The sequence below is a fragment of the Porticoccus sp. W117 genome (genome assembly GCF_030341905.1).
Lineage (GTDB): Bacteria > Pseudomonadota > Gammaproteobacteria > Pseudomonadales > Porticoccaceae > SCSIO-12696.
Genome location: NZ_JATAAF010000005.1, coordinates 1 through 115,343, shown reverse-complemented (window position 1 = coordinate 115,343; position 115,343 = coordinate 1). Strand labels below are relative to the sequence as shown.

Sequence of the window (115,343 nt, the reverse complement as noted above, 5' to 3'; positions counted from 1 at the left end):
GTTGAACCCATTGAGCCTCAAATCAAGCTGGACCAGTGTTACGCAGCAGCTGACTTCCCCAACAACCCGTTCTGTGTGGGTATTCAGCGTAACGGAGCCAACTTGGGCTTTATCATCAACCGCCTGGACTTCGGCATTGAAAACATTGGTCGTCTGTCCACTCAAGGTGTTGATATCGATTTCAACTGGCAGTTCGATGCCGCAGATATTGGTTTGGGTGAAGGCACTTTCAGCTGGAACTCTCGCGGCACCTTCACCACGGACTGGGAGCGCGTTATCTTTGACGAGCTGGAAGATAACCTGCGTGAGCCTGGCTACAATGAAGTCAAGTGGAACAACCGCTTGAGCTGGAACACCGGCGCCTGGACCCACTCCTGGACGTGGCGCTACATCGGCCAAGGATCTGCAGATAACTCACCTGCGTTCCAAGGTTCCCCACTCAATGATATCGGTCACGCAAGTTACCATGACCTGAACACCCGTTACGTACTCGAAGGTGACAGCGGTGCTACTTACGAGTTCTCTGCGGGTATCAACAACGCTCTGGATAATGATCCTCCCTATATCCCAGAGCCGTCTGAGAACGCCGATACCGGTACTGGTACCGCAGCAGGTGTTTACGATCCGATTGGTCGCTTCTTCTATGTAGGTGCCACCGTCCGATTCTAAGCAATACAAAATAACCACCTCTCATTGACCCGCTTTTTAGCGGGTCTTTTTTATCTGTTTTTTGGGAATTTGGGCAAAAGGCGCTAGTCTTATGTTTATGGGCTCTGTATTACGACAACCACTACGTGTTTTTCTGGTTAGCTGCCTGCTATTTGTGTTAGCGGCCTGTAGCAGCGTCGTGCACCGGACTCCTGTATTGAGTCAGCAGGATTTGTTATCCGGTGAGAAACTGTTTGGTATTGAAGTCGAAGAGTGGGTTTTGCCCGAGGAGGATATTCTCGCCGTCAGTGACGATATGCATGATTTTTTGGATAACTATGTAGAGCGCCATGGCAATAAAGCACACCGTCTACGCACCCTGATGAATGCCCTGCACAGCAACGGCCTGCTAAACCTTGAATACACCAGTAACAAGACACTGACTGCCAGCGACACCTTCCAACAAAAAGCCGGCAACTGTCTGGCATTTACCAACCTGTTTGTTGCACTCGCCAGAGAGGTTGGACTGAAAGCCATCTATCAGCAGGTGGATGTTCCACCATCCTGGCGCCGTGGCGGTGACTTCGTGGTATTGAATCAACACATCAATGTGTTGGTAAAAAATCCTCACGACCCAGATTATATGGTGGACTTCAATCTGCCAGACTACAGCGGCAATTACGATACGGAACCGGTATCCGACAAAACGGCTTTTGCGCAGTACTACAGCAACCGGGCAGTGGAACATTTGGAAAGTGGGGAATACCGTGAAGCATTTACCTACTTGAAAAAGGCTCTGCTAACGGATTCACGGCAGGCGGCCATCTGGATCAACCTAGGGGCACTTTATTCACGCCAGGGGCACTACGATTACGCAGAAGCCGCTTATCTTTACGCCTTGAAAGCAGATTCTCGCGACCGTACCGCTCACAATAACCTTTCCAAGCTCTACCTGTCTCAGGGGCGCATTGAATTATCAAAAGCCCACGCAGGAAAAGCGCGTTACTACCGTGACGCCAACCCCTATTACTACTTCTGGCTTGCCAGGCAGGCCTACACTGACCAGAAATACAAGCAAAGCCTTGAACACTTAAGCAAAGCCATCACGAAAAAAGACGATGAGCACCTTTTCTACTACCTGAAAGGGCTCAACCACTATCAGTTAGGAGATAAACAACAGGCCAAGCGAGATTTCGCCAAGGCCGAGGAGCGCTCGCAATTAGAGTACTTGCGCAAACGTTATCGCAGCAAGCTCGATTTGCTGGCCAGCAATTGAAAACATAAAAAAGGCGACCAAAAAGGTCGCCTTTCAAGTCAAAAGCTCGCGCAAACATTAGTTTACTTCAGGCTCCAACTCCCCCGTCTCATAACGCTGGAACATGCTCTCCAGGCTGATCGGGGTAATTTTGCTGGCATTGCCGGCAGTACCAAAGGCTTCGTAACGAGCCACGCAGATTTCGGTCATGGCTTTGGTGGTTACTGCCAGGAATTTGCGTGGGTCAAACTCTGAGGTATTTTGCGCCAGGAAGCGACGCACTGCGCCGGTGGATGCCAGGCGCAGGTCGGTATCGATATTTACCTTGCGCACACCGTGTTTAATGCCTTCGCAAATTTGCTCAACTGGTACACCGTAAGTCTCGGGAATTTCGCCGCCAAACTCATTGATCACCGCCAGCCACTCCTGTGGTACGGAAGACGAGCCGTGCATCACCAAGTGGGTGTTGGGTATGCGTGCGTGAATTTCCTTGATGCGGTCGATGGCCAGAATATCGCCAGTGGGTGGGCGAGTGAATTTGTACGCCCCGTGGCTGGTGCCACAGGCGATTGCCAGGGCGTCTACGCCGGTTTTCTTGACAAAGTCCGCCGCTTCTTCCGGATCGGTGAGCAGCTGTTCGTGGCTCAGTTTTCCGACAGCGCCAACGCCGTCTTCTTCACCGGCCTCACCGGTTTCCAATGAGCCCAGGCAGCCCAGCTCACCTTCAACGGAAACACCACAGGCGTGAGCCATGTCCACAGTGCGCTTGGTCACGTCTACGTTGTACTCATAGCTGGATGGGGTCTTGCCGTCAGCTTCCAGAGAGCCGTCCATCATCACCGAGCTAAAGCCCAGCTGAATGGAGCGTTGACACACAGAGGGAGACGTGCCGTGATCCTGATGCATGCACACCGGAATGTGGGGGAATTCTTCAATGGCTGCCAATATCAGGTGGCGCAGGAACGGTGCACCAGCGTATTTGCGGGCTCCGGCGGAGGCCTGCACGATAACCGGGGAATCGGTTTTGTCCGCCGCTTCCATAATGGCGCGCATCTGTTCCAGGTTATTGACGTTAAATGCAGGTACGCCGTAGCCGTGCTCGGCGGCATGATCCAACATTTGGCGAAGGGATATTAGGGCCATGATTGTATTCCTTGGTTAATCGTTTAATTTTGTCGCTATTATCAGCTGGCTTTGGTCGCACGTCTGACGCCGCATGTCGCACGCTAAAACCAAGCACCCTGTAGGTCGGTCTTCAGACCGACACCCTCGGTGCTTTAGATGACCACCATTGTCGGGCTAAAGCCCGACCTACATTGAAAGGTGCTTTTAGCGTGCGACGTGCAGCCCATCAATCTTTAGCTCGTTGTTCCAGCACCGCCACGGCGGGTAATACCTTTCCTTCCACAAATTCCAGGAAAGCACCGCCGCCGGTGGAAATATAGGATACTTTATCGGCTATGCAGTATTTGTCCACCGCTGCCAGAGTATCGCCGCCGCCGGCGATGGAGAATCCCTGGTTGTCGGCAATGGCCAAGGACAGTGCCCTGGTACCTTCGCCGAACTGGTCGAATTCAAACACGCCCACCGGGCCATTCCAGATAATGGTGCCAGCACCAGCGAGAATACTCGCAAAGGCCTCGGCGGTCTGCGGGCCAATATCAAAGATCATATCGTCATCGGCAACGTCACCGGCACTTTTCAGAGTAGCTTCAGCAGATTCGGAAAACTCTTTGCCGCACACCACATCTGTGGGCAGCGGAATGCTGACTTTGCCCGCCAGCGATTGGGCAGCGGGGATCAGATCTTGCTCACACAGGGATTTACCCACCGAGTGACCAGCAGCAGCCAGAAACGTGTTGGCAATACCGCCACCGACAATCAGCTGATCCACTTTCTCGGATAACGCTTCCAGCACGGTTAACTTGGTGGATACTTTGGAGCCACCAACGATGGCAACGACCGGTTTGGCGGGTTCATCCAGGGCCTTGGCCAGGGCATCCAGCTCACCGGCCAACAGCGGGCCAGCACAGGCTACCGGGGCAAAGCGGGCAACACCGTGAGTCGATGCCTGGGCACGGTGAGCAGTACCAAACGCGTCCATAACAAATACATCGCACAGGGATGCATAGGCTTTCGACAGGGTTTCGTCGTCTTTCTTTTCGCCCTCGTTAAAGCGCACGTTTTCCAGCAACACCAATTCGCCGCTGCTGAGTTCGAGGCCGTTTTGCCAGTCAGCCACCACTGGCACTTCGCGATTCAACAAACCACCCAGATGCACAGCTACCGGCGCCATAGAGAACTGCTCTTCAAACTGGCCCTCGGTGGGTCGCCCAAGATGGGACATTACCATGACTTGAGCACCGGCATTCAGTGCGTGCTCAATGGTCGGCAACGCAGCGCGAATACGGGCATCAGAAGTCACTTTACCGTCTTTTACCGGCACATTCAGGTCTTCTCGGATCAATACACGCTTACCGGCAAGATCCAGTTCGGTCATCAGTTTTACAGTCATTTTGTTACCCGTGAGATGAGAGACGGGAGACGAAAGACGCAGCCCATCACTAGTTTTAAACACTTACTCAGTTCCAATTAACGCCGCAAGACTCGCCAGTAAAGGCATAAAAGGAGATAAGCGACACATCTCTCGTCTCCCGTCTTTCGTCTCACATTCTCGTTTTCCAATACCGCAACACATCCAGCAACCTATTGGCATAACCCCACTCGTTATCGAACCAGATCAGTACTTTCGCCAAACGTTTGCCACTGACCCTGGTCTGGCCGGCGTCGACGATACCGGAACGCGGGTCGTGATTAAAATCGCAGGAGGCCAGCGGCTCTTCGGTATAGCCAAGCACACCGTGAAAACGGTCGCGGGCGGCTTCAGCAAGGATGCCATTCAACTGCTCGGCATCCACATCACTGGCCAATTGCACCGACAAGTCGATCATCGATACATTGACGGTGGGCACACGCATGGCCTGAGCTTCAAAACGCCCCGCCAGCTGCGGCATCACCCGGTCGATGCCACGAGCCAGGCCGGTATCTACCGGAATAATTGACTGCACGGCGGAGCGGGTTTTGCGCAAATCCGTGTGGTGGTAGGCGTCGATCAGGGGCTGATCGTTCATTGCGGAGTGCACAGTGGTAATCACCCCGTATTCCACCCCTACGGTATCCTGTAACGCCTGAATCACCGGCACCACACAGTTAGTGGTGCAAGACGCACCGGAAACAATGGTGGCGTCTGCGGTGAGCAAGTGCTCATTGACGCCGTAAACGATGGTGGCATCCACTTCCGGTTTTGCTGGCTGGGAGAATAAAACCCGCTTGGCGCCCTGGGCGAGATGATGCTCTGCAGTGGTACGATCATCAAAGCTGCCGGTGCACTCCAGCACCACATCCACGCCCACCTCTGCCCAGGGCAGATCATTAATGGATTCGCAGTGGAATACCTGAATACGATCGCCGTTGACTGTCAACACATCATTGGCCACCGCCACATCGCCGGCAAAACGCCCATGGGTGGAGTCATAGCGCAACAAATGGCCAACGGTCTTGCAGTCCGCCAGCTCGTTGATAGCCACTACCTTTAGCTCATCACTGCAGCCGCTCTCATAGAGCGCCCGCAATACCGAGCGGCCGATGCGGCCAAAGCCATTGATTGCTACGCGCACGTCGTTTCCACAGTCGACCCCTTACTCGTCATTCCCGCGAAGGCGGGAATCCACCATTTCGAGCGCTGTTCGAAATGGATCCCCGCCTTCGCGGGGATGACACGCTATCTGTTTTTTAAAACAAACTCTCTACCGTCTCGACCACGTTCTCAACCGTAAAGCCAAAGTGCTTAAACAGTTCACCCGCCGGGGCGGATTCGCCAAAGCTGTTCATAGCGACAATTTTGCCGCCAAGGCCTGTCCACTTGTGCCAGTAGTCACCGTGGGCCGCTTCTACCGCTACCCGGCGGGACACAGAAGCAGGCAATACCGACTCGCGGTAGTCTGCGTCCTGAGCGGCAAAAATTTCCGCACAGGGCATGGAAACTACGCGAACCTTGCGACCAGTTTCACTCAGCTTGGCAGCAGCATCCACGGCCAGACCCACTTCTGAACCGGTGGCAATAAGAATCGCTTCCGGCGTGCAATCGCAATCAACCAAGGTGTAAGCACCGCGAGCCACATCCGCCAACTGTTGGGCATTGCGCTGCTGATGAGGCAGATTTTGACGACTGAAAATCAATGCGCTGGGGCCGTCGCGACGTTCAATCGCGCCTTTCCAGGCAACCGCAGATTCCACAGCATCGCAGGGGCGCCAGCAGTGCATGTTCGGCGTGGTACGCAGGTTGGTAATTTGCTCCACCGGCTGGTGGGTGGGGCCGTCTTCACCCAGGCCAATGGAATCGTGGGTGTACACAAAAATACTTTGCTGCTGCATCAGCGCCGCCATGCGCACTGCATTGCGGGCGTATTCCATAAACACCAGGAAGGTAGCGCCATAATTGACAAAACCACCGTGCAAGGCAATGCCGTTCATAATCGCGGACATGCCAAATTCACGCACACCGTAATAAATGTAATTGCCGGCGGCATCGTCCGCAGACACGCCTTTACTGTCAGACCAGATCGTCAAGTTGGAGCCCGCCAAGTCGGCGGAACCGCCAATCAGCTCAGGCAGCAGTGGGCCGTAGGCGTTGAGGGTGTTTTGCGAGGCTTTACGGGAGGCAATGGTGTCACCCTTGGCCTGACATTCGGCGATATACGCATCGGCCTTTTCGCTAAAGTCCGCAGGCAGGTCACCTTTCATGCGACGCTCAAACTCGGCGGCCAACTCCGGGTGAGCCGCACGGTAGGCGTCAAAACGAGCATTCCAGTCACTCTCGGCGGCAGCGCCTTTTTCTTTGGCGTCCCAGCCTGCGTACACTTCTGCGGGAACCTCGAATGGGCCATGATCCCAGCCCAGGGTTTCCCGGGCCAGTTGAATTTCATCCGCACCCAGCGGCGCACCGTGGCAATCTTCCTTGCCCTGTTTGTTGGGGGAGCCAAAGCCAATAATGGTTTTGCAGCAAATCAGCGTGGGTTTGCCGGCCTCGGCACGGGCGGCTTCAACCGCCGTTTTAATGGCATCACTGTCGTGGCCGTCCACCGCTTCGATCACTTGCCAGCCATAAGCGCGGAAGCGCCCCGGCGTATCGTCGTTAAACCAGCCTTCCACTTCACCGTCGATGGAAATGCCGTTGTCGTCCCAAAACGCAATTAACTTGCCAAGACCCAAGGTGCCCGCAAGAGAACAAGCCTCGTGGGAAATGCCTTCCATCAAACAACCATCACCCAGAAACACGTAGGTGTTGTGATCGACGATAGCGTGGCCGTCGCGGTTGAACTGGGCAGCCAGCACTTTCTCCGCCAGCGCCATGCCTACACCGTTAGTGATGCCCTGACCCAACGGGCCAGTGGTGGTTTCAATACCCGGCGCGTAACCGTACTCCGGGTGGCCGGGGGTTTTGGAACCCATCTGGCGGAAGTTTTTCAGCTCCTCAATGGGCAGCTCATAACCGGCCAAATGCAGCAGGGAATAATGCAGCATGGAACCATGGCCATTGGAAAGCACAAAGCGGTCGCGATCGGCCCATTCCGGGTTGGCAGGATTGTGCTGGTAAAAATCGTTCCACAGCACTTCGGCAATATCCGCCATGCCCATGGGGGCACCGGGGTGGCCGGAGTTGGCTTGTTGCACAGCATCCATACTGAGGGCGCGTACGGCGTTGGCAAGGTCGCGACGAGTGGGCATCGGGGATTTCCTTTGGGGTATGAGAAAAAGGCGCTATTTTCTCTTATATTGGCATGTGGCGTAAACCGCTATTCCTTACTTGTGAGATCCTCACGTCGCTGCGCTCCTCAGGACGACATTCGTCAACCTATATCAAAATATTTTGATATAGGTTGAGTGCTCTGTTAGTATGCCTCGCCATGAATGACGATACGCAACCTGCCAGCGAGGGTCTGGCCGCCCTGCTCAAGGCCGCTGGCGACCCGTTGCGATTGGAAATCTTGCGAATTTTGCAACAAGACTCTTACGGAGTATTGGAGTTGGGCAGAGTTCTGGACTTGCGGCAATCCGCGCTCAGCTACCAGCTCAAGGTGTTATCCAAAGCTGGTCTGGTGGTGACTCGCAAAGAGGGTAATACGGTGTTCTACCGGCGCGCCGCCGCCAACGGCCCCTACAGAACACTGTTTGCAGAACTGTTTGCGGCAGCGGATCAACTGCCCCTCAGCGAGACTTTGCTGGCTGGGGTGCAAGCGGTACAGGCAGAGCGGCGGGAGGCGTCACGGGAATTTTTTCAACGCAACGCCAAACGCTTTCGCCGCTACCAGGACATGATCGCCAGCCACCAGGACTATGGAGAGGCGATAAGTGAACTTTTAACTAACATTGTGCCGCCATCTGCGGCGAATGTGCTGGAAGTTGGCCCCGGCGAAGGGGAATTACTGCCGACGTTGAGCGAGCATTTCGAAAGCGTTATCGCACTGGAACTGTCCAGCGAGATGCTGCAGCGTTCACAGGAATTATCGAGCAAGCAAGCGCTTACTAACATTCGATTTTTTCACGGTGATACTAACGCCGCCGTGAACGAGGGATTAAAGGCAGACTGCATCACCATCAATATGGTGCTGCACCACACCCCCTCTCCAGCGGATGTGTTCAGCGACCTTGGGCAACTGCTTAACCCCGGTGGCGCACTGCTGGTCACCGACCTCTGCCGCCACGACCAAAGCTGGGCCAAAGAGGCCTGCGGCGATCAGTGGCTGGGGTTTGAACCGGAAGATTTAACCGAGTGGGCCGGGCAAGCCGGCTTGAGCGAGGGGCAGAGTCAGTACCTGGCGTTGAAGAATGGATTTAAGGTGCAATTACGGCACTTTATGAAACGAGAGATGGGAGACGGGAGATGAGAGACGGGCGACTCCGCAGCTAATTCGGAGTAACACGTCTCTCATCTCCCATCTCTCGTCTCACATACTAAAGAGGCAAAACATGAGCAATTACACCGTTTTTACCTCGGAGTCCGTCTCCGAAGGCCACCCGGACAAAATGGCGGATCAGATTTCTGACGCCATTCTCGACGCCATGTTGAAAGACGACCCGGAGTCCCGCGTGGCGGTAGAAACCATGGTCAAAACCGGCATGGTGGTTGTCGCCGGCGAGGTGCGCACTTCCACCTACGTGGATCTGGAAGAAGTTGTCAGGGACGTGGTATTGGATATTGGCTACGACTCCAGCGACGTGGGCTTTGACGGCGCCAGCTGCGCGGTACTCAACGCCATTGGCAAGCAGTCCCACGATATCGCCATGGGCGTCGATGAAGGCGACGACAAAGACCAGGGCGCTGGCGACCAGGGCCTGATGTTCGGCTACGCCACCACCGAGACTGACGCCCTGATGCCCGCCCCCATCTACTACTCTCACCGTCTGGTAGAGCGCCAGGCTTACCTGCGCAAGCAGGGTGTGCTGCCGTGGCTGCGCCCGGATGCCAAAAGCCAGGTGACCATGCGCTACGACAACAATGGCCGCCCCACAGCGGTGGACGCGGTGGTACTGTCCACCCAGCACGACCCGGACGTTTCTCAAAATGACATTCGCGAAGCGGTGATGGAAGAGATCATCCAGCACTGCCTGCCGCAAGAGCTGCTGCACGCGGACACCCGTTACCACATCAACCCCACCGGCCAGTTTATTATCGGTGGCCCGGTGGGCGATTGTGGCCTCACCGGCCGCAAGATCATCGTCGATACATACGGAGGCATGGCCCGCCATGGCGGCGGCGCGTTTTCCGGTAAAGACCCGTCCAAAGTAGACCGCTCCGCTGCTTACGCCGGCCGCTACGTGGCCAAAAACATTGTCGCCGCCGGGCTGGCAGAGCGCTGCGAGATTCAGGTGTCCTACGCCATCGGCGTCGCCGAGCCCACCTCCATCAGCATCAACACTTTCGGCACCAACAAACTGCCGGAAGAGCACATCGAAGCCCTGGTGCGCGACCACTTCGACCTGCGCCCTAAAGGCATCGTCGATATGCTCGACCTGAAGCGCCCCATCTATCGACCGACTGCGGCTTATGGGCACTTTGGCAGGGATGAATGCGAGTTCACGTGGGAGCGTATCGACAAAGCCGAAGCACTGAGGGCCGCATTGTAAGTGTTTTTGGTCGCACGTCGGTAGTCGCACGTCGCACGCTAAAACCGTCAGATCAGGGAGGAGCTGAGAGTATGAAGAAATACCAGAAACTGGTTGTTTGGAAACAGGCAATGGAGCTGGCATTTGATGTTTATCAGATGACCAAGTTGTTTCCAGACGAAGAGAAGTTTGGGCTAACTTCGCAGATGCGCCGAGCAAGTGTGAGCATTGCTTCGAATATCGCGGAAGGTGCTGGCAGAGGTAGTGACAAAGATTTTGTTCGCTTCCTGACCATCGCACGCGGCTCAGCAAATGAATTGGAAACCCAGGCAATGCTGGCAATTCGACTTGGCTTTTTATCTCCAGAAGTCAAATTCGAAGAGCGCTTAGATCATGTGTGCGCGATGCTAAACAGCCTAATAAACAAATTAACGGTTCGCTAATACACGGAACTCTCACCCAGCACCGCTTTTAGCGTGCGACGTGCGACTACCGGCGTGCGACCTCTAAAACAGGACACTAAACTATGAGCAACACAGATTACAAAGTCGCAGATATAACTCTGGCAGATTGGGGAAGAAAAGAAATCGCCATCGCCGAAACGGAAATGCCAGCGCTGATGGCGTTGCGCGCAAAATACGCAGGGCAACAACCACTGGAAGGAGCGAAGATCCTCGGTTGTATTCACATGACCATCCAGACAGCCGTGCTGATCCAGACTCTGGAAGCGCTGGGTGCGGAGGTGCGCTGGACGTCGTGCAATATTTTCTCCACTCAGGATCACGCCGCCGCCGCCATTGCCGCCAACGGCACACCGGTATTTGCCTGGAAAGGTGAAACCGAGGAAGAGTACGACTGGTGCCTGGAACAGCAAATTCTCAAAGACGGCCAGCCTTGGGATGCCAACATGGTATTGGACGACGGCGGCGACTTGACCGCCATGCTGCACGAAAAATACCCGCAGGTACTGGATAACGTCCACGGCATTACCGAAGAAACCACCACCGGGGTACACCGCCTGTACGACATGCTGGCCAATGGCGAATTGAAAGTACCTGCCATCAATGTCAACGACTCGGTGACCAAGTCCAAGAACGACAACAAGTACGGTTGCCGTCACAGTCTGAACGACGCCATCAAGCGCGGCACCGACCACCTGTTGGCGGGCAAAAAGGCACTGGTGATTGGTTACGGCGATGTGGGTAAGGGCTCCGCCCAATCTCTGGTTCAGGAAGGCATGATTGTGCGGGTTGCAGAGATCGACCCCATCTGTGCCATGCAAGCCTGTATGGATGGCTTCGAGGTGGTATCCCCGTTTGTAAATGGCGACCAAAGCCAAGGTGTAAATGCTGAGCTGTTAGGCAACACCGATCTGGTAGTCACCACCACCGGCAACGTCAACGTGTGCAACGCCGCCATGCTGGCCGTCCTGAAAAGCGGCTGCGTGGTTTCCAACATCGGCCACTTCGACAACGAAATCGACACCGCCTTTATGCGCGACAACTACGAGTGGGACGAAGTGAAGCCCCAAGTGCACAAAATCTACCGCGACCGCGCCAACAACGACCACATCATCCTGCTTTCCGAAGGTCGCCTGGTGAATCTGGGCAACGCCACCGGCCACCCATCACGCATTATGGATGGCTCCTTCGCCAATCAGGTACTGGCGCAAATGCACCTGTGGGAACTGAAATACGCCCACCAGAGCGACGAGCGCAAAGCGGAACTGCTGAAAGTGGAAGTGCTGCCCAAGAAACTCGACGAAGAAGTAGCCGCCGATATGGTGGCCGGTTTTGGCGGTGTGATTACCAAGATGACCGATGTGCAGGCTGAATATATTGGGGTGCCGGTTGAAGGGCCCTATAAGCCAGAAGCGTATCGTTATTGATTGAGGGGTCGCACGTCTGACGTCGCACGTCGCACGCTAAAAACACCTTTCATGTAGGTCGGGCTTTAGCCCGTCACCATAAGTGGTTACTAGCAGGCTGCTTGACGGCCTGAAGGCCGACCTACAGAGCGCTTGGTTTTAGCGTGCGACGTGCGACGTGCGACGCGCGGCCAGTCCAGCTATTAAACAACTACGGTCTTTACGACCGTACGGACTGACCCATGACCACCGACCAAATCCAAATCAGCTTCGAATTCTTCCCGCCTAAAACACCGGAAGGTCGTGAGAAGCTGAAAGCTGTTCGCGCCGAGCTGAATAAGCTCAACGCCCATTATTTCTCCTGCACCTACGGAGCCGGTGGTTCCACCCGCGACAACACCAAAGGCCTGGTGCTGGAAATGCGCGAGGAAGGCTACGACATTGCGCCGCACCTTTCCTTTGGTGCCGACAGTGAGGAAACCATTCACGGGCTGCTGAGCGATTACAAAGACGCCGGCGTCAGCCGCCTAGTGGCTCTGCGCGGTGATCTGCCATCCGGCATGGGAGCACCTGCGGTGGTGTACGCGTCTGAACTGGTGGCCTTTGCTCGCAAGCACTTTGGTGACCACTTTAAAATTGCCGTGGCCTGCTACCCGGAAATCCACCCTCAGGCGCCCAGCTACAGCAAAGACATCGAATACCTGAAGCGCAAGTTTGATGCCGGTGCCGACGCGGGCATTACTCAGTACTTCTACCACGCCGACGCCTACTTCTACTTTGCCGAGGAGTGCGACAAAGCGGGCATTCACCAGCCTATTTACCCCGGCATTATGCCCATCACCAACTACCAAAATCTGGTGCGTTTCTCTGACGCCTGCGGCGCCGACATTCCCCGTTGGATTCGCAAAGGTCTGGAAAATTGCGGTGATGATAAAGAAGCCATTCGAGCCTTTGGCCTGGATGTGGTCACCAGCCTGTGTGAACAACTGATCGACGGCGGCGTACCCGGCTTCCACTTCTACACCATGAACCAGGTGGAGCCAACCCGGCAGATTATTGAGAACTTGGGGTTACTGCCATAACCCGTTTGACGTTCGATGTTGGACGTTAGACGAGCCTGCTACGGAGCCCTCGTCAAACGTCCAACATCGAACGTCCAACCGTCTGTAAATCCAAACTTACAGCCTTTGCCCACTTTCGTCATTGCGAGGAGCGAAGCGACGCGGCAATCTCCCCGGCATTGATTCAATTGCCGCGAGGAAACCCCATGGCCCATATGCAACCCCTGCCCGCCGACACCCATCCGGAACTGGCGGACGACTTCCAGATTTTCGTTGAGATCCTTGGCTTTGTGCCCAACAGCCTGCTCACCATGCAGCGCAGCCCGGATATGGTGAAGGGCTTTGGCGTACTCACCAAAGCGGTGATGAATGCAGAAGGCGGGGTCGATCTGGGCTTTATGCGTATGCTGGCGCACTTTTGCAGCCGCGCCGCTGGCTGCCAGTACTGCGAAGCTCACTCTCTGGTGGCGGCGCAGATTCACGGCATCCCTCAGGAAAAAATCGACGCCCTGTGGGATTACCAAACCAGCGAGCATTATTCCGACGCCGAGCGGGTAGCACTGGATTTTGCTCTGGCGGCAGGCTCTGTACCCAACAATGTGGATCAGTCACTGATGGATCGCATGAAAGAGCATTGGAGCGAGAAACAAATTGTCCATATCCTCGGCGCTATTAGCCTGTACGGTTTCCTCAACCGCTGGAACGATTCCATGGCCACGGACCTGGAAGAATCGCCGAAAGCCATGGGCGAGAGAGTATTGAGTTCTGGCGGCTGGGACGGCGGCAAACACGTTTCCCAATAGTCCGTCGCTACGGCTAAAATGTGCGCAGTTTTTGTTTAACAGGCAAACGCCGCTGCGCACATTTTTATGCGAATTTCCCGTATTTATCTCAACCAGCCACTAGCGGTTGGCAGCGAAGTCACACTTAGCCCGGAAGCCACTCGCCATCTGGTTACCGTGCTGCGCGCCCAGGCTGGTGCGCAAGTGGTTTTGTTCAACGGCACTGGCGGCGAATATTCCGCCACCTTGGTAGAGATAGGCAAAAAGCAGGCGCTGGCGCGCATCGATCACTTTAGCGATATTGATCGTGCCTCACCGCTGGCCATTCACCTGGGCATTGGCCTGTCTCGCGGCGACCGCTTTGACACAGTGGTACAAAAAGCCACCGAATTGGGCGTTGCAGAAATCACCCCGCTCTATACCGAGCGTACGGAAGTCAAACTGAAGGGTGACCGCGCCGACAAGAAATTGCGCCATTGGCAGCAAATCGCTATTAGCGCCTGCGAGCAATGCCAGTTAAATCGAGTGCCAACGATTCACCATCCCGTCACGTTGCAAGAGTGGTTAGCCAACACAAGCGCAAAGCAAAAATTTGTCCTTCATCACCGCAGCGAAAAAGCCTTACGGGATTACCGCGATACCCCCCATTCCGTCGCTCTCGCTATTGGCCCGGAAGGCGGCTTGTCGGATATGGAAATTCAGGCCTGCCACGATCGTGATTTTAAAAACCTGACCCTGGGGCCAAGGGTGCTGCGGACAGAAACCGCACCACTGGCGGCCATCAGCTTGCTGCAATTTCAGTGGGGGGATTGGTAAACCCCGCTTTATTTCTCGGCCAGTTTTATCAGACGCAGCAGCTCTTCCCGTATGCGATGTTCTGAACCGCTACCGGTTATTTTTGCTTTTAAAATGCCCTTGTGATCCACCACCAGGTAGGTGGGGTAACCGGTAATACCACTTATTTGTGTCTGCTCCGGCCCCAAATGCCAATGAATCCATGGCATCGGCTGTTCTTCCTGAATGTACTCCAGCACCGTTTCCGCTTCGTCATCCACGCTGGCAGAAATCATCTCGAAGGGCCGCGCTGCCAATTCCTCCTGGATGGCGCGCAAGTCGGGAATGGCCTCCTTGCAGGGAGAACACCAGGTGGCCCAGATATCGATTAACAGCACCTTGCCGGTGTGATTGCTGAGCCGGTCCGGGTTGCCATTCAGGTCAGCCACTTCAAAGTCAGCCAGTGGCTGACCAATAACACCTTCCAATTGAGCACGTATGTTGTTTATCTGAGTCGAATACTCCGGCAAATGTTCACCTGCCTCAGCTTTCAGGCTTTCCAGCAATTGGTTGGCCTGTTTTCTGTTGGCTTTTTGTTGCTGGGCGGACGAACCCAAATCCGTGGATAGCCGGGTAAAATACTGCGCTCGCCACAGACCTGTCTGCAGGCGGGTGTGAGGATTGTTGCTTTTTTCATAGAGCCTTTTGAAATACTCCGCTTGCGTGGCGCCGGGAAGCCCGAGGTAACGAATCGTCTCCCAACCATCTGGCCGGTGGGCATGATACTTCAGGAATAATTCGGCGATTTCCAATCGCCAGGACAAATTTTCTTCATCATGCTCACCGCTGCTGTAGTCGGCAGGCAAGTAATACAGTACATAGGCCATCGCCGTAACCGCATCATCGTCTTTGGGGTTCTCCCGGTAGACGCTGATTACCTGCTTCGAGATGGAGGCATAATCCGGCCATTGCCGCTCGGCGGCTCCGGCAATGTACTCCTGTTCGCTGATTTTGCCAGCGCGAAATTCAGCGATCGCCTGCTTGATTTTTTCCTGATTTTCCTCGGTTGCCTGTTTCATGCGTTCAATGGCCTGCATGGTGTCTTCGCGGGCCGGGCTCGCCTGTGTCACCGGGAAAATGCAAAGCAACAGCATCAATAAGGCGGCTGACTTACTGATTAACCTGGAATATTTCATAAATTTCCCTCCCTAAAAAAACAAGGGAAGGGTTTTACACCTTCCCCCAGAACACTGACAAACACCGGAAAAAGCAAACCTCTTTTGGCATTGCCTCTTCCGGCGCACTGTCTGCTTAGAGTTGAAACTCTTTTTTCGCTTCCAGGTACATCACTCGCCCGCGTGAACTGACACGAGACAAGTCCCAGGGAGAGGCCTGATTATTCACAAAAGGCGGAGGGGTATGTGTCAGATCCAATACGCCGGCCAGGAACCGCCATCCACTGTCTACCAGGTTGTAGTAGCCAGTGACGTCGTACGTGGTGTAGTGCTCCACCCGATCCGGGGTATCCAAAAATCCTCCATCGGTATAATTAAAACCACTGTGGTAGTTGGCAGTGAGGTTAATGCCGTAATTCCCTTCGCTCCAGCCAAAATCTGCCCTGGCCGCCCAGTTGGAAGGGGCCTGCTCAGTGCCACGCAGATCTACCACGTCACCATTTACCAAAACGAACTTTTGTTCCTTGTTGTAAGTGCCAGTAAAGTTTGCAGTAAATGCTCCCCTTTCTGTGTCCAGCGCATAGCCGGCACGAACATCGATGCTCTTCTGGTGGCTGTCATTCAAATTGGTGGGCAGTTGCAAAAAGTTGGTCAACACACCATTGCTGTCACGGATCGCGATATCCGGATTTGACAGATTCGCCAATCCAAGCGCCCCGAACGGCCGCGGCGTATCAATTTCGTCTGTTGTATCCGCCTGGTTAAACAGCACTTCCATATAGGCACCTTCCAGAAATTCCGGTGTCCAGCGCATACTGAGCGTCATGGTCTTGGAGACTTCCGGCTTCAGGTCGCCATTGCCACCGATGTGGCGGAATGCCTGGACAAAAGCCTCACCACCGGGGTTGAACGGATCGCGAATAAATCCCGGCGGCGTGATTATTTCCGGAGACGTAATTTGCCTGGCGGTCGGCGCCCTGAAAGATTCACCCCATGTCCCCTGAACATTCAACGTTTCAGTTAACCCCCAGGTAAAACCTATTTTAGGGCTGGTATTACTGTAAGATGAGCCGCTTCCCAGCTTGGCATCTGGTAATTCATAACGCTCCGTTCGTGCCGCCAGTGTGACTAAAAAGGATTCGATTCCCGGCAAACTGTTGTCCGAACCAACCAGCGGCAGGGAGACCTCCGCAAACAGCGCTCCCACTTGTTCTTTCGGAGTTGTCGTCAAATTATTGAGGGTATCGGTATCAACATTGACCGCATTGGAAACCCCAAATCCTGTTATAAGCAAAGAGCGATTGGGGTCTTCGCTATAATTGACTTCTGTTTCGCGCACTTCCAGCCCTACCGCCAGCCTGGACTCCCCACCGGCCATATCAAACAACCCGCCTTCAGCCACTGAGCGGAAAGAGAGCAATGTCACCTCGGGCGCGTTGGGGAATAGCTCATATCGATATAAATCATCAAGATTCACATCTGCTTGCGCCGAACCATCACCAAATACATTGAGTATATCCCTGCCGTTTGGGCCTCCATCCCTGGGGGAGGTAAAGAAATAAGCGGTAGTGTTATTGTCTGTCGATTCCCGCGAAGCGGTCAGGTCAGTACTTAGCAGCCAATCCGAGAAGGGCAATTCCGCTTTGAAGCCGAGGCTGACTTCCATCCGCTCTTGTTGCGTGAGAGTTTCTTCCCGACTGAGCAAACCATCTGCCAGCTCCTGATCGAACCGATAGTTCACAACAACTACTCGTCCAAATGGATTGAATGGATTGTCTACTGGCACACGGCCAAGAAAAGAGGGCGTGCCATCGCCACCGTCATTTTCTGTCTTCGAGTAGTTGATATCCAGGTAAGTATCAACCCCAGAAAACTCCTGCTGCAAGGACAATGATAGCGATGTATTTTCTGTAGTGGCCGCAAATTCACGGTCAAGAAAAGCTTGCTCCATGGCGGCTTGTCCCAAGGCCAGGTCGAAATCTGAAGGCTGGGCACCAACACCACTATTCCCCTCTGGTAGCGACCCAATCAGGTCCCCCCCCACAAAGAAACCTGGAAATGCTTCTACGCCTTCAAATACCAGTCCTGGAGACGCTGTAACCAAAGAACCAAAGAAGTCCGTGGAAAAATCTGATCCCCCTCGAGGGCGAAAATCCAAAGAGGTGAAACCCGCCTTCACCTGCGATGTCGCCTGCCGCTCCCGTTTGCTCAGCGTCAATTGGGCATTACCGCTCTCCCAGCCAAACCCTACTGTCTGGTTTAACGAATAGACGTTGCCACCATTCAGGCCATTCTCATATCTCACGGACGTCTCGGCGCCACGGTAATCCCTTGAGGTAATAATATTGATAACGCCCCCCACTGCATCAGACCCATACAGTGCAGAAGCGCCATCCAGGATAATTTCTATTCGCTCCACAGTCCCCAGTGAAATGGTGCTCAGGTTAACAAAGCTGGCTTCACCAATTGGCGAACCGCTGGTGCGCCGACCGTTAATCAGCACCAATGTGGAATCTGACCCCAAACCGCGCAAATTTACAGCTGCATTGCCCTGGTGGCCATTGCCTGCTAATGGTCTTTGGTTATCTATAAGCGGGCTGTTGCGACTGGACTCACTGTTAAAGGAAGCCCGGTTCTGGGGCAGCTTGCGCAAAACATCTTCCACAGTACTGACGCCCAGGCGCTCAAAATCTTCGCGGTCGAAGGTTACTACGGGGGAGGTGGGGTGTACGTTGCGCAGAAGCGTGCCCGTAATGACTACTTCTTCATCGGCTTCTGCTAACGCTTTTTTTGCTTCGGGAGTACCTTCACCTTGCTTGATCACAATGGTGTTATCGGAAGCGTATTCGTAGGTCAGGCCGGTGCCGGAAAGCATCACATTCAATGCGCTTTCCACACTGTGTTCGCCTTTTACGGCAGGCAGTTCGATGCCAGCGCCAATGGTTTGCGGCAACATAATCTGCACACCGGAAACCTTGGAAAGGGTTAACAGGGCGCTGCCGGCTTTTTGCTGTTCAATGTCCAGAGAAAATTCCGTGTTGTCAGCCAACAGGGTGCCGGACGCAGTTAATGCCAGGGCGGAAGCGATACCGCGCACCAGGCTTTTTACATTTTGTTTGTCGTTCAAGTAATTCATTACCCACCTCTATATTGTGTAACTTTTTTGATTGATTCCTGCATTTTTTGGAATCAATTCACTGGCTACACGTGCTACTCGGGAACTACCCTACCGGTGGGTAAAAAATTTTCTGAAAATTACTGCTCAGAGTCGCCAACAATCAAAATACTGTCGAAGTCGCTGATCACTTTAATCGGCAAGGTTCGCTCCAGACCACGCAAGGCCTGATCCAGCTGATCAACCCGGATTCCAGCGTACACCTGTATGTCCATAATGGCGCTGTCGCCGATCAATATTTTTTTCCCGGAATAGCGATTGAGTTCATTAACCACCGCGGATAACGGCTGCTCGTGAAACTCCAGAAAGCCTGTGGTCCAGCTGTGGTTGCTGGATAAATCATCGTGTTGGCTGGCCAGCAAATTTTGCTCGGCCATACTGTATGTTACTACCCAACCGGCCGTGATGCGTCGCTGGCCGGGATGGGCCATCGAAATTTCGCCACCTTCTGTGGCTTCAAGGGAAGCGGCGTTATCCGCAACTGCCTCTGTGCTGGGGTGAAGGGCAACTTCGCCTTCCACCAGTGACAATACAAACTGTTCAGGGTGGCGGCGAATGTTGAATTTTGTGCCCAGCACACTCACTGACTGAGGCCCTAACTCAACCCTGAATGGCCTGTTCGGGTCTTTAGCCACATCAAAGAAGGCTTCACCCCGGTGCATGATTACTTTGCGCACATCATCATTCAACGCCACCAGTACCTCTGTGCCCGTATTGAGCGTAATGGTGCTACCGTCGTCCAACTTCACGGCTTTCTGTTCACCAATACGAGTGGTGTAACGCTGTACGTCTTCTGTGACTCCCGGCTGTGGCAGCCACAGTGCCTGGAAGGTCACCGCGGCAGCCAGCAACAATACCGCAGCCGTAGCCAGTTTCCCCCACACCCGGCGAGGCTTTTGCAGCGGTTCGTCCAGCAGGCGGCGAATATCGGCATCTTCCGCCAGTGCCGACAAATCCTGCATGCTCTCGGCGCCGCTGATAAAGTCATCCGCATAGGCATGGCTGGCTTCCATAGCCTTGCCAATACGAGCAGCGGACGCCTCGGAGAAGTCATCGGCAAACAATTTTGCCAGATCGTCCGATACCTGTTTGTGTGTATTTGTGTTGCTTTTATCCATTGTGGGCCTCCTGCGAATGCGCGGCCTTCACCGCGTCCCTGACAAACTTCAATGCTTTTGACATGTACTTTTCTACTTGCTTGACCGACACCCCCAATTGTTCGGATATCAGTCGATAACTTTTTAATTCCACACGGCTCAACAAAAACACTTTCCGCCAGGCCGCTGGCATTTCCATAATGGCGTTTTTAACAATCTGCAGCTCCTGACGGTGAGAAACCACAGTTTCTGGCGACACTTGATGAGCGTGTTCCTCGTCAAACGCCTGCTTGCTTTGGGCGTAACTGTCGCGCACCTGCCGCTTTCTTTTTGCGTCGAGGATCAGGTTGTTGCCAATGGTGAACAAGTAAGCCCGGATGCTGCCCTTGTTGTGGATCATTTTGTCGCCCAGGTCTTCCAGCTTTGCCAGGCGAAAGAAAACGTCCTGCACCAAGTCATCCAGATCGTCTCTTGCGCCCAGGCGCGCCGCTAAAAACGAGCGCAGGGGCGCGCCATGCTCATCAAACAGTCGTTTGAGAACCTGCTCTTGCCTTCCCCGCCTGCGCTGGGAGATATCTACCACATTGTCAATTTTTTGCGCCATCGACACCATTTTAGCTGCCCTGATACTCGGGTGCTTCACTTACTACACTCGCGACAGCGCAAACACCCTACCGGTGCGTGGAAATTTTTTTATACCCCCGTCATTGCGAGGCCGCAGGCCGTGGCAATCTCCATCAAGTTGGCAGTGGATTGAAGGAGATTGCCACGGCCTGCGGCCTCGCAATGACGGGGGGCTTATTTACAGGTGATAAGAGAGCGACAGCTGAATATAGTCATCCCGCTCCACAAAGAAAGCACTTTCACCCGGCTCCGAACCGGTTAGAAAACGCGCTCGCAGTTCGGCGGTAATGTTCTGACCAATGCGGGTTTCCGCTTCGATGTTGTAAAACTGCTCACCGCTGTGGCGATCCACCGCCACGCCCGCCAGCACAGCGGTATCTTGAGTATCGTTCAACGACCAGCGCATTCCTGCAAATACATCGTCATCGGCCAAAGTCGCAGGAGCGGCAGCGTTGCGGCCGTCGTATTGGTATTCCAGCAATACACCAATGTCAGTGCTGGTTTCCGCCACTTGGTAAAAAGTGTATTCAAACCCGGCCACGGTGGCGAAAAAATTGTCGATGCGGCTTTTTTGGTAAATGCCTTCCACTTTCAGCAGCCAGGCTTCCCAGGTGTATTGCAGGTCGACTCCCAGCTGATCGATTTGATCGTAGTTCGGTAGCAACCACTCGCCACTGTTATCCGGCAGTAAACGCGCCTCCCGGTTGGTGCCGCGAAAATAAGAGGCGCCAACATCCCAATCGCCAAAATAGTGGGAATAGCGCAGGGCAATGTCCTGGTGCCACTGGCCAGCAGCAGACTCGTATTGAGCGCGATCGTTATCCACTGGTAACGGTGTACGCAAACGGCCATCGGCGCCGGGGAATGTGCGTTCGCGGAAATACGGCAACCAGTACAAACTGATGGCGCCCCAATCTTTCTGGGTGCTGGCAGACACCATGGGCTGGCCCAGTTTGTCTTCCTGATCGATATCTTCCACTAGATCGGTCTGGTTAATGATGTCCACCAAGTGGCGGGATTCGGCGACGCCCCAAAACACCTTATCGACTCCCGCCGTCACTTCCCATTCATCACCAATATGGCGCCAGTAAGCTTCGCGCAGATCGAAGTGTGTACGTTCGCTGTCTTCGGCGTCGTAACGCAGAAAAGGCACCAGGGCGAATTGGGTTTTGCGGTCGTCGCTTTTGTAGCGGAATTCCGGTTGCAGTTTTAGCGACAAACCAACGCCACTGTGCTGGTTGGGCAGTCGAGCATCCTGAATAAACCAACGGCTTTCCAGGCCGGCTTCAACAGAGGTGTTCCAGTTATCGGCCTGGGTTGGAATTGCCCACAAGGTTAAAACAGCAATAAATATTTTATTCAAAACAGTGTCTCGTAGCCCGGGTGAAGCGCAGCGGAACCCGGGGCAAAGTATGCGGAATTCTCCCGGGTTCCACTGCGCTGCACCCGGGCTACTGCATGGCACAACTAGCGCAAGCTGCTTAGCACACCTTTTTTAAAATCTTTATCCGCCAAGCCAGTTTTGAATTTGTAGTCAGAATACAGCAAGTCGGTGCTTTTACCGGTTTTGTGATTCACCATCACCATTTTATGGGTACGCCATACATTGCCGGGGTACTCTCGGTAATCTTCCAGGCTCAAGGTTTTCAGTTTATCGCCGCGGCGGTCGTAAAATTCCACTTGCCGCACCTGGTAGTCTTTCTGGTCTGTCCAGGCCACCTGTTTCTTGTAGCCGGATTTTTTGTAGGCTGGGTAACGCTCCACCACATCACAAGTCAGGCTGGCATCTTGCGGGCAGGGTTCCTCGCGCAAAAATTTGTAGGTAAATTTATTCAATTCCTGAGCCGTAAAATCTTCAAATGCAAACTCGCTGCCTACAAAAGGGCCAGACTTGTTGGCGGAAGAAATTCGTTTGGTGCGTTTCAGGGCTGGGAGGAATAACCACTGATTGTCAGGTTTAAGAATTTGCGCGTGAGACAACAGCGCGGTGCCCTCTACATCCACAGGAGTATGAAACAGAATCAGACTTTTATCACCCAAAGATTCGTCCGGCACTTCCAGAGTATTGGTCAACAGGGTACGGCGAATTTCAGTGCCAGCAGCGTTGCGCAGCACCATGGTCATTTCCACTTCGCTGCTTTCAAAACCGCGGTCGGAACGATCGGAGCGGGCGGCGATATCGAAGCCTTTTTGTTCGGGCGTTTGCGCTTGTACACCGATGGAGAAAAGTACGGCGGCCAAAATAATTAATTTTTTCATTTTGAAGTCCTATGTAAAAACAAGGTTATCCGTCATTGCGAGCGTAGCGACAAATCTGTGATTTGGGCAGCCCTTGGGCTGAGCGTAGCGGACAACCAATCCAGCGCCTTTTAAAGTCACTAGATCGCCGCGCTGTGCTCGCGATGACGACATACAACATTTTTAAGAAAGTGCTTGCTGCGCGGCCGGCTCGGCCGATTTTTTCTTATGCCCCAACATCAACAACGCTGGCAGCATCAGGAAGTCAAACACCAGTGCGGAAACTATGGTGATAGCGGTCAGCAGACCCATCTGGAAATTGATCAGGAAGCTGGAATACATCAGTACCCCAAAACCAATTACCAAAATAATGGTGGTCGCCAGTATCGCCACCCCCACGGTCTGGAAGGCGTAGCGAATAGCGTCAGGAATGGCCAGGCCTTTTTCTCGGCGGGCGCGCAGATATTTGGATAAAAAGTGCACTGTGTCGTCCACCACAATACCCATGGAGGTAGCGGTGATGGTGGCTGCCGCCATGCCCACTTTGCCCACCAGCAACGCCCAGATACCAAAGGTCATCATGATGGGTACGGTGTTGGGTATCAGGCTCAGCGCGCCCAAACGGAAGCTGCGCAGGGCGAACATCAAGATAATACCGATGGCAAAAATCGCCACGGTATTGCCCTTGAACATGCTTTCGATATTGCGCTGAGAAATATAGGAAAACATCACCGTGGCGCTGGTGGGTTTGGCCTGCATCTGTGGCGGCAGGTTGTCCGCCATCCAGGCCTTGCTGCGATCCAGAAAAGCGCGAATTTCGATGGTGGACATGTCCTTGAGGGCAGCGGTCACTCGAGTGGCGGATTTGTCCACGTTGATGCGGTCGTTCAAATCCAGCCCGTAGGGCAATGACATTTCGTACAGCAGCAGGTATTGGGCTGCCAACTGACGGTTGTCGGGGATGCGGTGCCAGCTGGGGTCATCGCCATGGAGGTTTTTGTTGAGGCGCTTGACGATATCCGTATAGCTGTACACGTGGTTCACTTCTGGCTGTGCCGCCAGCCAGTCGGCGAGGCGTTCCAGATTTTTCAGGTAATCCGGATCGCTGACGCCACCGGGCTCGCCAGACTCCACCGACAGTTCCACCACGTAGGGGCCGTTGAGGTGGGCGTTGGCAAAGTCGGCGTCGTTGCGAAACTCCACCCGCTCGTCAAAGTACTTCACAAATTCATCATTCAGCTGGATGGTGGGAATCATCGCCACCAGCAGTACCGTGGCTGGCCCCATCACCCACAAAATGGTTTTGTAGCGGTGGGTAACCCAGTCGGCCAGGCGAGTAATGCCCAGGTTGAGCTTGTTATTGCTGCCACCCAGGCGGCGCTTCACCGGCAACAGGCTGATCACGGCCGGCAACAACGTCAGGGACAGTAACCAGGCGGCGGTAATGCCCATGGCGGTGATATTGCCCAGGTGCCAAAACGGCGGCGTGTCTGAAAAGTTCAGCGATAGGAAGCCCACCACAGTGGTCAGGCTGGTGACCGTAACCGGCATCAGGTTGATGCGGATACTCTCTTTAAGCGCGGCGATTTTGTCGCGGCCCTCCCCCATGGCGGCAAACATACTCACCAGTATGTGCACACTGTCGGCGATGGCCAGGGTGAGAATAATGGTGGGAGCGGTAACGGATATGGGGGTCAGCTTAATACCAGCAAAGCCCGCCAGCCCCATGGCAATTACCGTGGAAAACAAAATCACCACCAGGGTAGCCAGCATGGCGCTGACGCTGCGCAACACCAATACCATGGCAACCAGCAGTATCAGGTACATCAGTGGCGTCAGGGTGCCCGCATCCCGCTGGCCAGTTTCGCCAAAAGCGTTGTTGAGCATGGTGACCCCGGACAGAGCGATCGTAAGGTCTGGGAACTCCGCGCGAAACTGGTCGGCGATATCCCGCGCCACCACAACCGCTTCCGGCACTTCTTTGATGTTCTCGCCAGAGAACTGCAAGGTGGCACTGATGCCTGCCGTGCCCGCATCCTCGGAAATCAGATTGTGCAGCAACAGTGGTTCCGCAAGGGCCACCTGCTGCTTGGCGGCCAGTTCCTCTGCGCTGAGCTCCAGGCCACCGCTGATCAGGTCTTCCACAATCAAGTCGTCGTCTTCCGACCAGGTATATTGGAAGTTGCTGAGGGAATCCACCCGTATGACATAGGGAATTTGCCAGGCCAGTTCGGTCAGGCGCTCCATGGCATCGGTCAGCTGCGGGGTAAACACCTTGCCGTCAGCGGGCTTGAGCACAAACACGATGTTGTCGTTTTTGGTGTAGGTATCCTGAAAGGACTCAAACGCCATCAACTCCGGGTTTTCATCGCTGAAGAAAATGCGATAGTTGGTGGAAAACTCCAGCTTGCCCAGGCCATTGCCAATGGCCACCACGCCAGCAATAGCGGCGGCAATCACCAGCCAACGGTAGCGGATCATGCTATTGGCGAGAGCCACGGCAAATCGGTCTATAAGAACGCTCATAACTATTTATCCTATAACACGTGTTGTCATTGCGAGGAGGCTTTCTTAATAAAGAAAGGCGACGCGGCAATCTCCTGATATCGGAGTATCTTGCTGGAGATCGCCGCGCTGCGCTCGCGATGACGGGGTAGTTAAATATTGCCTTTCCAGAACAATCATTCTGTTTTTGAGCAAAAAAATTTCAGTTGTTGATAGCCGCCAGAGCCACCTTCAAAAACGGCTTCATGCGCTGCTCCCCAAATCCAGAGCGCACCATCATCGCCATGGCCATCTGCACACCCAGCAGGTAACTGGCGTATTCATCCAGATCCATGTCTGCTGGCAGTTCACCGCGAACCTGACCATTGCCCAGTGCGTTGCGAAACACCAGTTGCAGCCCCTCGAACATGGCATCCACTTGCTCGCCGATGCCTTCGTCGGTGCTGGCCAGCTCCACCGCTGTATTGCACATAAAGCAGCCCATGCGCGCTTCGGTGGTTTTGGCGTGGTCAATCAGGCGTCCGTAGTAGGCGCGCAATTCCGCCAGTCCGGCATCCGGGTTGGCCAGATCCTGTATCAGATCGAGGGCAAATTTCTGGTGGAAGTGCTGCAGCGCTTTGATAAAAAACTCGCGCTTGTTGCCAAACTCACCGTAGATGCCATAGCGGCTGATGCCGGTGTATTTCACCAGGTCATCCATAGACGTGTCGGTATAGCCCTTCTCCCAAAACAGGAGAACGGCTTTTTCAATCACTTCGGCAGGGTCAAATTCGCGGGTTCTGGCCATAGGCGCGGACTATAACAGAATGCTTGTTCTGATATCAACCGATTTCTCTGTAACCCTCACAACCAAAAAGAGTAGACTGCCGAACCAACGCCCTACCCGACATACACAACGAGAAGGCCAGCCAATGCTCCGCATCATTACTGCTGTATCAGCACTACTGATTTCAACCGCACTCTATGCCGCCGGTGCTGGCTACACCCTCACCGACGCCCACAAACAACAGCGTACCGTCGACGCTTACGACACCGTATTTATTGAAGAAATGACCTGGGTGGAAGTGCGCGATGCCATTGCCGAAGGCAAAACCACCGCCATTATTGCCACCGGTGGCGTGGAACAAAACGGCCCCTTTCTTTCTACCGGCAAGCACAATGTGATTTTGCGGGAAACCACCAACCGCATCGCTCGCCAGCTTGGCAATGCTCTGGTTGCCCCAATCGTGCCCTTTGTTCCAGAAGGCAACCACAACCCGGTCAGTGGCCACATGCGCTACGCAGGCACCATAAGCCTGTCTTTGGACACCTACAAAAAATTGCTGGAAGAAATTGCCCTCAGCCTGAAAATTCACGGCTTTAAAAATATTGTGTTTATCGGCGACAGCGGCGGCAACCAAACCGGTATGGAAGAACTGGCGGCGGAGCTGAATAAAAAATGGAACCGCGACGGTGATCGTGTTCATTACATCGCTGAATACTACGACAACCCCCGCTGGAAGCAGTGGCTAGAAGCACGCAATGTGGTGGAGAAAAAAGACGGCATTCACCACGATTTCCGCCACACCGCCCTGATGATGCTGGTCGACCCTATGAGCGTGCGCATGCCACAGCGGGTGATGAAGGGGGAGTTTTCCGTGAACGGAGTTAACCTGCTGCCTCTGGATCGCACCCTTAAGCTGGCAGACGAGCTAACGGATTATCAGGTGGGCATTACCATGGAAGCGATTCGCAAGAGTATTGGAAAAAAATAGCGCTAAAAAAATTCTGTGCGGTGAAAAAAATCGAGCTACATAATAGCAGGCTCGACGTCGGATGTCTGAAGTCAGACGCGGCAGCCTTCGGCTGCGAAATCTACTTTGCAACTCCGTTGGGCGTAGCCCAACTGCGTCAGACATCCGACTTCTGACTTCGAGCCTGCACCAATCACTCCCCAGCAGGCTTGTCATACTCCTGCCAACGGTTATAGCGAATCATCTGCTGCAGTTCTTCGATATAAGCCTTACCACGGGCAGAGTACTCGCCCAAACCTTGAGCCAATTCTTCGCCAGACAATTGCCCCTGCTCAGAGCGTAATTCCCGCAGTTCGTCATACCCCGGATGGGAATTCAGCGTTCGCATATATTCACGTACCGAATCCGTCACCGAGTCAAAACTGGCCACCTCGTATGTCGCGCCCTCTGGCCGATGCAGCGGCACCACACCGCAGCCGGGCTTAAAACACCAAAGACCAAACAAATTATTGCCCTCTCGGGCAAAACGCGAGGTGCCCCAGGCACTTTCGTTAGCCCCTTGCGCCAACGCCAACGATGGTGGGATTTCATTGATTTTGTTTAGCATCTCACGCCAGAACCCGTCGCCTTCCAACTCTTCGGTGACGCGGTAGCGTTGCGCCATTTTCTGCAGCCAACGGCGCTGCTCAGACAACAGTGTTTTACGGCCTTTATGCAGACATTGAACGGCCTGCCGGTGATTGCGTAATTGCTGGTTATGCTCGTGAATGATCGGTAGCAGGTAATCCACAAAACCCTGCTTGCGCTCTCGCCCGGCGGGCAGCTTTATAAAATCTGGCGGCACTGAAACAACGGAATCATCAGCCTGCAAAGGCAGGTCGCAATCTGGCGGGCGGTCGCTGAGCAACAACGCCACGATCACAATCGGCAGTGGCAACAGCAGCGGCGCCAGTTGCTTTAACAACGAAGAACGATGGGTAGATGAAGAATTAATGGGCCAGCCTTTTTTATATTGTTTTTCTGCGATTTAGTAGCTTTACGCGGAAAAAATCAAGTAGCTCGCGAGGCCTTCAAATAACTGCACTTCTGCAGCAGCGCCTGTATTTCACTGATGCCATCAGAGTTTAGGTAATACTGACCATCAATGTCTTTGGAAATATAGGGCGACTGCTCGTGCCAAACTTCGTCGCAACGTTCCCGAATCGCATTGAGCTGGCGATCACGTATTGGGGTGGATAGAAAATCGTCCCACCAGTAGGCATCGATTTTCCCGGACAGCATACGCTGCAATACTGCTTCCACTTCCTCGATTGACTTGTCTACTCCGCCGCGAAATAACCGCACAAGCAAGGCAAACGGTGCTAACAAAGGTAGCAGCAAAAAAGACAGCGCGTTTTTAATGGCGTGATTGGCTTGCATGTTATTGAAAGCCTAGAAGGGGGTGCTGGCAATAGCAACTTTGCGCTCAAAAAAAATCGTGGTTACCGGTACACTGCAGCCACTGACGCACAAAGAGTTCACCATGACCGATCAATACGCCGTTTTTGGCAATCCCATTGGCCACAGCAAGTCACCGCTTATTCACAGCGCGTTTGCTGCGCAGACCGGGCAGGATATGGAATACCGTGCCCAGCTGGTGCCCGAAGATGAATTCCAGGCGTATGCCGAGCGTTTTTTCAACGGCGGCGGTTGTGGCCTTAATATCACCGTGCCATTTAAACAGCAGGCCTGTGAACTGGCTGACACACTCAGTGAACGCGCCTGCCGCGCCGCGGCAGTGAATACCCTGATGCGCCAGCCTGACGGCTCCCTGCTCGGCGACAACACCGACGGTGTGGGTATGGTGACAGATATGTTGAACAACCTTGGTTGGCAGCTTGCTGGCAAGCGCATTCTGGTTCTGGGAGCTGGCGGCGCCGTGCGCGGAGTATTGCAGCCATTACTGGCTTGCAGTCCATCCCGACTGGTTATTGCCAATCGCACAGTGCACAAAGCAGAACAACTGGCCGCCGATTTTGCTGAGCTGGGCAATACCCTGGGCTGCGGCTTTGAATCACTGGCGGGGGAAACATTTGATCTGGTCATTAACGGCACCAGTGCCAGCCTCTCCGGACAGCTGCCGCCATTACCGGAAAACCTGTTGGCCCCCGACAGTTGTTGTTACGACATGATGTACGCCAGCGAACCCACGGTGTTTATGACATGGGCCAGCGAACATGGCGCGGCTAAGGTCGCCGACGGTTTGGGGATGCTGGTGGAACAAGCGGCGGAAGCCTTCGCGCTGTGGAGAAACCTGCGCCCGAATACCGCTGGGGTTATCCGTCAGCTGCGGGGTCAATAAGCCGCACGACACTGGTTTCCCGCTGCTTTTCTTCTTCGCTACGGTTTACACGGGTGTCCAACTCACGGGGCGCAGCCTGCAGGCGCAGCTGCTCTTTAAAACCGCAACTGACGCACTCGCGGAAGTTTTCTTCCTCTTCTTTATAGGCAACGGTTTTATCCATTTCACCGCAGCGCGGACACACAGCGCCGGCAATAAATCGAGGCTTGGATTTTCCAGGTACGTTCGACATAAGGGAGGGAATTACTGAATTTCCGGCGATTATAACCCGCTGCTGTTACAGCGGGCGATACACCTGCCCGGAATAATCCGCCGGATTCACATTCTCAAAGCGCGTAACTTCGCGGCCTTTGGCGGTGAGTCGGGTTACCTCCACGGTAACCGGCGCCATACTTGCCAGCCCGAAGTGCAACGGCGTGTTGCTCTGGGAACAGTAGCCACTGCCGGTATCCACCATGCGGGTGGCGAGCAATTTGCCAGTGGCGCTGTCGTAGAGGCGTACTTCGCTACCAGGCCTGGCAAACCGGCCCTGCTGATCGCGCAACGATACCCGCAATGAACGCCGGGCCAGATCATCCGGGAGCTGGTTGCGATACAGCTGGTGGGTGCCGCGTTTGTGGTTGCTGGCCAGCGCCAGATCCAGGTCGCCGTCACCATCAAAATCGCCCCAGCGAGTGCCGTGGTCAGCGTCGCGGCGACGAATCAATGCGTTTTTATCGGGGGGCAGCACATCCTCAAATCCTTTACCGGTATTGCGGTACAGATAGTCCTGTTCGGCAAATACGCCACTGAGGTAGGCATTGACGTAGAGATCGATACGACCATCATTGTCGTAATCACCCCAATCCACCCCCACGCCGTGAAAATCGCCATCGAGCCCCTGGCTGGCAGCCACTTCCACAAACTGACCACCACCGTCGTTGCGGTACAGCAGGTTGTTGGCGTAGGTGGCCACAAACAGATCCAGATCACCGTCATTGTCGTAATCGGCCACACCAACACCGGTGCTGCCCACATTCAAGGGACGGCGCGGGCGATCCATGTCCAGGGAAGCGGCGATATCGGTAAAGCGGCCATTATCGTTGCGGTAAAAACCGTCGCGGTCGCCATTCTGGTTGGCCAGAAACACATCCAGATCGCCATCGCTGTCCATATCAAACCAGACCGCACCGACACTACGACGGGGGTCGCGCAGGCCCGAGCTGCGGCTAACATCCGTAAATTTGCCTGCATCGTTGCGAAACAAGTAATTATAACGATCGCGCATGCAGATATAGATATCCAGGTCGCCGTCGTTGTCGTAATCCACCCAGCTGCTTTGTCGAGTGGTTCCTGTTAGATCCAGGCCCACCTCGGCAGCCACGTCGGTAAACAATTTGCCGTCGCCGTTATTGCGGTACAGGCGGTTGCGGGTTTTCGTGTCCTTGCCATAACCCACATACAAATCCAGGTGGCCATCGCCGTTGTAGTCTCCCCAAGCCAGCACCCGTGCGTCGTCCACATTGCGGTGCCAACCCACCTGCCCGGCTACATCGGTAAATTCGCCATCGTTGTTCTTGTAAAGGCGATTGGGGCGGTTTTTAAACGTTACCGCCAAATCCAGATCGCCATCGTTGTCGTAATCCGCCCAGGACACAGACTGGGCGCCGGGGGCGGCAAACAGGGCCGCTTGAACCGGTTCGAAATGAGGTGTTGCCGATCCGGCATGCGCCAAGCCAATAGTGCTGCCTGCCAGCAAGCCCAACCTTGTAACAATGTGCCTACATGTCATCCGTCGTACCCCTTCTCGAATAATTTTCAACCCACCAACAGTCTGGGCACCAGCAAGTAAGCCAGCACACTGATCACCACAATGCCGGCCACATTGACCCAAACCCCCGCTCGGGCCATTTGCGGGATGCTGACCCGGTCTGTGGCAAACACAATGGCATTGGGCGCAGTGGCTACCGGCAGCATAAAGGCGCAGCTGGCCGCCAGTGCCATGGGAGCGGTCAGCAGCATGGGGTCGAGCCCGGCCACGGCGGCAATACTGCCCATCACCGGCAGTAGCGTGGCGGTGGTGGCGGTGTTGCTGGTGAGTTCAGTGAGAAAGATCACCAGCGTCACCAGAGCGAAAATCAAAATCAGCATATGGAAGGTGGTAAGCGCAGCCAAGGCATCACCCAACCACTGAGCCAGACCGCTGTCACTCACCATATTGGCCAAGCTGAGGCCACCGCCAAACAGCAGCAATATGCCCCAGGGAATCTGGGCAGCGGTATTCCAATCCAGTAGCCGAGTGCCTTTTTCATTGGCACAACCGGAGGGCACCATAAACATGGCGATGGCACCGCCAACGGCGATAATCACGTCACTCAAGCCACCCAGGCCAGGCAGTTTTTGCAGCAGCGGGCGAATCACCCAGGCCAGGGCAACACAGAGAAAGACAATCGCCGTGCGCTTTTCCGGCACGGTGATATTGCCCATCCCGTCAAGTTCGTCGCGCACCACATCGCCCACATTACTGTTGTGTTGAACTTCAAATTTAAACGCCAGCCGCGTCAGCAACCACCAGGCCAGGGGCACCAGCACCAATACCACCGGCACCCCCAATAGCATCCACTGCAGGAAGCCAATTTCCACGTTGTAGGTTTCCGACATATAAGCGGCAACCATGGCATTGGGGGGCGTACCCACCAAAGTGCCCAAGCCACCGATACTGGCGGAGTAGGCAATACCCAGAATCAGGCAAATGGTGAAGTTGTCTTCTTTCTTGTCACCGCCGATCAACACCGATGCCATGGACAAGGCAATGGGGATCATCATGATGGTGGTGGCAGTGTTGCTGATCCACATGGACAGAAATGCGCTGATGCCCATAAAGCCACCGATAATGGCGTAGGGGTGGTTGCCCACCTGGCGCAGTATCGTGAGTGCCAAGCGGCGGTGCAGATTCCAGCGCTGCAACGCGGTGGCGATAATAAAGCCGCCCATCAGCAGGTAGATCACCGGGTGGGCGTAGGGGGCGGTGGCGCCTTTCAAATTGATCAGCCCCAGCATGGGGAACAGGACAATGGGTAGCAGCGATGTCATGGGCACCGGGATGGCCTCGGTGGCCCACCAACTGGCCATTAACAAACCGACCCCCGCCGTTACCCAGGCAGCTTCGCTCATACCCTCCGGTGGCGATGTCAGCAGAGTCAGTAACAGAAAACCCAAACCGAGCATCAAACCAATTGTTCGCGCCATCTTTACACCTTCTTCTTATTTTGTTTTTCACTACAATAACGTAACAATAACGTCGATACCTGAAGTCACAGAGTAGCACTTCAATCCGTTTACTACCGCCCATGAGGAACAGCCATGACCGCCACCCGCCCCTATCTGAACCACCGTCCGCAGCTAGGTGACCGTGTGTATATCGACCCGGCCAGCACAGTAATTGGCGACGTGGTACTGGGCGACGACTGCTCGGTGTGGCCAGCAGCGGTGATTCGCGGCGATATGCACCGCATTCGCGTCGGCCAGCGCTGCAGCATTCAGGACGGTGCGGTACTGCACATTACCCACGCCAGCGACTACAACCCGGATGGCTGGCCACTCACATTGGGCGACGATGTTACCGTTGGCCACCAGGCTGTGCTGCACGGCTGCACCGTGGGTAGCCGGGTGCTGATCGGCGTTGGCGCGATTGTCATGGACGGCGCTTTGGTGCCAGACGAAACCATCGTCGGTGCCGGCTGTATGGTGCCGCCGGGTAAACAACTGGAAGGCGGCTACGTTTATGTGGGCAATCCTGTAAAACAGTTGCGGCCACTGACGGACGCAGAGCGCGCCTTCTTTACCTATACCGCGGGCAATTATGTGAAGCTGAAGGATGAGTATCTGACTCAGGTATAGTCGCTGGCAAAGAGTGACATAGACTCACACAATTTCTTTTCAGGGAGGAAAAATGAAACAATTCATTTTGCTGTTTTGCATCATGTGCTGTTCTGCCCAGGCGGCGAACAAACCGGCATCGAAAGAGCAGTGCCGCAAATGGCAACAACAACTGGATAAAGTGAACACCGAGCTGCGCGCCGGTTACAAAACCGAGCGCGGCAACAAATTGCGCAAACGCCGCCGCGAGCTGCAATCGAAACTGCACCGCCGCTGTCGCAAATAGAAACGAGGATATCTTTGATGAACATTCTGCAATCCACTATCGCTGCCCTGCTGCTGATCGCCAGCTGTTTCAGCAATGCCGACTGGCAGCTGAATAACGAGCTCTCCGACCTCAGCCTGGTGACCACCAAAGCCACCCATATCGCCGAAGTGCATCACTTCAAAAAGCTGTCTGGTGCCGCTGGCGAGCAAGGCGCTTCGGTGATCATCGACCTGGCCAGCATTCACACCAATATCGATATTCGCGACCAGCGCATGGGCGATATGCTGTTTGAAACCGCCAAATTTCCCAACGCCGCCTTTACTGCGGCAATTGACTTGAAAGCGGTGGAAGGCCTTGAGGTAGGTGAGCGTTTAAACCAAAACATCACTGGCACCCTGAGTTTGCATGGCGCCAGTCAAAATCTGGATTTGGGACAAGTGACCATTACCCGCCTTGCCGACAATCGTCTGCTGGTGGCTAACCAGCGCCCCGTGCTGGTGAACGCCGCTTCCTTTAATTTAGTGGCTGGGGTGGAAAAGCTGCGCCAAGCGGCAGGCCTGCCCAGCATCAGCAATGCGGTGCCGGTGAGTTTTCAATTGGTGTTTGAGAAAAAATAACCAAACTACGTCATCCCCGCGAAAGCGGGGATCCATCTACAAGCAGCACTCGGTTTACACGGATTCCCGCCTGCGCGCACTACTGTCCGGAATAAATTAAAGGCCTTACTGGAAAGCCTTGTTGCGTAAGCTCTATTGCCAAATGGATGGCAGAGAGACTTAAAAATTTCGTCATCGCGAGCGCAGCGCGGCGATCCAGTGGCTTTGCTTATAAATCAGCGTGTTAAAAGACACTGGATTGCTTCGCTGCGCTCGCAATGACGGCCTGGGTGTTTATTCCGGACAGTAGTGCGCCTGCGCGGGAATGACGGCGACTCTCTTTAATGCACCCTGCCATCCAACATCAGGTTGATTGACAAACTGTCCGTCAGGCAGGGCCAGCGAATCAACTCTCGGTCGATGTCCCGCTGGCGGCAACGGTCCACAAAGCTGGTCAGCTTGCTGCTGTCAGCCTGTCGCTGCTGCAACTGGTTAACCGCCACTTCTACCGCCCTGTCCAGCTGATTGGCGAAATCCTCGCCGATCAGGTGGTGCACAATCAGGTTGGAACGAGTCATATCCATAGGCACCAGTGGCGCACCGAGGTGGGTCATATAGCGATCATTCACCTCTTCAATCAGGCGATGGGCAAGGTAGGCTTCATCCATCAGTGCCACCAGACTGTTCTGCTCCTCCAGCCATTGTTCCATCACTCCGGGTGGCGACAGAAAAAACTCACAGGCGACCTGAATTACTGGCTCTATAGACGGCTCAATGCCGGCCTGCTTGGAAATGTCACTGACCGCTTCAACAAACTCTGGCACATGTTCGATATAGCGAATAACGAAGTTCAATAACGCCGGCACCGAGTTGTCCACCGGCAACTGAATAGAGCGGTGCAGCTCGCCGATGCGCCCCTGCAAGAACTGCGATAGCTGGTCGGTTTCCGCTTCATGTTCTCTGGCAGCCGCGATGGCCTGCCGCAATCGATCAACATTCATACAGTTAAGCTAGACAACTATTGGCGGGAAAACCAAGGCAATTGCCCGCTTAACGTGACCGGGCACTGTTGGCGAGGTCGTAATTATTTACTGGCGAAGGCGAGAGTTTTGTGCAGGTGCCGCCAGTGCGAGGCGCATTACCAACCCCTTTTCGACAACCACCCAAACGCCCAACTCATCAACACACTGCGGCAAGCCATAAACACACAAAACGCCAACCACAGGCCAGTATTGCCCCAGGGCAGTGTCAGCCACCAACACGCCAGAAAAGCCAGCAAGGCAATAAACATGGTATCGCGCATCTGCCGGGTACGGCCGGCACCCAGCAAAATACCGTCCAGCGTGTAGCAGAGCGTGGCCAGCAGTGGCACAGCCACCACCCAGCCGTAGTAGCGGGTTGCCAGTTCAGCAATCTGAGGCAAGTCGGTAAAGGTCGCTACGATGACATCGCGGAACAGCCAATAGGCCAGGCTAGCGCCGGTGGCGATAGCCACACCCCAGATACCGCAGGCCCGGCTGATGGCGTAAAAGCGTTTGATTTTGCCGCCACCAATGGCATGGCCAGACAGGGATTCCGCCGCATGAGCAAAACCGTCCAGGCCGTAAGACACCAGCAGCACCAGTTGAAGTAGTACTGCGTTGGCGGCGACAGTATCGTCGCCGAGACGCGCGCCCTGGGCGGTAAAAAAGGTAAACACAAACACAATACTGGCGGTGCGCAGGAACAGATCGCGATTCACCGCCAGCAATTGCCCATAACTTGCCAGCTTCAGCAACTGGCGCGGGGCTACATAACCGCCCAAGGATTTCAGTTCACGGCGCACCATCCACAGCGCCACTGCCAAGCCCAGATACTCCGCCAGCAGGGAAGCCCAGGCAGCCCCGGCGCTGTTCATCTCCAGGCCAATAATCAGCAAAAAGTCGAGCACAATATTGGCGGCATTGGTGGCCACCATAATCAGCAATGTCTGGCGCGCCCGCTGCAACCCCAGTAGCCAGCCCACCGCGGCGTAGCTGCACAGGGTTGCTGGTGCTGCCCAGATGCGAATCTGGCAATATTCCAGAGCCACTTCATAGATGCCCTCCCCCGGCCCCAGCAGCCACAAGATCAACTGCAACAACGGCTCTTGAAAAGCAATCAACAGCACCCCCAAGGCCAGTGCCAGTAACAGCGATTGCCACAACAATTCCCGGCACAGCTGGCGACCCTGCTGGCGATTGGCCTGCCCGAACGCCCGCGCCACCAACCCGGTTGTGCCCATACGTAAAAATGAAAGCAGCCACAGAACCAGAGTCAGGGCGCTGGCACCCACGGCAACGGCGCTGAGATAGCGGGCGCTGTCCAAGTGGCCGAGAATGGCGGTATCGACAATCCCCAATAACGGCCCACTGGCACCGGCGATAATCATCGGCCAGGCAATGGAAAGAACCTTGCGGTGAATGGGAGAGCGGATCATGGGTCAGCTACAGGTAAGGGGCGCGGATTATAGCCCACCCCTCGCAATGACAGGGATTAGCGCAAAAACTGGTTGACTTCCATACCCCCTTTTTTTGATACTCGACCACTGCTCATAAAGCGCCAAAGCAGCGCAACTGAGCAACCTATAAAAAGAAGTACATAAAAAGAACACAAAATAACAGTTCTTATTAACAGGAGAACGGGTAATGTTCGCACGAGCTAAACAGCTATCAGTGCTGTTGCTGGGCTCTGCGTGTCTTTGGGGGGTTCCCGCCCTTGCCGCTGACAGCGCAGGCCGATCGGCTGAAAATATGCCGATTGGCGTGACCCCAGTGAGCCAGACGGTTTACGACATCCATATGCTGATGTTCTGGATCTGCGTCGTCATCGGGGTACTCACCTTTGGCGCACTGATTTTCAGCCTGATCGCATACCGCAAATCCAAGGGCGCTGTCGCCGCCAACTTCCACGAAAGCACCAAAGTGGAAATTGCCTGGACCGTTATCCCGTTCATTATTCTTATCGGCATGGCATGGCCAGCCACCACCGCGCTGATTGAAGTTTACGACAGCGACGAGGCGGAGCTGGATATCAAGGTCACCGGTTCTCAGTGGAAATGGAGCTACGACTACATTGGTGAAGGCGTAAGTTTTATCAGCAACCTGTCCACACCCAAAGATCAAATCGCCAATCTAGCGGCTAAAGGCGAAAACTATTTACAGGAAGTGGACGAACCCCTGGTGGTACCGGTGGGCAAAAAGATTCGCTTTCTGGTCACCGCCTCTGACGTTATCCACTCCTGGTGGGTACCCGACCTGGCGGTTAAGCGCGATGCCATCCCCGGCTTTACCCACGAGAGCTGGGCTCTGATTGAGCAGCCGGGCACTTATCGCGGTTTCTGCGCCGAACTGTGCGGCAAAGACCACGCTTTTATGCCCATTGTGGTGGAGGCGGTGCCGGAGGCGGAATACAACGACTGGCTGGCTCAGAAGAAGAAAGAAGCCGCCGAGATTCGCGCCCTCACCAGCAAGGTGTTTACCCTGGATGAGCTGATGACCAAGGGCAAGGAGGTGTATACCAAGCACTGCTCCACCTGCCATATGGAAAACGGTGAGGGCGTTCAAGGTGCCTTCCCCGCGCTGAAAGGCAGCGCTATGGCCACTACTGCCGAAGGCCTGGCTGGCCACTTGGATATTGTAGTAAATGGCAATACCAGCAAGGGGATGCCTGCATGGGGTACAAGCCTACCCGACGTGGAGTTAGCTGCAGTGATTACTTACGAACGCAATGCATGGGGCAACGGCTCTGGTGATGACGAGCCGGACGAAGACGATATTGTCCAGCCCATCGATGTATACAACTTCAAGAAAGGCGAATAGGAGAAAAGATCATGGCACATGGTCCTGCTAAAGGTATTCGCCGCTGGCTGTATACCACCAACCACAAAGATATCGGTTCCCTCTACCTCTGGTTCAGTTTTGCCATGTTTATCCTCGGCGGCGCGTTCGCCATGATAATCCGTGCCGAGCTGTTCCAGCCGGGTATGCAATTGGTGGATCCGGAATTTTTTAACCAGATGACCACCATGCACGGCCTGGTGATGGTGTTCGGCGCCATCATGCCCGCCTTTGTGGGCCTGGCCAACTGGATGATCCCGATGATGATCGGCGCGCCGGATATGGCCCTGCCGCGGATGAACAACCTGTCGTTCTGGCTGTTGCCACCGGCGTTTTTGATGCTGGCCGCCACCCTGTTTACCGAGGGCGGTGCGCCACAGGCGGGCTGGACGTTCTACGCGCCTCTGTCCACCACCTACGCCAACCCCCTGACTGCGACTATCTTTATTTTCGCGGTGCACACCATGGGGGCGTCGTCGATCATGGGTTCCATTAACATCATCGCCACCATCCTCAATATGCGCGCACCGGGCATGAGCTACATGAAAATGCCCCTGTTCGTATGGACCTGGCTGATCACCGCCTTCTTGTTAGTGGCGGTTATGCCGGTACTGGCGGGCGCAGTGACCATGATGCTGATGGACATTCATGGCGGCACCAGCTTCTTTGATGCGGCCGGCGGCGGTGATCCGGTACTGTTCCAGCACGTGTTCTGGTTCTTCGGTCACCCAGAGGTGTACATCATTATTTTGCCGGCATTCGGCGTGATTTCGCAGATTATCCCCACCTTTTCGCGCAAGCCGCTGTTTGGTTACTCCTCCATGGTGTACGCCACCGCGTCCATCGCACTACTGTCGTTTATCGTCTGGGCTCACCACATGTTTACCGTGGGTATGCCGCTGGCGGGTGAGCTGTTCTTTATGTACGCCACCATGCTGATTGCGGTGCCCACCGGGGTGAAGGTGTTTAACTGGATCGCCACCATGTTCAAGGGCTCCATCAGCTTTGAAACGCCGATGCTGTTCTCCCTGGCGTTTTTGGTGTTGTTCACCATCGGCGGCTTTACCGGCGTGATGCTGTCCATCGCCCCGGCGGACTTCCAGTACCACGACAGCTACTTTGTGGTGGCCCACTTCCACTACGTGATGGTGGCCGGCGCGGTGTTCAGTATGTCGGCAGCGGTGTACTACTGGCTGCCCAAGTGGACCGGGCGCATGTACAGCGAACCGCTGGCTCAGGTGCACTTCTGGACCTCGTTTGTCGGCTTTAACCTGACCTTCTTCCCGCAACACTTTGTGGGCCTGGCGGGTATGCCGCGACGCTACTCGGACTATGCCCTGCAGTTTGCCGACTACAACATGGTTTCCAGTTGTGGTGCCTTCCTGTACGGCGTATCCCAGATCCTGTTCCTGGTGATCGTGATCCTGACCGTCAAGGGCGGCAAGAAAACGACCAAGGAAAAAACCTGGGAAGGGGCCGAAGGCCTGGAGTGGACAGTGCCCTCACCGGCGCCTTACCACACCTTCTCTACGCCTCCCACGGTGAAGTAAGCGACTATGTCTGAATCCACCGCCACGACTAACAACGCCCGCAGCAACGCCAACCGGCGGATTGTATTGGGCTCCGTTGGCGTGGCGGTTGGCATGCTGATCTTCTGCTTTTTTGTGTTGCCGCCGTTGTATGACGCCCTGTGCGACCTCACCGGACTCAACGCAAAGATTGAAGAATCATCCTACGAAGCGGTACCAGCCGCGGTAGATACCAGCCGCACAGTCAAAGTGCAGTTTCTGGCCACCAACAACGAGAGCATGCCCTGGCAATTCGGCCCAGCCCTTGAACAGGTTCGGGTTCACCCTGGGGAGCAAACCACCATCGAGTTCGTTGCCAACAACACCACTGGGAACGACATGGTGGCACAGGCGGTACCCAGCGTAGTGCCCTTCAAGGCGGTGGATTACTTCCACAAAATGGAATGTTTCTGCTTCGAGCGCCAACCGCTCAAAGCGGGGGAGTCCGCCAAGCTGCCGATGGTATTTACCATCGACCCGGAGCTCCCCAAACAGATTCACACCATCACCCTCTCCTATACTCTGTTTGATGTTACCGAAATGGATGCCAAAGCATCTGGCGGTAGCTTCCAATGGGGCAAGGGGTGATTGAGAAAATCGCGGAGAAAAATAATGTCTAGCGAGATCGTACAAGAGAATAACCAGGCCAATAGCGAGCACGAAACCTACTACGTGCCCGATTCCAGCCGCCTGCCCATCCTGACCGCCATCGGCCTCGGCGTCACCCTGTTCGGAGCCTCTCACTGGCTGGTTGGCTCCAGCGTATGGGGATTTACCGGGCCTCAAATATTTCTGGCGGGCTGTCTGTTCTTTGCCGCCGTACTGGCCAGCTGGTGGAATACCGTCATTAAGGAAAACATGGCGGGCCTGCCCAGCGACCAACTGAAGCGCTCCTACGTGTGGGGCATGGGCTGGTTTATCTTCTCGGAAGTGATGTTCTTCTTTATCTTCTTCTTTGTGCTGGCCTATGTGCGTATCTACTCTCTGGATTGGCTGGCGGAAGACCCATTGTGGGAAGGCTTTAGCGCCGAATGGCCACTGATGCAGACGCCGGATCAGGCAGTCAATGGCGACGGCGCCAAATTCAAAGGTCCCGACGCCATTATCGACCCCTGGCACCTGCCGCTGCTCAACACCATTTTGCTACTGGCATCCAGCTTTACCGTGCACATTGCTCACAACGCCATCAAAGCGGGCAAGCGGGGACTATTCAACGCCTGGTTGGGCGCCACCATTGTGCTGGGTATTGCCTTCCTGTTCTTCCAGGTGGAAGAGTACATCGAAGCCTACCAAGACCTGGGGTTAACCCTGGAATCCGGCATCTACGGCACCACCTTCTTTATGCTCACCGGCTTCCACGGCGCCCACGTCACCATGGGCACCATTATGCTGTTGATACAGCTGCTGCGTTCGGTATTTGGCAACCACTTCAAGAAAGACGACCATTTCGGTTTTGAAGCGGCCTCCTGGTACTGGCACTTTGTGGATGTGGTTTGGGTGTGTCTGTTTATTTTTGTTTATATTCTATAAGCCACTGTCATCCTGAGCGCAGCGAAGGATCTCTGTTTGCGATAAAGCCTGAGATCCTTCGCTACGCTCAGGATGACATTAAGACTTAATACTGCCCATGCCAGGGCGCCTGCAAACTCAACTCCCCGGTGTGAATGCCATAGACGATCGCGACCATTAATAAGCCCGCCAGACCAATGCGAATACCCAGGGCATAGAGCGTGCGTTTACGCCCTCCCAGGTCTTTAAACAGAAACACCAAACCGCTGGTAAGGCTGGCAACCACACCAATCAGCAACAAGACAATAACGACTTTTAACCACATACCTTAGAACCTGTATTAAAACCGTGCCGGATAGTCTCATTTTCAAACCGATATTGTCGAATCAAAAGAAAGATACTCTACGCGAAGCCCTGGGCAGGGTGACCTTTGCCAGACCGTTGGCCGCATGGATAGCGGCCATCGAGCCTACAAGGATGTATGCACGGCGTGTCTGGCAAAGATCACCCTGTCCTGTGCGCCACCCAACTCCATGAAACGCCACTTCGCCCCCAACGCCAAAATCCTCATACTGGCCGCCCTGCTGCTGCCGGTACTGCTGTATTTGGGCAACTGGCAACTTGGGCGAGCCGAAGAAAAGCGCAACATACTGACACAACTGCAGGCCCGCACCGCCCTGCCCCCGGTAGCGGCACAACAACTTATCGGCGAGGCGGACGTGCGCTACCGCAATGTTCGCGCCACTGGCAGCTTTGACAACCGCCACAACTTCCTGCTGGACAACCGGGTACGCGACGCCCGACCCGGTTACGAAGTGGTTACTCCCCTGTACACCGACAGCGGTCACTGGCTACTGGTAAACCGCGGCTGGGTGGCTGCCCCCGCCTACCGGGACCAACTGCCAGAAATACCCGCTATCACCGGCCCGGTGGCACTGACGGCCACCGCCCACACGCCGCTGGAAAAAGCCCCCTCTGTATACGACTCCCAACCCGGCTGGCCGAAAGTGATCCAGAGCATCAATGTGGCTCAAATGGGCAAAGAGCTGGGCCATAAGGTGGCGCCCTTTACCCTGCGTATGCAGGATAACCAGCCCGGCGCCTTGCGCACCGGCTGGGCCGCCATTAATGTACAGCCGGAAAAACACACCGCCTACGCGGTGCAATGGTTTGCCATGGCATTGGCACTGCTGATATTGACCGCCCTGTTCTGTTTCCCGAAAAAGCGACCCTCTGATGACTGAGACAACCACCAACAAATCCAATCGCAAAGCCATCATTCAGGGCTCATTGGTTATCGGCTTGCCCTTGCTGGCCATGGCCGCCGCTTACCTGTTTTTCCCTGCCAACTCACAGCAGAAAGACGACCTGCTGAGCTGGCTGGGCACCACCAATCACGGCACACTGGTAGAACCACGAGTGTCTATAGCCGGAGACACCTTCAGCGCCAACGATGGCCAGCCCTGGCAAGTGGGCGCCAACAACAAATGGAAACTGATGGTGGCAACGCATGGCACCTGCGACGATGCCTGCCAACAGGCCCTGTACCTGACCCGGCAAATTCACAAACTGATTCCCAAACGCATCAACCGCCTGGAACGGTTTTACATCAGCTCGCAACCGGCCAGCCCCGACCTTCAACAGCTACTGGAAAGCGAACATGGCAATATTCCCGCCCTGCTCGACAGCAGCGGCGTTTTCTTTGACAAAATCGCCCAAAGCAACGCCCCGGACGACTGCCAGGGCTGTTATTACCTGATTGCTCCAGACGGCGAAATGGTGCTGTTTTACACCCCGCAACACGAATACAAAAAAGTGATTAAAGACCTGAAGGTACTGTTGTGAGCAACAAACCACTACCCGGTTATCGCCTTGCCTTGGCGGCCACACTGCTGGCTGTGGTCGTTGTGGTACTGGGTGCCTTTACCCGCCTGGTGGATGCCGGGTTGGGCTGCCCGGACTGGCCCGGTTGCTACGGCCAGTTGATCTGGCCGGACACCCCGGAAGAAATCGCCCGTGCTGAAGCCGCTTTTCCAGACTCACCGGTAGACAACAGCAAAACCTGGCCGGAGATGGTGCACCGCTACTGCGCCACCCTGCTGGGCATGGTTATTATTGGCCTGGTGATGGTGGCTTTTCGGGCCCGTAAAACCCTACCTGACTACCCGCTAAAACACTGCATCGGCCTGTTGCTGCTAGTGATCTGCCAGGGTGCCTTTGGTGCCTGGACGGTAACACTCAAGCTATGGCCACAGGTAGTGACCGCTCACTTACTGGGTGGCTTCGCGGTCCTCTCCATGCTCTGGCTGCTGGTGTTACGGCTGCGCAACCAGCGTTGGACTTTAAACACAAATGAATCTGACCGTTTGCACTCACTGCGCCCCTGGCTGGTTGGCGCCATACTGGTGGTGGTGGGGCAAATTGCCTTGGGCGGCTGGACCAGCTCCAATTACGCCGCTATCGCCTGCACCGACTTCCCCACCTGCCAGGGCCACTGGCTACCACCCATGGATTTCGCACAGGCATTTGATCTGACCCAGGATATCGGCCCCAACTATCTGGGGGGCGTGATGGACAATGACGCCCGCGTGACTATCCACTACAGCCACCGTATCGGCGCCTTATTAGTTACCGCCTACCTGCTGGTATTCTGTGGCGCCCTGTTGAGGGCCAAAGTTACCGCTGCCAAACCATTTGCACTGGCCATTCTGGGCGCATTGGCACTTCAAGTGACACTGGGCATCAGCAATGTGCTATATATTGTGCCCCTGCCAGTGGCAGTGGCCCACAACGCCGGTGGCGCCCTGCTGCTACTGACTCTGGTTACCCTGGCCTTTCAACTACATGCACCGGGCCGGACTGAGGACAACACATGAGTGACACATCCCTTGCCACACAACGCCCCGGTTGGCGCGATTATCTGGAGCTGACCAAGCCACGAGTAGTGGCGCTGATGATCCTGACCTCGGTAATCGGCATGTTGCTGGCGGTGCCCAGTGGCCTGCCCAGTCTGGAAGTGTTGTTGATGGGCAACCTGGGTATTGCCCTGTGCGCCGGTGCAGCGGCGGCGGTTAACCATGTGGTAGATCGCCATGTAGACACCAAGATGATCCGCACCTTTAACCGCCCGGTAGCAGTGGGTCGCGTTGGCCCTAGCCAGGCGATTCTGTTCGCCACCCTTACCGCCGCTCTGGGTATGGCGATTCTGATGCTGTACACCAACCAGCTCACCGCCTGGCTTACCCTGGCGTCACTGATGGGCTACGCCATTATCTACACCATGTTCCTGAAACGGGCCACGCCGCAGAACATTGTGATTGGTGGCCTCGCGGGCGCCGCCCCTCCCCTGCTGGGCTGGACGGCAGTCACCAACGACATCGGCGGCCACGGCCTGTTGCTGGTACTGATTATCTTTGCCTGGACACCGCCCCACTTCTGGGCGCTGGCGGTACACCGCAAGGCGGATTACGCCAAGGCGGGCATCCCAATGCTGCCAGTAACCCACGGTGAGGCCTACACCAAGCTGCACATTCTGCTCTATACCTTGATCCTGCTGGCGGTAACCCTGCTGCCCTATATCACCGGCATGTTTGGCTGGCTCTACCTGACCGGCACTTTGATTCTGGACGCCGGCTTCCTTTATTGGGCCCTGGTGATGCTGTACGGCAAACGAGCGGATTCGGGTATGGCAACCTTTAAGTACTCCATCGTTTACTTAATGGTGCTGTTCGTCATTATGTTATTGGATCACTACCTGGTACCGGCCCGAGTAGCCATTGGAGGAATATAAAATGAAAGCTGTAAGAATAGCCCTGGCCTCAGCGCTGTTTACCTTTGCCAGCGGCGTCGCTATCGCCGACGAAGGCATCGCCTGGCATACGGACTACCAAGCGGCAGCCGAAGAAGCCAAAGCCAGCGGCAAACTGCTGTTTATCAACTTTTCTGCCCAGTGGTGTGGCCCCTGCCAGGCTATGAAGCGGGACACCTACCCCAACCTTGCGGTGAAAAAGCAGATGGAGCGCTTTGTACCCGTCTATATCGATGTTGACAACAACACCGAGCTGGCCAACAAGTTCGGCGGCAATGCCCGTGCCTACGGCGGTAACGGCATTCCGGCGATGATCGTTGTTGATAACGACGGCAACGAACTCTACCGCCACCACGGCTACCGCTCTGCCGCTCAACTGACGGCAGCGCTGGGTAAAATCAAAACCGGTGACAAGCAGTGAGCGATAACGACGTACAAAAGAAACAGCGCGACAATGTTCTGCTGACGATTATCGGTGTACTGCTGTTCGCCTTTGCCTGTGTCGGCCTGTTTTACAACAAAATCTCTACACCGCGAGTTCTTTCCGAGAAAGAGTTGCGCAATAATGGCGCTATCGTCTTTGAAAAGCCGCGTATTTTCGGTGACGTGTCGCTCACTGACCACAACGGCGAGCCCTTTGACAGTGACCGCCTGAAAGGCAAATGGAGCATCCTGCTGTTTGGCTTTACCTTCTGCCCGGACATCTGCCCCACCGCCCTGGCACAACTCAACAGCATGGTGGAACCCCTCAGCGAAGAGGAGCTGGCAGACTTACAAGTGGTGATGATCAGCGTTGACCCAGAGCGGGATACATCGGAAGTATTAAGCCAATACGTGCCCTACTTTAACGAATCCTTCACTGGCGTGACCGGCAACCCGCACTTTATTCGCAAGCTGGCGGCAGAGCTTAATGTGGCCTACAACAAAGTACCTCTTGAGGCCACCGAACACCGGGAAGCTACTTACACTATGGATCACAGTGCCCATCTGGTGCTGGTCAATCCCTACGGCCACTATCATGGCTTTTTCCGACATCCACAAGACCCCACCGAAATGCGCCTTACCTGGCGCTCGATTCGGGAGTCTTTTAAGGGATAAGTTTCAAGGGGTAATGATGACAAAAGCGGCCCTGCTCACCACGTTACTGGCTGTCACTGCTGGCGTAGCTTGCGCCGACAACGACATCAATGCACCTTGCGATAGCCCGGAATACCGCCAGTTCGATTTCTGGCTGGGGCACTGGCAAGTGTTTGACAGCGACAGCGGCGACACAGTGGGGGAAAACCGTATCGAACGCATTCACAGCGGCTGTGCCCTACAGGAAAGCTGGACCGGTGCCAAAACCAGCCGTGGCAGCAGCTTTAATATCTACGACAAAAACAGCGGCCAGTGGCACCAGAGCTGGGTAGATAACAGTGGCCTGCTGCTGCGCCTGAACGGCGGCCTGGATGCTGAAGGCCGCATGGTACTCAGTGGCCCCGGCGTCAACGCCGAGGGTGCCGCCATCACCCACCGCATTACCTGGATACCCGGCGACAATCAGGTACGCCAGCAATGGCATGTGTCAGAGGATGGGGGTGAATCCTGGAAAGCTGTGTTTGATGGGACTTATAAACGCAAGAAATAACTTTGCGGGTTGCGGAAACACTGTAGGTCGGCCTTCAGGCCGTCAGAACACACTCTTAAAACCAAAGATTCCACAAGTATAAAATGGACGAACTCGACCTTTTTAATATCGCCTTATGGATTGAATCTATATATTCCGTACTCGCAATAGTTGGCTCAATAGTATTGTATTGGTTAATGCACCTCGTCATCACAAAGCGCAGTGACCCGATACTGATGTGCTTTCTTAAATCGCTTAGATACTTGTTGCTATTCTTTATTGTTCCACCGGCGATGGTGTGGCTGGGCTATGCACTACACGGAACCAACGGCATAGATTACATCCCCTTGTACTCAGCGGCTCCGTCAATGTTTCTAATTACTTTATCGGTATATTGGTTGTATAAGATGTACTCGGCATTGACCAAAATTTAATTGCCCTTCCTAGCTCTGTCGGCCCCTCTCTATAAAAAAGAGTGCCGACCTACAGGGTGTGGTGCAATAATCTCGCTCGGTCTGCTCGCAACGCGAAACGCGTAGCTCGAAACTGTCTAAAGATTCTCCCGCGCCCAGTTACTCGCTTCCACGCGGTTTTTAACGCCGACTTTCTTGAAGATATTGTACAAATGACTCTTGATGGTGTGTTCGCTGACGAACAGTTCGCCGGCAATAGCGGCGTTGGTTTTGCCATCAACAATGTGTTGCAGGATTTGCCACTCCCGACGAGTCAGGTTGGCAGAACAGGTTTGGGTATTGGGAATGCGGCGGCTGTTTTCCACAAAGCTGTGCAGCAGACGGCGAGGCAGCCAGTATTCGCCCTTGAGGATGGTGGCCACCCCCTCCAGCAATTTGGCATGTCCTGTGCTGTTGTAGAAGATACCGTTGACCCTGGGCCACTGCATCAGCCCTTCATGAGAGCTAAACGCCGTGGCGTTGAGCAGTGCAATGGTGGGTGATGGCAGCCATTCCTGAGAGTCTTTTATCGCCTGACCCGCCTGCTCCGCGGTGAGCACCGCACAGTCTAAAAGGATACAGGTGCCACACTCCAGCTGGCCAGACTCCACCAGTTTGCAGTGAATGCTGAGCTGTTCTTCAAACTTTTCCAGCAACAGACTGTTTTGCAAACTGGCCACATCAGAAACCAGTACCAGGTCGGCTACGTCTTCTTCATTAGTGGCCTGGAGCAGGCCATCATGAGTTTTTTCCATATTAATTCCTGAAAACCGCTGAAATTAAGCCGGTTTATGCCTATTCCTCAGGGATTGTCAGCATAAGCACGCCAGCTTTTAGTTGCAAGCGACTTCTGACCACTGGGAGCGACTCCTGTAAAGGTATTAGCCTTTAAGTATGAGATGACATAGGGCGAATCAGCCCCAAAAGAAACAACGCGGTGGCACTGATAACAATAGAGGGGCCCGCCGGAGTATCCAGATACCAGGACATCGCCAAGCCGGCGATAACAGCCAGTACCCCACAGATTATCGCGCCAACAGCCATCTGTTCCGGCGTTCGCGTCATACGACGGGCGGTGGCCGCCGGAATCAACAGGAGAGCGGTTACCAGCAGTGCCCCCACCACTTTCATGGCAATGGAAATGGTCAGCGCGATCAGCAGCATGAGCGCGGTGCGCACCGCGGTGGCGGGCACTCCCTCCACCCGCGCCAGATCCTCGTGAATGGTGATCGCCAATAGCGGCCGCCACAACTTCCACAGGGCAACGATCACCACTAAAGCAACCGCAGCAATCATCAGCAAATCACCCTGAGTAACCGCCAACAAATCACCAAACAGCAGGGTTTCCAGATCTATTTGTACCTGTGGGAACAGAGCCACTGCCACCATACCCAGAGCCAGGCTGCTGTGAGCCATAATGCCCAGCAGCGTATCCACCGCCAGCTGTCGCTGACGCATCAGCGCCACCAGCAGCAGCGCCAGCACCAGACACACCACCATTACTGCTATGGTGGGCACAATCTGCAACGCCACGCCAATAGCAGTACCAAACAGTGCTGAATGGGCGAGAGTGTCGCCAAAATAGGCCATTCTGCGCCATACGATGAAGGCACCCAGAGGACCGCTGGCAACCGCTACCGACACTCCCGCCAACAGCGCCAAAAGCAGGAATTCAGGCATCACCACTCCCCTTTTGCGGCTGCTCGTGGGCACAAACTTCACCATGCAAATCATGGCTATGGTCATGAACGTGGTTATAAAATGCGGTTTTGTCGCCAAAAAGCTGCAAATAGGCAGGATTTGCAGTGACGCTTTGCGGAGAGCCATGACAGCACACATGCTTATTGAGGCAGACAACCTCATCGGTGGCCGCCATCACCAAGTGGAGGTCGTGAGACACCATTAACACGCCGCAACCCAGCTCATCACGCAGCTGGCCGATCAGTTGATAGAGCAATTCCTGACCTGCCAAATCCACACCCTGAACCGGCTCATCCAAAACCAGCAGATCGGGCTTGTTAGACAGCGCCCTGGCCAGGAGTACCCGCTGCATTTCACCACCAGAAAGACCGTATACCGGGCTCTCCACCAGATGCGCCACCGCTACTCGCTGAAGCGCCTCGCGGCACTGCTGGGCATTGGCGCCAGAGAGCCCCAAAAACCGCCCCACCGTAAGTGGCATGGTGGAGTCGATATGGAGCTTCTGGGGCATATAGCCAATTCGCATGTCAGTGGCACGCTGCACCCGGCCCGAACTCACTTCCTGAAGGCCCAAAAGAACCTTCACCAACGTGGTTTTACCCGAGCCATTCGGGCCTATTAGCGTGACAATTCGTCGCTTTTCGACGCATAAATCGACATTTTCAAGAACATTTTTTTTACCAAAGCTGACACTGACACCCTTCAGCGACACCAGTTCGGTTGTGCCCGCTACTGACATTGTGGGCACAACCCCATCAACTCTACGGACTGGGACTCCAACTGGAAGTTAGCGTGAGTGGCAGCATTAACAATGGCATTGCTGACGGGCTCGGCACTGCACTCCGCCGCCGAGCCACACTGGCGACAGATAAGAAACAATTCATTGTGGTGACTGCCGGGGAACGGGCAGCCGATGTAGGCATTGAGCGAGGCGATGCGATGGATCAACCCCAGCTCCAGCAGAAATTCCAGAGCGCGGTAAACGGTGGGCGGCAGCACCCGCTTGCCATTTTTCTCACTGAGCAAATCCATAATCCGGTAGGCACCTAACGGTTGGTGGTTTTGCCAGATCAAGGTCAACACATCTTTACGAGCCTGGGTCAGGCGGGCCTTTTTCTCCTCACAAAGCGCCACAGCGCGGGCCATGGCGGCATCAATACAGCGTTGATGGTCATGTTCGTGATAGGCGAGTTTTGAATTTGTTATCATATAACATTACCTGTAGAATGCGCGCCGCTTCCCCAAACAGGGCCCTATTATTTGTTGCCAGAGCAGCAAACAAGCTCTAAATTTCACAATGTTATTATGTAACTTTCATTATCTATGTAAAGAGGCTTTTATGGCACGCCTGCTGATTGCCGTTCTGTTTACCATTGCCAGTTGTGCTGCTCTAGCAAACGACAAGCCAACGACGCTGCACGTCGTAACCACCATAAAACCACTGACCATGATTGCCGAGGATATTGCCGGTGACCGGGCGGTTATCTCCCAACTGATCCCCGCCGGCAGCTCGCCCCATGGCTACGCCATGAAAATCTCCGACCGCCGCAAAATCCAACAGGCGGATTTGTTGTTGTGGATCGGTGACACCATGGATGGCTTTGTGGGCAAAATAGCGACTGACGAGCAAATCAGCATCGCCGCCGATCAATTGCAAGGCGTTACCTGGCCAGCCAGCGCAGACCATCACCACAACCATGCACATGGCCACCACTCCGACTGCGGTTGCGAACACGGGGAGGGTGGCGACCCCCATATCTGGCTAAACCCCAACAACGCCGTGATTATCGCCAGCGAACTGGCCAAACAGCTGGGGCAGTTGGATCCAGCCAACCATGCCCATTATCAACAGGCAGCGGAGCGCTTTGCGCAACAGATAAAGGCATTTGATAAGCAGGCCAAACAGCGCCTTGCGCAACTGCCCGAAGGCCGCTTTGTGGTGCAACACGACGCCTACGGCCACTTTATCAATCGCTACGGGCTCGACCAGTTGGGCTCCCTGCGCAGTATTTCCGGCGCCAAAGCCGGTGCCAAAACCATGGCGACTTTACTGGCGGCAAAAGGGCAGGGCAGCGACATTGCATGCCTGCTCACTGATCCGCAGTTTGACGCCAAAGCCGCCGACACCTTTAGCGCCCGCACCGGCGTTAAGCAGGTTGCCCTTGATCCATTAGGGCACCAGGTGGCAACTAATTCCGGGGAACTGAATTATCTGGCCTTCCTCAATGGCTTTGTCGATGCTTTTCAGGGCTGCCTGGCGATATAAAGGCTTGCTGCACAGGGAGGTTGGGCCTTTGCCGACTCCCTGATAAGCTGGCGGCCTTGCTATTTACCGCCGGGCCAACCACTTATGTCTGACTCCTCTGCCGCGCCTCTCGTCCTCGTCGACGGTTCCTCTTATCTCTACCGCGCTTTCCACGCCATGTACAAGGCCGACTTGCGAACCTCAGCGGGTGCGCCGGTGGGTGCGGTACGCGGTGTCACCGCCATGTTGCGCCGCCTGCTGAAAGATTACCCGGAAAGCTGCATTACTGTGGTGTTCGACGCCAAGGGCAAAACCTTTCGCGACGACATGTACCCGGAGTACAAAGCCCAGCGCCCCCCCATGCCCGATGATCTGCGCCCGCAGGTGGAGCCGATCCACAAAATCATCAAAGCCATGGGCATGCCGTTGCTGGTGATTGAAGGGGTGGAAGCCGATGACGTTATCGGCACCCTGGCCTACCAGGCCACCGAGCAGGGCATTGATGTGATTGTTTCCACCGGCGACAAGGACATGGCACAACTGGTCAACCAGCACGTCACTCTGATCAACACCATGAAAGACCCCGTTGAGGTGATGGATATTGCCGGCGTGAAAGGCAAGTTCGGCCTGCCGCCAGAGTTAATTATCGATTACCTGGCGTTGATGGGGGACAAGGTAGACAACATTCCCGGTGTCCCCGGCGTCGGTGAAAAAACCGCGCTGGCACTGCTGCAGGGGCTGGGTGGCCTGGACAGCATCTACGCCAATCTGGATAAAGTCTGCGAACTGGAATTTCGCGGCGCCAAAACCATGCATAAAAAGCTGGAAGACAATCGCGAGCTGGCGTTTTTGTCCTACGACCTGGCCACCATCAAACTGGATGTGGAGTTGGAGCAAGGGCCACAAGACCTGACCATGGAACCGGAGGATCGCGACCAGCTGCTGGCATTGTTTACCGAACTGGAATTCAAGACTTGGATCGCTGAGATAGAGGAGGGTGATAGTAAGCACTCACTATCAACAAAACCTTCAAAAATACAGGCAAACTACACAACCGTATACATCGAAGTGGACCTGGACAGCTGGCTCAATAAACTTCAACAAGCCGGCCTGTTTGCCTTCGATACCGAAACCACCAGCCTGGATTATATGCAGGCAGAATTGGTGGGCGTGTCCTTTGCGGTAAACGCTGGCGAGGCCGCCTACGTACCCTTTGGCCACGACTACCTGGGCGCCCCCGACCAACTATCTCGCGATCTGGTGCTCGCCAAATTAAAACCGCTGCTGGAAGACCCAACGCTCGGCAAGCTGGGCCAGAACCTCAAGTACGACATGAGCGTGTTGGCGCGCCATGGGATCGACATGCGCGGCATCACCTACGACACCATGCTGGAATCCTACGTGGCGGATTCCACCGCTGGCCGCCACGATATGGACAGCCTGGCGGAGCGCTATCTGGATCACAAATGCATCAAATTTGAGGAGATCGCCGGCAAGGGGGCAGGGCAGCTCACCTTTAACCAGATTCCTCTGGAAGAAGCTGGCCCCTACGCCGCCGAAGACGCCGATATCACCCTGCGTCTGCATCAACAGCTGTGGCCTGCACTCGAACAGGATAACTCCCTGAAATCCGTGTTTGAGGAGATTGAGCTGCCACTAGTGCCGGTGCTGTCCCGCATCGAACGCAATGGCGCCCTGCTGGACGCCCGTTTGCTCACCGAGCAGAGTCAGGAGTTGGGTCGGCGCATCGCCAAATTGCAGGAGCAGGCTTACGAACTGGCCGGGGAGGAGTTTAACCTGGCGTCACCGAAACAACTGGGCGTTATCCTGTTTGAAAAACTCGGTATCCCGGTACTGAAAAAAACCGCCAAGGGCGCCCCCTCCACCAAAGAGGAGGTACTGCAGGAACTGGCTCTGGACTACCCATTGCCGAAGCTGCTGTTGGAGCACCGCAGTCTCAGCAAACTGAAATCCACCTACACCGACAAGCTGCCAACACTGGTGAACCCGGCGAGCGGCCGCATCCACACCTCTTATCATCAGGCGGTAACCGCCACCGGGCGGCTATCATCCAGCGACCCGAATTTACAGAACATCCCAGTGCGCACGGAGGAGGGCAGGCGCATTCGCCAGGCATTTGTGGCCCCTGAAGGCAGCGTGATTGTCGCCGCTGACTACTCCCAGATCGAACTGCGCATTATGGCCCACCTGTCCAGAGACGACGGCCTGCTGAAAGCCTTTGGCGACGGCCTGGATGTACACCGGGCCACCGCCGCCGAGGTATTTGGCGTCGATCTCGAGCAGGTCACCAGCGAACAGCGGCGCAGCGCCAAGGCGATTAACTTCGGGTTGATTTACGGCATGTCCGCCTTTGGGTTGGGCCGCCAGCTGCACATCGGCCGCAACCAGGCTCAGGAGTACATCGACCTGTACTTTGCCCGCTACCCAGGGGTGCAGCGCTATATGGACGAAACTCGCGCCAGTGCCGCGGAAAAGGGCTATGTGGAAACCCTGTTTGGGCGCCGCCTGCATGTGCCGGAGATCAATTCCAGCAACGGTATGCGACGTCAGGCCGCAGAGCGCACCGCTATCAACGCCCCTATGCAGGGCACCGCAGCGGACATTATCAAACGGGCCATGACCGCTGTGGATCAGTGGCTTAATGACGAGGAGCTGGCATCAAAAGTGATTATGCAGGTGCACGATGAGCTGGTGCTCGAAGTACCACGCCGTGAACTGGATGCGGCCAAAGAAGGGCTGCAGCAAAAAATGGCCGCCGCGGCCGAGCTGTCAGTGCCGCTGGTGGTAGATGTCGGCCAGGGCAACAACTGGGAAGAAGCCCACTAAAACATTAAAAATCAACTAGTTAAAAACGTCGTATTGCCAATAATGTAGAAATAGTGGAGAAGGTGAACTTTTCCATCCGGGGCTCCTCTAACACTGCGTAACGTACCTCGCATTTACGCTACACCCCCCTCTAGATATGTAATTGGCATACGCAACGCTTGTTTCCCCCAAGCACAGCAACGCAAGCCCTGGTCAAGCTCCTTCGACCAGGGTTTTTTTTGTCCTGTTTTCCCGTGTTGAGAGCCATTTCACATCAAAAGCGGTTGTGGGGGAACTTTTTCGCAAACAGGGCAGACTAAACTGGTTCTTGAGATTTACCTTGTATGCAGCAGGCGGTTGGACAGGGATTCTCCCCCCTCTTGACCTGATCCAGCCAGAGCATACGGCGCTGTAGAGATACAGCGCCGTTTTTTTGTCCACCTTTATCAGTCAGCGCGATCGCGCCCGGCGTCTTTGGCGCGATACAAGGCCTGATCTGCCGCTTCCAGCAATTGCTCAGAGCCTTCACCTCGCTGAGGAATGCAGCACCCCACCCCAACACTGACGGTAATGGCACTGTCTTGACCCTCTACGCCTGGAATGCGCACCTGCCGCACGGCTTGAAGGATGTTTTCCGCCACCACCATAGCCCCTTCGCGATCCGTATCTGGCAGCAGCAAGGCGAATTCTTCACCGCCAAAGCGGCTGGCAAGATCGGTGGGACGTTGCAGTTGCTTTGTGATGGCGGCAGCTACCTCTTTCAGGCAGAGATCACCTGCCGTATGGCCAAAGCGGTCATTAAATTCCTTGAAGTGATCCACATCCACCATCAACAGTGCCAGCGATCCCTGGCGACGTTGGCTGCGACCCCACTCCCGCTGCAGCTGGTATTCGAAGGCTCGGCGATTGGGCACCCCGGTAAGGGCATCCTGAGTGGCCATCTGCGCCAGTTTGCGATTGGCCGCCTGCAGGTGCCTTTTGGTCTCAATAGCATCAACCAGAGTGGCATTGTATTTTTGCGCCGCCAACAACACACAGGCGAAGAAAATCGCCATAATCATCAGCAGCATTCCATACTCATTGCCATCAATACTGAGCAACGCCCAGGCACAACTAACAACCAGTGGCGCCACAAAGGCAATAAAAGCGGGGAAGTAAGCAGAGAGGGTAATCACCGAACCGGCAATAACACCGGGGTAAATTATCCAGGTTATAAACTGGTGGGGCAGGGGCCAGCTGACACTGTACATAGACAGCAGCGCCCCCCACAAAACTCCATTGAGGAACACCAACAATAAAAAACTCAGTGTCCAGGTCTTCTGTCTGAGTCTTTCCGGGCCTTTCAAGTAATAGCGTACCCACAACAAGCGCACCGCAGCCAACACCCCATGAGCCAGCCCCCAGCGCAGCACCCCCTGGCTGGGTGCAACACCCCACAAGGCCACGGCAGTAAATACCATCAGGCCCAGAGATGAGATCACGGAACCAACCGAGCTGCGATAGAGCAGATTAACCTGCTCACTGAGAACCGCCACACGGTTATTGGCAGAAAAGGTGGGTGACATAGCACGCCTTTGTTTTTATTACTTTGCTTTTATTACTTTTGATGAGCCGCTGACAACAGCTTGATAGCGCCAGCCCCGCCTCCCTGCGCTGAAGCCACAGAGTGCGCCCAAATACCCCGCTCGTCAACCAGCAGGCGGGCCTTACGTATCCCTCCACGACCCCTGTATTACCACTGGCGGATCACGCCTTGCAGGGGTGGGGAACTGCGTATATAGTCCCCTGTCTTGTCCGCAGTCAGGTTAGTGTTTTCCCTATGTCCGACCAATCTCCAGAATCCTCCACCAACGACGATCAGCAAGCCGCCAAAGCCCCTCAAAACGATGTGGTATGGCAGCCTACCGCTGAGGAAATGGGCTTTTTACAAACGTCGGACGTAGAGCCCAATAACCGCGTCCATTTGGGCAACTGGACCGAGGGGGCACCGGTTCGCTGGAGCTTCCAGAATGCCTGCCAGATAGTGCCCAGCGCGGAGATTTACCGCGGCAGCGGCAAACCAACAGTATTCAAGGAAATCCCCACAGAGCTGAACCACATTGAGTTCACCACCTACGATGGGGACGATATGACGGTTGAGCAGATGCTCGCCCAGACCTATACCGATGGCCTCCTGGTGTTGCACCAAGGCAAACTGGTCAACGAACAGTACTTCAACGGCCTCCAGCCCCACAGCAAACATCTGATGCAGTCGGTAACCAAATCACTGGTGGGCACCCTGGCTTGTATTCTGATGGAGCAAAAGCGCCTCAATCCGGACAAACTGGTAGAAGATTACGTGCCCGAACTGGCTCATTCCGGCTATGGCGACGCCACCGTGCGCCAGGTGCTGGACATGACCACCAGCATTCTCTACCAGGAAAACTATGGCGTGGTCAGTGAGCTGACCATGCACGAGGCCTCTGCAGGCTGGCGCCCGCGCACCGGCCAGCTGGAAGGCCTGCCGGAAGCCCAGGCGTTGTTCCTGCAATCACTGCGCAAAGAACCCGGCCGCAAGCACGGGGGCCGCTTTGCTTATATTTCCTGTAACACCGACGTACTCGGCTGGATTATGGAGCGCGCTACTGGCGAGCGCCTGCCGCAGCTGTTCAGTGACCTGATCTGGTCGCACCTGGGAGCCGAAGAAAATTGCCACATGCTGGTGGACAGCTGGGGGCTTTCCGCCGCCTCAGGGGGCATGAATGCCACCATGCGCGACCTGGGCCGCTTCGGCCAAATGTTGCTGCAGGGGGGCACCTACAACGGCCATCAATTCCTTTCGGAAACCACCATCAAGGACATCCGCACCAACGGCAGCCGCAACTTGTGGAAGCGCGGTGAGGGCAGCGGCATCGGCTATCTGATGCCCAAAGGCTCCTATCGCAATCAGTGGTGGGTCACCGATTTCGACAGCAAGGCTTTCTACGCCATCGGCATTCACGGCCAGCACATCTACATCGCCCCGGAAGCGGAAGTGGTAATCGTTAAGGTATCCAGCCAGCCCAACGCCATCACCCCGGAGTACACCCAGAACTCCCTGTATGGCTTCGAAGCCATCGTCAAACACCTGGCGACCAAGGGCACGGGGTTATTTAAATAAGCCTCGGGCTTCGCAATATTTTAATTGCGTCATCCTGAGCATAGCGAAGGATCTCTGACTTCGTATCACCCTGAGATTCTTCGCTGCGCTCAGAATGACAAGCTCGCTCGATCTGCGCGCCGCTAGTAGCCCGAAGCTTTTTTCAGAACGTCCAGCCAATACCCACGGTAAATTCATCACCGCGGGACAGCGACAAACCATCCACCTTCTCATACAGCGCCAGTTTGTACTCGGCGCGGAACATCATATTGCCGCGATAAAGCACCAGTACCGGCCCTGAGTGCACTCGTTTGCCACCACTGGCGGTGGTGCGGGTGAACTCGTTGGGTGCCTGGGTATGGCGCGCCGAGACATCCCACATCAGGTACATGCCGGAATTGGTATTGTTGTTGTGAATTGGGTGCAAGCCGAGATTGATGTCCAGGCCAACTACGTCACCCTCGCGCATACGGTCATCTCCCTCACGGTTGTACCAATAAAACAGGTCATACAGTTGGTACAGGGAGGGTTTGTCCTTGCCAAAAGGGAAGCCCTCGGCACTGTAGGAGACACTCAATCCCAAATCGACGCTGCCATCGCTGATGGCAAAGTCCCCGGATGAGCTGCCGGTGGGCAAGCGTATCTGTGGAGTAATGCCCCAATTGCTAGTATTGGCGCCTTTGTTGGTATAACGCTTAAGCGGCATTGCCAGGATCAGATCACCCAGGCCGCTGTTGCTCTGAGCTACCGGCTGGCCATCCACCAACGCCACCCGGCGCTGCTCCACATAGGGCAATTTGAAGGTGATGCGTTTCGATGGATTAAAGGTATAAATACCCTCCAACCAGGTTTTATTAACGTGGCGCTCAAGGCCATTGGAATTGCTCAGCTCACCGCTACCAGCGAGTAGCTTTCCAGAGCCGTAGGACTCATGACGAAGTTGAAAGCCGTAGCCGTCGTTCCAGCGCGGTGCCATATCCATGACCGGCTGGTGGGCGCTGGCACTTTCAAACGCAATCACGGCCACCAAAAAAAGTGGCAATAGAAAACGCCCGCTCATGATTCGGCGCTCGCATCCACACATTCCAGTTCGCCAGCGTTATCGGTAACACAGGCGCGCAGCGGATCGTAGCCACCATCGCGCACCGCTTTAAACGCGGCCTCGACATCTGCCACCTGGCCCGGCTGTATGGCCACCAATACCTGCTGTTGATCGATATCCACGTAGATACCGTCGTTGTATTGGCTTTTGTCGATAAAAGCCAGTTTAGAGAGCTTCTTTTTGATGCCATAGGAGCAATAGGAACAGACAACGCCATCCACATCCAACAGCAGTCGGTTGGGCGCCTGGTTGTCAGGTAATGGCAGGGATTGGGCGGTCGCCCCGATGATGGTGAATGCGCCGACCGCAAGCGCACAAAGTCTGGAAAAATTTTTCACAGCTAATACCTTCTGTATGGATTGATACACAGGCGCACAACCGCGCCGTCGAGTGAAGCAGAAGGTAGTGGTTAATCCAGAAAAGTGCAGTTGAGCAGGTGAATGGGGGGATCCGATCGTCGTAAAACAATCTCTTTCACCCAGCGAGGCGATATTGATGTTGTGTTCAGTAATGCCAGGGAAGCAGGGGCAGTAACACTGGCAGTGCCAATGTCACTGCCGGCAATATCCGCACTGCCATATTTGCCATCGCCACAACAGAAGCTGGCGGGGTCGTCACAACAACTGGTATCGGTTTGTGGCTGAGAGGCCGCTAAACCACCACAGCAGGTTTTTACCGGGGCCTGGGCACTGTCTGGCGCCACATCCACACCAAAACCCGCATGGCTGGTGCACAATAGCTGGCCACCAAACAACAGCCACAGCAGCAAGATTCGAGCTGTGGTGCGGCATCTGGATTTCAACAGGCCAAGAAACATCGTGGGTTCTGCGGTGGTAACAATGGTTTCAGTATAGACCCAGTGGCCATAGCCGCCACGGATTTAACCTGACTTTACTTATTCCACCGTCACTGACTTAGCCTGATTGCGGGACTCGGGAGTGACAGGTATTTCCATATCTAATACACCGAATAGCACCGTTTCTGAACTCAACTGCGCCTTAGTAAGCGCTTAACGTTTATTCAGTCATGGCCATGACTCAAACCTTCTACCTTTTCCACTTGATAGCGCACGGGTCTAATCAGCTTTTTCACCAAGCCACCTTGCTCCGCGCGCTTTAACCAGTCATTCAGCTGGGACTTATGAAGGCCGGTATTCTTTATAAGCTCATCAACAGTGGTTGCCGTTGATGCTAACCGTTGCAGCTCAATAATGAATATTTGATAAAAATCTACAGGGCTCGATGCCGAATTTTCAGCCTCAGAAAGTTGTTCTGAAATAGTAGAGCCTTTGACCTGCTTCTCGTTAGCGTATTTAACCTGCTGTGGTTCTGAAACGCCTGTTTCGAGCTTTGAATCAGGCTGTACAGGTATTGAAAATAGATCTACTTGCTCTTCTTTCACATGGCTAACCGCACTCACCAAATCACAAACACTCAAACTCTGCGCATCAGCTTCCAACCAACATCCCCCCTTGGCCACCAAATCTGCATTGGCTGCACTTTTATCGGCTGTTTGCTTAACCCAAAGAGGGATCCAGGCTTCTTTAAGGTTTTCCTCTGCACCACTGAGTGTTCCCCCTTTTTTGCCAGAGTGGATAACCAGTGCGCTGTCTGCCAGACAGTAGATGTATTTGTTACGAGCCATGGCATTACCGGCACTAAAGCCGGCTTCGGGGTAGAAGGGCGATACCAGTACCGCACGGTTATCCATCAAACCTTTGCGCCATTTGTTGCTGGTTGCCGCCTTTAGCAAGCTATCTGCTATCACACCAGCTACCATGCCACCTTGCTCAATGGCCCCTAACATCGCCGCCTCATCCACCCCGCGCGCACCGCCAGAGATGATAGTCACACTCTCTGACGCAGCTTTCTCGCCCACCTGTTGAGTAAAAGCCAGATCAGTCTCACTGGCGTTGCGCGAGCCAATAACTGCCAAACCACCTGTGTTTAACAGCGCTTTATTACCACAGCCAAACAGCACAGGTGGGGAATCTGTTTTCAGTCGTTGCTTTAGCCGCCACGGATATTCAGGGTCGGAGCGAGTAACCACCCACAAGCCAGCCCGCTGCCACTTTTCCATGGCGAGTGCCAGGCTATGGCCACGACCCAGCAACTGTACAACCCGATCGACACTGATTCGATTGTCATGCCAGCCGTCCAACAGGGTTTTTGGATCAGAAGCCAGCAGATCAGCGGGCGAAAGTGTTTTTTCTTTCATCCATAAGGCAAACCTTCCCCACTCTTTAATCGTGAGCGGCTTGACGCTTTCACTGCTCGCCCTGGAAAAATAGCTGGTAAGCAATAGTGTTGCCTGGGCTGTATTTGATAAGGAACCCGATGCAGTCATGAATCTTTCACCGAAGATGATGCCAGCGCAACAGGATACACCACACCACTACCTGCCTGTTGTAATAGCGCCGCAATTACCGCTAGTGTCCAACCAGAATCGACAATATCGTCCACCAACAAAACAGGAGAATCCTGTACGGGCAAATTAATCGCAAATGCACCATCCAGATTTCGGCATTGGTGAAAGCGATTTTGCTGGCTTTTTTGCGGCTGATTGTCTTTAACCTTGCTGACGGCATCAATCAGCGGCAGCTCTAGCCGTGCTGCCAAACGGCGGGCAAAATCAGGCACCAAGAGCGGATGATTGCGCGATGGCACGCAGCAAACCCACTGCGGTGCAGGATTGGGCTGCCAACGCTGTTGAACCATTTCCACCATGGCCTCAACCAGCTCATCGCTAAAATGCCCGGAATGTTTGTTGTCGGCAACCATGCGCCCCCAACCCGCATCACCCCAGCGGGACAAAACACGCCCTTCTTGCGCACGTATATTCTGCAGTAGGTTACCTCTGAATCCATATTCCAGAAACCCGTTGGCAGCAACCTGCACTTTAGGTGTGATCACCATCTCCGCTTGTTTAAGGAAGGTACCTGCACGATGGGCCAAACCGGGATCAACGGGTGTGTTGATAACCGGGTGGCCAAGGCAGGATGAACACTTGCCACAGGGTGCCGGGTCAAGGTCGTCCAGCGCCCGGCGCAGAAAAGCCATCTTGCAGCCATTGTCAGCCAGATACGCTTGTACCTGCTGCCATTCCTGAATACGCTGCCCCGTCAAATGAGCAATGCGTTCATGGTCCATCTGGTAGCGCACTGGCGTTCTGATCCAGCGGCTTCCATCTTTGATAACGGGTGCCGGGTTTTCCACACTCAGAAGTTTGAGCGCCTTCTCAATCTGACCATGCCGAAGGTTGGTCTGTTCTTCAATACCCCGTATCGACAGGCCATCACTCTGTTCCAGGACATGCAAAATTTCGCTAATTTGCGACTCGGAAGGAAATGCCGTGTCTCGAAACGATTTATGAATATCCTGATCTTCGACACCAGACATCAACACACCTATTGCCTGCTCAATACCGCGACCAGCACGACCAACTTGTTGGTAATAGGCAACAATGGAGCCTGGCGCTTGATAATGAACCACAAACCCTAAATCCGGCTTGTCATAGCCCATCCCCAAAGCGCTGCTTGCCACCAACACCTTTAATTGGTTGTTGAGCAATAATTCTTCCAAATGCTGGCGATAGGCATTGCTGTTTTCAAAGCCCTCAGCCTCAACATTACCGTGGTAAGCCTTGGCATTAATATCATTAGCGCTTAACCACTCAGCCACTTGCTCGGCATCGCGCACCGTTAAGGTATAGACAATTCCAGTACCCGGTAAGGTCGGTATCACCTGCGCCAACCAGGCCAGACGAGACGCTTGATCTGGTAGCATCATGGTTTGCAGGGCAAGACTTTCTCGAGTCAAGGGGCCACGATGAATTTGAATATCACCAAGCTGGATTTGAATGTCTTCTACTACCCGGTTGTTGGCAGTCGCTGTTGTTCCCAGCACCGGTGTATTGGCGGGCAGCTGGCGCAAAATACTAATAATGCGTCGATAATCCGGGCGAAAGTCGTGGCCCCAGTCCGATATACAGTGCGCCTCATCAACCACCATTAAAGCAATGCGGTCAGCAATAGGCTGCAAGACGGTTTTGATAAAGCTGTCGTTTGCCAAGCGTTCAGGAGAAATTAATAAGCAATCAATTTCATTATTGAGAACCCGCTGGGTAACCACCTGCCAATAGCTATGGTTGGTGGAATTCATGGTTTCAGCGACAATCCCCAGACGCTGCGCTGACTCAATCTGGTTACGCATCAGGGCAAGCAGGGGAGACACAATTATGGTTGGCCCCGTACCCCTGTCGCGGAAAATTTTGGTACTTATAAAATAAACCGAGCTTTTACCCCAACCAGTACGCTGCACTACCAACAGTTTTTGCCGGTGGTTAACCAATGCATCAATCGCTTGCCACTGGCCATCGCGAAATTCAGCTGTGGGATTCGCCAAGGCGGTTTGCAGTAATTTGTGGGCTTGCTGTTTTTCCATGTTGGTATTCATAATCACTCCTTGATTTATACAGTTAGCTCACCACAGTGGTTAAGTTACTCCACAGTCACTGACTTGGCCAGATTGCGGGGTTGATCCACGTCCGTGCCCTTTACCAAGGCCACATGGTAGGACAGCAGCTGAAGGGGCAGGGTGTAGATAATCGCCTCCAGGCTTTCCGGCACGTGGGGCAGGTCAATTACCGTTACCCCCTCTTGACTAATAAAACCGGAATCCTTGTCGGCAAATACAAACAGCTTGCCGCCACGAGCTTGCACTTCGTGGAGGTTGGATTTGAGTTTTTCCAGCAGCTCGTTGTTGGGGGCCACTGCCACCACCGGCATATCGTCATCCACCAATGCCAGGGGGCCGTGCTTGAGTTCGCCGGAGGGGTAGGCCTCGGCGTGGATGTAAGAAATTTCCTTGAGTTTCAGGGCACCTTCCAGAGCCACCGGGAACTGCACGCCGCGCCCCAGGAACAGGGCGTGGTGCTTTTCGTTAAAGCATTCAAACGTCTGTTCGATCTGCTTGTCCAGCTGCAACACCTGCTCACACAGTTGCGGCAATTGATACAGGGCGGCGACCAGTTCCTGCTCGCGCTCTTCACTCAGGCCGTGGTAGCGGCCAATACCAATGCTGAACAACTGCAGCGCCACCAATTGCGTGGTGAACGCCTTGGTAGAAGCCACACCAATCTCTGGGCCCGCAAGAGTCATCAAGGACAAGTCGCTTTCACGCACCAGCGAGCTACTGGCCACATTGCAGATCGTCAAAGCCCCCAGGTAACCAGCTTCTTTGGCCGCACGCAGTGCCGCCAACGTATCGGCGGTTTCACCGGACTGAGAAATAGTGACAAACAATGTGTTGCTGGGCACCACTACTTTGCGGTAACGATACTCACTAGCCACTTCCACTTGGCAGGGAATACCAGCCCACTCCTCCAGCCAGTACTTCGCTACCATACCGGAATGGTAGCTGGTACCGCAGGCAACGATGTGTACGTTTTCGACTTTTTCAAAAATTTCGGTCGCCTGCTGGCCAAACGCTTGGGGCAGTACGTGCTTGTCGCTGATACGGCCCTGCAAGGTATCCCCAAGCACCTTGGGTTGTTCAAAAATTTCTTTCAGCATGTAGTGGCGGTAGCCACCCTTGTCAGCGCTGCCGTCATCACCGGACAATTGAACAACCTCACGCCGCACAGTGTTGCCTTCAGTATCAACGATTTTATAAGAGTCTGTCTTCAAATCGACTAGGTCGCCCTCATTCAAGAAAACAAAACGGTCGGTCACCGTCCGAAGCGCCATTTGGTCGGAAGCGATAAAGTTCTCTTCAATTCCAACACCCAATACCAAAGGCACATTTCTGCGAGTGCCGACCAACCGGCCAGGCTCACGCTCGCTGATAGCTGCCAGTGCAAAAGCACCTTCCAATCGTTCTGCTACTGTCTGTAACGAAGCGAATAGGTCCTGACCTTGCTCCTGGCAGGCATGCATAAGATGCGCAACGACCTCTGTATCGGTATCAGAAACAAACTGATAACCGGATGCTTTTAATTCAGCGCGCAGCTGATCGTGATTTTCGATAATGCCATTATGAACTACTGCAATATAGGACGACCGATGAGGGTGAGCATTAATGTCGTTTGGCACACCATGAGTCGCCCAGCGTGTATGAGCGATGCCAAGCTGGCCTCGCGCTGGGTCAGCAGCTAACTGCTCTTCCATATTGGCAACCTTGCCGGCTTTCTTGCGAATCTGAATCTTCCCGTCAATATCCAGAACAGCAACCCCTGCCGAATCATAACCACGGTATTCCAGGCGCTTAAGCCCTTCCACGAGAATATTGGTAACATTGCGGTGAGCCACCGCGCCAACTATTCCACACATAATTTTTCCTTCTTAAAATCTTGTGCACGTCATTCCCGCCTTCGCGGGAATGACGATCATTTCTTAACCGGTCGTTTCCAGCCTTCAATATTTCTCTGTCTGCCACGGGCAACCGCCAGCTGCTCGCCGGGCACTTCATTGGTAATTACCGAGCCCGCACCTACCGTGGCGCCTGGGCCTACTTTGACTGGCGCTACCAGAGCGGTGTTGGAGCCGATAAAGGCACCGTCTTCAATTTCAGTTAGCGACTTGTTGGCACTGTCGTAATTGCAGGTAATAGTACCGGCACCCACATTCACATCTGCGCCCAAAACGGCGTCGCCCACATAGCTGAGGTGGTTAATTTTACTGCCACTGCCGACAACCGCTTTCTTGGTCTCTACAAAGTTACCCACTTTGGTGTTATCGGCCATAACAGTGCCAGGGCGCAGGCGAGCAAAGGGACCAATAATGGCATTAATACCTACATGGGTATCTTCGATAACCGTGTTGGCCTTGATCTCTGCGCCATCGGCAATGGTGGCATTGGTGAGAATGCAGTTGGGGCCAATGGTGACGTTATTTCCCAGCTGCACTTTACCTTCAAATACGCAATTCACATCGATAAAAACATCATTGCCGACGGTCAGCTCACCACGTACATCAAAACGGGCGGGGTCTGCCAGAGTGGCGCCATTTCGCATGGCCACTTCGGCCTGGCAATGCTGATAGTGGCACTCCAGCTCTGCCAGTTGCACACGGTCGTTGATGCCTTGCACTTCCTGCTCGGTGGCAGGCTGCAGAGGCTCTACCTGATAGCCATCGTTGCGAGCAATTTCGATCAGGTCGGTAAGGTAAAATTCGCCTTGAGCATTATCGTTGCCAATTTGCGGCAACCAGCGCTTCAAGTCATCGCTGTTAAGGGCCATTACGCCGGTGTTGATTTCGCAGATTTCGCGCTGCGCATCGCTGGCGTCCTTGTGTTCAACAATAGCACTTACATGGCCCTCGGCGTCGCGGACAATGCGACCATAACCAGTGGCATCAGCCAGCTCCACAGTCAGCAGAGTCATGGATTTTTCCGCCACCAGCCCAACCATTTTTTCCAGTGTTTGCAATTCCAGCAGGGGAACGTCGCCGTACAGGATTAATGCAACGCTGTCATCTGCCAGGCTTGGCAATGCCTGTTCCACGGCATGGGCTGTACCCAGCTGCTCGGTTTGCTCTGCCCAGTTGACAGGATTGGCGATGGACTCGCGCACCTGCTCGGAGCCGTGACCGGTTACGACGGTAATAGCCGCTTCGGGTAGCTGTGAAGAAGTATCGATCACGTGCTGAAGCAGAGAGCGCCCAGCCAGCTTGTGCAACACTTTGGGCAGCGCCGATTTCATGCGAGTGCCTTTACCGGCGGCAAGAATAACGATGTCGATCATTGATAAAACGTCCCGTTTTATGAGAGATGGGAGACGGGAGACGAGAGATGCAGTACGACTTGTTTTCCGTCTTTCATCTCTCGTCTCCCATCTCACAAAAAAGGGCGGCTAAAGCCGCCCTTTTTATACCACAACTAACAGCTTACTTACCGAGCTTCTTGCGCAGTTGCTCAATGGTACGCAGTTGTGCCACCGCTTCCGCCAGCTGGGCTGCTGCGCGGGAGTAGTCGAACTCGCCGCTCTGGTTGGCCAGGGCCTGTTCGGCTTTTTCCTTGGCTTCCAGAATCTTGGCTTCGTCCAGGCTGTCGGCGCGGTTGGCGACGTCGGCCATTACGGTAATGCAGTTGGGTTGCACTTCCAGGTAGCCGCCGGAGAGGTAGTACAACTCCTCGTCACCGCCCTGCTTAACGATACGCACCGGGCCCGGTTTCAGGTCGGTGAGCAGCGGTGCGTGACCGAAGTTAATGCCCAGCTCACCCACAGAGCCGGTGGCAACCACCAGCTCCACGAGGCCTGAATACAAGGCTTCTTCGGCACTTACAATGTCACAATGGACTGTCATAGCCATTCTTTAAACCTCGCTCAGCGGGTTACAGGTTCTTGGCGTTTTCAACCGCTTCTTCGATGCCGCCCACCATGTAGAAGGCCTGCTCCGGCAGATGGTCGTAGTCGCCCTCGAGGATCGCCTTGAAGCTGGCAATGGTCTCTTTCAGGGACACGTACTTTCCCGGGGAACCGGTAAATACTTCCGCCACGTGGAACGGCTGGGACAGGAAGCGCTCAACTTTACGAGCACGGGCAACGACCTGCTTGTCTTCTTCAGACAGCTCGTCCATACCCAGAATCGCAATGATGTCTTTCAGCTCTTTGTAGCGCTGCAGTACAGACTGTACGCCGCGGGCCACTTCGTAGTGCTCGGTGCCAACCACCAGTGGATCCAGCTGACGAGAGGTGGAGTCCAGTGGGTCTACCGCCGGGTAAATACCCTTGGCAGCAATATCACGGCTCAGTACAACAGTCGCGTCCAGGTGAGAGAACGTGGTCGCTGGAGACGGGTCAGTCAAGTCATCCGCCGGCACGTAAACCGCCTGGATAGAGGTAATAGAGCCGCTCTTGGTAGAGGTAATACGCTCTTGCAGGGCGCCCATTTCTTCCGCCAAAGTCGGCTGGTAACCCACCGCAGAAGGCATACGGCCCAGCAGTGCCGATACTTCGGTACCCGCCAGGGTGTAACGGTAGATGTTGTCGATAAACAACAGTACGTCTTTGCCTTCGTCACGGAATTTTTCCGCCATGGTCAGGCCGGTCAGGGCCACGCGCAGACGGTTTCCGGGGGGCTCGTTCATCTGGCCATATACCATGGCCACTTTGTCGAGAACGTTGGACTCCTTCATCTCGTAGTAGAAGTCGTTACCTTCACGAGTGCGCTCGCCCACACCGGCAAACACAGACAGACCGCTGTGCTCTTTGGCGATGTTGTTGATCAGCTCCATCATGTTTACGGTTTTGCCCACACCGGCACCACCGAACAGACCAACCTTACCACCCTTGGCGAACGGGCAAACCAGGTCGATTACTTTAATACCGGTTTCCAACAATTCATTGGTAGCAGATTGTTCAGCATAAGTAGGCGCTTTGCGGTGGATCGGCATACGCTCTTGCTCGCCGATCTCGCCACATTCGTCGATGGGGTTACCCAGTACGTCCATGATACGGCCCAGGGTTTCAGTACCCACAGGTACTTTTACCGGGGCGTTGGTGTTAGCAACCGCCAAACCACGGCTAACACCTTCGGAGGAGCCCATGGCAATGGCGCGAACCACACCGTCGCCCAGTTGCTGCTGAACCTCCATGGTCAGGTCTTTGCTCTCAACAGTCAGGGCGTCATAAACATTCGGTACCTGATCGCGCGGGAATTCCACGTCGATCACGGCGCCGATAATTTGTACGATACGTCCGCTACTCATTTCCAATTCCTCTAAATGAAGAGTTCTATATATAGATGTAACTTTTAAATTCTATGGATTCCCGCCTTCGCGGGAATGACGCATTTGTCGATTAAACCGCAGCTGCGCCGCCAACAATCTCGGACAGCTCTTGAGTAATGGCTGCCTGACGGGCTTTGTTGTACAACAGTTGCAGTTCGTCGATCATGTTGCCGGCGTTGTCGGTGGCGTTTTTCATGGCCAGCATCCGCGCCGCCTGTTCACAGGCTTTGTTTTCCACAACCGCCTGGAACACCTGGGATTCGATGTAACGCACCAACAGGCCGTCCAACAAATCTTTGGCATCCGGCTCATAGATGTAGTCCCAGTGGTGCTTCAGCTCTTCCTCATCAGTCGCTTCGAGAGGCAGCAGTTGAGCCACTTCCGGCTTCTGGGTCATGGTGTTGACGAATTCATTGCTCACCAGGAACAGGCGGTCAATTTTGCCTTCGTCAAACGCATCCAGAGTCACCTTGACGCTGGACAGCAAGTCAGCGGCGGAAGGCTCATCACCCAGGTCGGTGACCGCAGCGGTGATATTGCCGCCCATGCTGCCAAAGAAAGCAGCGGCCTTGTTGCCGACAACGCACAGATCCACTTCAACGTCTTTGTCGCTCCACTCTTTCATGGCTTTGATGGTGGCTTTGAACAGGTTGATGTTCAAACCGCCACAAAGGCCGCGATCGGTGGATACCACAATAAAGCCGACCCGCTTCACCTCGCGCTCCACCAAGTACTGGTGACGATACTCCGGCGTGGCGTTGGCAATATGACCAATCACCGTGCGGATGCGCTGGGCGTAGGGCTTGCCCAGTTTCATGCGATCCTGGGCACGGCGCATTTTACTCGCCGCCACCAGTTCCATGGCGCTGGTGATCTTCTGTGTGCTCTGCACACTGGCGATTTTGGTTTTAACTTCTTTTCCGACTGCCATAATTAATACCTGGGGAGGGAATCTTTCCGTTTATAAGAAAGTCCGTCCCCGAAAAAATTACCAAGTCTGGGTGGCTACAAACTTGTCCAGCGCCGCTTTAAAGCTGGCGGCGATGTCGTTGTTGTAGTCGCCGGTGTCGTCAACCTGCTTCATCAGCTCTGCGTGCTCTGCTTTCATGTAAGAGAGCAGGGAAGCTTCGAAGTCACCCACTTTGGCCACTTCCACTTCTTTCAGATAGCCTTCGTTGGCGGCGTACAGAACGATCGCAGTTTCGGCAATGCTCAGTGGCGAGAACTGCTTCTGCTTCATCAGCTCAACTACGCGCTGACCGTGCTCCAACTGAGCGCGGGTCGCATCATCCAGATCGGAGGCAAACTGGGAGAATGCCGCCAGTTCGCGGTACTGAGCCAGAGCCAGACGAATACCACCGCCGAGCTTCTTGATCACTTTGGTCTGAGCGGCACCACCTACGCGGGATACGGAGATACCAGCGTTGATCGCAGGGCGAATACCGGCATTGAACATGTCCGCTTCCAGGAAGATCTGACCATCGGTAATGGAGATCACGTTGGTGGGTACGAACGCAGATACGTCACCGGCCTGGGTTTCAATGATCGGCAGGGCAGTCAAAGAACCGGTTTTGCCTTTCACTTCACCGTTGGTGAACTTCTCAACGTAGTCGGCGTTAACGCGGGCAGCGCGTTCCAGCAGGCGGCTGTGCAGGTAGAACACGTCACCGGGGTAGGCTTCACGGCCCGGTGGGCGACGCAGCAACAAGGAAATCTGGCGATAGCCCCAGGCTTGCTTGGTCAGGTCATCGTAGATGATCAGCGCGTCTTCACCGCGGTCACGATAGTACTCACCCATGGCACAACCGGCGTAAGGCGCCAGGAATTGCATGGAGGCGGGGTCAGCAGCACCGGCGGCAACCACAATAGTGTGGTCCATGGCACCGTGCTCTTCCAGCTTGCGCACCACGTTGGCGATGGTGGACTGCTTCTGGCCAACCGCAACGTAGATACACTTAATGCCGGTGTTTTTCTGGTTGATGATGGTGTCGATAGCGATGGCGGACTTACCCACCTGACGGTCACCAATAATCAATTCACGCTGGCCGCGACCGATGGGGATCATGGAGTCAACGGATTTCAAACCGGTTTGCAGAGGCTGGTCAACGGATTGACGGTCAATTACGCCGGGAGCGATGCGCTCAACCGGAGAAGTAACCGCCGCTTCAACCGGGCCTTTACCGTCGATAGGTGTACCCAGTGCGTCAACCACGCGGCCTTCCAGCTCTGGGCCAACCGGCACTTCCAGAATACGACTGGTGCACTTGGCTTTCTGGCCTTCGGCCAGACCCAGGTAGTCACCCAACACAACCGCACCCACGGAGTCACGCTCCAGGTTGAGGGCCATGCCGTAGCTGCCGTTTTCAAATTCGATCATCTCGCCGTACATCACATCGGCGAGGCCGTGGATGCGAACGATACCGTCGGAGACGGATACAATGGTGCCCTCATTCTGGGCTTCAGTGGCAACATCCAGGCTTTCAATGCGCTGTTTGATGATGTCGCTGATTTCAGATGGATTCAGTTGCTGCATGTGCAGTTCCTCGATCTCAGGAATTTAACGCTTCGGCGAGCTTCGCCAGACGACCGCGAACGGAACCGTCGAGCACGGTATCTCCGGCGCGGATCACCGCACCGCCCAACAGGCTTTTGTCCACTTCCACCTGCAGGGTAACGTCGTGACCCAGGCGTGATTTCAGTGCCGCTGCCAGTTTGTCTTGCTGTTCCGAGCTGACCTCACCGGCGGAGGTGACTTCCACCGCCAGGTTTTTCTCCAGGCCCGCTTTCAACACCTCAAATTGACGGCTAACTTCCGCCAGCAGAGGCAGACGGCGGTTGGCTGACAGGGTGTGAACAAAGTTACGGCCGCTCTCGTTGAGGGCATCGCCGCAAACATCGATCACTGTCTCGGCCTGTTGCGCCGCGGTGTGAGTGGGGGAGGCCAACAGGCGCTCCACCGCATCGTGCTGGGATACCGCAGCAGCGGTGGCCAGCATTTTCGACCAGTCTTGCAGTGCGCCGGCATCGGCAGCGTGTTTAAACGCCGCTTTTGCGTAGGGCCGTGCCAGAGTGCTCAGTTCAGCCATTTCAAACCTCGTTTACAGCTGCGCTGCCAGTTTGTCGAGCATGTCGCGGTTGGCGTTCTCGTCGATCTGGGTTTCGAGAATTTTCTCAGCACCCTGAACGGCAAGAGCGGCCACTTTGCTGCGCAGCTCCTCTTTGGCGCGGTTCATTTCCTGATCGATCTCGGCTTGAGCAGCGGCTTTCAGGCGGTTGCCCTCAGCGATGGCCTGCTCTTTGGCCTCGTCTACGATCTGGTTAGCCCGCTTGTTGGCCTGTTCGATGATGCCCGCCGCTTCTTGCTTGGCTTCTTTCATCTGATCGGCCGCCTTGTTTTGCGCCAGTTCCAGATCGCGACTGGCGCGGTCAGCCGCTTCCAGTCCTTCTTCGATCTTCTTCTTGCGCTCTTCCAAGGCATTGATGATTGCTGGCCACACAGTCTTCATGCAGAACCACACAAAGATTGCGAAGACTGCCATTTGACCGAACAGCGTAAGGTTAATATTCACGCCAGTGTCCTCAAGTTACCTAAAGAAATTCGTTGTATTGCTGTTAACAGGGCGGCTAATTAAGCGCCAACGCCAGGAGCAACAACGAAGATCAGGTACATGGCGATACCAACACCGATAATGGGGATGGCGTCGATCAGGCCGGCCAACAGGAACATCTTGCCTTGCAGCATGGGGCCCAGCTCAGGCTGACGAGCAGTACCTTCGATCAGCTTACCGCCCAGCAGACCCATACCAACGGCCGCACCCAGTGCGCCCAGACCCAGCATAATTGCCGCTGCGATGATGACGAGTTCCATTTGTTTCTCCTATTAAGAGGTTTAGATGAAAGTAAAAATTAAAGGTAAATCAAAAAATCAGTGATCTTCATGCGCCATGCTGAGGTAAACCACCGTCAGCACAGTGAAGATAAACGCTTGCAGTGTAATAACCAGGATGTGGAATACCGCCCAGCCCCACTGCATAAATCCACCACTGACGAAGCTCAAACCGCCGGCGAGGGCCAGTTGAACAATCAGCAGCAAAATGGTTTTACCGGTGGCCAACTTGCCTTTCATGTTCAGCCAGCAGGTAAAAATCACCACCGCCAACACAATCAGCCAGTAAACCAGGTTAAAGGTTTCGCCAAACAGGCTCTGGAAGCCACCACCAATAGCACCCGCACCGAAGGCGGCGCCAAACATAACGGCAATCAGGATAAAGATCATTTCACCGGCGTACATGTTGCCGAACAGTCGCAGACCGAGAGAGAACGGCTTGGCCAGCAGGCCAACCACTTCCATAAAGATGTTGATCGGCAAGAAAATGGTGAAGTCCAAGTACCACTTGCCAGAGTGGAACGGATTCATGGTCAATTCTTTCAGGAAACCCCAACCTTTGATTTTGATGGAGTAAAACAACATCAGTACAAATACGCCAAGGGCCATGCCCAGGGTAATATTGGGGTCCGTTGAGGGAACAATTTTCTGATAGGGAACCCCCAGCATATACAGCAGGTGCGGCACCAGATCTACCGGTACAAGATCCATCAGGTTCATCAGGAACACCCACACAAAGATAGTCAGAGCCAACGGCGCAACCAGTTTGTTGCGACCGTGGAAAGTATCTTTTACCAGCCCCTCAATAAACTCGACACACCACTCCACAGAGTTTTGCAAGCCGCCCGGCACTCCGGTAGTTGCTTTTTTAGCTGCGGCCCGGAATATTCCCAGGAAAATAAAACCAAGACCGATAGACCAGAGAATGGAGTCCAGGTGAATAGCGCTAAAACCCATGGCCTGAACATCAGCAGCATAGTGATCATAACGGGCAAAGCTCCAGCCGTGCTCTGGATGGTTGCCGTAGACCAAGTTGGTCAAGTGGTGTTGGATGTACTCTACTGTGGTCGGGTTTTCGCCTGCCATCAATTTTCTCGCAAATCTTCGCGTTAAAAACGAACTGTTTAACGTGCCCTGTTGAGTATTTTTGTGGCACTCAACAACTGCACAAGAATCATCACACCAAAGGAAACAAACAGCGTTACAGGTTCTACCCAGCGAGCCATGCGAAAGACTATGGCAAACATCGCTGTGGTTAACAGAATCTTCCCGCTCTCCCCTCGATACATCGCATTAACGATATTCCGCACCTGACGGGCGCCGGTATATCGATAGGCCTGACGTGTAAACCAGACCTGCGGGATTATCTGAATCAATCCCCCCACGGCAGCGGAAGCCGCCAACTTCTGGCCGAAAGGCAAAAGCGCCAATGACAGCAGAAGCAAAATCAACAGCTGGATCAAGGCGACCTGATGTACCGGCGGGGGCGCAATCTTGGCCATTGCTGCCAGCTCCTGTCAGCCTTTCTCTCGCTCTTCAAGCGCTACAAACCCCGGACAGACCAGTCTGGGCGGCGCAATTATAGGTAGTTCAAGTCGCTTATTCAACTTGCCAGCGGTGGGTTTATCGATCAAAGGGTACCCAATTCAGGGGTATTCATTTGATATGGGCCAAGATGCCGTCTAACTCGTCCAGACTGTTGTACTTGAACACCAGCTTGCCTTTGCCTTTGGCACTGTGTTGCACCATCACCGGCACACCAACCTGTTCCGACAGCTGATCTTGCAGGCGGACAATATCCGGGCTGAGGGCACGAGATTCTTTTTGTGTCGTGCCCTGCTCCTGCAGGCGGCGCACCAATGCCTCCGCCTGGCGCACGGTCATGCCCTTGGCCACCACAGAGCGCGCCGCTTCAATTTGCTGGCCACTTTTCAGGCCCAGCAAGGCGCGGGCGTGACCCATTTCCAGGTCACCGTGTTCCAGCAGACGGCGCACCTCCTCTTCGAGAGTCATCAGGCGCATCAAATTGGTGACCGCAGTGCGGGATTTGCCCACGGCAGTGGCCACTTCCTGCTGAGTGAGTTCAAACTCGTTCTGCAGGCGGATCAGTGCCTGGGCCTCTTCAATGGCGTTGAGGTCTTCCCGCTGGATGTTCTCAATCAACGCCATGGCGATGGCGGTTTCGTCCGGCACGTCTTTGATCAGGGTGGGGACTTCCGCCAGCTCCGCCATCTGCGCAGCGCGCCATCTGCGCTCGCCGGCAATAATCTCGTAACGGTTGTCGCCGATAGGGCGCACCACGATGGGCTGCATAATGCCCTGGGCGCGAATCGAGTTAGCCAGCTCTTCCAGTGCCTCCGGGTGCATATCCCGGCGCGGCTGGTATTTGCCCCGCTGTAGGAACTCCACCGGCAACTGGCGCAGCTGGTCACCACTGGCGGGAACCGCAATATTCACCCCTACATTGGGCTGTTCAACAACCGTTTGCGCAATTTCCGGGCTGAGCAGGGCATCGAGGCCGCGGCCGAGTTTGCGTTTTACCATGACCTTTTCCCCTTATGCGCTCATGGCCTGGCGGGCTTCCGCCCGGTGGCGATTGATGATTTCCCCGGCCAGACCAATGTACGCCAGTGACCCCTTGGAATGCTTGTCGTACACAATGGCGGGCTCGCCGTAACTGGGCGCCTCTGCCAAACGCACATTGCGGGGAATGTATACCCGGTACACCTTGTCGCCAAAGTGTTTGCGCAACTGCGTAGTGACTTCGTTAGTCAGGCTGTTGCGGGGGTCGTACATGGTGCGCAGGATGCCTTCGATCTTCAGATGCGGGTTGATCACTTTGTTGATCTGCTGGATGGTTTCCATCAGCGCCGACAACCCTTCCAGGGCGTAGTACTCGCACTGCATGGGGATAATCACCCCGTGGCTGGCGGTGAGCGCATTGATGGTGAGCATACTCAGTGCCGGTGGACAGTCGACAATGATGTAATCGTAGCGATCGCGCACCCGGGACAAGGCGTAAAACAAGCGGCTCTCTTTGTTGGCCACGTTAAGAAGCTCCACCTCGGCGGCGGTGAGATCCGAGTTTGCAGGCAACACATCGAAATTGCCGGATTCACAGCGGCAAATCACCCGGTTGATATCCGCTTCACCGGTGAGCACATCCAGCACAGTTTCTTCCAAGGCGTTTTTATCGATGCCCGAGCCCATGGTGGCATTGCCCTGAGCGTCCATATCCACCATCAACACCCGCCGGCCAAAGCTGGCCAGGGAGGCAGACAAATTAACGCTGGTGGTGGTTTTTCCGACACCGCCTTTCTGGTTGACGATGGCTAATGTGCGACTCACGCGCTATTCCTCGGTGTGAGAGATTTCAATCAGATGGCGCTCGGCGTCGACACCGGGCACCTGCAGTTGATGAGAGGCAACGACCTTATAGTGTTTTGCCAGGGCACTCAACTCATCTGTTGGCAGTTTGCCCTTCATGGCGTAAAAGCGACCATTTTCTGATGCCAGGTGATGACACTTTTCCAACATATCCGGCACGCTGGTAAAGGCGCGACTAAGCACCCCGCAGTAACCGCCGGAGCGCCCCTGAAACTGCTCCACACGAACCTGTTGCTCGGTCACATTATCCAGCTTCAACTTGAGGCGGGTCTGGAACACAAAGCGCATTTTCTTGCCATTGCTGTCGATCAGCTGAAAGGTCTTGTCCGGAAACACAATGGCCAGGGGAATGCCGGGAATACCCGGGCCAGTGCCCACATCGACAAAATGCTGCCCCCGCAGCAGGGGTGCCACCGCCAGGCTGTCGAGGATATGCAGATACAGCATCTGCTCCGGGTCGCGGATGGCAGTGAGGTTGTAGGCCTTGTTCCAGCGGTGCAGCTCGTCCAGGTAAGCGAGCAACAGGGCGATTTGCTGGTCGCTCAGGTCAAGGTCGAGCTGCTGTAAGCCGGTGAGGAGCTTAGCTTCGAGGGGGTGGTGTTCAGGCATGTTTGTTCCAGATTTGCTGCGTGCTGGTAGAGGCTGGACGTCGGAGGTCTGACGCAGTCGAGCTTGCGCTCGACATGGCAGACCGGACTCGCGAAGCGAGCGCTTCAGACATCCGACCTCTGACTTCAGGCCTCTCAAATTACGCGCCTTACTCTCCACCGTCATCCTGAGGAGCGCAGCGACGTGAGGATCTCCAAGCCATGGAGTTGTGATATCCTCACGGCCACTTTGTGGCCTCAGGATGACAATTGGAAAGCTATGCACTGCGGCGCTTCGCCGAATGTTTCTTCAGGTACACCAGCAACAGCGAAGCCGCCGCTGGCGTAACGCCGGGAATGCGCACCGCCCGCCCCAATGTCTGCGGTTTGGCTTCGCTGAGCTTTTGTTTCACTTCGTTGGAAAGCCCTTTCACCCCGTCGTAGTCAAAGTCCGCGGGAATGGCGGTATTTTCCTGGGCCTTGAGGCGGTCGATATCCTCTTGCTGCCGATCGATATAGCCGGCGTATTTGGCGTCGATTTCCACCTGTTCCGCAACTGCTTCAGCAACCTCGATTGAGGTATCCAGCGCGGCGATATCCCCGTAGCTCATTTCCGGGCGCTTGACCAAATCGTGCAGGTTGTACTCCCGGCTGATGGGGCTGCTGAGTATGTCTTTCAGCTGTTCCGCTTCCGCGGAACCGGGTTGCACCCAAGTGCTTTTCAGACGCTGCTGCTCGGCGGCAATGGCGTCGCGCTTTTCGTTAAAGTGTAGCCAGCGATTATCGTCCACCAAGCCCAGTTCACGACCTTTTTCCGTCAGGCGCAAATCAGCGTTGTCTTCTCGCAGCAGCAGACGGTATTCCGCGCGGCTGGTAAACATGCGGTAGGGTTCGCTGGTGCCCAGGGTAATCAGGTCGTCCACCAGTACGCCGATATAGGCTTCATCGCGACGGGGGCACCAGGGGTCTTTGCCCTGCACAGCCAGTGCCGCATTAGTGCCTGCCAGCAAGCCTTGAGCAGCGGCTTCTTCGTAACCGGTGGTGCCATTGATCTGGCCAGCGAAGTACAAGCCGTCGACAAACTTGCTTTCCAGAGAGTAATTGAGGTCTCTGGGGTCAAAAAAGTCGTACTCGATGGCATAGCCGGGGCGGGTGATATGGGCGTTTTCAAAGCCGCGAATGGAGCGCACCAGTTCCAGCTGTACATCAAACGGCAGACTGGTTGAAATACCGTTGGGGTACAACTCGTGGGTGTTTAACCCCTCAGGTTCCACAAACACCTGATGGCTATCCTTATCCGCAAAGCGAACAATTTTGTCTTCGATAGAGGGGCAATAACGCGGCCCCACACCCTCAATCACCCCGCTGTACATGGGGGAGCGATCCAGACCGCTGTGAATAATCTGGTGGGTGGTTTCGTTGGTGTGGGTGATGTAACAGCACACCTGTTGCGGATGCTGTTCGCGACTGCCCAGGTAAGACATCACCGGTAAGGGCTGGTCTCCCCACTGTTCCTGCATCACCGAAAAATCCACACTGCGGGCGTCGATACGCGGCGGTGTGCCGGTTTTTAAACGTTCCACCCGCAGCGGTAATTCCCGCAGGCGCTGTGCCAGGGACACCGAAGGCGGATCGCCAGCGCGGCCACCGGAATAGTTCTGCAACCCCACATGAATCTGGCCGTCGAGGAACGTGCCGGCGGTCAGCACCACGGTTTTTCCGTAAAACGACAACCCCATTTGGGTTTTGGCGCCCACCACCCGGTCGCCGTCCAAAATCAGGTCGTCCACTGCTTGCTGGAAGATCGACAGGTTGGGCTGGTTTTCCAGAATCTCGCGAATGGCCGCTTTGTACAGGGCTCGATCCGCCTGGGCGCGGGTAGCACGCACTGCTGGCCCCTTGCGAGCATTGAGTACCCGAAACTGGATACCGCCCAAATCGGTGGCGGTTGCCATGGCACCACCCAGGGCATCCACCTCTTTTACCAGGTGGCTTTTGCCAATACCGCCAATGGCGGGATTGCAGGACATCTGCCCCAAAGTTTCGATATTGTGGCTTAACAGCAAGGTACGGCAGCCCATACGAGCCGCCGCTAGGCAGGCCTCGGTACCCGCGTGACCGCCACCAACCACGATGACATCGAACTTGTCCGGATACTGCATGTTGCGTTACCACTGATGAAAAGGGGGGCAATTATACGGAAATTTTGTTTTCAGGGTTAAATACACTGATTAACTTATATAGTTCTTTCTTATAGAGAATGTTTTTTATATTAGTAGTAATTACTTAAGGAGCCGATTTCTGTCGATAACTGCTTTTATTGTTTTTATATCAGTGGCTTATAACACTCCAAAGCCTGCGGATAACCCTCGAAAAGCACGGGGAAAGAGGTGATTTATGTTGTGGGTAAAAAGGGCGGTTATCCACAGAGGAATGAAACGGTGATTTTTATCCACAATTATCCACAGCTCTGTCCCCGGATTGTGAACCGCTTTTGCCTGTTGTAACTCACAGCTTTATCACAACCCAGTGCATATAAATGAAACAGTAAGGTTTTCCTGTCGGCAAATTGCCATGGTTTTGATGGTTGTCAGTGGAGGACAATAATTATTTGCTTCGTCAGGTGGTTTTGTTTAAAATCGCCCGCCCTTTGGGTCAAAGCCCTTAATCGAATTACTTTACAAAGCTGTTTTACAACGGCTTTTTTATAACGGTATTAGCCATGAAAAGAACATTCCAACCAAGTGTTATCAAGCGTAAGCGCACTCACGGTTTTCGCGCCCGTATGGCCACCAAAAACGGTCGCCTGGTACTGAACCGTCGTCGCGCCAAAGGCCGCAAGCGTCTGGCAGCCTAATTTCGCCAACGCCGAAAAGGGCAGCAGTGTGCCCGAGCCAACCCAACCCACTTCCCCCAACAGGGACTTCAGCCGAGCCAAGCGGCTACTGAACGGGCCTCAGTTCCAAAGAGTCTTCGACGGCGCTGAGTGCAAGGTTGGCCATTCGCACCTGCTGCTGCTGGCCGCTCCCAACTCTCTCGACCACCCGCGCCTGGGTTTGGTCATTGCCAAGAAAAACGTTCGTCACGCCGTAGACCGCAACAAGGTCAAACGGGTTGCGCGCGAGTGTTTTCGCCATAGCCAGCTGGCGCTGGGGCCTCTGGATATTATTGTGCTGGCACGCCGGGGGATTGGCGAGCTGGATAACAGCCAATTGCACAAACTGTTTGAAAACGCGTTCAAACGCTTGTCACGCAAGGCGAACGGGCAATGAAAAAGCTGCTTACCGGGCCAATTCGCGGCTACCGGCGCTTTGTCAGCCCGCTGTTGGGAAGCAATTGCCGATTTCACCCCAGTTGCTCGGAATACGCCATTGAGGCCATTGAAGGCCACGGAGCATTAAAAGGGCTTTATCTCTCCGGGCGTCGCCTTATAAAATGCCACCCTTTCCACGAAGGCGGCTACGACCCGGTTCCCGGCGACGATAATAAAGGCTCCACTTCTCCAAAACCCGAATTTACTGATACTGAGAAATAAAGATGGATTGGCAACGCACCTTACTGTTGGGCGGCATAGGCATTGTTGTAATTATGCTGTTTCAGGAGTGGAACAAGTTTGAGCAGCAACACAAGCCAGTGGAAGATACTCGCACGGTGGTGGAAATTCCCACCGAGGCGGATACCCCGGACATTCCCAGCGAGCGAGTGGTGGCGGCTTCCTCCGACGATGTGCCCGCCGTTGTCTCCCGGCCCCAGCCGCAAGCTACTCCCCAGGCCAACAGTACGCTTATTTCGGTAAACACCGATGTTCTGGAAGTGCTGATCAACCCCTACGGTGGCGATATCGTCAAGGTGGCGTTGCCCCAATACCTGAACAAGCTGGATGCTGGTGAGCCCTATATCCTGCTCAACAAAACCAACAGCCAGACCTATGTTGCCCAGAGTGGTCTGATTGGCAGAAACGGCACCGACAAAAGCGGTGGTGTGCGCCCCCTGTTCAGCAGTGTTTCCAGCAACTATGAAATGAGCGGCGATGAGCTGGTGGTTGATCTCAATTACCAACAGGGCGATGTCACTATCACCAAGCGTTTTACCTTCCGCCGCGGCGATTACCTGGTGGATCTGGATTATCTGGTAGACAACCGCGGTGCTGAATCCTGGCAGGGCAATATTTACGCCCAGATCAAACACGACGCCACCCGCCCGGAAAGCGACGCCGGTTTTGGCATGCAACCCTACGTGGGCGCTGCTATCACCACGCCAGAGGAAAACTACGTCAAACTGTCTTTCGAAGATATTCGTGAAAAGCGCTTTGACGAAACCTGGTCCGGTGGCTGGGTGGCCATGTTGCAGCACTACTTTATGAGTGCCTGGGTGCCCCAGCAGGATGAGCAAAACAACTACCGTCTGCGCCAATTGAGCGGCGGCGAATACTCTTTGGGCTATATCGGCCCCAGCCACAGCGTGGCCCCTGGTCAGAGCGATGTACTGAAAACCCGTTTCTATGCCGGCCCCAAAGACATCAAACAACTGGAAAGCATTCACCAGCATCTGGATCTGACCATCGACTACGGTTGGGCCTGGTGGATTTCCAAGCCGTTGTTCTGGCTGCTGGATTTCTTGCATAACTTTGTCGGCAACTGGGGCTGGGCCATTTTGCTGTTGACCCTCTGTGTGCGTATTCCCATGTACCCGCTGTTTGCCAAGAGCGCTCGCTCCATGGCGGGGATGCGCAAAATCCAGCCGGAAATGCAGCGCCTGAAAGAACTCTACGGCGATGACCGCCAGAAGATGTCTCAGGAAATGATGGGGCTGTACAAAAAGCACGGCGTTAATCCCATGGGCGGCTGCCTGCCCATGTTGCTGCCCATGCCGATTTTCCTCGGCCTTTACTACATGCTGTTTGAAAGTGTCGAGCTGCGCCACGCGGACTGGCTGTGGGTGGCCGACCTGTCGGTAAAAGACCCGCTGTTTATTCTGCCGCTGATCATGGGTCTGACCATGTGGATTCAGCAAAAACTCAACCCGCAGCCCGCAGAAGCGAGCATGGCCACCGCCATGAAAATCATGCCGATCATGTTTACTTTTATGTTTATGTGGTTCCCGGCGGGGCTGGTGCTGTACTGGACTGTGAACAATGTATTCTCCATTGCCCAGAGCTGGTTTGTGAATAAAAAGCTGGGTGTTTAGTCGTGAGACGAAAGATGTGAGATGTGAGATGTGAGATGAGAGACGGGGCAGCTTTGGCTGCCCTTTTTCGTTTAGCGCCGCGCCTGCTACATCGCTGCCCGTCTTCCATCTCTCGTCTCTCGTCTCCCTATCCATTAAAATCCCCGCCATGACCGACCAATTCACCAACTTCAACACCGACACCATCGCCGCTGTGGCCACGGCTCCCGGTCGTGGTGGGGTGGGTATTATCCGTATCAGCGGGCCACGCACCCGCGATATTGCTGAGCGGGTAGTTGGTAACGTGCCACAGCAAAGGCTGGCTACTTTTGCTCGTTTTAAAGGCGCTGATGGTGTGGTGATCGACGAGGGGGTGGCGCTGTTTTTCCCTGGACCCAACTCCTTTACCGGGGAGGATGTACTGGAATTGCAGGGGCACGGCGGCCCGGTAATTCTCGATGCACTGCTCAACAACCTCTGTCAGATAGGAGCTCGCCCGGCGCGGCCAGGGGAGTTTTCCGAGCGCGCCTTCCTCAATGACAAACTGGATCTGGCCCAGGCGGAAGCCATTGCCGATTTGATTGATGCCTCTTCCGAGCAGGCAGCACGCTGTGCGTTGCGTTCCCTGCAGGGGGAGTTTTCCCAACAGGTTCATACCCTCACCGAGAGTCTGATTCAGCTGCGTATTTATGTGGAAGCGGCTATCGATTTTCCGGAGGAGGAGATCGATTTTCTTGCCGACTCCAAAGTAGGCCAGGATTTGCAATCACTGCTGGATCAGCTGGCCACTATCTTTGCCCAGGCCCAACAGGGGGCATTGATTCAGGAAGGAATGACGGTGGTGATTGCTGGCAAACCCAATGCCGGCAAATCCAGCTTGTTAAACGCACTGTCCGGAAAGGACAGTGCCATTGTTACTGATATAGAAGGCACTACTCGCGATGTACTCCGTGAGCGTATCCATATCGACGGTATGCCGCTGCATGTTATCGACACCGCCGGTTTGCGAGACAGCGAAGACGCTGTGGAACAGGAGGGCATCCGCCGCGCCTGGAAAGAAATCGACCGCGCCGACCGCATTTTGTTTGTCATCGACAGCAGCAAAGATTACTCGCTAGATGCCAAGGCCAACTGGCCGGATTACTTTGCCCGCCATCCGGAGCGGGACAACATCACCTTTGTGCTCAACAAGGTGGATATTTCCGGTATCGGCACAGAAGCCAGTGAGGATCAGGGCCACCCGGTGATTCGCCTGTCTGCTCGCCAAGGGCAAGGCATAGATGCACTTACTGGCCACCTCAAGCAATGCATGGGGTTTGCCGGTGTAGGCGAGGGCAGTTTTACCGCTCGACGTCGTCATATCGTGGCACTGGAAAAAGCCCAGGAATTTATGCTCAACGGTCAGCAACAATTGAATCAGGCCGCCGCCGGTGAGCTGTTGGCGGAAGACTTGCGTCAGGCCCAGCAAGCATTGGGGGAAATTACCGGCGCCTTTACCAGTGACGATTTGCTGGGTCGGATATTTAGTAGTTTTTGTATTGGTAAGTAGGTTTCGTTGCGGTTCGGAGCGTATTAGTCTTTTCCAGACACGCCGTTAATACGTCCATGTAGGCTCGGATGCGACATCCTTGTCGCATACGGTCTGGAAAAGACTAATACGCTCCGAACTTCAGAGTTCTATTACGCCGCTTATTTTTATGACTAACCAAACAAAGCAAGTCAGAAAAAACACAGGTATGTAATTGCTAACCTGCAGTCCCTTTACTGCCCTCTAAGAGCTCAATACATAAAAAATAATCCTCGTTAAAATCACATCTTAGCCACAGGATATCCACAGGGTGTGTTTAAAAATCAACCAGTTTTTAGGTGGTTTTCTGTGAATAGTTTTGCGCTGTAAAAAATCCATAAATATTTGATTTATAATAATAAATTTGATTTTTGGTGACTAAAAAATAATTTCTTTTTTATGTGGATAACCGCCTTGCCTCGCGCTATGCTTACCGCCTTTCATATCCATCCAATAAAGAACACTCTGTAAAAGAGCAACCTATATAAGAAAGGGGGGAGACGTTGGCCCAGTTACTTTGGGATAAATGTCAGGGGTATCTTCGCGACGAACTGCCGGACCAGCAGTTCAATACCTGGATACGACCACTGCAGGTGGATGCCACCGCCTGCCCAAAAACTATCGACACCATTCGCCTGATGGCACCCAACCGTTTTGTTCAAGATTGGGTATCTGACAAGTTTCTGCAGCGTATTCGCGAGCTGTTCCAGCAAGTGGGCGAAAAGGATTATCAGGTTGTAGTGGAATCCCGTGCTGCATCAAGCCCGAGCTTTGCTGCAAGCCAAGCGTCTGCTGTGGCGCCCGATAAAGCGCCGATCAAGAATTCTTCGATTCAGACCCCTCCGCTGGAAAGCCACCCGCCGGCCAACAAGCCAGTGGGGGAGGCCCGACGGTTCGCCATCGAGAAACCAGCGGCTTCTTCGGCGGCGCCCGTTACTGAACAGGTACTCAGGGCAGCGCCAAAAACGAAGTCAGCCATTGATGTGCAGGAAGTGGAAGGCGGCTTGCACCACAAAAGCAACATCAACGCCACCTTCACCTTTCAGTCTTTTGTAGAGGGTAAGTCCAACCAGCTGGCACTGGCGGCGGCTCGCCAGGTGGCGGAAAACCCTGGCGGCTCTTACAACCCGCTGTTTATTTACGGTGGTGTTGGCTTGGGTAAAACTCACTTGATGCACGCGGTGGGCAATGCCTTGCGCGAGCAAAAGCCCAACGCCAAGGTGGTGTATCTGCACTCCGAGCGCTTTGTAGCGGATATGGTCAAGGCACTGCAATTAAATGCCATCAATGATTTCAAGCGTTTTTACCGTTCGGTGGATGCTCTGCTTATTGATGATATTCAGTTCTTCGCCGGTAAGGAGCGCTCCCAGGAGGAGTTTTTCCATACCTTCAACGCCTTGCTGGAAGGTGGCCAGCAGATGATTCTTACCTGCGACCGCTACCCCAAAGAAATCGACCAGATGGAGGAGCGCCTCAAGTCCCGCTTCGGTTGGGGTTTAACGGTAGCGGTAGAGCCACCGGAGCTGGAAACCCGAGTGGCCATTCTGATGAAAAAAGCGGATCAGGCGAAGATGAATCTGTCATCTGAAGCGGCTTTCTTTCTTGCCCAAAGAGTGCGATCCAATGTGCGAGAGCTTGAAGGTGCGCTTAAAAGAGTGATAGCGAGTGCTCACTTCACTGGTAGGCCTATTGATATAGATCTGATTCGGGAATCCCTTAAAGACCTGCTGGCTTTGCAGGACAAGCTGGTGACGGTGGACAATATCCAGCGCACAGTTGCCGATTATTACAAGCTGAAAATGTCGGATCTGCTGTCCAAGCGTCGCAGTCGTTCTGTGGCTCGACCACGCCAAGTGGCCATGGCCCTGGCCAAGGAACTCACCAATCACAGCCTGCCGGAAATTGGCGATGCATTCAGTGGCCGCGACCACACCACCGTGTTGCACGCCTGTCGCAAGATCAAAGAGTTGCAGGAGAGCAACCACGAAATGCGCGATGATATGAAACATCTGCTGCGTCTGCTCACCACTTGATTTATTATTAGCAGGTTGGCTAAAAGGGCGGTACTGCCTCTTTTCTGATATTGCAAAAAACTATAAATTCATCAGGTTTAATAAAGAAGGGCGCTATGAAATTTACTGTATCCAGGGAAAGTTTTTTAAAGCCGTTGCAGTTGGTATTGGGTGTGGTGGAACGCCGTCAGACCCTGCCCATTCTGTCTAACGTGTTGATGGCATTGGATGACAAGCGCCTGTCTCTCACCGGCACCGACCTGGAAGTGGAAATTGTCGGCCATGTGGAATTGGAGCAAGGTGGCGAATCTGGTGAAATCACTGTGCCCGCACGCAAGCTGATGGATATTGTCCGCTCCCTTCCCGAGGGTGCGGAAATCAAGTTTTCTGAAAAAAATGGCCGCGCCATTCTGCAGAGTGGCCGCAGCCGTTTTACTTTGTCCACGTTGCCTGCCAGTGACTTCCCCAACGTGGATGAAGGCGAGGGTCGCCTGGAACTGAAGCTGCCCGCTTCCGAATTGAAATACCTGATCGACAGCACCGCCTTTGCCATGGCCCAACAAGATGTGCGCTATTATCTCAATGGCATGCTGTGGGAAGCCGAAGGCGATAACTTGCGCGCTGTCGCTACTGACGGTCACCGCCTGGCCATGTCTACCCGCTCTCTGGAAGCCGATGTCAGTGAAAAAATTTCCGCCATTGTTCCCCGCAAAGGTGTGATGGAATTATCTCGCCTGCTGGCTGAAGGCAACGACATCGTTATGGTGGTTGGCAACAACCATGTTCGTATTGGTGGTGATGACTTCCGTTTTACCTCCAAGTTGGTTGACGGCTCTTATCCGGATTACGAAAGAGTATTGCCAAGAGGTGGTACCAAAGAAGTGATCGGCGATCGTGCTGGCCTCAAGCAAGCCTTTAGCCGTGCGGCCATTCTCTCCAATGAAAAGTACCGTGGTGTGCGCCTGATGCTCAGCAACGAGTTGTTGAAAATCGTTGCCAACAATCCGGAGCAGGAAGAGGCGGAAGAAGAGATTGGCGTTAACTACAACGGCGAAGAACTGGAAATTGGTTTCAACGTCAGTTACCTGCTGGATGTGCTCAACGTGCTGCCAGGGGACAATACAAAATTTACCCTGTCTGATTCCAACAGCTCTGCGCTGGTGACTGACCCGGAAAACGAAGACAGTGTTTACGTTGTCATGCCGATGAGATTGTAAGTTTGATTCGTCATTGCGAGCGTAGCGAAAAAATCTCCCAACGTAACGACAAACTCTAAACATCGTATGTATATCAAAAAGCTGGATGTGCACCGGTTGCGAAACCTGGAGCAGATCCAGCTTTCTTTTTGCCCGGGTGCCAACCTTGTTTATGGCATCAACGGCAGCGGCAAAACTTCTCTATTGGAAGCGCTCTACCTGCTTGGTCGTGGGCGCTCTTTTCGCAGCCGCAATATTCGTAGCGTTATTCAGCATGACACACAGGACTGTGTGGTTTTCGGGCAACTCCACGACCCTGCTGGCGAACGGGATATTCACATCGGCGTTCAGCGTACCCGCAAGGGAGAGTTCCGCTTCAAAGTGAATGGTGAGGTGGTGCCTACTGCTGCGGCATTGGTAGAGGAGCTGCCTATCCAATTGCTTAACAGCCACAGCTTTGAGTTGCTGGAAGGCGGCCCATTAAACCGCCGACAGTTTTTGGATTGGGGAGTGTTCCACGTGGAACATGAATACCCAGGCCTTTGGAAAGCCTTTCACCGCTGCCTTAAGCACCGCAATTCACTGCTGCGACGTGATAGAATAGGCGGTCGCCTTGACGATGGAGCAACAGGGGAGATGGCGGTTTGGGACGAGGAGTTTGCTCGTCTCAGCGAACAAGTGGATCAAAGCCGCCAAGCCTATCTGAGCCAATTTAAACCGGTATTTCAAGACATACTGCAACGTCTTACCGAAGTTGCAGATATAGGCTTTGGCTACCAGCCCGGCTGGGACAGCCAACGACCGTTAATTGAAATACTGCAAGAGACGATAGAGCGGGATCGTAAAAGTCGCACCAGTAATTACGGGGCTCATCGAGCCGATTTAAAAGTAAAGGTAGCAGGCCGCCCGGCAGCAGAAGTACTGTCCAGAGGCCAGATAAAGACGGTAGTGTGCGCCCTGCGAATTGCTCAGGGTTACCTCTATCACCAGATTACCGGCAAGCAATGTGTCTATTTATTGGACGATTTGCCTGCCGAACTCGACAGCCATCACCGCCAGCGAGTGGGTCAGCTGTTGAATGAATTAGGGGCACAGGTGTTTATCACCGGTGTTTTTAAAGAAGATTTACAGGCCGCATGGCCGCAGGAGGGGAAATCTGCCATGTTTCACGTGGAACATGGGGTGGTTTCACCACTGGACTCCCTGCAATGAGAGCAAAAGGTAGCAGCGAATAATGAGTGAAGAACAGGATTACGGCTCCGATAGCATCAAAGTATTGAAAGGCCTGGACGCAGTACGCAAGCGCCCTGGCATGTATATCGGCGATACCGATGACGGTACTGGCCTGCACCACATGGTGTTTGAGATTGTCGATAACTCCATCGATGAAGCATTGGCGGGCCACTGCAGCGAAATTCGCGTCACCATTCACCCGGACGAATCGGTTTCTGTGTCAGATAACGGCCGTGGTATCCCCACCGATGTGCACGAAGAGGGGGTGTCCGCAGCGGAAGTGATTATGACCGTGCTCCACGCTGGCGGTAAATTCGACGACAACAGCTACAAAGTCTCCGGCGGCTTGCACGGTGTGGGAGTTTCGGTGGTCAATGCGCTCTCTAAAAAGCTGCGTCTTACCATCCGTCGCAATGGCCAGGTGCACGAGCAAGTATACCGCCACGGTGTGCCCGATGAGCCTCTCAAGGTGATTGGCGAGACCGCTGAATCTGGTACCGAAGTGCAGTTCTGGGCGTCGGAAGACACTTTCACCAACATCAATTTTCATTTCGACATCCTCGCCAAACGCTTGCGGGAGCTGTCATTCCTCAACTCTGGCGTGCGCATCGTGCTGGCGGATGAGCGCAGCGGCAAAGAGGAAATCTATGAATACGAAGGCGGCCTGAGCGCCTTTGTGGAGTACCTCAACAAGAACAAAAACCCGGTAAATCAGGTGTTTCACTTCACTACCCAGCGAGAAGAAGACGATATCGGTGTTGAGGTCTCCTTGCAGTGGAACGACGGCTTCCAGGAAAACGTCTACTGCTACACCAACAACATCCCTCAGCGGGATGGCGGTACGCACATGGCGGGCTTTCGCGCTGCCCTGACTCGTGGCCTGAACAACTACATCGAAAAAGAAGGCCTGGGTGCCAAAAGCAAGGTGTCTACCACCGGTGATGATGCCCGTGAAGGCTTGACCGCCATCATCTCGGTTAAGGTTCCAGACCCGAAATTCAGCTCCCAGACCAAAGACAAGCTGGTCAGCTCCGAGGTGAAAAGCGCTGTAGAGCAGGAAATGGGGGAAAAATTCGCCGATTACCTGCTGGAAAACCCTCAGGAAGCCAAGCTCGTAGTCACCAAAATGATCGAAGCCGCGCGCGCCCGGGATGCTGCCCGCAAAGCCCGTGAAATGACCCGTCGCAAGGGTGCCCTGGATATCGCTGGTCTGCCAGGCAAATTGGCTGACTGTCAGGAGAAAGACCCGGCACTGTCTGAAATCTACCTGGTGGAGGGTGACTCCGCTGGTGGTTCCGCCAAGCAGGGCCGCGATCGCCGTACCCAGGCGATCCTGCCCCTCAAAGGCAAGATCCTCAATGTGGAAAAAGCGCGCTTTGACAAAATGCTGTCCAGTGCTGAAGTGGGTACCCTGATCACCGCGCTGGGCTGCGGCATTGGCGCCCAGGAGTTCGATCCGGACAAAATTCGCTACCACAATATCGTGATCATGACCGATGCGGATGTAGACGGCTCCCACATTCGCACTTTGCTGCTGACCTTCTTCTTCCGCCAAATGCGTGAGCTGATTGAGCGCGGTTACGTCTATATTGCCCAGCCGCCGCTGTACAAAATCAGCAAAGGTAAGCAGGAACAGTACCTTAAAGACGAAGCGGCTCTGGAAGCCTTCCTGACTAACTCCGCCATGGAAGGGGCCAGTCTGCACGTTAACGCCGATGCCCCCGGAATTGCCGGTACAGCTCTGGAAACCATGGTGGCTCACTACCGCAAAGTACAGGGCATTATCGAACGCATGTCTCGTGTATACCCTCAGGAAGTGTTGCAGGAAATGGTTTACTTACCGGCAATTTCTGAGGAAATGCTGAAAGATGGCAGCGCCATGGCTGCATGGTGTGAGCAGTTAGCCCAAGGCGTTGATGCCGGTAATGGCGCCGGCAGCCACCGTTATAATGTAACAGTTTATGACGATGCCGAGCGTGGCCTGCATCTGCCACAGATCGAAATCGTTGCCCACGGTGTGCCCCACCAATACCGTATTAGCCAGGACTTTATCGCCAGTGGTGAGTACGTCGCTATCGTCGATCTGGGCAAAGAACTGCAAGGCTTGCTGGAAGAGGGCGCCTACGTCAAACGGGGCGAGCGCACTCAGGACGTTACCAACTTCGCTGAAGCATTGGCCTGGCTGATGAAAGAGTCCAGCCGCGGCTACAACATCCAGCGCTACAAAGGCCTGGGGGAAATGAACCCGGACCAGCTGTGGGAAACCACCATGGACAAGGAAAACCGCCGCCTGCTGCAAGTCACCATCGAAGACGCAATTGCGGCGGATCAGATGTTTACCTGCCTGATGGGTGATCATGTGGAACCGCGCAGGGACTTTATTGAGACTAATGCCTTGGCGGTGACAAATCTGGATGTGTAAGTAAGCGCTCACTTTTTGTGAAAAGCTTATAAGTAAGAAGGAGACGTAAAACATGGATGCGAAGCTACAACAACTACAAAGTCACTTGGATCAGTTAGCGCAAGCCGTACCCGATGAAAATATTGAGTTTTGGTTTGCTCGTGACATTCAGGAATCCCTTGGCTATGCTCGTTGGGAAAATTTTGCCACTGCAATTGGTAGGGCGATAAAGTCTTGTAAATCAACGGGTTATGATGAGAGTGATCATTTTCGTGGCATCACGAAAATGATCACTCTGGGCAAAGGTGGGCAGCGTGAAGTTGACGACTTTATGCTTACCCGTTATGCCTGCTATCTGATCGCGCAAAATGGTGACCCCCGAAAACCCGCTATTGCGTTCGCACAGAGCTACTTTGCCTTACAGACCCGCAAGCAAGAACTGATAGAAGACAGAATGCGTCTTCAGGCTCGAATGGAGGCCCGCGAACGACTCAAAGAGTCGGAAAAAGATCTGTCGCGGAATATCTATGAGCGGGGAGTGGATGATGCTGGCTTTGGGCGGATTCGCTCAAAAGGTGATTCTGCCCTGTTTGGTGGCAGCAGTACAAAAGCAATGAAGGAAAAATATGGCATTGTAAAAAGCCGCCCTCTTGCTGACTTTCTGCCTACCTTGACTATCGCCGCTAAAAATCTGGCAACAGAAATGACTAATCACAACGTAGAGCAAGCCAATCTACAGGGCGAGCGTTCTATTGCAAGTGAGCATATAAGAAATAATCAAAGTGTCAGAGGCATGTTGGGTGAAAGGGGTATTAAGCCGGAAGAGCTTGCTCCAGAAGAAGATCTAAAAAACTGGAGCGGCGAGTTAAATCGGAAGATAAAAAAGCGGTAAAGCAAACGCCGAAATTACCCAAAAAATAAACAGGGTTTAGTTGTGGAGAAACTACTGTGGACAAGGAAAACCGCCGCCTGCTGCAAGCCACCATCGAAGACGCTATTGCGGCGGATCAAATGTTTACCTGTCTGATGGGTGATCATGTGGAACCGCGCAGGGACTTTATTGAGACTAAAGCGTTGGCGGTGACTAATCTGGATGTGTAAAAGCAACGGTGCTGATTAATTACGCTAAGGTCATATTTTTAGCCTGCTCATTTTTTTGCGGGCAGATTTTTGCTGTCGAATTTGATACCTCTAAGCTAAACCCAGGCAGCTCAGCACTCGTCGAGTGGCTTGGCTACCCTGTTTATATTTACAAAAGAACAGAGGAAGAGAAGGATCATATTCAAAATAAAAAATTAGAAAAAAAGCTATATGAAAAAGCCATTTTTTTGCAGGCTAGATCTTATGGCAATGAATTCGCCAGTCGGCTGCATATGGGGCATGAGATTAGCGAGTCTCCATACCGTTCTTTAAAAGAGGATATTCTTGTTGTTTTAGGGTTATCTACATCTACTGGGTGTGCTGTCTCCCTGGTTCATGATGATAAAGAGCGCTTTTTTGATCCTTGCTCAGCAACAAAGTATGGCTTAGTTGCTGAAAGTCTTAATCTTTCGAGCCCTTACCCTTTACTGATACCACCACATAGCTATTCAAAAGATATTCTCAGCATCCACGAAATCATTGATAAAATAGATATTGTCGACTTTTCGCCAAATATTCTAGGGATGGATATAGAGCCCCATGAGAAAGCAGTAGAAGCAATCATATGGGGGAAGTCAGATGTGCTTTCTGAAATATTAATCACGGATCCAAAAGTTATTCACTGGCGAACGAAAATTGGTAGTGGCTTACTGTCTATAGCGTCAGGGAAAAATAACCTTGATGTAGTGCGGGTGTTAGTTAATGCTGGCTGTGATGTTAATCAGGTCTCTAATACCGGCTTATCACCCATACACTTTGCTGCATTTCGTTTCGATATTGAAATGGCTAAATATTTAATTACAAAAGGAGCCAGCTTGGATGGCGCAAAAGATAAGGGGGTTAAATCTGTTAGAGAATTCATGGTAGAGATGAACTCAGATAGTTTAATAGAAAAGATTGATGACTTTATCTATGAAGTAAATAAATAATCGCTCGTAGAATAAATCACCCCAAATACCTCTCCTCATCAAAACTCCTCACCCAATGGGGCAAGTAAACCGTAACCCCAGACGCAATCGTGCCGTTAATAAACCCCTCTGGAAAAGTGATCAATAACATCCAGGGTAAATAAGTGTCGGCAATCTTTAACAGTACGGCCTCGCCGGAAAGCAACATCAATCCGTACAGCAAAAACGTTGTTATCAGACGCGCCACAATGGCGCCGGCAAAACCGACGCCGAGCATATAGGCAAACAAGTTCTTTTGCGGCAGGCGGCTGACAATTTTCAGGCAGGCGGCGCTTACCAGGATTGGCGGCAGGATGCCCAGGCTGTAGTTCACCGCAAAGGCAATCCACTGAACATCCCTATTCACCAGTGTGTACAACACAAGCGCCAAGCCAGAGGCGATCAGTGTCGGACTGACGCCAATTAACATCACCACCACGGTGACGGCAAACAAATGGATACCGAAGGGGTGGTCACCCAGTTGTGCCGCCAGCATCCAGATCAATGCCATTGCCACGGCAGAGCCCAGTACCAGATGTTGCCGCAGCGGCACTGCCAGCACTTTGCGCAGGGGGAATTGCCAAATAGCTGTGCTAAGGCAAAAGATCAGTAATGGCCAGCACAACCAGTGCCAAAACGCAGGGAACAGATCGGTGTAAAAAGTCACAAGGTAAATCTCGGCAGTGCAGGGCACCATTGTAGCCGCTGGTCTATGCTTTCGTTAATGGCAGCTACAGGCTGGGGGAAATATGAAGGTACGCGTATTGGTGGGCACCCGCAAAGGGGCATTTATCCTCACTTCAGACGAGGCTCGGCAACAATGGGATGTCAGCGGCCCTCACTTCGCCGGTTGGGAGATCTACCACATCAAGGGCTCTGCGGCAGATACGAACCGCATTTACGTGTCTCAAAGCAGCGGCTGGTTCGGCCAGATTATTCAGCGTTCTGACGATGGCGGCGCCAGCTGGTATCAGCCCGGCACGCCAGCCGGAGAGCAAGTTGACGCTGAGCAAGGTATGCCTCAGGGGGAGAGCAATAAGTTTGTCTACGACATCTCCGAGCAGACTGGCAAACCCCTGGCCACTCACCAGAGTCACGATGGCAGTCAGCACCCTTGGGAGTTCAAGCGGGTGTGGCATCTGGAACCATCCCCCAGCGACCCGGATATCGTTTATGCCGGGGTGGAAGATGCAGCGCTGTTTGTGTCGCGGGACGGCGGTCAGAATTGGCAGGAGCTGGCGGCGTTGCGGGATTGCTCTGGCAGCCAGTGGTCCCCCGGCGCCGGGGGTATGTGCTTGCACAGTATTCTGCTGGATGAAGACAATCCGCAACGCATCTTCGTGGCTATTTCCGCCGCTGGTGTATTTCGTACCGATGACGGTGGCCAAAGCTGGAAGCCCATCAATCGTGGCCTGGTGTCCAATTACATCCCCGACCCGGAAGCGGAGGTAGGCCATTGTGTGCACAGCATCGCCCGCCATCGGGCGCAGCCAGATGTGTTGTTTATGCAAAAGCACTGGGATGTGATGCGCAGCGATAACGCCGGTGATTTGTGGCAGGAGGTTAGCGGCAACCTACCCAGCGATTTTGGCTTCCCCATTGAAGTGCATGCCCACGAGCCGGAAACCATCTACGTGATTCCCATTAAAAGCGATTCGCTGCACTATCCCCCGGATGGCAAATTGCGGGTGTACCGCAGTCGCACCGGTGGTGAAAGTTGGTGTGCACTTACTAACGGTTTGCCTCAGAAAAACTGCTATGTCAATGTACTGCGTGATGCCATGGCGGTGGATTCCATGCCTTCCTGTGGCATCTACTTTGGGACTACAGGTGGCCAGGTGTACGCTTCCGCAGACAGTGGCGACAGCTGGCACGCCATTGTTCGCGACCTGCCTGCAGTACTCTCGGTAGAGGTGCAAACCCTGCCATGATCCGGGTTGTGTTGCCCTACCATCTGAAGAATCTCGCGGCGGTGGACGACGAAGTGACGGTGGCAGTAATCGGGGAGGTGACCCGCGATTCTGTTCTCGATGCTTTGGAAAGTCTCTACCCTATGTTGCGCGGTACCATTCGCGATCACCAGAGCAAACAGCGCCGCCCCTATATCCGCTTTTTCGCCTGCCAGCAGGATTGGTCATTTCGCCCAGGTGATGAGGCTCTGCCTGCTGAAGTCGCTGAAGGCCGAGAGCCGTTTTTAATTGTCGGTGCGATTGTGGGTGGTTAAAGGTAAGAAGGATTACATCGGTATTTAGAAATTGTCATCGCGAGCGCAGCGAAGCGATCCAGTGGCTTTGTCTATAAATCAGCGTGTAAAAGACACTGGATTGCTTCGCTGCGCTCGCAATGACGGTTTGAATTAAAAAGGAGAAAAATAATGAAAAGCCTTTGGAAAATCATCAACCTCAGAACCTTGCTGGTTACGGTAACCGCAATTATCTCCACTTGGCTCTGTATCAAATATCAGGTAACCGCCAACTTCCCCTTGACCCTGGTGGCCACGGCAGTGGTTTTTCCGGTGGTGTTTTCCATTAACGGTGCCTACAAGCGACGGGAAAAAGCGCTGACAGAGTACAGCGCGTTAAAGTCCAACGGTCGCGCTATTTTCTTTGCCGCTCGCGACTGGCTGGAAAACCCCAGCCCGGAGTTGCTGCAAAATTCTCGTGATCAATTGCAGGCCGTTCTCAGTGCTACCAGTGCGATGCTGTCTGACAGCGACAAGAACTTGCGACAAAACGAAGAGGTGGTTTATCGCAACTTTTCCCAGCTGTCTCGTTTTATAAAAACTGATTTGCGGGGCAACGGCCTGGCCAGTGGCGAAGTGTCTCGTTGCAATCAGTACTTGAGCAAAATGTTGTTTGCGTTTGAAAACATAAAACACATATACCAGTACCGAACCCCAAAAACCCTGCGTACGTTCAGTGCGGTGTTTATCAGCTTGCTGCCAATTATTTACGGCCCGTACTTTGCCAGCCAGGCGTCAGGCTACTCCCACTATGTAACCTACGCCATGCCGATACTGTTTTCACTGGTGTTGGTGAGCCTGTCGAATATCCAGGCTCACCTGGAGAACCCTTTTGACCAGATTGGAGAGGACGATATTCAATTCCATGTGGATGCGTTTGCCAAAAATTTATACGACTAAATTCTTCCAACACCACACAAAAAAAGCCACAGCCCACTGGCGTAGCCAGCGGGGTGTGGTCAAGGGGATACAATCTTTGGTGTGGGGCATTAGTGCATTAATGAATTAGTGCAGTTCCGCAACCCGTTTGCCGTCTTCGACACTGTTCTGTTCGGAAGCCTTGGTAGCGATGGCAACCACATTGCCAAGTTCGTCTTTAACCAAGCTGCCTTCGGAGGCGCCGCGTACATAAAAGCCTTTCCGTTGGGCGGTTAACAGTGGCAGCGTGTCGTCACCGGGGTTGTACACTTTCAATTCGCCGGTGTGATCTGCCAGGTAAAAAGGCAGTTCCAAACGCTTGGCTACATCGGTATCCGACGGTGAGAAAAAGCGGTTCTTATGGCTGACACGGCCATGGGTTTGCCACAGTGCCACCGCTTTGCCGAACTCGCTATCGGGCAGCATCGTGGTGATTTCATCGTGGCCGCGGTGGCCAACGGTATAGGTGTAGTAGTAGAGACCGTCTTTTTCCAAAACGGTGCCCATGTACTCACGGTCTTTGCGGATGGAATCCGGATTAAAACGATTGGCTGCCGCGGTTACCGCCGCCACCTCTGTGGCGTAGGGCTGTTGTACCAAACGGGTTTCGTCAGCGAAGCTGACACTGGCAAAAGCCACCAGGGCGGAAGCCAGACCGAGCAGGCCAGTAATTTTCAAAAAGCGGTTTTTCGAGTGGTTGTTTTTCAGAGTAGTCATGGTGGGGTCTCCTGTATCGTCTCTCTGTGGCTATATAGACGCAGCGAAAAACAATTTCGGATGCGCCAGAGGCAAAAAAAATTAAAAAATTTTTTTCAGCACTTCAAAAAGTGCTTTGTTGCCATCAGCTCTGCTAATATTAACCAAGCTAATCCATTGATAAATCGATATTAATGAATCCTTAATATTACTTTTTGTAATAACTGGAAGATTGAGATGCCACGACAATTGCCGTCTTTAAATGCTGTGCGCGTGTTTGAAGCTGCGGCCAAACTCGGTAGTTTTACTCGCGCTTCACAAGAATTGAACATTACACAGGGGGCCGTCAGCCGCCAGATTGCACTGCTGGAAGAACAGTTGGGCTGCACTTTGTTTGACCGCCTTGGTCCCAAGATCAGCCTTAACAGCAATGGTCGGCAATACGCTGAGGTAGTGGAAGAGTCACTGCAGATTCTGCGCAAGGGTACTGCGCGTATACGCCAGGACAGAACATCAGGCTGTATCCTGGTGAGCATTTTGCCCAGTTTTGCCAGCTACTGGCTGATGGCGCGTCTGGCGGACTTTGAGAAACAACACCCGCAAATTTGCCTGCGCCTGGCGGCGTCGCACCGCAATGTGGACTTTAGCCAGGAGGCGGATGTGGATATTGCCATCCGCCTTGGTGATGGTAATTGGCCGGGCCTTTATATAAAGCGAATTACAAACGACCAGCTGGTGCCGGTGTGTACGCCAGAGCTGGCGAAAAAGGTAAAAACACCAGCGGATATAAAAAAGCTTCCACTACTGATGGAAACCAAGCGCTACGATGAATGGCGCCGCTGGTTCAAACAACAGCGCATTCGCTACCAGGTCAGTAAGCAGCGCACCTATGACGACACAGGAATACAGATACAGGCAGCAGTGGACGGCTTGGGGGTAATGCTGGCGCGGGAGAGCTTTGTGGCCAATTACCTGAAAAGTGGTGGCTTGGTAAAAGTAGTTGATCGTCCTATGGAATCGAACTTCCAGTACTTTTTTGTATGCCCGGAATCGCATCTGGCAGATGCCAACGTGCAGGCATTTCACGATTGGCTACTCTCCTGTAGGGAGCCCGGTAATTAATGGCGGGCGCGTTATACAGCATCGGCTATGCCACCAAGCCGGTAGATACTTTTATTAAGCAGTTGGCTAATTACCGTATCGGCGCCATTGCCGATGTGCGTTCAGTGCCTTACAGCAAACGCTTTCATCAGTACCACCGGGAAACCCTTAAAGGAATATTAAAAAGCCATGGCATTCATTACGTGTATCTGGGTGATGAGCTGGGGCCGCGTTCCAAAGACGACAACCACTACAATGAGTGTGGGCAGGTGCAATTTGATCGCCTGATGAATTCTGATCTTTTTCATCAGGGTATAGAAAGGTTACAAAATGGCTTGGCCAAAGATATGAATATTGCCCTGCTGTGCGCTGAAAAAGATCCAGCCCAATGCCATCGCAGCTTATTGGTGGGCTATTACCTGCGTCGCAAACTGAATATGGAGCTTGCGCATATTCATCACGATGGCGAACTGGAATCCCAACAAAAACTTGAACAACGCCTGGCTGTTTTTCTGGGCACCACCGGCGATTTGTTTTCCACCCCGGAACAGCAATTGGAATTGGCCTGGGAAAAACAGTGTGCATTAACTTCGTATATAAAGCCGGAAAGTGAAGATTAAAAATTTTGTGTTATTTGAAAAATAAACCCGCTAAAAAATTTTAAATGTCAGCACCGAAAAATAAAACTCTGGTATTTCAGTCTCACAAGCAACCACTGCCATACAGTTGGTTAAGCCGCTGCCTGGACTCTGTAAAAAGCTGGGCAAAAAATTGTAATTACGATTATCGATATTTACGCGACGAATTATTTGAGCCAATCGATAAATCACTGCTGGAAAAAACCACGGGCCAGACTGTGATTGCCACTGATCTGGCGCGTTTGAAATGGATTCAAAAATTTCTCGCCGATGGCTACCAGACCGTTGTTTGGTGCGACGCAGACTTTTTAATTTTCGCGCCGCAAAAATTCAGCCTGCCTACAGAAGCGGAACTGCCTGAAGGTTATGCTGTGGGTCGTGAAACCTGGGTGCAGGCGGACGATAAGCAGGTGAATAAACTCAAGATATATAAGAAGGTGCACAACGCCTTTATGGTATTTCGCCAGGGTAACGCTTTTCTGGATTTTTACTGCGCTCACGCCGAACGACTGTTAGCGAAAACCACCGGCACTATGCCTCCACAATTTATTGGCCCCAAGTTGCTCACGGCAATTCACAATGTGGTGCAGTGCCCGGTGGTGGAAAGTGCGGCCATGTTCAGCCCGTTGGTGATCAAAGATATTATTGCTGGCGGCGGCCCGGCGCTGTCATTACTTAAAGCGCGTTGGCAGCAACCGGCTTACGCGGCCAATCTGTGCATTTCCATGGCGGAGCGCGGTGAATTAAGTGATGGAGAAATGTATGCGGTTATTGATCGCTTGCTGATAGATTGGCCAAATCATGCTTACGGTACAGCCCACGAAACTGATGGTAAGTAAGCCCAAGGCTTTCCGCAGCCTTGCCCTGGTGAAACTGGTTTTCTTCCAGTGCTCGCTGCAGTAGTTGAGTTGCGAACTTATCGGTGGCTTCGGAGAAGTTGGGTAACTCAGCATTTTCTGCAATCGCCTGCGCAAGTTCGGCAACCACTTCGCTGCTCTGGGTGTTGGTGGTGAACGGGTCAATGATTACCTGGCCAATGGCCTCCTCCGGGTTTCCCCAGCGATACACAGAGCGCTCCACCACATTCTTTAATTCCCGCACATTGCCGGGCCAGTGGTATTGATGCAACTGGCGCATGGCGTTGGCGGAAAATCCAGGAAAAACTTCCCAGCCCAGTTCGTGGCCCATACGCACTGCAAAATGCTCGCACAGCAGGCGAATATCTTCTGTCCGTTGGCGCAGGGAGGGCAGATTAATCACATCAAAAGCGAGCCGATCCAGCAGGTCGTGGCGAAATACATGGTTATCTGCCATGGCTTTCAGGTCAGCGTTGGTGGCGGCCACAATGCGCACATCCACGGCAATGGCTTGCTGGCCGCCAAGGCGTTCAAATTCGCCGTACTCAATAATGCGCAACACTTTTTCCTGCACTCGGTTCGGCAGAGTGCCCAGCTCATCCAGAAACAGGGTGCCACCGTCGGCCCGCTCAAAGTGGCCGCGATGCAGGCGGGTGGCACCGGTAAATGCCCCTGGTTCGTAACCAAACAGCTCTGATTCCAGCAAGCCATCGGTGTAGGTGGCGCAGTTCACCTTTATAAAGGCCTGATCCCAACGCGGTGACAGGTAGTGCAGGCGTTCAGCCACCAGCTCTTTGCCGGTGCCGCGCTCACCCAGTACCAGCGCCGCCCGGTTGATAGGCGCCAGTTGGGATACCTGATCCAGTGCTTCTACCCAGGCAGGGGATTCGCCAATGATTCGTTGCTCACTCATGTTTAGCGAAATTTACCAAAATAAATATGGTTTAAATAGCTAAATATGGGTTTATTTTACTCTTTCGTTAGATTGGTTTTTAATAAATTCCAATAAAAACAATGAGTTAAGTTTTGGCATGATAGTTGATATACAAGGGGCAACTGAAGCAAACAGGTTTTAACAGGAGAGCAACTCATGGGAATTTTTTCTCGAATGGCCGACATCATTAACTCCAACCTCAACGCCATGTTGGACAAGGCCGAAGACCCCCGCAAAATGATTCGCCTGATCATTCAGGAAATGGAAGAAACCCTGGTGGAAGTGCGCAGCTCATCCGCGCGGGTGATTGCCGATCGCAAAACCGTGCAGCGTCGGCTGGATCGGGTGCGTTCGGAAGTAGACGAGTGGGAGAGTAAAGCGCGCCTGGCCATCAGCAAAGGCCGTGAAGATTTGGCTCGCGCGGCGTTGGCAGAGAAGCAGGCAATGTCAGAAGAGTGTGTCGCTATCGAGGAAGAACTGATCGCCCTGGACGAACAGATGGAACACCTCAACGACGAAGTGGCCCAGTTGCAGCAAAAGCTCAACGACGCCCGCGCCAAAGAAAAGGCTCTGTTATTGCGCAACAAAACCGTCAGCGACCGCATGCGGGTGAAGCGCCAGGTACAGCGCGAAGCGCTGGACGAAGCCTTTAACCGCTTTGAACACTTTGAGCGCCGCATGGATCAATTGGAAGGGCAGGTGGAGGCCATGGACTTGGGGCGCGAACCCAAGCCGGATCTGGCCACCGAAATTGACAGCCTGCATCAGGACGAAAAAGTGAACGAGGAGCTGGAGCGCATCAAGGCAGAAATGTCTGCTACCAAACCAGAGGGTAACGGCCAGCAGCAATAATTCGTCCGGTGGTAAACTTTGGGTCTATTCTTTTTTAACACCCTTTATTGCCGAGCCGGAGCTCACACACTATGCAATCATCACATTTATTTGTACTGGCGCTCGTTTTTATGGTCGTGGTGGTACCGATGCTGATTTCCAGCCGCAACCGCCACACCAAATCCATGGAAAGCTCCAAGGGGGCATCCATGGACTCACAGGATCGGGTAGTGGTCGAGGAGATGCTGGAAACCATCGACACATTGGTGGATCGCATCGAAGTCCTGGAATCCATACTGGACGACACCCACCCGAACTGGCGCAAGGTAAAAAAGCGCAGCGCCGGAGAATAGCGGAGAACATACTATGTCTGGACAGCACCACAACGATTGGCAGCGCAACAAACGCAAATTCAACAACTCTCGGGAGTCCGGCTGGAACCGCGACCTGTACCGCAACAAAAGAGAAGGAGTGATCGCCGGTGTCTGCGCCGGGCTTGCGGATTACTTTGGTTGCGCCACCTGGGTGATGCGCGTCGGATTTGTACTGGGTTTTTTCATGCTCTCCGGTACAGCGGTCTTTATCTACCTGCTCGCCTGGCTGGTGATGGGAAAGCGCCCAAAGGAAGCCTATGAGTCGCTGGAAGCTCGTAACACGGCTCGCGAGTCTCAGAAAAAATCAGCGAGCAAATCCAGGAAAAGCGCTGATGGCAAAGTATCGTCCATCCGCCTGCGCCGTGCTCAGGAGCGCCTCAAGCGCGCCATCAGCCGGGTGGAGGGAATGGAGGCCTACGTCACCTCCCGCCAATACGAACTCAATCGCGAATTCGCCAAAATGGATTCCTGATCCAACATCACTGGTTCAAGAACACTGATCCAAGACCGTCTATCCAATACAAAGGGTGACCATAATGAAAAAAGTAACTGTTGCGGTGGCGATGGTATCGGCACTGCTGTTAACCCCTGCCGCCGCTTTCGCCGCCGACCGTGAAATCAAAGAAGTATTTGAAGTGACCCCCGGTGAGCAATTGCTGGTGGGTACCGACACCGGTGCCATCACGGTGGAGTCTCACCCGGAAGACACGGTTGTGGTGCGTGTAGAAATTGAAGGCCTGGACGAAGACCAATTTGATGTCACCATGACCTACCGCAATGGCGTGGTAGAGGTTATTGGTGAGAAAGAAAGCACCTGGTTTGAGTGGGGCTGGGGCAGCAGTAAAGTGCGCTACTACCTGTTGGTGCCAGAGCAATTTAACGTGGAATTGTTGACCAGCGGCGGTTCAATAGAGGCTCGCAACCTGGAAGGTGCCGTAGCGGCAAAAACCGCGGGCGGCAGCTTGCGCTTTGATGGCATTGATGGCGAAATCAACGGCAAGACCTCCGGCGGCAGTATCCGCATCGGCACTGTATCCGGCGATGTTGCGGCAAAAACCTCCGGTGGTTCCATCAGTGCTGAACGCGTAGAAGGCAACCTCAATGCCCGCACTTCTGGTGGCAGCATCAAACTGGGTCGTGTCACCGGCATGGCGGAGGCGAAAACGTCAGGCGGCAGCATTCATGTAGATGCTGTGGGCACCGGGCTGTCGGCCAAAACTTCTGGTGGCAGTATCAAGGCAACCTTTTATCAGCAACCCACAGAGCACAGTAAGCTCAGTACCAGCGCGGGCGGCGTTACTGCGCTAGTTGCTGCTGACGTAGCCTTGAATATTGATGCCAAAGGCTCCCGGGTGCGCTCGGAATTTGCCTTGGAAAACGCCGATGACAGCAGTAAAAAATCCCTGAGCGGCACCTTGAACGGCGGTGGCCCCAATCTGACGTTACGCACCAGTGCTGGTAATGTGCGCGTTCTAAAAATAGAGCCGCAGCACGCCTCTGCAGCTCAGCCCTTATCTTTGCCAATGGCGCTGTAAAGGTTACATCACCACCAGCGCCACACCCGGCAGCCCCAGCAACAACCCAAACCATTGAACCGGCCGCAGCCGCTCTCCCTTGAGGGCGGCGATCATCGCGGCCATCAGCGCACAGGTCACCAACAGGGTTTGTGCGATGCCAGCGGGCAGTAGTTTGATGGCCAGCTGTAAGCCCCACAGTGCCACAAAAGTGCCCAGCACAATGGCGCACAACAACAGGCCGTACTGGCGTCCGCTGGGTTTGCTTTTGGGTATTAAACTCACCCGGCTGACTGCCATCAGCACAACAACAATTCCCAAACCGCCAATCAGCCGCCACAGGGCGCTGGTTTCGGCACTGATGTCGGTACTGTTAAACGTGGCGCGGGAGATAATCACACCGATGGCCTGACAAAGAGCCGACAGGGTTGCCCAGCCAATGCCGATGCGATTGAGGGCGTTGCCACCGCTGCTGCGGCGCAGGCCCACCACCATATCCACAGCGGCAACCACCACAACCATACCCAGTATCTGGCGCAGGCTGAGCTGTTCGTTAAGGAAGAACCAGGCGGCAATTACCACAAAGGCAGGGGCCAGGGTTTCGGCAATCATCAAACTGCGGGATTCGCCCATCTGCATCAGGGCGCGAAACAGGGCGGTGTCGCCCAAGCCGATGCCAATGGCGCCGCTGAGTACCAGCCAGAGCACAGGGGCCAGTGAATCCGTGGAAAAACTGCCCCCGGCAAAATGTATCCACAGAGCAAACATCACAGAGGCCACACCGCTTTTGATGCAGGTGAGCGCCAGTGGCGACCACAGGCTGCCCATAAAGCGATAGATGCGGGTGGCGATGGCCCAGCCCAGCGCAGCGATTAATGCGGCAAAAACTCCCATAACCCCACCGGAAAAATAGCGCAGTGTAGGGCGCTGTTAGTGGGATGGGAAGGTTTTGGGTGTTAAAAGAAATCGTACATCCGTGAGGCTTAAAAAATCGTCATCGCGAGCGCAGCGCGGCGATCCAGCGGCTGTAGTAAGAAATCAAAGCCTTGCAAGACACTGGATTGCTTCGCTGCACCCGCAATGACAACTTGGGTGGTTATCCCGACAGCAGCGCACCTGTATGGGAATGGCGATAGGAAATTGGCGGTGCCTACTGGTGATCTTCCCAGATATCCAGGTCGGTATCACGTCGCCCAGACCCCTGGCGGCGATCCTGCTTGCCTGGCTCGAAACGGATGTCCTGGCGTCGGTCGGCAAGTGTTCGACGTTTGATTTGGCGGCGCTCCGGGCCGGTGTAAGCACTTTGAAAAACCATTGACAATGCTCCGCTTCAATTACCCGTAATGTAGCAGTAAATGACCGACCAACCCAGACTAAAAATGGCTGATTTAGGAGAGCGTTTTTAGGGCTTAAAAAAGAAAGGCGGCAAGCAGTATTTACTTGAGGTTTACCTGGTAGTCGCGCATATCGAAATCGCTTTTGCGGCGCCCTGCATTAGCGCGACGGTCTGCCTCAAAGCGGATGGACTGACGCCGGTCGGCATTGGTGCGCCTGGGGCCACGACGACGATCGTTGCCAAAGAACGGCCTGTCGGCAGATCGGCGATCGTTGTGCGAGTAAACTTGACCGGTAAGGTCTTCTTCAACCAGTTTCATAAAGTAAGAGTTCATTGCAAAAAGAATGAGTGCTATTAAGTGGGGTGAGGCTTATATCACCAGAAGGAATTATAAATCTGTGAACTAGTTAACACTTTAGTTGTGAGCTAAGTGGCACTTATGGCTGATCAATAACCGCTTGTTGCCGTTCAATCCAGTTTTCGACCCGTTCAGTGAGCTCTTTGCTGGTTAGTCCTTCAGTGGCAATGGGCTCGCCGATAACGACTTTGATGGTACCGGGGAATTTCAGGAAGCGACGACCGGGCCAGAACAGCCCGGCGTTGTGAGCCAATGGCACCACGGGCACACCGGATTCAATGGCCAGCGCGGCGCCACTGCGGGCGTATTTGCCTTTCTCGCCGGGGTCAACACGGGTGCCTTCCGGGTAAATCACCACATTATTGCCTTCCGCCAAGCGCTCCTTGCCCTGCGCCATAATCTGCTTCATGGCTGCGCGGGGATTGTCCCGGTCAATACCGATGGGATGCAGCTTTTTCAGCCCCCAGCCAAACACAGGGATCGACAGCAGTTCTTTCTTGAGAATGGTGCTTACCGGCCGGAACAGCCGTTGCATATGGTAGGTTTCCCAGGTGGACTGGTGCTTGGCGAGAATCACCATGGGGCCAGTGGGAATGTTTTCCTTACCTTCGGTTTCGATTTTTACACCGCAGCACACCCGCAGCCAGAAATTGGTGGAGCTGGCGCCCAGGCTGACAATGTCGTGGCGGGTTTTGTAGGGCACCAAAAGGCCTATGGTAAAGCCACAGCTGGAGAAAAACGCCATGCAGGGCACGTAGGTGATATAGAAAAGTGCCGAGCGGATTGCGTAAAAGGCTTGTTTGATTGGGCTCATAATCTGTCTCTTATTTACGCGACGGCCATATTACTTTGCTGGCACCAGCAGCGAAATATCGGCAACCCGCAAAAAGTCATCGCGCAGGGCGGCCAACAGGGTCAGTCGATTGCGGCGCACCTCGTCATTGTCAACGTTCACCATCACTTTGTCGAAAAAGTTATCGACCGGCTCGCGCAATGCCGCTTTGGCTTGCAGGGCCTCGGTGTATTGGCGTTCGTTCACCAGCGGAGTGGTTGCTTCGGCAACCGCGTCGAGTGCTTCCAGAAGTGCCACCTCTTCCGGCAATTCCATTAGCCCGGTGTTGGCTTGCGCAAGCAGCTCATCTTCCGATTTCGCCAGAATATTGGATACCCGCTTGTTGGCGGCAGCCAGCGCGGCGGCTTCTTCCAGTTCGCTGAAACGGTGTACCGCCTGCACCCGCTGGTGAATATCCAGAGGGTTGCTGAGCTGTTTCGCCGCCACCGACATAAACACCTCGGCGGCGATACCCTGATCCACCGTCATAGCACGGAAGCGTTCTGTCATGTAAGTAAGTACTTGCTCAACAACACTACCCGCTTTTGGCAGGTCGCCGTATAGACTAGCTGCGGTGGTCAGTACCTCGCGCAGATCCAGGTCGATATTGTTTTCCACCAACAGGCGCAGCACACCCAAACTGGCGCGGCGCAGGGCAAATGGGTCTTTGGAGCCGGTAGGCGTCATGCCGATGCCGAAGATACCCACCAACGTATCGATTCGGTCAGCCAGCGCCAAGGTTGTGCCGGTTTTGGTGTGCGGCAGTTGGTCGCCGGCAAAGCGGGGCAGGTATTGCTCGTAAAGAGCCTCGGCCACTTCGCTGTCTTCGCCATCGTGTTGGGCGTAGTAACGGCCCATCAGGCCTTGCAGGTCGCTGAACTCCAGCACCATCTCCGACACCAGGTCGGACTTGCTCAGCTGGGCGGCTCTTTTTGCCTGGGCAGGCTCGCCACCAACCGCCGTTGCCAGTGTTTCTGCAAGGCTGGCCACTCGCTCGGTTTTTTCGTAGATCGTACCCAGCTGTGCCTGAAAGACGATTTTTTGCAGCTTTTCACGGCGAGTTTCCAACGAAACCTTCTTGTCGGTTTCGTAGAAAAAGGCCGCGTCCGCCAGCCGTGGGCGAATCACCCGCTCGTTACCGGCAATCACCTGGGCAGGGTCTTTGGATTCAATATTGGCCACGGTGATAAACAACGGCAGCAGCGCGCCTTTATCATCTATCACATGGAAATACTTCTGGTGTTCCTTCATAGAGGAAATCAGCGCCTCGGCGGGCACATCCAGAAAGCGCTCCTCAAAGCGGCCCAGCAGGGCAGTGGGCCACTCGTTAAGAGCGGTCACTTCATCCAGCAAGTTGCTGTCGATCACCGCCTGGCCACCCGCTTGTTCAGCGGCGGCCTCTACCTGGCTGCGAATCAGTTCGCGGCGCTCGGCAAAATCCGCCATCACATAGCCAGCGCGCAGTTGCTCCAGGTACTCAGCAGGGCTGGCAACGGTAATATCGCCAGCACTGTGGATGCGGTGGCCGCGGGTGATGCGACCGGACTCAATACCCATCACATTGGCGTCCAGTACCTGGTCACCATGCAGAAGCACCAGCCAGTGCATGGGGCGCACAAATTCAGTACGAGAGGCGCCCCAGCGCATGCGCTTGGCGATGGGCAGGGCCTTTAAGGTATCTTCGATAATGCCGGCGGCAACGTCGCTGGTTTTGGCTCCGTCCTTACTGGCGCGGTGGCACAGTTTGTCTTGCTTACCGTCGTTTTCCACCTTCAGATCGGCGATGTCTATGCCATTCTTTTTGGCAAAGGCTTCCGCGGCTTTGGCCGGGTTGCCATTGTCGTCAAAAGCGATTTTTGCAGGCGGGCCCCAGGCGACAATCTCCTGACTGGGTGCTTGCTCTGCCAGCGCTTTGACCAACACCGCCAGGCGGCGTGGCGAGGCGTAGGCAACGCTGGACTCAAAACTCAGTTGGGCGTCTTTGAGGCCTTTAACGATATTGTCGTGAAAGGCGTTGGACAGCTGCAGCAGGGATTTTGGCGGCAGTTCTTCGGTGCCAATTTCTACCAGAAAGTCTGCACTCATTGCTCTGCCCCCTTGTTAGCCGCAATCACCTCATCGGCCAACGCCTTGGGCGCCAGCGGGAAGCCCAGCGCCATGCGCTTGTTGAAATAGCTGGTGGCGGCTTCGCGAGACAGGGCGCGCACCCGCAGGATGTAACCCTGACGCTCAGTCACTGAAATGGCGTGGCGGGCGTCCAGCAGGTTAAAAATATGCGATGCCTTCATCACCATCTCGTAAGCGGGCAGGGGCAGTTCGGCGGCCACCAGTTTGGCGCACTCTTTCTCGTAGTGGTCAAACTGCTGGAACAGGAAATCCACATCCGCGTGTTCAAAGTTGTAGGTGGACATCTCCACTTCGTTCTGGTGGAAGATGTCGCCATAGGTCACTGGGGTACCGTCCGGGCCGCGCGTCCAAATCAGGTCGTAAATGCTGTCCACGCCCTGCAGGTACATGGCGATGCGCTCCAGACCAAAGGTAAGCTCACCGGTGACCGGGTAGCATTCCAAGCCGCCGGCCTGCTGGAAGTAGGTAAATTGCGACACTTCCATGCCGTTCAACCACACCTCCCAGCCCAGACCCCATGCCCCCAGGGTAGGGGATTCCCAGTTGTCTTCCACAAAGCGAATGTCGTGCACTTCCGGGTCAACGCCCATGGCCTTCAGGGAGCCCAGGTACAGCTCCTGAAAATTGTCCGGCGACGGCTTCATCACCACCTGAAATTGGTAGTAGTGCTGCAGGCGGTTGGGGTTTTCTCCGTAGCGACCGTCGGTGGGGCGGCGGCTGGCCTGCACGTAGGCGGCATTCCAGGATTCCGGGCCCACAGAGCGCAAGAAAGTAGCGGGGTGAAAGGTGCCGGCACCCACCTCCATATCCAGCGGCTGCATTACCACGCAGCCCTGGGCGCTCCAGTAATCTTGCAGGGCGCTGATCAAGCCCTGGAATGTGTCGGGGAAAGTACTGCTGTCTGCCACGGTGAATACCTGATTCCGCATTGCCAAAAGGCGGCCATTATACGGGCCAGCGGTGGCGGAAGTAAGGGTGGGCGGGAAATTGCCAGAGGCGCCTGTACAGGCTGGGGTGAAGGCCTGTTTTCCGGTAAGCTCATGGCCTTCAGCAAGCCCGGCGAAAGCGACGTATGAAAACAAAAATTGCAATGGTACTTTTCAAGGCTGTTGGCCGGTTGCCTCTCGGCGCTGTGCGTTGTTTGGGCGCTCTGCTTGGCCGAGTTATGTGGCTGAGCAAATCCCGCGAGGCCAGAATTACCCTTGCCAACATCCAGCATTGCATGCCCCAACTGAGCGAGGGTGAACAGCAGAAGCTCGCCCGCCACAGTGTCATTGAGTTTGGCAAAACCTGTTTCGAAATCCCCTTGATACTGCAGCGCCCCCCGGAGTGGGTGGCGAAAAAAGTGAAGCAAACCCACAATCAGGAATTGCTGGATCGCGCACTGGCAGATGAGCGCGGCATTCTGCTGGTTACTCCGCACCTGGGCAATTGGGAAGTCATCGGCACGGTGATTGGCCAACAAACCCATATGACGGCTATGTACGAACCAGCGCGCTTTGCGGAGTTTGATGCCATCTTGAAGGAATCCCGCAGCCGCCTGGGTGGGGACATGGTGCCCACCGACAAGCGCGGTGTAATGGCGCTGATCAAGAAACTGCGCGCCGGAGGTACCAGCTGCGTGTTGCCGGATCAGGAGCCAGACCTTGCCAGTGGCGAGTTCGCGCCCTTCTTTGGCCGCCGCGCGTTGACCATGACGCTGCTCAACAAACTGTTGCAGCGCTCCGGGGCACAGGCCATAGTGCACTTTATTCTGCGGGTGCCCGGTGGTTTTGACGTCTACTATATGGAGCCAGACCCGGCGATTTACAGCGAAGACCAAACGGAAGCGCTGGCCGCCCTCAACCGCAGTATTGAAGCCGCGGTTAATCGGGCACCCCAGCAATACCAGTGGGAATACAAACGCTTCAAACAATGCCCGGAGGGCAAACCGAGTATTTACTGACTGATTCAGGATTGAAGGAGATAGTCATATGTTAAGAGCACTGACACTGGCCGCCGGGCTCACCCTGCTTGCCGGCTGCGAAAGCGCCTACTACAGTGCCTGGGAAAAAGTCGGCGTGCACAAGCGTGACATTCTGGTGGACCGTATTGAAGACACCCAGGAAGCCCAGGAAGATACTCAGGAACAATTTCAGGATGCCCTGGAAAAATACCGCTCCGTAGTGAATTTCGATGGCGGCAACCTGGAAAAGCTCTACAACCAGCTGAAAGGCGAATTTGAAGACAGCGAAGCCGCCGCCGCTAAAATCACCGCCCGCATCGACGGTGTGGAAGACGTCGCCGAAGACCTGTTCGACGAGTGGCAAGAAGAACTGGAAAGCTACACCAGCGACCGATTGCGCCGAGACAGTGCCAGCAAATTGCGCGACACCCGCGCCCAGTACAAAAGGCTGCTAAGCACCATGCGCCGTGCAGAGAAAAGTGTCGCCCCGGTACTCAACACATTGCGGGATCAAACGTTATATCTGAAACACAATCTAAACGCCCGCGCCATCGATTCCCTGAAAGGGGAGCTGAAAACCATCGACGCCGATGTGGGGCGGTTGATCTACCAGATGCAGCAGTCCATCGATCAGGCCAACCAGTTCATCAATAAAATTAAACAGGGCTAATCGCCAATCAGGAGCGCTCCAATGAACAACACACATAAAACAATGGGGGCGCTGCTGATATTGCTGCTTTCTGCCCCACTGTGGGCTCACGACAGCAAAGTCGTCAACCTGACCCCCACCTGCGCTTTTGGTGATTTGCGCATTGACAGCGACATTCCAATGGGCCGGGTCAGTGAGTGTTCACAAATCGGCAAAAACCAGTACAGCATCAACATCAAACCGGAGAATCGCCCGGTCAATGACTCTGCCTGGTACGCCTTTAAAATCTACGCGGAGAAAAAACGCAGCATTCGCCTGTACATGAACTACGACTACAGTACCCACCGCTACGCCCCCAAAGTAAGCAGCGACGGCAATACCTGGGCACTGATGTCGGAGAAAAACTACCAGCTGCTGTACGACGACAAAACCGTCAAATTCAATCTCAAGGTGGGCCCGCAACCGTTGTGGGTCGCCGGCCAGCAAATACTCAGCAACCAGGACCACCACGACTGGGAAGACAAAGTCGCCCAGCACGACTTTGTGGAAAAACGCCTGCTGGGCAATTCCGCGGAAGGCCGCCCCATTTATAAATTGGAAACCAACAGCGCCAAACGACCGGGCTATGTGGTGATTGTTGGCCGGCAACACCCCCCGGAAGTTACCGGTGCCTTGGCGCTGATGCCGTTTGTGGAGGAGGTATTTGGCGATACGGAACTGGCCAAACAGTTCCGCGAAAAATTCAACCTGGTGGTGGTGCCCAACATGAACCCGGACGGGGTGCAGCACGGCCACTGGCGCCACGGCACTGGCGGCATCGACCTGAACCGAGACTGGGGCCCATTCACCCAAAAAGAAACCCAATTAATGCGCGACGAATTGACACGTTTTAAAGGGGAAGATGGCGACGCCCTCTACCTGTTTCTGGACTTCCACTCCACCCACAAAAATATCTTCTACACCCAGCCGGACGACAAAAAGAACTTCCCCCAGGGGTTTACCGAACAGTGGCTGGCGGCACTTTTAAAACGCATTCCCGGCTTTGTGATGGAGCGGAAGGACGGCCACAACCCCGGCTTGCCTACTTCGCGCAACTACGTGCATGAAAACTATGGAATCACCGCCATCACCTACGAAATGGCAGACGCCACTGGTACAGAGGAAATCAAAATCATCGCCGAACGCGCCGCCCAGGAAATGATGAAACTGCTACTTTCCAGCTACCAGGAATAGATACGGTAGCGTCATCGCGAGCGTAGCGCGGCGATCCAGTGACTTTTTGTTAAAAACCGGAGGGAACACCATGAAAAAAACCATACTCGCAGCGGCTGTGCTATTGGCATCCAGCCTTGCTGTGGCTCACAACCATGATCAATTTGCCAACGTAAAAGTGGAAAGCACCAAAGTCGCCGACGGTATCTACATGCTGAAAGGCGCCGGTGGCAACTTGGGGGTGTCGGTAGGGGAAGATGGCACATTTCTGATCGACGACCAATTCGCCCCCCTGGCGGATCGCATTGCTGCGGCTATTAAAGAGGTTGGTGGTGATACACCCAAATTTTTGCTGAATACCCATTGGCACGGCGACCATACCGGCGGCAACGAACATTTTGGCAATGCGGGCAGTGTGATCGTCGCCCACGACAACGTTCGCAAGCGCCTGACCACAGAGCAGTTCATCAAGGCCTTTAATATGAAGTCGCCGCCGCAACCGAAAGCGGCACTGCCGGTGGTGACCTTCTCCCACACCATGACCTTGCACTGGAACAACGACGAAGTCAGCGTAATACATGTCGGCAATGCCCACACCGACGGTGACAGCTTTGCCGTATTCAACAACGCTAACGTCATCCACGCTGGCGACCTGTACTTCGCCGGCATGTACCCCTTTATCGACCCGGACAGCGGCGGCTCCATCGCTGGCATGATCAAAGCGGTAGATAAAATTCTCGCCCACAGCGACGACAATACACAAATTATTCCTGGCCACGGCCCGCTTTCCAATAAAGCGGAATTGCAGAAATATCGGGATATGTTGGCCATTGCTTACAAGCGCATTAAAGCCCTGAAAGACCAGGGCAAAACCGAAGAACAAACCGTTGCTGCCAAACCCACAGCGGATCTGGATGCGGTGTGGAATGTCGGGTTTTTAAAAGCGGATGTTTGGGTGGGGATTGTTTATCAGGGGATTTAAATACCTCGCCGTCACCCCCGCGAAGGCGGGGGTCCATTCACCTAATGTTGTCATCCTGAACACAGCGAATAAACTCTTTGCCAATCAATCTGCAGGACGCACTTTGTGAATATCTATTTGGTTGTAAAAACCCTCCATATCCTAAGCTCCACGATTCTTTTTGGTACCGGCATCGGCATCGCCTTTTTTATGTTTCGCTCAATGCGAACAAACAACCTTCACGAAAAATTCTACGCCGCTAAAAATACCGTACTGGCCGACTGCTTGTTCACCCTGCCAGCAGTGATTATTCAGCCGTTATCTGGAATCGCACTGATCTATCTGGTGGGCTATAACTGGAACGATTTCTGGTTAACCACCACCTACATTATTTATATTCTGGTCGGCTTGTGCTGGTTACCGGTAGTTTGGATTCAAATACAACTGAAACGAATGGTGGCCGTAGCCATAGAAACAGAGGAACAACTTCCCCAGCGTTATTATCGGCTATTTAAACTGTGGTGTGCGTTGGGTTGGCCAGGCTTTATAGGTTTGATGGCAGTGTTTTACCTGATGGTTGCCAAACCAATATGAACGAGTTTTACACAGAAGGCGTTTGGTTTATCTACGACGGCGAGTGCCCAATTTGCAGTCAGGCTGCCCAGGCTCTGCGTATCAAAGAAAAATTCGGCGCTTTGCATTTATTAAATGCTCGCGAAGAAAAAGAACATCCTCTGCTACAAGCAATTACAAAGAAAGGATTTGATTTGGATGAAGGTATGGTGATCTACGCCGATGGTCGTTTTTACCATGGCAAAGATGCTCTCAAATTTATGGCCCGCCATGGCGAAACCAAAAATCCGTTTATGGCATTTTGTAAAAGCCTGTTTTGGTCAGATGGCTTAGCCAAATTTTTATACCCGCCAATGCGTGCTGTACGCAACTGGCTGATCAATCGCAAAGGGGCGGGGCGTATCGATAATTTGCAGTTAAAAGAACAACCTATTTTTCAGTCCATTTTTGGTGATAGCTGGGATCAACTGCCGCTAATCATGCATAAGCATTATCGCAACCGCCCCTACACAAATGACAAATACCTCGTACGCGGCACTCTGGACGTAATGTGCAAAGCGCCACTAATTTGGCTGGCGCCGCTAATGCGCCTGATGGGGCAAATCCCCACCCGCAACGCGCAAAACGTCAGGACAACCGTAGAGTTTCAAAGCGAGATAAACAGCAAGGCATTTCACTTTTACCGCAAATTCTATTTCACGGCTGACAAGCCCTATATTTTCCATTCAAAAATGTTGCCACTAAACGATGGCGAAGTCGTGGAACTAATGGCGTTTGGATTGGGCTGGAAATCCAAATACAGCTGGGACGGCGAAAAGGTAATTCTTGCCCACAGTGGTTATGTACTGCGTCTATTCGGCTGGCTTATGCCAATCCCTCTGCATTGGTTTATGGGCAAAGGCTACGCCGAAGAGCGTGCTATAGACGACAACCATTTCGAAATGGAAACTCATATTCACCACCCATGGTGGGGCAAAGTGTATGAGTACAAAGGAACGTTTGAGGTGGCGAATTGAAGCGGGTGATTATCATCGGCGGTTACGGAAACTTCGGCCGCTTTATCGCTAAACGCCTGGCTACCGATGCCAACCTGCAATTGATGATTGCCGGTCGCTCGCTGGCAAAAGCCCAGGCATTGATTGCCGACATGGAAGCGGCCAATCGGCCAGAAGCAATAGCCCTGGATATTCACCAAAACCTCGGGAAGTCATTACAGGCAATAAAGCCAGATATCGTGATTCATACCTCCGGCCCGTTTCAGGGGCAGGGCTACGATGTGGCGAAAGCTTGCATCCAGTGTGGCGCACACTATATCGACTTGGCGGATGGTCGAGAATTTGTAGCGGGCATTGACGCACTCGACGCTCAGGCAAAAGCCGCCGGAGTAACCGTAATCAGTGGTGCCAGCTCTGTTCCCTGCTTAACCTCGGCACTGGTGGATCACTATCAGGATGAGTTCAGCGAAATGGAATCGCTAGATTACGGCATCACCACCGCCCAAAAAACTACCCGCGGCTTGGCCACCACAGCGGCCATACTTAGCTATACGGGCAAACCGTTTACTACACGGATAGAAGGCAGAGAGCATTCTGTCTATGGCTGGCAAGGCCTAAAGCGCAAGCGATTTAAAAAACTGGGCTGGCGCTTGCTGGGCAACTGTAATGTGCCAGATCTGGCGCTGTTTCCCAAACGTTACCCAAGCCTGAAAACCATTAGCTTCTATGCCGGGCTGGAATTGCCTTTTATTCATATCACTCTATGGGTGCTTTCCTTTCTGGTGAGAATTGGACTAATCCGAAACTTGAAAAAATCCGCAGGCTTACTACTAAAAACTTCCTTTTTGTTTGACCGCCTGGGTAGTGCCAACAGTGGCTTTTATATGCAGCTTTCTGGCAGGGGGAAAAATAGCAATCCCAAAACCATTGAGTTTGAACTTACTGCCAAAAGTGGTGATGGACCTTATATACCCTGTATGCCAGCCATACTGCTGTGTAGCAAATTAGCGCGAGGGGAACTGAATCAGACAGGAGCCTATCCCTGTGTTGGGTTTATCGGTAAGGGGGAGTATTTGGTGGCTTTGAAGAGTATGGATATTTCTTGGGAAGATAGTATCTACTAGCGAGCATAATCCCGTCATTGCGAGCCGCGAAACGGCGCGGCAATCTCCATCAGAAACCACTTATCTTCAAGCCGATTCGACCTGTTCACATCAGGTAGTAAATAAAGCACTATAGCGTCTATATAGCTGGCAGGATGTGCGGCAGGGAGTATTCAGGGTTTCCTTTCTAGTTTGTTTCTTGTCGGCTAAGAATACTCTTTTGAATAGAATGTCTGTTTTTGACCCATTTCGGACATTGGGTTTAATTTTAAGAAAATGTAGAGCACCTTTTAGTGCCCCCTCTAGACACATGTTTGAATGGGCAGTTATCTATAGAATCAGTTCTGTGAGTAAATCTTTATGAAAAAAAGAATGAAAATCGCTCATAAACTTGCCCGCGATTTATCTAAATTTGATAGAAAATATAAGAACATCTTCATTTGCCCTACGTGTCTAAAAACAATCGAGCTTAATGCTAAAAAAATTACTGATGCTCATATCGTTCCTGATTCTGTGGGAGGGAAAGAACTTACACTGCTATGCAGACCATGTAACAGCAAGTTTGGCTCAAATCAGGATAAGTGGTTTGGTGAGTACCTCGACTTTCTATTCAAAGATGAAGTGGAGAAAAATCTATTTTCAACAAAAACACAACCTAAATACATAGAAATAAATGGTGTCAGAGTTAGAGCAGATGTAGAACAATCAACCGACAGTAATATACAGGTTTTGATGTATGAGGACAGAAATCCTCCAGGAGTAATTGATTCAATAAATTACTCAGATAGTTTGACGATGAGTTTCGAGGTGCCGCTGCTAAAGAATGAGCATCACGTTAAGGTTGGATACCTCACAGCGGCCTATTTAGCGTGGTTTAAGCAACTGGGTTATTCGTGGGCGTTTCAGTCGCATCTGGACATAATTCGTAAGCAAATATTGAATCCGAATGAAGAAATAATGCCAGCATGTTTTTTAGCAAATTTTCCCGAAAACAAGAAAATAGAGCCAAGAGTGGGAGTTGGCATAATTGAATATCTTGGCGCATCTTATCCTTGCTGTTTCGTCGTTGATAGACTTGTACTTTTTCCTTCGTATAGCCACAAATCTCTCTACGAAGACATTGAAGGAGAAGAAGGCAAACAGATAAAAGCTAAGTTCTATGGAGTTAACATATCAAAGGCTCACGAACATGTCGCACCCATGGCAGTAATACATGGAGGAAAGTTGGTTATATTTCCTGATAAAACAGGCCAAAAAGCACTAGGAGAGCAACAGATTTCAGAAAGATTAAAGTCAACGCAAATGTTATTGGCTGGTGAGCCTATGCGCTGGATGAGGCAGGTTGACTCTGAAAGTGAATATGAAAAAATAAAACAGGATAACGAATATATTGAACATAAGATCAATCTTTAGGTAAGTCGGTATTCGAAGTTAAAACATAAAATGTTTAGGTCCGAAATTGGCCGAAGGCAGACGTTATTCCGCCGCTTGACACAATTATAAAACTCGCTATCATCCCCACCACTCAAAACCCGCTGCCAAGCAGCCACCCAAATGAGGAGCACTTAAATGTACCAATCAACAATTCGGAAAAATAAAAACTAACCTTTTAAGTGCTGATGCCTGGAAGGTTATTCAAAACACCTTCCAACCCGAAAACCGCTTTCTATAAAGCCCTGGCTGGTCATGCCGGGGCTTTTTCGTTTTTGCGTTAATCGCTTTCTCGTTAAAAAAGCCGCTGGAAGGTTCTAAAGATAAATGAAATGCCCACAACAGGGCAGGGGTTTGTTATGCCTGTAAAAATGGAACTCAATGGTAAGCGTCCGGCCAACACATCTACCGATCCGGTTCTGAACGCATAATGATGGTGTCCACCTATTATTAAGTGGACACCTATTATGGATACATTAAGCGGCACCTCACTCTCATTCCCGGCCTCAAC

At 53.9% G+C, this 115,343-nt stretch carries 112 protein-coding genes and 1 pseudogene (1 of these 113 running past the window's edge); 58 read left to right on the top strand and 55 right to left on the bottom strand.

What is annotated here, in order from left to right; all coding sequences use genetic code 11:
* On the top strand, positions 1-669 hold the 3' portion of the coding sequence (locus tag QSV34_RS05740) for a TonB-dependent receptor plug domain-containing protein (RefSeq protein WP_289152759.1). Its footprint begins 2,172 nt before the window's first position; 669 of the gene's 2,841 nt are visible here — the last part of the coding sequence; the start codon falls outside the window, past its left edge; it ends in the stop codon at positions 667-669.
* A gap of 196 nt (positions 670-865) precedes the next feature.
* The gene (locus QSV34_RS05735; RefSeq protein ID WP_289152757.1) at positions 866-1,924 is read left to right on the top strand and encodes a tetratricopeptide repeat protein; all 1,059 of its coding nucleotides are present in this window, start codon (positions 866-868) and stop codon (positions 1,922-1,924) included.
* 57 nt (positions 1,925-1,981) lie between these two features.
* Here the strand turns inward: QSV34_RS05735 and fba are convergent, their stop codons facing one another.
* The 4 genes from fba to tkt form a co-directional block, all read right to left on the bottom strand.
* Positions 1,982-3,046 carry a class II fructose-bisphosphate aldolase gene (gene fba, locus QSV34_RS05730; protein WP_289152755.1) on the bottom strand — a complete coding sequence of 355 codons (1,065 nt, stop codon included), beginning with the start codon at positions 3,044-3,046 and terminating at the stop codon, positions 1,982-1,984.
* 208 nt (positions 3,047-3,254) lie between these two features.
* Positions 3,255-4,418: a phosphoglycerate kinase gene (locus QSV34_RS05725; protein WP_289152753.1), complete on the bottom strand. Its 1,164-nt coding sequence runs from the start codon at positions 4,416-4,418 to the stop codon at positions 3,255-3,257.
* Between the two features lie 151 nt (positions 4,419-4,569).
* Positions 4,570-5,580, bottom strand: coding sequence for a type I glyceraldehyde-3-phosphate dehydrogenase (gene gap / locus QSV34_RS05720; RefSeq protein ID WP_289152751.1), 1,011 nt, complete (start codon positions 5,578-5,580; stop codon positions 4,570-4,572).
* Positions 5,581-5,695: 115 nt separating this feature from the next.
* Positions 5,696-7,690: a transketolase gene (gene tkt / locus QSV34_RS05715; protein ID WP_289152750.1), complete on the bottom strand. Its 1,995-nt coding sequence runs from the start codon at positions 7,688-7,690 to the stop codon at positions 5,696-5,698.
* A gap of 179 nt (positions 7,691-7,869) precedes the next feature.
* On the opposite strand from tkt, the gene QSV34_RS05710 reads away from it, so the two are divergent.
* The 7 genes from QSV34_RS05710 (at position 7,870) to QSV34_RS05680 (ending at position 14,595) form a co-directional block, all read left to right on the top strand.
* Positions 7,870-8,850, top strand: coding sequence for a metalloregulator ArsR/SmtB family transcription factor (locus tag QSV34_RS05710; RefSeq protein ID WP_289152748.1), 981 nt, complete (start codon positions 7,870-7,872; stop codon positions 8,848-8,850).
* 82 nt (positions 8,851-8,932) lie between these two features.
* Complete coding sequence (gene metK / locus QSV34_RS05705) at positions 8,933-10,090, top strand: methionine adenosyltransferase (RefSeq protein WP_289152747.1); 1,158 nt, start codon at positions 8,933-8,935, stop codon at positions 10,088-10,090.
* A 71-nt stretch (positions 10,091-10,161) separates the two neighbouring features.
* Positions 10,162-10,512, top strand: a complete 351-nt coding sequence (locus tag QSV34_RS05700) for a four helix bundle protein (RefSeq protein WP_289152745.1) — start codon at positions 10,162-10,164, stop codon at positions 10,510-10,512.
* An 83-nt stretch (positions 10,513-10,595) separates the two neighbouring features.
* Positions 10,596-11,957, top strand: a complete 1,362-nt coding sequence (ahcY, locus tag QSV34_RS05695) for an adenosylhomocysteinase (protein WP_289152743.1) — start codon at positions 10,596-10,598, stop codon at positions 11,955-11,957.
* Positions 11,958-12,178: 221 nt separating this feature from the next.
* On the top strand, positions 12,179-13,018 hold the full coding sequence (gene metF, locus QSV34_RS05690; protein ID WP_289152741.1) for a methylenetetrahydrofolate reductase [NAD(P)H]: 840 nt from the start codon (positions 12,179-12,181) through the stop codon (positions 13,016-13,018).
* A 185-nt stretch (positions 13,019-13,203) separates the two neighbouring features.
* Positions 13,204-13,800, top strand: a complete 597-nt coding sequence (locus QSV34_RS05685) for a carboxymuconolactone decarboxylase family protein (protein ID WP_289152740.1) — start codon at positions 13,204-13,206, stop codon at positions 13,798-13,800.
* Between the two features lie 66 nt (positions 13,801-13,866).
* Entirely contained in the window at positions 13,867-14,595 is a 729-nt protein-coding gene (locus QSV34_RS05680; protein WP_289152738.1) for a 16S rRNA (uracil(1498)-N(3))-methyltransferase, read from the top strand.
* Positions 14,596-14,603: 8 nt separating this feature from the next.
* On the opposite strand, the gene QSV34_RS05675 is transcribed toward QSV34_RS05680, so the two are convergent.
* The 8 genes from QSV34_RS05675 to QSV34_RS05640 form a co-directional block, all read right to left on the bottom strand.
* Positions 14,604-15,749: a TlpA family protein disulfide reductase gene (locus QSV34_RS05675; RefSeq protein WP_289152736.1), complete on the bottom strand. Its 1,146-nt coding sequence runs from the start codon at positions 15,747-15,749 to the stop codon at positions 14,604-14,606.
* Positions 15,750-15,864: 115 nt separating this feature from the next.
* Complete coding sequence (locus QSV34_RS05670) at positions 15,865-18,864, bottom strand: TonB-dependent receptor (RefSeq protein ID WP_289152734.1); 3,000 nt, start codon at positions 18,862-18,864, stop codon at positions 15,865-15,867.
* Positions 18,865-18,983: 119 nt separating this feature from the next.
* Positions 18,984-20,021: a FecR family protein gene (locus QSV34_RS05665; protein ID WP_289152733.1), complete on the bottom strand. Its 1,038-nt coding sequence runs from the start codon at positions 20,019-20,021 to the stop codon at positions 18,984-18,986.
* Positions 20,014-20,604 carry an RNA polymerase sigma factor gene (locus tag QSV34_RS05660; protein ID WP_289152731.1) on the bottom strand — a complete coding sequence of 197 codons (591 nt, stop codon included), beginning with the start codon at positions 20,602-20,604 and terminating at the stop codon, positions 20,014-20,016. The genes QSV34_RS05665 and QSV34_RS05660 overlap by 8 nt, the downstream gene beginning before the upstream one ends.
* Positions 20,605-20,802: 198 nt before the next feature.
* Positions 20,803-21,987 carry a hypothetical protein gene (locus QSV34_RS05655; RefSeq protein WP_289152730.1) on the bottom strand — a complete coding sequence of 395 codons (1,185 nt, stop codon included), beginning with the start codon at positions 21,985-21,987 and terminating at the stop codon, positions 20,803-20,805.
* Between the two features lie 104 nt (positions 21,988-22,091).
* The gene (locus QSV34_RS05650; protein WP_289152728.1) at positions 22,092-22,883 is read right to left on the bottom strand and encodes an outer membrane lipoprotein-sorting protein; all 792 of its coding nucleotides are present in this window, start codon (positions 22,881-22,883) and stop codon (positions 22,092-22,094) included.
* Positions 22,884-23,045: 162 nt separating this feature from the next.
* A complete protein-coding gene (locus QSV34_RS05645) occupies positions 23,046-25,388 on the bottom strand; it encodes an efflux RND transporter permease subunit (RefSeq protein ID WP_289152727.1) in 2,343 nt (780 codons plus the stop codon).
* A 181-nt stretch (positions 25,389-25,569) separates the two neighbouring features.
* Positions 25,570-26,154, bottom strand: coding sequence for a TetR/AcrR family transcriptional regulator (locus tag QSV34_RS05640; protein ID WP_289152725.1), 585 nt, complete (start codon positions 26,152-26,154; stop codon positions 25,570-25,572).
* Positions 26,155-26,278: 124 nt separating this feature from the next.
* Between QSV34_RS05640 and QSV34_RS05635 the strand changes: the two genes are divergently transcribed.
* The gene (locus tag QSV34_RS05635; RefSeq protein WP_289152723.1) at positions 26,279-27,121 is read left to right on the top strand and encodes a creatininase family protein; all 843 of its coding nucleotides are present in this window, start codon (positions 26,279-26,281) and stop codon (positions 27,119-27,121) included.
* A 172-nt stretch (positions 27,122-27,293) separates the two neighbouring features.
* Here the strand turns inward: QSV34_RS05635 and QSV34_RS05630 are convergent, their stop codons facing one another.
* Positions 27,294-28,064, bottom strand: coding sequence for a glucosaminidase domain-containing protein (locus QSV34_RS05630; RefSeq protein ID WP_289152721.1), 771 nt, complete (start codon positions 28,062-28,064; stop codon positions 27,294-27,296).
* Positions 28,065-28,150: 86 nt separating this feature from the next.
* Positions 28,151-28,519 (bottom strand): hypothetical protein, encoded by a 369-nt coding sequence (locus tag QSV34_RS05625; protein WP_289152720.1) that lies wholly within the window; start codon positions 28,517-28,519, stop codon positions 28,151-28,153.
* A gap of 103 nt (positions 28,520-28,622) precedes the next feature.
* Here QSV34_RS05625 and aroE point away from each other — a divergent pair, with 103 nt between their 5' ends.
* Entirely contained in the window at positions 28,623-29,441 is an 819-nt protein-coding gene (gene aroE, locus QSV34_RS05620) for a shikimate dehydrogenase (RefSeq protein ID WP_289152719.1), read from the top strand.
* Here the strand turns inward: aroE and QSV34_RS05615 are convergent.
* From QSV34_RS05615 to QSV34_RS05605, 3 genes are read right to left on the bottom strand one after another with little or no spacing between them, the layout of a single operon-like run.
* Positions 29,416-29,673: a YheV family putative zinc ribbon protein gene (locus QSV34_RS05615; RefSeq protein WP_289152718.1), complete on the bottom strand. Its 258-nt coding sequence runs from the start codon at positions 29,671-29,673 to the stop codon at positions 29,416-29,418. The genes aroE and QSV34_RS05615 overlap by 26 nt on opposite strands.
* Positions 29,674-29,718: 45 nt before the next feature.
* Complete coding sequence (locus QSV34_RS05610; RefSeq protein ID WP_289152717.1) at positions 29,719-31,212, bottom strand: CRTAC1 family protein; 1,494 nt, start codon at positions 31,210-31,212, stop codon at positions 29,719-29,721.
* Between the two features lie 26 nt (positions 31,213-31,238).
* Positions 31,239-32,669 (bottom strand): SLC13 family permease, encoded by a 1,431-nt coding sequence (locus QSV34_RS05605; RefSeq protein WP_289152716.1) that lies wholly within the window; start codon positions 32,667-32,669, stop codon positions 31,239-31,241.
* A gap of 114 nt (positions 32,670-32,783) precedes the next feature.
* Between QSV34_RS05605 and QSV34_RS05600 the strand changes: the two genes are divergently transcribed.
* The 3 genes from QSV34_RS05600 to QSV34_RS05590 are packed head-to-tail and all read left to right on the top strand — an operon-like array spanning position 32,784 to position 34,184.
* The gene (locus QSV34_RS05600; RefSeq protein ID WP_289152714.1) at positions 32,784-33,320 is read left to right on the top strand and encodes a gamma carbonic anhydrase family protein; all 537 of its coding nucleotides are present in this window, start codon (positions 32,784-32,786) and stop codon (positions 33,318-33,320) included.
* Positions 33,321-33,372: 52 nt separating this feature from the next.
* Positions 33,373-33,585: a hypothetical protein gene (locus QSV34_RS05595; protein ID WP_289152712.1), complete on the top strand. Its 213-nt coding sequence runs from the start codon at positions 33,373-33,375 to the stop codon at positions 33,583-33,585.
* Positions 33,586-33,602: 17 nt separating this feature from the next.
* Positions 33,603-34,184: a YceI family protein gene (locus tag QSV34_RS05590; protein WP_289152710.1), complete on the top strand. Its 582-nt coding sequence runs from the start codon at positions 33,603-33,605 to the stop codon at positions 34,182-34,184.
* A gap of 320 nt (positions 34,185-34,504) precedes the next feature.
* Here the strand turns inward: QSV34_RS05590 and QSV34_RS05585 are convergent, their stop codons facing one another.
* Both QSV34_RS05585 and QSV34_RS05580 read right to left on the bottom strand, forming a co-directional pair.
* Entirely contained in the window at positions 34,505-35,164 is a 660-nt protein-coding gene (locus QSV34_RS05585) for a hypothetical protein (protein WP_289152709.1), read from the bottom strand.
* A gap of 137 nt (positions 35,165-35,301) precedes the next feature.
* A complete protein-coding gene (locus QSV34_RS05580) occupies positions 35,302-36,621 on the bottom strand; it encodes an MATE family efflux transporter (RefSeq protein ID WP_289152708.1) in 1,320 nt (439 codons plus the stop codon).
* Between the two features lie 208 nt (positions 36,622-36,829).
* On the opposite strand from QSV34_RS05580, the gene coxB reads away from it, so the two are divergent.
* The 4 genes from coxB to QSV34_RS05560 are packed head-to-tail and all read left to right on the top strand — an operon-like array spanning position 36,830 to position 41,118.
* Positions 36,830-38,002: a cytochrome c oxidase subunit II gene (gene coxB, locus QSV34_RS05575; protein ID WP_289152707.1), complete on the top strand. Its 1,173-nt coding sequence runs from the start codon at positions 36,830-36,832 to the stop codon at positions 38,000-38,002.
* 11 nt (positions 38,003-38,013) lie between these two features.
* Complete coding sequence (gene ctaD, locus QSV34_RS05570) at positions 38,014-39,570, top strand: cytochrome c oxidase subunit I (protein ID WP_289152706.1); 1,557 nt, start codon at positions 38,014-38,016, stop codon at positions 39,568-39,570.
* Positions 39,571-39,576: 6 nt separating this feature from the next.
* Positions 39,577-40,176 carry a cytochrome c oxidase assembly protein gene (locus QSV34_RS05565; protein ID WP_289152705.1) on the top strand — a complete coding sequence of 200 codons (600 nt, stop codon included), beginning with the start codon at positions 39,577-39,579 and terminating at the stop codon, positions 40,174-40,176.
* A 24-nt stretch (positions 40,177-40,200) separates the two neighbouring features.
* A complete protein-coding gene (locus QSV34_RS05560; RefSeq protein WP_289152704.1) occupies positions 40,201-41,118 on the top strand; it encodes a cytochrome c oxidase subunit 3 in 918 nt (305 codons plus the stop codon).
* A gap of 85 nt (positions 41,119-41,203) precedes the next feature.
* On the opposite strand, the gene QSV34_RS05555 is transcribed toward QSV34_RS05560, so the two are convergent.
* Positions 41,204-41,422 carry a DUF2909 domain-containing protein gene (locus tag QSV34_RS05555; RefSeq protein ID WP_289152703.1) on the bottom strand — a complete coding sequence of 73 codons (219 nt, stop codon included), beginning with the start codon at positions 41,420-41,422 and terminating at the stop codon, positions 41,204-41,206.
* 124 nt (positions 41,423-41,546) lie between these two features.
* Here QSV34_RS05555 and QSV34_RS05550 point away from each other — a divergent pair, with 124 nt between their 5' ends.
* Genes QSV34_RS05550 through QSV34_RS05520 form a run of 7 tightly spaced genes read left to right on the top strand, consistent with a single transcriptional unit; the run spans position 41,547 to position 46,532 of the window.
* The gene (locus QSV34_RS05550) at positions 41,547-42,341 is read left to right on the top strand and encodes an SURF1 family protein (protein ID WP_289152702.1); all 795 of its coding nucleotides are present in this window, start codon (positions 41,547-41,549) and stop codon (positions 42,339-42,341) included.
* A complete protein-coding gene (locus QSV34_RS05545) occupies positions 42,334-42,942 on the top strand; it encodes a redox-active disulfide-containing membrane protein (protein WP_289152700.1) in 609 nt (202 codons plus the stop codon). Before QSV34_RS05550 ends, QSV34_RS05545 begins: the two co-directional genes overlap by 8 nt.
* Positions 42,939-43,973 (top strand): COX15/CtaA family protein, encoded by a 1,035-nt coding sequence (locus QSV34_RS05540; protein WP_289152698.1) that lies wholly within the window; start codon positions 42,939-42,941, stop codon positions 43,971-43,973. Before QSV34_RS05545 ends, QSV34_RS05540 begins: the two co-directional genes overlap by 4 nt.
* The gene (cyoE, locus tag QSV34_RS05535) at positions 43,970-44,887 is read left to right on the top strand and encodes a heme o synthase (RefSeq protein ID WP_289152696.1); all 918 of its coding nucleotides are present in this window, start codon (positions 43,970-43,972) and stop codon (positions 44,885-44,887) included. Before QSV34_RS05540 ends, cyoE begins: the two co-directional genes overlap by 4 nt.
* A 1-nt stretch (position 44,888) precedes the next feature.
* On the top strand, positions 44,889-45,326 hold the full coding sequence (locus QSV34_RS05530) for a thioredoxin family protein (RefSeq protein WP_289152695.1): 438 nt from the start codon (positions 44,889-44,891) through the stop codon (positions 45,324-45,326).
* On the top strand, positions 45,323-46,003 hold the full coding sequence (locus QSV34_RS05525; protein WP_289152693.1) for an SCO family protein: 681 nt from the start codon (positions 45,323-45,325) through the stop codon (positions 46,001-46,003). The genes QSV34_RS05530 and QSV34_RS05525 overlap by 4 nt, the downstream gene beginning before the upstream one ends.
* 16 nt (positions 46,004-46,019) lie before the next feature.
* The gene (locus QSV34_RS05520; protein ID WP_289152691.1) at positions 46,020-46,532 is read left to right on the top strand and encodes a hypothetical protein; all 513 of its coding nucleotides are present in this window, start codon (positions 46,020-46,022) and stop codon (positions 46,530-46,532) included.
* Between the two features lie 529 nt (positions 46,533-47,061).
* Here the strand turns inward: QSV34_RS05520 and QSV34_RS05515 are convergent.
* From QSV34_RS05515 to QSV34_RS05500, 4 genes are all read right to left on the bottom strand, one after another.
* A complete protein-coding gene (locus QSV34_RS05515) occupies positions 47,062-47,718 on the bottom strand; it encodes a LuxR C-terminal-related transcriptional regulator (protein WP_289152690.1) in 657 nt (218 codons plus the stop codon).
* A gap of 133 nt (positions 47,719-47,851) precedes the next feature.
* Positions 47,852-48,643 (bottom strand): zinc ABC transporter permease subunit ZnuB, encoded by a 792-nt coding sequence (znuB, locus tag QSV34_RS05510; protein ID WP_289152688.1) that lies wholly within the window; start codon positions 48,641-48,643, stop codon positions 47,852-47,854.
* On the bottom strand, positions 48,636-49,403 hold the full coding sequence (gene znuC / locus QSV34_RS05505) for a zinc ABC transporter ATP-binding protein ZnuC (RefSeq protein ID WP_289152872.1): 768 nt from the start codon (positions 49,401-49,403) through the stop codon (positions 48,636-48,638). The genes znuB and znuC overlap by 8 nt, the downstream gene beginning before the upstream one ends.
* Positions 49,394-49,873 (bottom strand): Fur family transcriptional regulator, encoded by a 480-nt coding sequence (locus tag QSV34_RS05500; protein ID WP_289152686.1) that lies wholly within the window; start codon positions 49,871-49,873, stop codon positions 49,394-49,396. The genes znuC and QSV34_RS05500 overlap by 10 nt, the downstream gene beginning before the upstream one ends.
* A 130-nt stretch (positions 49,874-50,003) precedes the next feature.
* On the opposite strand from QSV34_RS05500, the gene QSV34_RS05495 reads away from it, so the two are divergent.
* The gene (locus QSV34_RS05495; RefSeq protein WP_289152684.1) at positions 50,004-50,930 is read left to right on the top strand and encodes a metal ABC transporter substrate-binding protein; all 927 of its coding nucleotides are present in this window, start codon (positions 50,004-50,006) and stop codon (positions 50,928-50,930) included.
* Positions 50,931-51,014: 84 nt separating this feature from the next.
* A complete protein-coding gene (gene polA, locus QSV34_RS05490) occupies positions 51,015-53,756 on the top strand; it encodes a DNA polymerase I (RefSeq protein ID WP_289152683.1) in 2,742 nt (913 codons plus the stop codon).
* Between the two features lie 425 nt (positions 53,757-54,181).
* Here polA and QSV34_RS05485 read toward each other — a convergent pair whose 3' ends face one another.
* The gene (locus QSV34_RS05485) at positions 54,182-55,300 is read right to left on the bottom strand and encodes a GGDEF domain-containing protein (RefSeq protein WP_289152682.1); all 1,119 of its coding nucleotides are present in this window, start codon (positions 55,298-55,300) and stop codon (positions 54,182-54,184) included.
* A gap of 254 nt (positions 55,301-55,554) precedes the next feature.
* Between QSV34_RS05485 and QSV34_RS05480 the strand changes: the two genes are divergently transcribed.
* Positions 55,555-56,874, top strand: coding sequence for a serine hydrolase domain-containing protein (locus tag QSV34_RS05480; RefSeq protein ID WP_289152680.1), 1,320 nt, complete (start codon positions 55,555-55,557; stop codon positions 56,872-56,874).
* A gap of 142 nt (positions 56,875-57,016) precedes the next feature.
* Here QSV34_RS05480 and QSV34_RS05475 read toward each other — a convergent pair whose 3' ends face one another.
* From QSV34_RS05475 to mnmG, 20 genes are all read right to left on the bottom strand, one after another.
* Positions 57,017-57,913 (bottom strand): transporter, encoded by an 897-nt coding sequence (locus QSV34_RS05475; protein WP_289152678.1) that lies wholly within the window; start codon positions 57,911-57,913, stop codon positions 57,017-57,019.
* Positions 57,910-58,293, bottom strand: a complete 384-nt coding sequence (locus tag QSV34_RS05470; protein ID WP_289152676.1) for a heavy-metal-associated domain-containing protein — start codon at positions 58,291-58,293, stop codon at positions 57,910-57,912. The genes QSV34_RS05475 and QSV34_RS05470 overlap by 4 nt, the downstream gene beginning before the upstream one ends.
* A gap of 71 nt (positions 58,294-58,364) precedes the next feature.
* The gene (locus QSV34_RS05465; protein WP_289152675.1) at positions 58,365-58,772 is read right to left on the bottom strand and encodes a hypothetical protein; all 408 of its coding nucleotides are present in this window, start codon (positions 58,770-58,772) and stop codon (positions 58,365-58,367) included.
* A 203-nt stretch (positions 58,773-58,975) separates the two neighbouring features.
* Positions 58,976-60,301, bottom strand: coding sequence for a DNA-processing protein DprA (locus QSV34_RS05460; protein ID WP_289152673.1), 1,326 nt, complete (start codon positions 60,299-60,301; stop codon positions 58,976-58,978).
* Entirely contained in the window at positions 60,298-62,409 is a 2,112-nt protein-coding gene (locus QSV34_RS05455; protein ID WP_289152671.1) for a RecQ family ATP-dependent DNA helicase, read from the bottom strand. Before QSV34_RS05455 ends, QSV34_RS05460 begins: the two co-directional genes overlap by 4 nt.
* Positions 62,410-62,453: 44 nt before the next feature.
* Positions 62,454-64,283 (bottom strand): glutamine--fructose-6-phosphate transaminase (isomerizing), encoded by a 1,830-nt coding sequence (glmS, locus tag QSV34_RS05450; protein ID WP_289152669.1) that lies wholly within the window; start codon positions 64,281-64,283, stop codon positions 62,454-62,456.
* A 56-nt stretch (positions 64,284-64,339) separates the two neighbouring features.
* The gene (glmU, locus tag QSV34_RS05445; protein WP_289152667.1) at positions 64,340-65,695 is read right to left on the bottom strand and encodes a bifunctional UDP-N-acetylglucosamine diphosphorylase/glucosamine-1-phosphate N-acetyltransferase GlmU; all 1,356 of its coding nucleotides are present in this window, start codon (positions 65,693-65,695) and stop codon (positions 64,340-64,342) included.
* A gap of 142 nt (positions 65,696-65,837) precedes the next feature.
* Positions 65,838-66,263, bottom strand: a complete 426-nt coding sequence (locus tag QSV34_RS05440) for a F0F1 ATP synthase subunit epsilon (RefSeq protein WP_289152666.1) — start codon at positions 66,261-66,263, stop codon at positions 65,838-65,840.
* Between the two features lie 22 nt (positions 66,264-66,285).
* Entirely contained in the window at positions 66,286-67,662 is a 1,377-nt protein-coding gene (gene atpD, locus QSV34_RS05435) for a F0F1 ATP synthase subunit beta (RefSeq protein WP_289152665.1), read from the bottom strand.
* A 91-nt stretch (positions 67,663-67,753) separates the two neighbouring features.
* Positions 67,754-68,614, bottom strand: coding sequence for a F0F1 ATP synthase subunit gamma (atpG, locus tag QSV34_RS05430; protein WP_289152664.1), 861 nt, complete (start codon positions 68,612-68,614; stop codon positions 67,754-67,756).
* 57 nt (positions 68,615-68,671) lie between these two features.
* Positions 68,672-70,216, bottom strand: a complete 1,545-nt coding sequence (atpA, locus tag QSV34_RS05425; RefSeq protein ID WP_289152662.1) for a F0F1 ATP synthase subunit alpha — start codon at positions 70,214-70,216, stop codon at positions 68,672-68,674.
* A 16-nt stretch (positions 70,217-70,232) separates the two neighbouring features.
* The gene (locus QSV34_RS05420; protein WP_289152660.1) at positions 70,233-70,769 is read right to left on the bottom strand and encodes a F0F1 ATP synthase subunit delta; all 537 of its coding nucleotides are present in this window, start codon (positions 70,767-70,769) and stop codon (positions 70,233-70,235) included.
* A 12-nt stretch (positions 70,770-70,781) separates the two neighbouring features.
* Positions 70,782-71,252, bottom strand: coding sequence for a F0F1 ATP synthase subunit B (locus tag QSV34_RS05415; RefSeq protein WP_289152658.1), 471 nt, complete (start codon positions 71,250-71,252; stop codon positions 70,782-70,784).
* A 59-nt stretch (positions 71,253-71,311) separates the two neighbouring features.
* Positions 71,312-71,551 (bottom strand): F0F1 ATP synthase subunit C, encoded by a 240-nt coding sequence (gene atpE, locus QSV34_RS05410; RefSeq protein ID WP_289152656.1) that lies wholly within the window; start codon positions 71,549-71,551, stop codon positions 71,312-71,314.
* 57 nt (positions 71,552-71,608) lie between these two features.
* The gene (atpB, locus tag QSV34_RS05405) at positions 71,609-72,655 is read right to left on the bottom strand and encodes a F0F1 ATP synthase subunit A (protein ID WP_289152655.1); all 1,047 of its coding nucleotides are present in this window, start codon (positions 72,653-72,655) and stop codon (positions 71,609-71,611) included.
* A gap of 38 nt (positions 72,656-72,693) precedes the next feature.
* Positions 72,694-73,071, bottom strand: coding sequence for an ATP synthase subunit I (locus tag QSV34_RS05400; protein WP_289152653.1), 378 nt, complete (start codon positions 73,069-73,071; stop codon positions 72,694-72,696).
* Positions 73,072-73,225: 154 nt separating this feature from the next.
* Complete coding sequence (locus tag QSV34_RS05395) at positions 73,226-74,113, bottom strand: ParB/RepB/Spo0J family partition protein (protein WP_289152651.1); 888 nt, start codon at positions 74,111-74,113, stop codon at positions 73,226-73,228.
* 12 nt (positions 74,114-74,125) lie between these two features.
* Positions 74,126-74,917 (bottom strand): ParA family protein, encoded by a 792-nt coding sequence (locus tag QSV34_RS05390; RefSeq protein WP_289152649.1) that lies wholly within the window; start codon positions 74,915-74,917, stop codon positions 74,126-74,128.
* 3 nt (positions 74,918-74,920) lie between these two features.
* Positions 74,921-75,565: a 16S rRNA (guanine(527)-N(7))-methyltransferase RsmG gene (gene rsmG / locus QSV34_RS05385; RefSeq protein ID WP_289152647.1), complete on the bottom strand. Its 645-nt coding sequence runs from the start codon at positions 75,563-75,565 to the stop codon at positions 74,921-74,923.
* Positions 75,566-75,821: 256 nt separating this feature from the next.
* The gene (mnmG, locus tag QSV34_RS05380) at positions 75,822-77,705 is read right to left on the bottom strand and encodes a tRNA uridine-5-carboxymethylaminomethyl(34) synthesis enzyme MnmG (RefSeq protein ID WP_289152646.1); all 1,884 of its coding nucleotides are present in this window, start codon (positions 77,703-77,705) and stop codon (positions 75,822-75,824) included.
* A gap of 560 nt (positions 77,706-78,265) precedes the next feature.
* Between mnmG and rpmH the strand changes: the two genes are divergently transcribed.
* The 12 genes and pseudogenes from rpmH to QSV34_RS05320 all read left to right on the top strand — a co-directional run bounded on the left by rpmH (position 78,266) and on the right by QSV34_RS05320 (position 91,187).
* Positions 78,266-78,400: a 50S ribosomal protein L34 gene (gene rpmH, locus QSV34_RS05375; protein WP_289152645.1), complete on the top strand. Its 135-nt coding sequence runs from the start codon at positions 78,266-78,268 to the stop codon at positions 78,398-78,400.
* Between the two features lie 28 nt (positions 78,401-78,428).
* Complete coding sequence (gene rnpA / locus QSV34_RS05370) at positions 78,429-78,815, top strand: ribonuclease P protein component (protein ID WP_289152644.1); 387 nt, start codon at positions 78,429-78,431, stop codon at positions 78,813-78,815.
* Positions 78,812-79,078, top strand: coding sequence for a membrane protein insertion efficiency factor YidD (gene yidD / locus QSV34_RS05365; protein WP_289152642.1), 267 nt, complete (start codon positions 78,812-78,814; stop codon positions 79,076-79,078). Before rnpA ends, yidD begins: the two co-directional genes overlap by 4 nt.
* 2 nt (positions 79,079-79,080) lie before the next feature.
* Positions 79,081-80,730, top strand: coding sequence for a membrane protein insertase YidC (yidC, locus tag QSV34_RS05360; protein WP_289152641.1), 1,650 nt, complete (start codon positions 79,081-79,083; stop codon positions 80,728-80,730).
* Positions 80,731-80,878: 148 nt separating this feature from the next.
* Entirely contained in the window at positions 80,879-82,258 is a 1,380-nt protein-coding gene (gene mnmE / locus QSV34_RS05355) for a tRNA uridine-5-carboxymethylaminomethyl(34) synthesis GTPase MnmE (RefSeq protein ID WP_289152639.1), read from the top strand.
* A gap of 521 nt (positions 82,259-82,779) precedes the next feature.
* Positions 82,780-84,309 carry a chromosomal replication initiator protein DnaA gene (dnaA, locus tag QSV34_RS05350; protein WP_289152637.1) on the top strand — a complete coding sequence of 510 codons (1,530 nt, stop codon included), beginning with the start codon at positions 82,780-82,782 and terminating at the stop codon, positions 84,307-84,309.
* Between the two features lie 95 nt (positions 84,310-84,404).
* Positions 84,405-85,505, top strand: coding sequence for a DNA polymerase III subunit beta (gene dnaN / locus QSV34_RS05345; protein WP_289152635.1), 1,101 nt, complete (start codon positions 84,405-84,407; stop codon positions 85,503-85,505).
* 66 nt (positions 85,506-85,571) lie between these two features.
* Positions 85,572-86,696, top strand: a complete 1,125-nt coding sequence (recF, locus tag QSV34_RS05340; protein ID WP_289152633.1) for a DNA replication/repair protein RecF — start codon at positions 85,572-85,574, stop codon at positions 86,694-86,696.
* Between the two features lie 22 nt (positions 86,697-86,718).
* Positions 86,719-89,139, top strand: coding sequence for a DNA topoisomerase (ATP-hydrolyzing) subunit B (gyrB, locus tag QSV34_RS05335; protein ID WP_289152632.1), 2,421 nt, complete (start codon positions 86,719-86,721; stop codon positions 89,137-89,139).
* A 52-nt stretch (positions 89,140-89,191) separates the two neighbouring features.
* A complete protein-coding gene (gene dinD, locus QSV34_RS05330; protein ID WP_289152630.1) occupies positions 89,192-90,010 on the top strand; it encodes a DNA damage-inducible protein D in 819 nt (272 codons plus the stop codon).
* Between the two features lie 47 nt (positions 90,011-90,057).
* Positions 90,058-90,219: pseudogene (locus tag QSV34_RS05325) on the top strand (hypothetical protein); the annotation flags it as partial.
* Between the two features lie 8 nt (positions 90,220-90,227).
* A complete protein-coding gene (locus tag QSV34_RS05320) occupies positions 90,228-91,187 on the top strand; it encodes an ankyrin repeat domain-containing protein (RefSeq protein ID WP_289152626.1) in 960 nt (319 codons plus the stop codon).
* 16 nt (positions 91,188-91,203) lie between these two features.
* Here QSV34_RS05320 and QSV34_RS05315 read toward each other — a convergent pair whose 3' ends face one another.
* Positions 91,204-91,872, bottom strand: a complete 669-nt coding sequence (locus QSV34_RS05315) for an energy-coupling factor ABC transporter permease (RefSeq protein ID WP_289152624.1) — start codon at positions 91,870-91,872, stop codon at positions 91,204-91,206.
* 82 nt (positions 91,873-91,954) lie between these two features.
* On the opposite strand from QSV34_RS05315, the gene QSV34_RS05310 reads away from it, so the two are divergent.
* The 3 genes from QSV34_RS05310 (at position 91,955) to QSV34_RS05300 (ending at position 94,347) form a co-directional block, all read left to right on the top strand.
* Positions 91,955-93,136, top strand: a complete 1,182-nt coding sequence (locus tag QSV34_RS05310; RefSeq protein WP_289152623.1) for a WD40/YVTN/BNR-like repeat-containing protein — start codon at positions 91,955-91,957, stop codon at positions 93,134-93,136.
* Entirely contained in the window at positions 93,133-93,429 is a 297-nt protein-coding gene (locus QSV34_RS05305; RefSeq protein ID WP_289152622.1) for a MoaD/ThiS family protein, read from the top strand. The genes QSV34_RS05310 and QSV34_RS05305 overlap by 4 nt, the downstream gene beginning before the upstream one ends.
* Positions 93,430-93,579: 150 nt before the next feature.
* A complete protein-coding gene (locus QSV34_RS05300) occupies positions 93,580-94,347 on the top strand; it encodes a hypothetical protein (protein ID WP_289152620.1) in 768 nt (255 codons plus the stop codon).
* A gap of 105 nt (positions 94,348-94,452) precedes the next feature.
* Here QSV34_RS05300 and QSV34_RS05295 read toward each other — a convergent pair whose 3' ends face one another.
* Positions 94,453-95,082 (bottom strand): DUF4329 domain-containing protein, encoded by a 630-nt coding sequence (locus QSV34_RS05295; protein ID WP_289152618.1) that lies wholly within the window; start codon positions 95,080-95,082, stop codon positions 94,453-94,455.
* 216 nt (positions 95,083-95,298) lie between these two features.
* Here QSV34_RS05295 and gcvA point away from each other — a divergent pair, with 216 nt between their 5' ends.
* Genes gcvA through QSV34_RS05280 form a run of 3 tightly spaced genes read left to right on the top strand, consistent with a single transcriptional unit; the run spans position 95,299 to position 97,639 of the window.
* On the top strand, positions 95,299-96,183 hold the full coding sequence (gcvA, locus tag QSV34_RS05290; RefSeq protein ID WP_289152616.1) for a transcriptional regulator GcvA: 885 nt from the start codon (positions 95,299-95,301) through the stop codon (positions 96,181-96,183).
* Positions 96,183-96,782 (top strand): DUF488 domain-containing protein, encoded by a 600-nt coding sequence (locus QSV34_RS05285; protein WP_289152614.1) that lies wholly within the window; start codon positions 96,183-96,185, stop codon positions 96,780-96,782. Before gcvA ends, QSV34_RS05285 begins: the two co-directional genes overlap by 1 nt.
* 44 nt (positions 96,783-96,826) lie before the next feature.
* Positions 96,827-97,639 carry a hypothetical protein gene (locus QSV34_RS05280; protein ID WP_289152612.1) on the top strand — a complete coding sequence of 271 codons (813 nt, stop codon included), beginning with the start codon at positions 96,827-96,829 and terminating at the stop codon, positions 97,637-97,639.
* On the opposite strand, the gene pspF is transcribed toward QSV34_RS05280, so the two are convergent.
* Positions 97,569-98,570 (bottom strand): phage shock protein operon transcriptional activator, encoded by a 1,002-nt coding sequence (pspF, locus tag QSV34_RS05275; RefSeq protein ID WP_289152610.1) that lies wholly within the window; start codon positions 98,568-98,570, stop codon positions 97,569-97,571. The genes QSV34_RS05280 and pspF overlap by 71 nt on opposite strands.
* A gap of 177 nt (positions 98,571-98,747) precedes the next feature.
* On the opposite strand from pspF, the gene pspA reads away from it, so the two are divergent.
* The 4 genes from pspA to QSV34_RS05255 all read left to right on the top strand — a co-directional run bounded on the left by pspA (position 98,748) and on the right by QSV34_RS05255 (position 101,331).
* On the top strand, positions 98,748-99,443 hold the full coding sequence (gene pspA / locus QSV34_RS05270) for a phage shock protein PspA (protein WP_289152608.1): 696 nt from the start codon (positions 98,748-98,750) through the stop codon (positions 99,441-99,443).
* A gap of 71 nt (positions 99,444-99,514) precedes the next feature.
* On the top strand, positions 99,515-99,775 hold the full coding sequence (locus tag QSV34_RS05265; protein ID WP_289152606.1) for an envelope stress response membrane protein PspB: 261 nt from the start codon (positions 99,515-99,517) through the stop codon (positions 99,773-99,775).
* A 13-nt stretch (positions 99,776-99,788) separates the two neighbouring features.
* On the top strand, positions 99,789-100,268 hold the full coding sequence (locus QSV34_RS05260) for a PspC domain-containing protein (RefSeq protein WP_289152604.1): 480 nt from the start codon (positions 99,789-99,791) through the stop codon (positions 100,266-100,268).
* A gap of 64 nt (positions 100,269-100,332) precedes the next feature.
* A complete protein-coding gene (locus tag QSV34_RS05255) occupies positions 100,333-101,331 on the top strand; it encodes a DUF4097 family beta strand repeat-containing protein (protein ID WP_289152602.1) in 999 nt (332 codons plus the stop codon).
* 3 nt (positions 101,332-101,334) lie between these two features.
* Here the strand turns inward: QSV34_RS05255 and QSV34_RS05250 are convergent, their stop codons facing one another.
* The 6 genes from QSV34_RS05250 to glyQ form a co-directional block, all read right to left on the bottom strand.
* Positions 101,335-102,204, bottom strand: coding sequence for a DMT family transporter (locus tag QSV34_RS05250; RefSeq protein WP_289152601.1), 870 nt, complete (start codon positions 102,202-102,204; stop codon positions 101,335-101,337).
* Positions 102,205-102,460: 256 nt separating this feature from the next.
* Complete coding sequence (locus QSV34_RS05245) at positions 102,461-102,625, bottom strand: hypothetical protein (RefSeq protein ID WP_289152599.1); 165 nt, start codon at positions 102,623-102,625, stop codon at positions 102,461-102,463.
* 121 nt (positions 102,626-102,746) lie between these two features.
* Complete coding sequence (locus QSV34_RS05240) at positions 102,747-102,965, bottom strand: hypothetical protein (protein WP_289152598.1); 219 nt, start codon at positions 102,963-102,965, stop codon at positions 102,747-102,749.
* A gap of 118 nt (positions 102,966-103,083) precedes the next feature.
* Positions 103,084-103,818: a lysophospholipid acyltransferase family protein gene (locus QSV34_RS05235; RefSeq protein WP_289152596.1), complete on the bottom strand. Its 735-nt coding sequence runs from the start codon at positions 103,816-103,818 to the stop codon at positions 103,084-103,086.
* A 30-nt stretch (positions 103,819-103,848) separates the two neighbouring features.
* Complete coding sequence (gene glyS, locus QSV34_RS05230) at positions 103,849-105,921, bottom strand: glycine--tRNA ligase subunit beta (protein ID WP_289152594.1); 2,073 nt, start codon at positions 105,919-105,921, stop codon at positions 103,849-103,851.
* Complete coding sequence (glyQ, locus tag QSV34_RS05225) at positions 105,918-106,871, bottom strand: glycine--tRNA ligase subunit alpha (protein ID WP_502928989.1); 954 nt, start codon at positions 106,869-106,871, stop codon at positions 105,918-105,920. Before glyQ ends, glyS begins: the two co-directional genes overlap by 4 nt.
* Before the next feature lie 164 nt (positions 106,872-107,035).
* Between glyQ and QSV34_RS05220 the strand changes: the two genes are divergently transcribed.
* The 8 genes from QSV34_RS05220 to QSV34_RS05185 all read left to right on the top strand — a co-directional run bounded on the left by QSV34_RS05220 (position 107,036) and on the right by QSV34_RS05185 (position 114,814).
* A complete protein-coding gene (locus QSV34_RS05220) occupies positions 107,036-107,908 on the top strand; it encodes a lysophospholipid acyltransferase family protein (protein WP_289152591.1) in 873 nt (290 codons plus the stop codon).
* A 28-nt stretch (positions 107,909-107,936) separates the two neighbouring features.
* Complete coding sequence (locus tag QSV34_RS05215) at positions 107,937-108,578, top strand: DUF2959 domain-containing protein (protein ID WP_289152589.1); 642 nt, start codon at positions 107,937-107,939, stop codon at positions 108,576-108,578.
* A 21-nt stretch (positions 108,579-108,599) separates the two neighbouring features.
* On the top strand, positions 108,600-109,790 hold the full coding sequence (locus QSV34_RS05210) for a M14 family metallopeptidase (protein WP_289152587.1): 1,191 nt from the start codon (positions 108,600-108,602) through the stop codon (positions 109,788-109,790).
* A 70-nt stretch (positions 109,791-109,860) separates the two neighbouring features.
* Positions 109,861-110,751, top strand: coding sequence for an MBL fold metallo-hydrolase (locus QSV34_RS05205; RefSeq protein ID WP_289152586.1), 891 nt, complete (start codon positions 109,861-109,863; stop codon positions 110,749-110,751).
* Positions 110,752-110,856: 105 nt separating this feature from the next.
* Positions 110,857-111,324: a DUF2269 family protein gene (locus QSV34_RS05200; protein WP_289152585.1), complete on the top strand. Its 468-nt coding sequence runs from the start codon at positions 110,857-110,859 to the stop codon at positions 111,322-111,324.
* Entirely contained in the window at positions 111,321-112,319 is a 999-nt protein-coding gene (locus QSV34_RS05195; protein ID WP_289152583.1) for a DUF4166 domain-containing protein, read from the top strand. Before QSV34_RS05200 ends, QSV34_RS05195 begins: the two co-directional genes overlap by 4 nt.
* 5 nt (positions 112,320-112,324) lie before the next feature.
* The gene (locus QSV34_RS05190) at positions 112,325-113,422 is read left to right on the top strand and encodes a saccharopine dehydrogenase family protein (protein ID WP_289152870.1); all 1,098 of its coding nucleotides are present in this window, start codon (positions 112,325-112,327) and stop codon (positions 113,420-113,422) included.
* 339 nt (positions 113,423-113,761) lie between these two features.
* Positions 113,762-114,814, top strand: coding sequence for an HNH endonuclease (locus QSV34_RS05185; RefSeq protein ID WP_289152581.1), 1,053 nt, complete (start codon positions 113,762-113,764; stop codon positions 114,812-114,814).
* A 313-nt stretch (positions 114,815-115,127) separates the two neighbouring features.
* On the opposite strand, the gene QSV34_RS05180 is transcribed toward QSV34_RS05185, so the two are convergent.
* Positions 115,128-115,343 (bottom strand): hypothetical protein (locus tag QSV34_RS05180; protein ID WP_289152579.1); only part of this gene is annotated, 216 nt, incomplete at its 5' end.

What these genes read in the sequence shown, in the direction of transcription:
- pspF (WP_289152610.1), bottom strand. Translation starts at nt 98,570, where the DNA reads ATGAGTGAGCAACGAATCATTGGCGAATCCCCTGCCTGGGTAGAAGCA.
- glmU (WP_289152667.1), bottom strand. Translation starts at nt 65,695, where the DNA reads ATGATCGACATCGTTATTCTTGCCGCCGGTAAAGGCACTCGCATGAAA.
- znuB (WP_289152688.1), bottom strand. Translation starts at nt 48,643, where the DNA reads ATGCCTGAATTCCTGCTTTTGGCGCTGTTGGCGGGAGTGTCGGTAGCG.
- QSV34_RS05245 (WP_289152599.1), bottom strand. Translation starts at nt 102,625, where the DNA reads ATGGTTTTTCAAAGTGCTTACACCGGCCCGGAGCGCCGCCAAATCAAA.
- QSV34_RS05725 (WP_289152753.1), bottom strand. Translation starts at nt 4,418, where the DNA reads ATGACTGTAAAACTGATGACCGAACTGGATCTTGCCGGTAAGCGTGTA.
- QSV34_RS05440 (WP_289152666.1), bottom strand. Translation starts at nt 66,263, where the DNA reads ATGGCTATGACAGTCCATTGTGACATTGTAAGTGCCGAAGAAGCCTTG.
- QSV34_RS05590 (WP_289152710.1), top strand. Translation starts at nt 33,603, where the DNA reads ATGAACATTCTGCAATCCACTATCGCTGCCCTGCTGCTGATCGCCAGC.
- QSV34_RS05565 (WP_289152705.1), top strand. Translation starts at nt 39,577, where the DNA reads ATGTCTGAATCCACCGCCACGACTAACAACGCCCGCAGCAACGCCAAC.
- QSV34_RS05295 (WP_289152618.1), bottom strand. Translation starts at nt 95,082, where the DNA reads ATGACTACTCTGAAAAACAACCACTCGAAAAACCGCTTTTTGAAAATT.
- QSV34_RS05495 (WP_289152684.1), top strand. Translation starts at nt 50,004, where the DNA reads ATGGCACGCCTGCTGATTGCCGTTCTGTTTACCATTGCCAGTTGTGCT.
- QSV34_RS05250 (WP_289152601.1), bottom strand. Translation starts at nt 102,204, where the DNA reads ATGGGAGTTTTTGCCGCATTAATCGCTGCGCTGGGCTGGGCCATCGCC.
- atpA (WP_289152662.1), bottom strand. Translation starts at nt 70,216, where the DNA reads ATGCAGCAACTGAATCCATCTGAAATCAGCGACATCATCAAACAGCGC.
- QSV34_RS05460 (WP_289152673.1), bottom strand. Translation starts at nt 60,301, where the DNA reads ATGACTGCATCGGGTTCCTTATCAAATACAGCCCAGGCAACACTATTG.
- dinD (WP_289152630.1), top strand. Translation starts at nt 89,192, where the DNA reads ATGGATGCGAAGCTACAACAACTACAAAGTCACTTGGATCAGTTAGCG.
- fba (WP_289152755.1), bottom strand. Translation starts at nt 3,046, where the DNA reads ATGGCCCTAATATCCCTTCGCCAAATGTTGGATCATGCCGCCGAGCAC.
- QSV34_RS05255 (WP_289152602.1), top strand. Translation starts at nt 100,333, where the DNA reads ATGAAAAAAGTAACTGTTGCGGTGGCGATGGTATCGGCACTGCTGTTA.
- QSV34_RS05500 (WP_289152686.1), bottom strand. Translation starts at nt 49,873, where the DNA reads ATGATAACAAATTCAAAACTCGCCTATCACGAACATGACCATCAACGC.
- QSV34_RS05670 (WP_289152734.1), bottom strand. Translation starts at nt 18,864, where the DNA reads ATGAATTACTTGAACGACAAACAAAATGTAAAAAGCCTGGTGCGCGGT.
- QSV34_RS05640 (WP_289152725.1), bottom strand. Translation starts at nt 26,154, where the DNA reads ATGGCCAGAACCCGCGAATTTGACCCTGCCGAAGTGATTGAAAAAGCC.
- QSV34_RS05585 (WP_289152709.1), bottom strand. Translation starts at nt 35,164, where the DNA reads ATGAATGTTGATCGATTGCGGCAGGCCATCGCGGCTGCCAGAGAACAT.
- mnmE (WP_289152639.1), top strand. Translation starts at nt 80,879, where the DNA reads ATGACCGACCAATTCACCAACTTCAACACCGACACCATCGCCGCTGTG.
- QSV34_RS05210 (WP_289152587.1), top strand. Translation starts at nt 108,600, where the DNA reads ATGAACAACACACATAAAACAATGGGGGCGCTGCTGATATTGCTGCTT.
- QSV34_RS05650 (WP_289152728.1), bottom strand. Translation starts at nt 22,883, where the DNA reads ATGAAAAAATTAATTATTTTGGCCGCCGTACTTTTCTCCATCGGTGTA.
- ctaD (WP_289152706.1), top strand. Translation starts at nt 38,014, where the DNA reads ATGGCACATGGTCCTGCTAAAGGTATTCGCCGCTGGCTGTATACCACC.
- QSV34_RS05400 (WP_289152653.1), bottom strand. Translation starts at nt 73,071, where the DNA reads ATGGCCAAGATTGCGCCCCCGCCGGTACATCAGGTCGCCTTGATCCAG.
- QSV34_RS05610 (WP_289152717.1), bottom strand. Translation starts at nt 31,212, where the DNA reads ATGACATGTAGGCACATTGTTACAAGGTTGGGCTTGCTGGCAGGCAGC.
- QSV34_RS05260 (WP_289152604.1), top strand. Translation starts at nt 99,789, where the DNA reads ATGTCTGGACAGCACCACAACGATTGGCAGCGCAACAAACGCAAATTC.
- QSV34_RS05520 (WP_289152691.1), top strand. Translation starts at nt 46,020, where the DNA reads ATGACAAAAGCGGCCCTGCTCACCACGTTACTGGCTGTCACTGCTGGC.
- znuC (WP_289152872.1), bottom strand. Translation starts at nt 49,403, where the DNA reads ATGTCAGTAGCGGGCACAACCGAACTGGTGTCGCTGAAGGGTGTCAGT.
- QSV34_RS05240 (WP_289152598.1), bottom strand. Translation starts at nt 102,965, where the DNA reads ATGAAACTGGTTGAAGAAGACCTTACCGGTCAAGTTTACTCGCACAAC.
- QSV34_RS05420 (WP_289152660.1), bottom strand. Translation starts at nt 70,769, where the DNA reads ATGGCTGAACTGAGCACTCTGGCACGGCCCTACGCAAAAGCGGCGTTT.
- dnaN (WP_289152635.1), top strand. Translation starts at nt 84,405, where the DNA reads ATGAAATTTACTGTATCCAGGGAAAGTTTTTTAAAGCCGTTGCAGTTG.
- gyrB (WP_289152632.1), top strand. Translation starts at nt 86,719, where the DNA reads ATGAGTGAAGAACAGGATTACGGCTCCGATAGCATCAAAGTATTGAAA.
- polA (WP_289152683.1), top strand. Translation starts at nt 51,015, where the DNA reads ATGTCTGACTCCTCTGCCGCGCCTCTCGTCCTCGTCGACGGTTCCTCT.
- ahcY (WP_289152743.1), top strand. Translation starts at nt 10,596, where the DNA reads ATGAGCAACACAGATTACAAAGTCGCAGATATAACTCTGGCAGATTGG.
- QSV34_RS05480 (WP_289152680.1), top strand. Translation starts at nt 55,555, where the DNA reads ATGTCCGACCAATCTCCAGAATCCTCCACCAACGACGATCAGCAAGCC.
- atpB (WP_289152655.1), bottom strand. Translation starts at nt 72,655, where the DNA reads ATGGCAGGCGAAAACCCGACCACAGTAGAGTACATCCAACACCACTTG.
- tkt (WP_289152750.1), bottom strand. Translation starts at nt 7,690, where the DNA reads ATGCCCACTCGTCGCGACCTTGCCAACGCCGTACGCGCCCTCAGTATG.
- pspA (WP_289152608.1), top strand. Translation starts at nt 98,748, where the DNA reads ATGGGAATTTTTTCTCGAATGGCCGACATCATTAACTCCAACCTCAAC.
- aroE (WP_289152719.1), top strand. Translation starts at nt 28,623, where the DNA reads ATGACCGATCAATACGCCGTTTTTGGCAATCCCATTGGCCACAGCAAG.
- QSV34_RS05220 (WP_289152591.1), top strand. Translation starts at nt 107,036, where the DNA reads ATGAAAACAAAAATTGCAATGGTACTTTTCAAGGCTGTTGGCCGGTTG.
- QSV34_RS05615 (WP_289152718.1), bottom strand. Translation starts at nt 29,673, where the DNA reads ATGTCGAACGTACCTGGAAAATCCAAGCCTCGATTTATTGCCGGCGCT.
- QSV34_RS05560 (WP_289152704.1), top strand. Translation starts at nt 40,201, where the DNA reads ATGTCTAGCGAGATCGTACAAGAGAATAACCAGGCCAATAGCGAGCAC.
- recF (WP_289152633.1), top strand. Translation starts at nt 85,572, where the DNA reads ATGTATATCAAAAAGCTGGATGTGCACCGGTTGCGAAACCTGGAGCAG.
- QSV34_RS05680 (WP_289152738.1), top strand. Translation starts at nt 13,867, where the DNA reads ATGCGAATTTCCCGTATTTATCTCAACCAGCCACTAGCGGTTGGCAGC.
- rpmH (WP_289152645.1), top strand. Translation starts at nt 78,266, where the DNA reads ATGAAAAGAACATTCCAACCAAGTGTTATCAAGCGTAAGCGCACTCAC.
- yidD (WP_289152642.1), top strand. Translation starts at nt 78,812, where the DNA reads ATGAAAAAGCTGCTTACCGGGCCAATTCGCGGCTACCGGCGCTTTGTC.
- QSV34_RS05195 (WP_289152583.1), top strand. Translation starts at nt 111,321, where the DNA reads ATGAACGAGTTTTACACAGAAGGCGTTTGGTTTATCTACGACGGCGAG.
- QSV34_RS05465 (WP_289152675.1), bottom strand. Translation starts at nt 58,772, where the DNA reads ATGTTTCTTGGCCTGTTGAAATCCAGATGCCGCACCACAGCTCGAATC.
- QSV34_RS05665 (WP_289152733.1), bottom strand. Translation starts at nt 20,021, where the DNA reads ATGGATAAAAGCAACACAAATACACACAAACAGGTATCGGACGATCTG.
- glyS (WP_289152594.1), bottom strand. Translation starts at nt 105,921, where the DNA reads ATGAGTGCAGACTTTCTGGTAGAAATTGGCACCGAAGAACTGCCGCCA.
- QSV34_RS05515 (WP_289152690.1), bottom strand. Translation starts at nt 47,718, where the DNA reads ATGGAAAAAACTCATGATGGCCTGCTCCAGGCCACTAATGAAGAAGAC.
- atpE (WP_289152656.1), bottom strand. Translation starts at nt 71,551, where the DNA reads ATGGAACTCGTCATCATCGCAGCGGCAATTATGCTGGGTCTGGGCGCA.
- metF (WP_289152741.1), top strand. Translation starts at nt 12,179, where the DNA reads ATGACCACCGACCAAATCCAAATCAGCTTCGAATTCTTCCCGCCTAAA.
- glmS (WP_289152669.1), bottom strand. Translation starts at nt 64,283, where the DNA reads ATGTGTGGAATAGTTGGCGCGGTGGCTCACCGCAATGTTACCAATATT.
- QSV34_RS05625 (WP_289152720.1), bottom strand. Translation starts at nt 28,519, where the DNA reads ATGCAAGCCAATCACGCCATTAAAAACGCGCTGTCTTTTTTGCTGCTA.
- atpG (WP_289152664.1), bottom strand. Translation starts at nt 68,614, where the DNA reads ATGGCAGTCGGAAAAGAAGTTAAAACCAAAATCGCCAGTGTGCAGAGC.
- QSV34_RS05595 (WP_289152712.1), top strand. Translation starts at nt 33,373, where the DNA reads ATGAAACAATTCATTTTGCTGTTTTGCATCATGTGCTGTTCTGCCCAG.
- QSV34_RS05280 (WP_289152612.1), top strand. Translation starts at nt 96,827, where the DNA reads ATGTCAGCACCGAAAAATAAAACTCTGGTATTTCAGTCTCACAAGCAA.
- QSV34_RS05455 (WP_289152671.1), bottom strand. Translation starts at nt 62,409, where the DNA reads ATGAATACCAACATGGAAAAACAGCAAGCCCACAAATTACTGCAAACC.
- QSV34_RS05300 (WP_289152620.1), top strand. Translation starts at nt 93,580, where the DNA reads ATGAAAAGCCTTTGGAAAATCATCAACCTCAGAACCTTGCTGGTTACG.
- QSV34_RS05310 (WP_289152623.1), top strand. Translation starts at nt 91,955, where the DNA reads ATGAAGGTACGCGTATTGGTGGGCACCCGCAAAGGGGCATTTATCCTC.
- QSV34_RS05305 (WP_289152622.1), top strand. Translation starts at nt 93,133, where the DNA reads ATGATCCGGGTTGTGTTGCCCTACCATCTGAAGAATCTCGCGGCGGTG.
- QSV34_RS05645 (WP_289152727.1), bottom strand. Translation starts at nt 25,388, where the DNA reads ATGAGCGTTCTTATAGACCGATTTGCCGTGGCTCTCGCCAATAGCATG.
- QSV34_RS05235 (WP_289152596.1), bottom strand. Translation starts at nt 103,818, where the DNA reads ATGAGCCCAATCAAACAAGCCTTTTACGCAATCCGCTCGGCACTTTTC.
- QSV34_RS05475 (WP_289152678.1), bottom strand. Translation starts at nt 57,913, where the DNA reads ATGAGCGGGCGTTTTCTATTGCCACTTTTTTTGGTGGCCGTGATTGCG.
- QSV34_RS05185 (WP_289152581.1), top strand. Translation starts at nt 113,762, where the DNA reads ATGAAAAAAAGAATGAAAATCGCTCATAAACTTGCCCGCGATTTATCT.
- gcvA (WP_289152616.1), top strand. Translation starts at nt 95,299, where the DNA reads ATGCCACGACAATTGCCGTCTTTAAATGCTGTGCGCGTGTTTGAAGCT.
- mnmG (WP_289152646.1), bottom strand. Translation starts at nt 77,705, where the DNA reads ATGCAGTATCCGGACAAGTTCGATGTCATCGTGGTTGGTGGCGGTCAC.
- QSV34_RS05485 (WP_289152682.1), bottom strand. Translation starts at nt 55,300, where the DNA reads ATGTCACCCACCTTTTCTGCCAATAACCGTGTGGCGGTTCTCAGTGAG.
- QSV34_RS05545 (WP_289152700.1), top strand. Translation starts at nt 42,334, where the DNA reads ATGACTGAGACAACCACCAACAAATCCAATCGCAAAGCCATCATTCAG.
- QSV34_RS05285 (WP_289152614.1), top strand. Translation starts at nt 96,183, where the DNA reads ATGGCGGGCGCGTTATACAGCATCGGCTATGCCACCAAGCCGGTAGAT.
- QSV34_RS05205 (WP_289152586.1), top strand. Translation starts at nt 109,861, where the DNA reads ATGAAAAAAACCATACTCGCAGCGGCTGTGCTATTGGCATCCAGCCTT.
- QSV34_RS05265 (WP_289152606.1), top strand. Translation starts at nt 99,515, where the DNA reads ATGCAATCATCACATTTATTTGTACTGGCGCTCGTTTTTATGGTCGTG.
- QSV34_RS05660 (WP_289152731.1), bottom strand. Translation starts at nt 20,604, where the DNA reads ATGGCGCAAAAAATTGACAATGTGGTAGATATCTCCCAGCGCAGGCGG.
- QSV34_RS05710 (WP_289152748.1), top strand. Translation starts at nt 7,870, where the DNA reads ATGAATGACGATACGCAACCTGCCAGCGAGGGTCTGGCCGCCCTGCTC.
- metK (WP_289152747.1), top strand. Translation starts at nt 8,933, where the DNA reads ATGAGCAATTACACCGTTTTTACCTCGGAGTCCGTCTCCGAAGGCCAC.
- QSV34_RS05530 (WP_289152695.1), top strand. Translation starts at nt 44,889, where the DNA reads ATGAAAGCTGTAAGAATAGCCCTGGCCTCAGCGCTGTTTACCTTTGCC.
- QSV34_RS05555 (WP_289152703.1), bottom strand. Translation starts at nt 41,422, where the DNA reads ATGTGGTTAAAAGTCGTTATTGTCTTGTTGCTGATTGGTGTGGTTGCC.
- QSV34_RS05685 (WP_289152740.1), top strand. Translation starts at nt 13,204, where the DNA reads ATGGCCCATATGCAACCCCTGCCCGCCGACACCCATCCGGAACTGGCG.
- QSV34_RS05580 (WP_289152708.1), bottom strand. Translation starts at nt 36,621, where the DNA reads ATGATCCGCTCTCCCATTCACCGCAAGGTTCTTTCCATTGCCTGGCCG.
- QSV34_RS05635 (WP_289152723.1), top strand. Translation starts at nt 26,279, where the DNA reads ATGCTCCGCATCATTACTGCTGTATCAGCACTACTGATTTCAACCGCA.
- rsmG (WP_289152647.1), bottom strand. Translation starts at nt 75,565, where the DNA reads ATGCCTGAACACCACCCCCTCGAAGCTAAGCTCCTCACCGGCTTACAG.
- cyoE (WP_289152696.1), top strand. Translation starts at nt 43,970, where the DNA reads ATGAGTGACACATCCCTTGCCACACAACGCCCCGGTTGGCGCGATTAT.
- QSV34_RS05395 (WP_289152651.1), bottom strand. Translation starts at nt 74,113, where the DNA reads ATGGTAAAACGCAAACTCGGCCGCGGCCTCGATGCCCTGCTCAGCCCG.
- QSV34_RS05675 (WP_289152736.1), bottom strand. Translation starts at nt 15,749, where the DNA reads ATGAAATATTCCAGGTTAATCAGTAAGTCAGCCGCCTTATTGATGCTG.
- QSV34_RS05550 (WP_289152702.1), top strand. Translation starts at nt 41,547, where the DNA reads ATGGATAGCGGCCATCGAGCCTACAAGGATGTATGCACGGCGTGTCTG.
- QSV34_RS05600 (WP_289152714.1), top strand. Translation starts at nt 32,784, where the DNA reads ATGACCGCCACCCGCCCCTATCTGAACCACCGTCCGCAGCTAGGTGAC.
- atpD (WP_289152665.1), bottom strand. Translation starts at nt 67,662, where the DNA reads ATGAGTAGCGGACGTATCGTACAAATTATCGGCGCCGTGATCGACGTG.
- yidC (WP_289152641.1), top strand. Translation starts at nt 79,081, where the DNA reads ATGGATTGGCAACGCACCTTACTGTTGGGCGGCATAGGCATTGTTGTA.
- QSV34_RS05700 (WP_289152745.1), top strand. Translation starts at nt 10,162, where the DNA reads ATGAAGAAATACCAGAAACTGGTTGTTTGGAAACAGGCAATGGAGCTG.
- coxB (WP_289152707.1), top strand. Translation starts at nt 36,830, where the DNA reads ATGTTCGCACGAGCTAAACAGCTATCAGTGCTGTTGCTGGGCTCTGCG.
- QSV34_RS05215 (WP_289152589.1), top strand. Translation starts at nt 107,937, where the DNA reads ATGTTAAGAGCACTGACACTGGCCGCCGGGCTCACCCTGCTTGCCGGC.
- QSV34_RS05605 (WP_289152716.1), bottom strand. Translation starts at nt 32,669, where the DNA reads ATGGCGCGAACAATTGGTTTGATGCTCGGTTTGGGTTTTCTGTTACTG.